Annotated in this window: 98 protein-coding genes, 4 tRNA genes and 1 riboswitch (1 of these 103 running past the window's edge); of the genes, 75 read left to right on the forward strand and 27 right to left on the reverse strand. The window is 49.0% G+C overall.

The annotated features are described in order from the left end of the window. Window positions 1-413, forward strand: partial view of a phospho-sugar mutase gene (locus ACQY6Y_RS06050; RefSeq protein ID WP_428379413.1) — the 3' portion only. The gene continues 1,309 nt to the left of window position 1, outside the view; the window shows 413 of its 1,722 coding nt (coding positions 1,310-1,722); its start codon lies beyond the left edge, outside the window; it ends in the stop codon at window positions 411-413. A 187-nt stretch (window positions 414-600) separates the two neighbouring features. On the opposite strand, the gene ACQY6Y_RS06055 is transcribed toward ACQY6Y_RS06050, so the two are convergent. After that, a complete protein-coding gene (locus ACQY6Y_RS06055) occupies window positions 601-1,785 on the reverse strand; it encodes a hypothetical protein (protein ID WP_428379414.1) in 1,185 nt (394 codons plus the stop codon). A gap of 219 nt (window positions 1,786-2,004) precedes the next feature. On the opposite strand from ACQY6Y_RS06055, the gene ACQY6Y_RS06060 reads away from it, so the two are divergent. The 4 genes from ACQY6Y_RS06060 (at window position 2,005) to ACQY6Y_RS06075 (ending at window position 4,691) form a co-directional block, all read left to right on the forward strand. Further along, window positions 2,005-2,427, forward strand: coding sequence for a GtrA family protein (locus tag ACQY6Y_RS06060; protein ID WP_428379415.1), 423 nt, complete (start codon window positions 2,005-2,007; stop codon window positions 2,425-2,427). A 17-nt stretch (window positions 2,428-2,444) separates the two neighbouring features. Continuing rightward, window positions 2,445-3,011 (forward strand): hypothetical protein, encoded by a 567-nt coding sequence (locus ACQY6Y_RS06065; protein WP_428379416.1) that lies wholly within the window; start codon window positions 2,445-2,447, stop codon window positions 3,009-3,011. Next, window positions 3,011-4,096 carry an EpsG family protein gene (locus tag ACQY6Y_RS06070; protein ID WP_428379417.1) on the forward strand — a complete coding sequence of 362 codons (1,086 nt, stop codon included), beginning with the start codon at window positions 3,011-3,013 and terminating at the stop codon, window positions 4,094-4,096. Before ACQY6Y_RS06065 ends, ACQY6Y_RS06070 begins: the two co-directional genes overlap by 1 nt. Before the next feature lie 163 nt (window positions 4,097-4,259). Continuing rightward, entirely contained in the window at window positions 4,260-4,691 is a 432-nt protein-coding gene (locus ACQY6Y_RS06075) for an arginine repressor (RefSeq protein ID WP_428379418.1), read from the forward strand. Between the two features lie 129 nt (window positions 4,692-4,820). On the opposite strand, the gene ACQY6Y_RS06080 is transcribed toward ACQY6Y_RS06075, so the two are convergent. Continuing rightward, entirely contained in the window at window positions 4,821-7,076 is a 2,256-nt protein-coding gene (locus tag ACQY6Y_RS06080) for a transglycosylase domain-containing protein (RefSeq protein ID WP_428379419.1), read from the reverse strand. 153 nt (window positions 7,077-7,229) lie between these two features. Between ACQY6Y_RS06080 and ACQY6Y_RS06085 the strand changes: the two genes are divergently transcribed. Further along, window positions 7,230-8,030: a DUF4422 domain-containing protein gene (locus ACQY6Y_RS06085; protein ID WP_428379420.1), complete on the forward strand. Its 801-nt coding sequence runs from the start codon at window positions 7,230-7,232 to the stop codon at window positions 8,028-8,030. A gap of 123 nt (window positions 8,031-8,153) precedes the next feature. Continuing rightward, window positions 8,154-9,371, forward strand: coding sequence for a tyrosine--tRNA ligase (tyrS, locus tag ACQY6Y_RS06090; RefSeq protein WP_428379421.1), 1,218 nt, complete (start codon window positions 8,154-8,156; stop codon window positions 9,369-9,371). 152 nt (window positions 9,372-9,523) lie between these two features. Here the strand turns inward: tyrS and ACQY6Y_RS06095 are convergent, their stop codons facing one another. The 3 genes from ACQY6Y_RS06095 to ACQY6Y_RS06105 form a co-directional block, all read right to left on the reverse strand. Continuing rightward, a complete protein-coding gene (locus ACQY6Y_RS06095; RefSeq protein WP_428379422.1) occupies window positions 9,524-10,264 on the reverse strand; it encodes a site-specific integrase in 741 nt (246 codons plus the stop codon). A 63-nt stretch (window positions 10,265-10,327) separates the two neighbouring features. Beyond that, complete coding sequence (locus ACQY6Y_RS06100) at window positions 10,328-10,450, reverse strand: hypothetical protein (RefSeq protein ID WP_428379423.1); 123 nt, start codon at window positions 10,448-10,450, stop codon at window positions 10,328-10,330. Window positions 10,451-10,465: 15 nt separating this feature from the next. Beyond that, window positions 10,466-11,047: a restriction endonuclease subunit S gene (locus ACQY6Y_RS06105; RefSeq protein WP_428379424.1), complete on the reverse strand. Its 582-nt coding sequence runs from the start codon at window positions 11,045-11,047 to the stop codon at window positions 10,466-10,468. Window positions 11,048-11,086: 39 nt separating this feature from the next. On the opposite strand from ACQY6Y_RS06105, the gene ACQY6Y_RS06110 reads away from it, so the two are divergent. After that, window positions 11,087-11,281 (forward strand): hypothetical protein, encoded by a 195-nt coding sequence (locus ACQY6Y_RS06110; protein WP_428379425.1) that lies wholly within the window; start codon window positions 11,087-11,089, stop codon window positions 11,279-11,281. Then, a complete protein-coding gene (locus ACQY6Y_RS06115) occupies window positions 11,262-11,921 on the forward strand; it encodes a Fic/DOC family protein (protein ID WP_428379426.1) in 660 nt (219 codons plus the stop codon). The genes ACQY6Y_RS06110 and ACQY6Y_RS06115 overlap by 20 nt, the downstream gene beginning before the upstream one ends. Here ACQY6Y_RS06115 and ACQY6Y_RS06120 read toward each other — a convergent pair. Further along, window positions 11,910-12,584, reverse strand: coding sequence for a restriction endonuclease subunit S (locus ACQY6Y_RS06120; protein WP_428379427.1), 675 nt, complete (start codon window positions 12,582-12,584; stop codon window positions 11,910-11,912). The two genes, ACQY6Y_RS06115 and ACQY6Y_RS06120, sit on opposite strands and share 12 nt — an antisense overlap. Between ACQY6Y_RS06120 and ACQY6Y_RS06125 the strand changes: the two genes are divergently transcribed. From ACQY6Y_RS06125 to ACQY6Y_RS06180, 12 genes are all read left to right on the forward strand, one after another. Continuing rightward, the gene (locus tag ACQY6Y_RS06125; protein WP_428379428.1) at window positions 12,505-15,285 is read left to right on the forward strand and encodes a type I restriction-modification system subunit M; all 2,781 of its coding nucleotides are present in this window, start codon (window positions 12,505-12,507) and stop codon (window positions 15,283-15,285) included. The two genes, ACQY6Y_RS06120 and ACQY6Y_RS06125, sit on opposite strands and share 80 nt — an antisense overlap. Then, a complete protein-coding gene (locus ACQY6Y_RS06130; RefSeq protein ID WP_428379429.1) occupies window positions 15,278-16,504 on the forward strand; it encodes a restriction endonuclease subunit S in 1,227 nt (408 codons plus the stop codon). The genes ACQY6Y_RS06125 and ACQY6Y_RS06130 overlap by 8 nt, the downstream gene beginning before the upstream one ends. 11 nt (window positions 16,505-16,515) lie before the next feature. Beyond that, window positions 16,516-18,096, forward strand: coding sequence for an RNA-binding domain-containing protein (locus ACQY6Y_RS06135; RefSeq protein WP_428379430.1), 1,581 nt, complete (start codon window positions 16,516-16,518; stop codon window positions 18,094-18,096). Further along, window positions 18,093-18,695: a restriction endonuclease subunit S gene (locus ACQY6Y_RS06140; RefSeq protein WP_428379431.1), complete on the forward strand. Its 603-nt coding sequence runs from the start codon at window positions 18,093-18,095 to the stop codon at window positions 18,693-18,695. Before ACQY6Y_RS06135 ends, ACQY6Y_RS06140 begins: the two co-directional genes overlap by 4 nt. Window positions 18,696-18,747: 52 nt before the next feature. Further along, entirely contained in the window at window positions 18,748-21,903 is a 3,156-nt protein-coding gene (locus ACQY6Y_RS06145) for a type I restriction endonuclease subunit R (protein WP_428379432.1), read from the forward strand. 55 nt (window positions 21,904-21,958) lie between these two features. After that, window positions 21,959-24,478 carry a DUF3656 domain-containing U32 family peptidase gene (locus ACQY6Y_RS06150; RefSeq protein ID WP_428379433.1) on the forward strand — a complete coding sequence of 840 codons (2,520 nt, stop codon included), beginning with the start codon at window positions 21,959-21,961 and terminating at the stop codon, window positions 24,476-24,478. 85 nt (window positions 24,479-24,563) lie between these two features. Next, window positions 24,564-24,866, forward strand: a complete 303-nt coding sequence (locus ACQY6Y_RS06155) for a NifU family protein (RefSeq protein WP_428379434.1) — start codon at window positions 24,564-24,566, stop codon at window positions 24,864-24,866. Window positions 24,867-24,878: 12 nt separating this feature from the next. Continuing rightward, window positions 24,879-25,715: a prolipoprotein diacylglyceryl transferase gene (gene lgt, locus ACQY6Y_RS06160; RefSeq protein ID WP_428379435.1), complete on the forward strand. Its 837-nt coding sequence runs from the start codon at window positions 24,879-24,881 to the stop codon at window positions 25,713-25,715. A 66-nt stretch (window positions 25,716-25,781) separates the two neighbouring features. Beyond that, window positions 25,782-26,006, forward strand: a riboswitch (cobalamin riboswitch). 132 nt (window positions 26,007-26,138) lie between these two features. Continuing rightward, entirely contained in the window at window positions 26,139-29,744 is a 3,606-nt protein-coding gene (locus ACQY6Y_RS06165; protein WP_428379436.1) for a PQQ-binding-like beta-propeller repeat protein, read from the forward strand. Continuing rightward, window positions 29,737-30,360: a DUF4430 domain-containing protein gene (locus ACQY6Y_RS06170; protein WP_428379437.1), complete on the forward strand. Its 624-nt coding sequence runs from the start codon at window positions 29,737-29,739 to the stop codon at window positions 30,358-30,360. Before ACQY6Y_RS06165 ends, ACQY6Y_RS06170 begins: the two co-directional genes overlap by 8 nt. Window positions 30,361-30,394: 34 nt before the next feature. Then, a complete protein-coding gene (locus ACQY6Y_RS06175) occupies window positions 30,395-31,273 on the forward strand; it encodes an energy-coupling factor transporter transmembrane component T (protein WP_428379438.1) in 879 nt (292 codons plus the stop codon). After that, entirely contained in the window at window positions 31,261-32,769 is a 1,509-nt protein-coding gene (locus tag ACQY6Y_RS06180; protein ID WP_428379439.1) for an ABC transporter ATP-binding protein, read from the forward strand. Before ACQY6Y_RS06175 ends, ACQY6Y_RS06180 begins: the two co-directional genes overlap by 13 nt. Window positions 32,770-32,779: 10 nt before the next feature. Here the strand turns inward: ACQY6Y_RS06180 and ACQY6Y_RS06185 are convergent, their stop codons facing one another. After that, the gene (locus ACQY6Y_RS06185; protein WP_428379440.1) at window positions 32,780-33,214 is read right to left on the reverse strand and encodes a hypothetical protein; all 435 of its coding nucleotides are present in this window, start codon (window positions 33,212-33,214) and stop codon (window positions 32,780-32,782) included. Between the two features lie 149 nt (window positions 33,215-33,363). Here ACQY6Y_RS06185 and ACQY6Y_RS06190 point away from each other — a divergent pair, with 149 nt between their 5' ends. From ACQY6Y_RS06190 to ACQY6Y_RS06240, 11 genes are all read left to right on the forward strand, one after another. Continuing rightward, a complete protein-coding gene (locus tag ACQY6Y_RS06190) occupies window positions 33,364-34,092 on the forward strand; it encodes an ECF transporter S component (protein ID WP_428379441.1) in 729 nt (242 codons plus the stop codon). 149 nt (window positions 34,093-34,241) lie between these two features. After that, complete coding sequence (locus ACQY6Y_RS06195; RefSeq protein WP_428379442.1) at window positions 34,242-35,042, forward strand: YebC/PmpR family DNA-binding transcriptional regulator; 801 nt, start codon at window positions 34,242-34,244, stop codon at window positions 35,040-35,042. 193 nt (window positions 35,043-35,235) lie between these two features. Beyond that, a complete protein-coding gene (gene amaP, locus ACQY6Y_RS06200) occupies window positions 35,236-35,913 on the forward strand; it encodes an alkaline shock response membrane anchor protein AmaP (protein ID WP_428379443.1) in 678 nt (225 codons plus the stop codon). A gap of 2 nt (window positions 35,914-35,915) precedes the next feature. After that, entirely contained in the window at window positions 35,916-36,359 is a 444-nt protein-coding gene (locus ACQY6Y_RS06205; RefSeq protein WP_428379444.1) for a DUF2273 domain-containing protein, read from the forward strand. An 87-nt stretch (window positions 36,360-36,446) separates the two neighbouring features. Next, entirely contained in the window at window positions 36,447-37,043 is a 597-nt protein-coding gene (locus ACQY6Y_RS06210) for an Asp23/Gls24 family envelope stress response protein (RefSeq protein ID WP_428379445.1), read from the forward strand. Between the two features lie 66 nt (window positions 37,044-37,109). Continuing rightward, window positions 37,110-38,396, forward strand: coding sequence for a MurT ligase domain-containing protein (locus ACQY6Y_RS06215; RefSeq protein WP_428379446.1), 1,287 nt, complete (start codon window positions 37,110-37,112; stop codon window positions 38,394-38,396). Further along, on the forward strand, window positions 38,389-39,135 hold the full coding sequence (locus ACQY6Y_RS06220) for a type 1 glutamine amidotransferase (RefSeq protein WP_428379447.1): 747 nt from the start codon (window positions 38,389-38,391) through the stop codon (window positions 39,133-39,135). The genes ACQY6Y_RS06215 and ACQY6Y_RS06220 overlap by 8 nt, the downstream gene beginning before the upstream one ends. 210 nt (window positions 39,136-39,345) lie before the next feature. Further along, the gene (locus tag ACQY6Y_RS06225) at window positions 39,346-39,678 is read left to right on the forward strand and encodes a thiamine-binding protein (RefSeq protein WP_428379448.1); all 333 of its coding nucleotides are present in this window, start codon (window positions 39,346-39,348) and stop codon (window positions 39,676-39,678) included. Next, window positions 39,668-40,447 (forward strand): ABC transporter permease, encoded by a 780-nt coding sequence (locus ACQY6Y_RS06230; protein ID WP_428379449.1) that lies wholly within the window; start codon window positions 39,668-39,670, stop codon window positions 40,445-40,447. The genes ACQY6Y_RS06225 and ACQY6Y_RS06230 overlap by 11 nt, the downstream gene beginning before the upstream one ends. Window position 40,448: 1 nt before the next feature. After that, window positions 40,449-41,480, forward strand: coding sequence for an ABC transporter substrate-binding protein (locus ACQY6Y_RS06235; RefSeq protein WP_428379450.1), 1,032 nt, complete (start codon window positions 40,449-40,451; stop codon window positions 41,478-41,480). Window positions 41,481-41,512: 32 nt separating this feature from the next. After that, window positions 41,513-42,307 (forward strand): ABC transporter ATP-binding protein, encoded by a 795-nt coding sequence (locus ACQY6Y_RS06240; protein ID WP_428379451.1) that lies wholly within the window; start codon window positions 41,513-41,515, stop codon window positions 42,305-42,307. Between the two features lie 90 nt (window positions 42,308-42,397). Here ACQY6Y_RS06240 and ACQY6Y_RS06245 read toward each other — a convergent pair whose 3' ends face one another. Beyond that, a complete protein-coding gene (locus tag ACQY6Y_RS06245; RefSeq protein ID WP_428379452.1) occupies window positions 42,398-43,354 on the reverse strand; it encodes a hypothetical protein in 957 nt (318 codons plus the stop codon). A 191-nt stretch (window positions 43,355-43,545) separates the two neighbouring features. Here ACQY6Y_RS06245 and ACQY6Y_RS06250 point away from each other — a divergent pair, with 191 nt between their 5' ends. Beyond that, a complete protein-coding gene (locus tag ACQY6Y_RS06250) occupies window positions 43,546-44,109 on the forward strand; it encodes a manganese efflux pump MntP family protein (protein WP_428379453.1) in 564 nt (187 codons plus the stop codon). A gap of 99 nt (window positions 44,110-44,208) precedes the next feature. Here ACQY6Y_RS06250 and ACQY6Y_RS06255 read toward each other — a convergent pair whose 3' ends face one another. Beyond that, window positions 44,209-46,299 (reverse strand): glutamine synthetase III, encoded by a 2,091-nt coding sequence (locus tag ACQY6Y_RS06255; protein WP_428379454.1) that lies wholly within the window; start codon window positions 46,297-46,299, stop codon window positions 44,209-44,211. Window positions 46,300-46,520: 221 nt separating this feature from the next. On the opposite strand from ACQY6Y_RS06255, the gene ACQY6Y_RS06260 reads away from it, so the two are divergent. From ACQY6Y_RS06260 to ACQY6Y_RS06290, 7 genes are all read left to right on the forward strand, one after another. Then, window positions 46,521-46,593: transfer RNA gene (locus ACQY6Y_RS06260), tRNA-Ala, on the forward strand. Window positions 46,594-46,689: 96 nt separating this feature from the next. Further along, window positions 46,690-47,694, forward strand: a complete 1,005-nt coding sequence (locus ACQY6Y_RS06265) for a radical SAM protein (RefSeq protein WP_428379455.1) — start codon at window positions 46,690-46,692, stop codon at window positions 47,692-47,694. Window positions 47,695-47,722: 28 nt separating this feature from the next. Then, on the forward strand, window positions 47,723-48,046 hold the full coding sequence (locus tag ACQY6Y_RS06270; protein WP_428379456.1) for a hypothetical protein: 324 nt from the start codon (window positions 47,723-47,725) through the stop codon (window positions 48,044-48,046). A 39-nt stretch (window positions 48,047-48,085) separates the two neighbouring features. Continuing rightward, window positions 48,086-49,567, forward strand: coding sequence for a nicotinate phosphoribosyltransferase (locus ACQY6Y_RS06275; protein ID WP_428379457.1), 1,482 nt, complete (start codon window positions 48,086-48,088; stop codon window positions 49,565-49,567). 107 nt (window positions 49,568-49,674) lie between these two features. Further along, a complete protein-coding gene (argS, locus tag ACQY6Y_RS06280; protein ID WP_428379458.1) occupies window positions 49,675-51,519 on the forward strand; it encodes an arginine--tRNA ligase in 1,845 nt (614 codons plus the stop codon). 217 nt (window positions 51,520-51,736) lie between these two features. Beyond that, window positions 51,737-53,734 (forward strand): transcription termination factor Rho, encoded by a 1,998-nt coding sequence (gene rho, locus ACQY6Y_RS06285; protein ID WP_428379459.1) that lies wholly within the window; start codon window positions 51,737-51,739, stop codon window positions 53,732-53,734. A gap of 271 nt (window positions 53,735-54,005) precedes the next feature. Then, window positions 54,006-55,163, forward strand: a complete 1,158-nt coding sequence (locus ACQY6Y_RS06290; RefSeq protein WP_428379460.1) for a hypothetical protein — start codon at window positions 54,006-54,008, stop codon at window positions 55,161-55,163. Between the two features lie 37 nt (window positions 55,164-55,200). On the opposite strand, the gene thrB is transcribed toward ACQY6Y_RS06290, so the two are convergent. Further along, entirely contained in the window at window positions 55,201-56,094 is an 894-nt protein-coding gene (gene thrB, locus ACQY6Y_RS06295; protein ID WP_428379461.1) for a homoserine kinase, read from the reverse strand. Further along, window positions 56,091-57,578, reverse strand: a complete 1,488-nt coding sequence (gene thrC / locus ACQY6Y_RS06300) for a threonine synthase (RefSeq protein WP_428379462.1) — start codon at window positions 57,576-57,578, stop codon at window positions 56,091-56,093. Before thrC ends, thrB begins: the two co-directional genes overlap by 4 nt. Window positions 57,579-57,687: 109 nt before the next feature. On the opposite strand from thrC, the gene ACQY6Y_RS06305 reads away from it, so the two are divergent. From ACQY6Y_RS06305 to ACQY6Y_RS06335, 7 genes are all read left to right on the forward strand, one after another. After that, window positions 57,688-58,827: a homoserine dehydrogenase gene (locus tag ACQY6Y_RS06305; RefSeq protein WP_428379463.1), complete on the forward strand. Its 1,140-nt coding sequence runs from the start codon at window positions 57,688-57,690 to the stop codon at window positions 58,825-58,827. A 3-nt stretch (window positions 58,828-58,830) separates the two neighbouring features. Further along, window positions 58,831-60,162: an aspartate kinase gene (locus ACQY6Y_RS06310; protein WP_428379464.1), complete on the forward strand. Its 1,332-nt coding sequence runs from the start codon at window positions 58,831-58,833 to the stop codon at window positions 60,160-60,162. A gap of 58 nt (window positions 60,163-60,220) precedes the next feature. After that, a complete protein-coding gene (locus tag ACQY6Y_RS06315; protein ID WP_428379465.1) occupies window positions 60,221-61,234 on the forward strand; it encodes an aspartate-semialdehyde dehydrogenase in 1,014 nt (337 codons plus the stop codon). Between the two features lie 130 nt (window positions 61,235-61,364). Continuing rightward, window positions 61,365-61,440 (forward strand) — tRNA-His (locus tag ACQY6Y_RS06320). A gap of 15 nt (window positions 61,441-61,455) precedes the next feature. Next, window positions 61,456-61,531: transfer RNA gene (locus ACQY6Y_RS06325), tRNA-Lys, on the forward strand. 122 nt (window positions 61,532-61,653) lie between these two features. Next, window positions 61,654-62,166, forward strand: a complete 513-nt coding sequence (locus ACQY6Y_RS06330; protein ID WP_428379466.1) for an NUDIX hydrolase — start codon at window positions 61,654-61,656, stop codon at window positions 62,164-62,166. A gap of 75 nt (window positions 62,167-62,241) precedes the next feature. Then, window positions 62,242-62,445 (forward strand): hypothetical protein, encoded by a 204-nt coding sequence (locus ACQY6Y_RS06335; RefSeq protein ID WP_428379467.1) that lies wholly within the window; start codon window positions 62,242-62,244, stop codon window positions 62,443-62,445. Here ACQY6Y_RS06335 and ACQY6Y_RS06340 read toward each other — a convergent pair. Both ACQY6Y_RS06340 and ACQY6Y_RS06345 read right to left on the reverse strand, forming a co-directional pair. Continuing rightward, window positions 62,442-62,630 carry a hypothetical protein gene (locus tag ACQY6Y_RS06340; RefSeq protein ID WP_428379468.1) on the reverse strand — a complete coding sequence of 63 codons (189 nt, stop codon included), beginning with the start codon at window positions 62,628-62,630 and terminating at the stop codon, window positions 62,442-62,444. The genes ACQY6Y_RS06335 and ACQY6Y_RS06340 overlap by 4 nt on opposite strands. Before the next feature lie 55 nt (window positions 62,631-62,685). Continuing rightward, a complete protein-coding gene (locus ACQY6Y_RS06345) occupies window positions 62,686-63,363 on the reverse strand; it encodes an HAD family hydrolase (RefSeq protein ID WP_428379469.1) in 678 nt (225 codons plus the stop codon). Window positions 63,364-63,553: 190 nt separating this feature from the next. Here ACQY6Y_RS06345 and ACQY6Y_RS06350 point away from each other — a divergent pair, with 190 nt between their 5' ends. Continuing rightward, the gene (locus ACQY6Y_RS06350; RefSeq protein ID WP_428379470.1) at window positions 63,554-64,972 is read left to right on the forward strand and encodes a Sapep family Mn(2+)-dependent dipeptidase; all 1,419 of its coding nucleotides are present in this window, start codon (window positions 63,554-63,556) and stop codon (window positions 64,970-64,972) included. A 69-nt stretch (window positions 64,973-65,041) separates the two neighbouring features. On the opposite strand, the gene ACQY6Y_RS06355 is transcribed toward ACQY6Y_RS06350, so the two are convergent. Then, window positions 65,042-67,561 (reverse strand): hypothetical protein, encoded by a 2,520-nt coding sequence (locus ACQY6Y_RS06355; RefSeq protein WP_428379471.1) that lies wholly within the window; start codon window positions 67,559-67,561, stop codon window positions 65,042-65,044. 65 nt (window positions 67,562-67,626) lie between these two features. Beyond that, window positions 67,627-68,847 carry a DUF1015 domain-containing protein gene (locus tag ACQY6Y_RS06360; RefSeq protein ID WP_428379472.1) on the reverse strand — a complete coding sequence of 407 codons (1,221 nt, stop codon included), beginning with the start codon at window positions 68,845-68,847 and terminating at the stop codon, window positions 67,627-67,629. 161 nt (window positions 68,848-69,008) lie between these two features. Between ACQY6Y_RS06360 and ACQY6Y_RS06365 the strand changes: the two genes are divergently transcribed. The 3 genes from ACQY6Y_RS06365 (at window position 69,009) to ACQY6Y_RS06375 (ending at window position 71,842) form a co-directional block, all read left to right on the forward strand. After that, window positions 69,009-69,683: an HAD family hydrolase gene (locus ACQY6Y_RS06365; RefSeq protein ID WP_428379473.1), complete on the forward strand. Its 675-nt coding sequence runs from the start codon at window positions 69,009-69,011 to the stop codon at window positions 69,681-69,683. A gap of 83 nt (window positions 69,684-69,766) precedes the next feature. Next, window positions 69,767-70,114: a hypothetical protein gene (locus tag ACQY6Y_RS06370; protein WP_428379474.1), complete on the forward strand. Its 348-nt coding sequence runs from the start codon at window positions 69,767-69,769 to the stop codon at window positions 70,112-70,114. A 15-nt stretch (window positions 70,115-70,129) separates the two neighbouring features. Then, window positions 70,130-71,842: an ABC1 kinase family protein gene (locus tag ACQY6Y_RS06375; RefSeq protein ID WP_428379475.1), complete on the forward strand. Its 1,713-nt coding sequence runs from the start codon at window positions 70,130-70,132 to the stop codon at window positions 71,840-71,842. Here ACQY6Y_RS06375 and ACQY6Y_RS06380 read toward each other — a convergent pair. Then, window positions 71,839-72,843: an RlpA-like double-psi beta-barrel domain-containing protein gene (locus tag ACQY6Y_RS06380; RefSeq protein WP_428379476.1), complete on the reverse strand. Its 1,005-nt coding sequence runs from the start codon at window positions 72,841-72,843 to the stop codon at window positions 71,839-71,841. The two genes, ACQY6Y_RS06375 and ACQY6Y_RS06380, sit on opposite strands and share 4 nt — an antisense overlap. A 255-nt stretch (window positions 72,844-73,098) precedes the next feature. Here ACQY6Y_RS06380 and htpG point away from each other — a divergent pair, with 255 nt between their 5' ends. From htpG to ACQY6Y_RS06395, 3 genes are read left to right on the forward strand one after another with little or no spacing between them, the layout of a single operon-like run. After that, window positions 73,099-75,126, forward strand: a complete 2,028-nt coding sequence (gene htpG / locus ACQY6Y_RS06385; RefSeq protein WP_428379477.1) for a molecular chaperone HtpG — start codon at window positions 73,099-73,101, stop codon at window positions 75,124-75,126. A gap of 46 nt (window positions 75,127-75,172) precedes the next feature. Then, entirely contained in the window at window positions 75,173-76,078 is a 906-nt protein-coding gene (locus ACQY6Y_RS06390; RefSeq protein WP_428379478.1) for an alpha/beta hydrolase, read from the forward strand. Window positions 76,079-76,100: 22 nt separating this feature from the next. Continuing rightward, a complete protein-coding gene (locus ACQY6Y_RS06395) occupies window positions 76,101-76,736 on the forward strand; it encodes a flavodoxin family protein (protein ID WP_428379479.1) in 636 nt (211 codons plus the stop codon). 143 nt (window positions 76,737-76,879) lie between these two features. Here the strand turns inward: ACQY6Y_RS06395 and ACQY6Y_RS06400 are convergent, their stop codons facing one another. The 4 genes from ACQY6Y_RS06400 to ACQY6Y_RS06415 all read right to left on the reverse strand — a co-directional run bounded on the left by ACQY6Y_RS06400 (window position 76,880) and on the right by ACQY6Y_RS06415 (window position 82,437). Continuing rightward, entirely contained in the window at window positions 76,880-77,851 is a 972-nt protein-coding gene (locus tag ACQY6Y_RS06400) for a magnesium transporter CorA family protein (protein ID WP_428379480.1), read from the reverse strand. Window positions 77,852-78,096: 245 nt separating this feature from the next. After that, entirely contained in the window at window positions 78,097-80,115 is a 2,019-nt protein-coding gene (locus ACQY6Y_RS06405; protein WP_428379481.1) for an ABC transporter ATP-binding protein, read from the reverse strand. Beyond that, the gene (locus ACQY6Y_RS06410) at window positions 80,105-81,970 is read right to left on the reverse strand and encodes an ABC transporter ATP-binding protein (protein WP_428379482.1); all 1,866 of its coding nucleotides are present in this window, start codon (window positions 81,968-81,970) and stop codon (window positions 80,105-80,107) included. The genes ACQY6Y_RS06405 and ACQY6Y_RS06410 overlap by 11 nt, the downstream gene beginning before the upstream one ends. Beyond that, window positions 81,955-82,437 carry a MarR family winged helix-turn-helix transcriptional regulator gene (locus tag ACQY6Y_RS06415; RefSeq protein WP_428379483.1) on the reverse strand — a complete coding sequence of 161 codons (483 nt, stop codon included), beginning with the start codon at window positions 82,435-82,437 and terminating at the stop codon, window positions 81,955-81,957. Before ACQY6Y_RS06415 ends, ACQY6Y_RS06410 begins: the two co-directional genes overlap by 16 nt. A gap of 355 nt (window positions 82,438-82,792) precedes the next feature. Here ACQY6Y_RS06415 and ACQY6Y_RS06420 point away from each other — a divergent pair, with 355 nt between their 5' ends. The 8 genes from ACQY6Y_RS06420 (at window position 82,793) to ACQY6Y_RS06455 (ending at window position 90,222) form a co-directional block, all read left to right on the forward strand. Further along, window positions 82,793-83,725 carry a phosphate ABC transporter substrate-binding protein PstS family protein gene (locus ACQY6Y_RS06420; protein ID WP_428379484.1) on the forward strand — a complete coding sequence of 311 codons (933 nt, stop codon included), beginning with the start codon at window positions 82,793-82,795 and terminating at the stop codon, window positions 83,723-83,725. Window positions 83,726-83,806: 81 nt separating this feature from the next. After that, a complete protein-coding gene (gene pstC / locus ACQY6Y_RS06425; protein WP_428379485.1) occupies window positions 83,807-84,706 on the forward strand; it encodes a phosphate ABC transporter permease subunit PstC in 900 nt (299 codons plus the stop codon). After that, window positions 84,699-85,640 (forward strand): phosphate ABC transporter permease PstA, encoded by a 942-nt coding sequence (gene pstA, locus ACQY6Y_RS06430; protein ID WP_428379486.1) that lies wholly within the window; start codon window positions 84,699-84,701, stop codon window positions 85,638-85,640. Before pstC ends, pstA begins: the two co-directional genes overlap by 8 nt. Then, window positions 85,637-86,431, forward strand: a complete 795-nt coding sequence (locus ACQY6Y_RS06435; RefSeq protein ID WP_428379487.1) for a phosphate ABC transporter ATP-binding protein — start codon at window positions 85,637-85,639, stop codon at window positions 86,429-86,431. The genes pstA and ACQY6Y_RS06435 overlap by 4 nt, the downstream gene beginning before the upstream one ends. Before the next feature lies 1 nt (window position 86,432). Further along, window positions 86,433-87,224, forward strand: coding sequence for a phosphate ABC transporter ATP-binding protein PstB (gene pstB, locus ACQY6Y_RS06440; protein WP_428379488.1), 792 nt, complete (start codon window positions 86,433-86,435; stop codon window positions 87,222-87,224). Beyond that, entirely contained in the window at window positions 87,224-87,946 is a 723-nt protein-coding gene (locus ACQY6Y_RS06445) for a phosphate signaling complex PhoU family protein (protein WP_428379489.1), read from the forward strand. Before pstB ends, ACQY6Y_RS06445 begins: the two co-directional genes overlap by 1 nt. A gap of 1 nt (window position 87,947) precedes the next feature. Next, on the forward strand, window positions 87,948-88,631 hold the full coding sequence (locus tag ACQY6Y_RS06450) for a response regulator transcription factor (protein WP_428379490.1): 684 nt from the start codon (window positions 87,948-87,950) through the stop codon (window positions 88,629-88,631). Between the two features lie 4 nt (window positions 88,632-88,635). Beyond that, window positions 88,636-90,222, forward strand: a complete 1,587-nt coding sequence (locus tag ACQY6Y_RS06455; protein WP_428379491.1) for an ATP-binding protein — start codon at window positions 88,636-88,638, stop codon at window positions 90,220-90,222. 51 nt (window positions 90,223-90,273) lie between these two features. Here ACQY6Y_RS06455 and ACQY6Y_RS06460 read toward each other — a convergent pair whose 3' ends face one another. The 3 genes from ACQY6Y_RS06460 to ACQY6Y_RS06470 all read right to left on the reverse strand — a co-directional run bounded on the left by ACQY6Y_RS06460 (window position 90,274) and on the right by ACQY6Y_RS06470 (window position 94,690). Then, window positions 90,274-92,313, reverse strand: coding sequence for a class I tRNA ligase family protein (locus tag ACQY6Y_RS06460; protein WP_428379492.1), 2,040 nt, complete (start codon window positions 92,311-92,313; stop codon window positions 90,274-90,276). Window positions 92,314-92,402: 89 nt separating this feature from the next. Beyond that, on the reverse strand, window positions 92,403-93,125 hold the full coding sequence (locus ACQY6Y_RS06465; protein WP_428379493.1) for an HAD family hydrolase: 723 nt from the start codon (window positions 93,123-93,125) through the stop codon (window positions 92,403-92,405). A 44-nt stretch (window positions 93,126-93,169) separates the two neighbouring features. Next, on the reverse strand, window positions 93,170-94,690 hold the full coding sequence (locus ACQY6Y_RS06470; RefSeq protein ID WP_428379494.1) for an alpha-amylase: 1,521 nt from the start codon (window positions 94,688-94,690) through the stop codon (window positions 93,170-93,172). 171 nt (window positions 94,691-94,861) lie between these two features. Here ACQY6Y_RS06470 and ACQY6Y_RS06475 point away from each other — a divergent pair, with 171 nt between their 5' ends. Then, a complete protein-coding gene (locus tag ACQY6Y_RS06475; protein ID WP_428379495.1) occupies window positions 94,862-95,605 on the forward strand; it encodes a phosphatase PAP2 family protein in 744 nt (247 codons plus the stop codon). Here ACQY6Y_RS06475 and ACQY6Y_RS06480 read toward each other — a convergent pair whose 3' ends face one another. After that, on the reverse strand, window positions 95,606-96,271 hold the full coding sequence (locus tag ACQY6Y_RS06480; protein ID WP_428379496.1) for an HAD family hydrolase: 666 nt from the start codon (window positions 96,269-96,271) through the stop codon (window positions 95,606-95,608). It lies immediately after the preceding gene. Window positions 96,272-96,394: 123 nt separating this feature from the next. Between ACQY6Y_RS06480 and pyrE the strand changes: the two genes are divergently transcribed. The 4 genes from pyrE to queA are packed head-to-tail and all read left to right on the forward strand — an operon-like array spanning window position 96,395 to window position 99,874. Beyond that, entirely contained in the window at window positions 96,395-97,039 is a 645-nt protein-coding gene (pyrE, locus tag ACQY6Y_RS06485; protein ID WP_428379497.1) for an orotate phosphoribosyltransferase, read from the forward strand. Between the two features lie 4 nt (window positions 97,040-97,043). Then, window positions 97,044-97,673, forward strand: coding sequence for an epoxyqueuosine reductase QueH (locus ACQY6Y_RS06490; protein WP_428379498.1), 630 nt, complete (start codon window positions 97,044-97,046; stop codon window positions 97,671-97,673). Then, window positions 97,660-98,658, forward strand: coding sequence for an adenosine deaminase (gene add, locus ACQY6Y_RS06495; RefSeq protein WP_428379499.1), 999 nt, complete (start codon window positions 97,660-97,662; stop codon window positions 98,656-98,658). The genes ACQY6Y_RS06490 and add overlap by 14 nt, the downstream gene beginning before the upstream one ends. Then, window positions 98,648-99,874, forward strand: a complete 1,227-nt coding sequence (gene queA / locus ACQY6Y_RS06500) for a tRNA preQ1(34) S-adenosylmethionine ribosyltransferase-isomerase QueA (protein WP_428379500.1) — start codon at window positions 98,648-98,650, stop codon at window positions 99,872-99,874. Before add ends, queA begins: the two co-directional genes overlap by 11 nt. A 60-nt stretch (window positions 99,875-99,934) precedes the next feature. Here queA and ACQY6Y_RS06505 read toward each other — a convergent pair whose 3' ends face one another. After that, window positions 99,935-101,245: a hypothetical protein gene (locus ACQY6Y_RS06505; RefSeq protein ID WP_428379501.1), complete on the reverse strand. Its 1,311-nt coding sequence runs from the start codon at window positions 101,243-101,245 to the stop codon at window positions 99,935-99,937. Between the two features lie 187 nt (window positions 101,246-101,432). On the opposite strand from ACQY6Y_RS06505, the gene ACQY6Y_RS06510 reads away from it, so the two are divergent. Further along, on the forward strand, window positions 101,433-101,705 hold the full coding sequence (locus ACQY6Y_RS06510) for an HPr family phosphocarrier protein (protein ID WP_428379502.1): 273 nt from the start codon (window positions 101,433-101,435) through the stop codon (window positions 101,703-101,705). Between the two features lie 376 nt (window positions 101,706-102,081). Here ACQY6Y_RS06510 and ACQY6Y_RS06515 read toward each other — a convergent pair whose 3' ends face one another. Continuing rightward, window positions 102,082-103,188, reverse strand: a complete 1,107-nt coding sequence (locus tag ACQY6Y_RS06515; RefSeq protein WP_417147477.1) for an IS110 family transposase — start codon at window positions 103,186-103,188, stop codon at window positions 102,082-102,084. A 261-nt stretch (window positions 103,189-103,449) separates the two neighbouring features. On the opposite strand from ACQY6Y_RS06515, the gene tgt reads away from it, so the two are divergent. From tgt to ACQY6Y_RS06545, 6 genes are all read left to right on the forward strand, one after another. Beyond that, complete coding sequence (tgt, locus tag ACQY6Y_RS06520; protein WP_428379503.1) at window positions 103,450-104,589, forward strand: tRNA guanosine(34) transglycosylase Tgt; 1,140 nt, start codon at window positions 103,450-103,452, stop codon at window positions 104,587-104,589. A 133-nt stretch (window positions 104,590-104,722) separates the two neighbouring features. Next, a complete protein-coding gene (locus ACQY6Y_RS06525; RefSeq protein ID WP_428379504.1) occupies window positions 104,723-106,855 on the forward strand; it encodes a preprotein translocase subunit SecD in 2,133 nt (710 codons plus the stop codon). A gap of 22 nt (window positions 106,856-106,877) precedes the next feature. Further along, window positions 106,878-110,213, forward strand: coding sequence for a single-stranded-DNA-specific exonuclease RecJ (gene recJ / locus ACQY6Y_RS06530; protein ID WP_428379505.1), 3,336 nt, complete (start codon window positions 106,878-106,880; stop codon window positions 110,211-110,213). Between the two features lie 61 nt (window positions 110,214-110,274). Then, on the forward strand, window positions 110,275-112,647 hold the full coding sequence (locus ACQY6Y_RS06535; RefSeq protein WP_428379959.1) for a RelA/SpoT family protein: 2,373 nt from the start codon (window positions 110,275-110,277) through the stop codon (window positions 112,645-112,647). Next, window positions 112,644-113,279, forward strand: coding sequence for an MBL fold metallo-hydrolase (locus ACQY6Y_RS06540; RefSeq protein ID WP_428379506.1), 636 nt, complete (start codon window positions 112,644-112,646; stop codon window positions 113,277-113,279). Before ACQY6Y_RS06535 ends, ACQY6Y_RS06540 begins: the two co-directional genes overlap by 4 nt. A 175-nt stretch (window positions 113,280-113,454) precedes the next feature. Further along, window positions 113,455-114,657, forward strand: coding sequence for a pyridoxal phosphate-dependent aminotransferase (locus ACQY6Y_RS06545; protein ID WP_428379507.1), 1,203 nt, complete (start codon window positions 113,455-113,457; stop codon window positions 114,655-114,657). On the opposite strand, the gene ACQY6Y_RS06550 is transcribed toward ACQY6Y_RS06545, so the two are convergent. Beyond that, a tRNA-Leu gene (locus ACQY6Y_RS06550) sits at window positions 114,658-114,744 on the reverse strand. A 238-nt stretch (window positions 114,745-114,982) separates the two neighbouring features. Between ACQY6Y_RS06550 and ACQY6Y_RS06555 the strand changes: the two genes are divergently transcribed. Continuing rightward, window positions 114,983-115,285, forward strand: a complete 303-nt coding sequence (locus tag ACQY6Y_RS06555) for a PTS sugar transporter subunit IIB (RefSeq protein ID WP_428379508.1) — start codon at window positions 114,983-114,985, stop codon at window positions 115,283-115,285. The last annotated feature ends 58 nt before the right edge of the window (window positions 115,286-115,343 follow it).

Genomic DNA, 115,343 nt, shown 5'->3' on the forward strand with positions numbered 1-115,343 from the left:
ACCTTTATGAGGCAATGGATGCTCTTTACAAGAAATATGGCTACTACCTTAATGGCACCGTCAATGCTTCCTTCCCTGGTGCCGCAGGTGCAGAGAAGATGGCCCAGATTATGACCGATCTGCGTCAAAATCCTCCGGCAGAAATTGCAGGATATAAGGTTGTTGGTATGACCGATTATGCTGCTGGCGCCGAGATGCCACGTGTTTCTGGTTTGCAAAAGGAAGCTCCACAGACACTTCCTTCCGCTAACGTTATCGAATTCCGTTTGGAGGATGATAATAAAGTTATCTTCCGTCCCTCTGGTACGGAGCCCAAGGTGAAGGCATATCTCTTCTCAAAGGGTGCCACACGCGAAGAGTCTGAGGCGGTTCGCGATAAGCTTCGCGAGGCTTCCGAGGCTATTCTTTCCTAAGGATGCTGTCGAGCAGTAAGCGAATGTAGTTTTAACGACATACATTCGTTACGTTAATGCCCCTGACTAACTCGGAGTCAGGGGCATTCTTTGTGAGCTCAATAAGTTGAGGAAATGTTTACGTAAGCAGCAGACGCTTGCTCTCAGCTGACTCTGTCAAATTCATACAAAGTCCCACAGAGTCTACTTATTCCTCAGTGTTTGTTTCTCCAGAATTTGAGTTGGAAGAAGTTCCAGAATTTGAGCTGGAAGAATCTCCCGTATTTGAACTTGAGGAGTTATTGGTTGTGTTTTCATCATCTGTGTTTTGATCTGTATTAGTGTTGTCTGCAAGATGAAGGACAAAAATCTGCTCGCTATACGAAGAGATAGTTGCTGCCGACCAAGGGCGTTTTGCAACCTCGCTTGAGGTGGGGTCATAGACATTTACCGCCTGATCCTCATTGAGGCTGACACAAATGACATAGTGCGAATCTTCCGTAAGTGTGTCTGCGCGAACAAGGCAAATGACGGGGTGAGCATTCTGGAGTGATGCAACAATTTCTCCAGCACTAACCTCTGGCGTTTCACAATACAGACCTATGCCAGCAGCTTCTGAGCTGAAGAACTCTGCCGTTGTGTAGGCATCTCCAGAGGCATAACCTCCATCAGCGGCAAGGGAGGCCATGTCTGCTGGTGAGCGGTCGTTAGATCCTGTGAGTCCCATATATGCCATAGACATACAGGTTGGACCCGAGCCTGATACTCCGAGAGGGAGCCCTGCATAGTCAACAAATCCCCAACGCTCATCCCAGTCGTAAAGCTCTGGGACTGTGCCTTGAGTAACCGTATCGGTGTAGGACTGAGAGGTCTTTTCGGCTGTTGGTACCTTCGAAACAAAATCGATAGCCTCAGGCTCTCTCAGGGCTAGCTGAACAATGGATTCATTCGAGTACTTATCGGCATTCTTAGCAATTTCCTCGAGTTTATCAGCATCGGAAAGAGCGGAGTCAAGCTCGTTTGTAAGCGTATCGGAAATGCCGGAGGCCACACGTGCGTTTGATTGATCAACATCGACGGTCTCGTCTTTATTACTGGTGCAACCGCGTATGCAGCTAGAAACGAGCACAAGCAGAAGGATGACAATAACAATCGCTATTCCGCCTAGAAGCAGCAAACGCCTGTCGGGCAAAGACCGACCGTCGCGAAAGTTGATGTTATGTGATTGCAGCGAATACCCAGTGTCGTGCCGTCCTCTGAGCCTTCTGCCTTGTTGCTGATGTTGACGGCCTGATCCCTGGCGTGAGGGTCGACGTCCTTGTCCTGAGCCCTGCCGAGAAGAGCGTGCCTGACGTGGCCTGCGCTCTTGGCGTGGTCTTTCGGATTGTGGCATAGTTTGACCCCTTCGATCGATGCTGTCTCGATACCTCATGCAAGACAACGGTTATATATACGAATGCTTATATAAAGAAAAGAATAGCGTTCTTTCCATGTGGGCGTGCTGCAGGTCGGCATGCGGAGCAATAACAGGTTATCGTGTTATCGATAAAGACATAATTACGTAGCTAAGAACTTTCAAATGGCACCTATGCGGTGTGCAGGAGAGGTGTGTATGGGCAAGCTTATCGAACAGTTTCTTAAATTTGGGGTTGTTGGAGTCATAGCAACCATTATCGATTTTGGTGTACTTGTTTTTCTTCATGAATGTTTTGGTATTGATCCAATCATAGCTGCGGCCATCTCATTTATTGTGTCGCTGATTTTCAACTACCTCGCGTCAATGCGTTTTGTATTTACGCATCGAGAGGATCTTTCAAAAGCTCGTGAGTTTGCCATCTTTCTCGTACTTTCAATTGTTGGCTTTGCTCTGAATGAGTTTGTCATGTGGGGCGGCGAGCTGGTGCTTGAGGATATGGGCGTCAACTATGATGGCGGACCTTACTATGTAGCGGTAAAAGTGTTTGCAACCTGTATTGTTATGATCTGGAATTTTGCGAGCCGTAAAAAGTGGCTCGATGCAAGTAGCGAGAAATAACGCTGGGCAGAGAAGCCATGGCTTGGTTTTCAAAATATCTGCGCCTTCTTCCAGCGGTAATCGGTGGCTTACTCGGGCTAATAATCGGGTTGATTATCGGCCTGAAGAGCTTGGGACTGCCTCTTATGCCTGGATCCGTCATTGAGGTGTGTTATGTAGAGGTTGAGCAAAAATCAGATGCTCACTTGGTTTCTGCTCGTGAAGTTGCGCGAGATGTGGCGACATCTGCCATGATTCCAGCTCTTGTATCTACAGGCACGACGCCATCCATATGGAATGTCGTATGGCTGGGAGATTCAGACCTAGTACTCATTGCTTCTGCGCAAGAACAAACGGATGCGGAAGCTCGTATAGAAGCAGCAAAAGGCGACCTTGCTCAAGCAGTTGAAGATCACAATACCAACTTGGAGTCTTACGCGCTTTGCGATGTGGTTCCAAGCAATGAATTGGAGCATAGGGCAACTGGTGTGCTTATGGACAGACTTGCTTCAACGATTCTTGTTGGTACAGGTATTGGGTTCTTAGGTGGGTTGGCTGTTTGGCATATTCGGCGAATGTGCGCAGGGGAGGATAAGCGACTTTGATGGTATATCTTGCCCTTGGCTTGAGTGCAGTGCTTCTCACAAAGGGTGCAACTACAACCGACAAGCTGTCTGTGCGGCGCTGCTTATGGCTCCTTGCTTTTCTCGTGCTCTTTATTCCTGCGGCCTTACGCCATGACATAGGAGTGGATTACTCACGTTATCAAGGCTATGAGGAGCTCTTTGATATCTATACTTCAGGCGGATCCATCTCTGAAGGGATGGATATAGGTTTTGTCCTTCTTATTAGGGTATTGGGACTCTTCACGCAAAATGCTCAGTGGCTCTTTGTGGTAACGTCTGCTTTTATTATTGGCCTTGTTCTACGGGCATGCCAAAAGCTATCTCCAGACCCCACGCTGTCAGTGGCGCTTTTTTTAGTAGCAGGCTTGTATCTTGAGTCGTTAAATATCGTAAGACAATGGATGGCAATTGCCTGTGTTCTTAACGCGTTTATATGGATCAAAAACGACAGAGGTATGGATAAGATCCAGTGCTTTATTCGATATGCACTGTGGGTAGTGGTTGGCGCAAGCTTCCATGCAAGCGCATTGCTGTGGCTGGCGGTTTATCCACTTTTCTATCTGCCACTCAACAGCAAACGTATGGTGGCAGTAACGCTGATAAGTACGGTAGGTCTTTCGGTGTGTGGAGCGTGGTTGCTGCCGACAGTGGCTGGTGAGCGCTTTGGTCGCTATCTCGTAGCTGGAGCAGGTGGTTATGCATCTGCGGACCCTCATATCGATTCAATACTTACAGCGCTTGTCATGCTTCTCTTTGTATGCTGGGCGAGATGGCATGATAAAACATGGGATTTCTGGACATGTTGTTTAGGGGTTTGTCAGGCACTAGGTGTTTCGCTGTTATTGTCAGGCTTCTTTCTTCCTGCAATTGTCGATCGCGTTGCTCGGTATTTTCTTCCCTTGTTAATCTTGCAACTTCCCTGGGCGCTTACTCGAATTGAAAATAAAGATCTCCGTCAGGCATATGCTTTAGGTATGGTTGCTTGTTGGCTTTTAGTTACTTTTATACGGGTTGGCCTTGGTGGACAATATGGCGTTGTCCCGTATCAATGGGTATTTGTATAGCTAAAAATTGGGAATTTACCTATAGTTTATTCGTTGAAATGAAATGGAAACCTATTGGGCCGATTTAATCATTAAATTCAGGACCAATTATGCAACTATTAGTATGTATCGCCGAACCCGGCATACGTATTACAGAAACGTCGTCCGAACGGGGGCGGTACCAATGGTTAAAAGGCGGAATAGTCGCCAGGATGCAATTCGTGAGATTGTGCGTGGAAAGTCGATTAAGACTCAGCATGCATTAGTAGAAGAACTTGAGGCAGAAGGATTTGCTTGTACACAAGCAACGGTTTCTCGTGATATTGCAGATATGGGTTTGAGAAAGCTTCCAGAGGGCGTATATGTGCTCGCTGAGGACTTACATATGCAGCGTATGGTTTCGGAGCTTGTGCAGCATGTGAATTGTGCTGACAACTTGGTGCTTGTGAAAGCTCAGCCTGGTACAGCTCCTGGTATTGCCGCTGCAATTGATGCGGCAGATTTGTCTGAAGTAGTGGGAACTATTGCAGGGAACGATACTGTTCTCGTTGTTACCGATTCAGCAGAGAAAGCCCACGTATTTGCGTCTCTCATAAACAATTTACGCAACGCTTGATGTGCATACAGGAATAAGCGCAACACTTCATAGCTAAGCTAGCAGTTGTGGCAATAAGAACCTTCATGAAAAAGGGTTGGAACTTGTTTGTTCCAACCCTTTTATGCGTTCGGTTTGAGTAGCTCTCAATCAAAGAAGCCACGGAAGTGTGAGTGGCGAGTTATACCAGAGTCCCAAAAACGCAGCTATACCAGTACCGGATTGCGCAGGAGGAGTAGTGCTTCCAGTTTCGCCTCCGTCTGAAGTATCACCGCCTTGTCCAGGATTTGAAGGAGTCTCTCCAGTGGATCCACCATCGCCTGTAGAAGGAGTCTCAGACGTCTCGGTGCTCTGAGAGTTATCTGAAGAAGAGGAGTTTTGATCTTTCTTTGTTTCCTCTTTCTTTTCTTCTTCTTTCTTATCCTTCTCTTCTTCTGCCTTACGATCCTCTTCTATTTCACTCTGGCTCTTTGTAGCAGAGAAGGTCCAAGAGCTATTCGGCTTGTATTCAGGATCAGCTGCCTCGGGGAATTCCTCACGAGGTGTACCTGCAAGCGTCTTTGCAAGGTATCGACCGAAAATGGGGCAGGCTGTGTTGGAAGGATGGCCTTCAGAGCCGTAGACATAGATAGGTGCTTCTTCGCGGTAACCAACCCATACAGCTACAGAGATTTGTGGTGTATAGCCGCAGAACCAAAGGTCACGGGCATTTTCAGTCGTTCCTGTTTTGCCTGCAATGGGCTGGTCGACTCCATTGGTGTAGTTAAGTACAGCCGTTGCGGTACCACCTGAGTGGTTGACAACACCAGAAAGCACCTCGGTGGTTGCATGCGCAACCTCAGCTGTTAGTGCTTGAGTTGGATTATCTTGATGCTCGTATACGGTATTGCCATTGCGGTCTTCAATCTTTGTAATGGCTACCGCATCGTGGTGCACACCACCGGAAGCAAGGGTGGCATAGGCTTCTGCCATCTGAATGGGAGGAATACCAATAACGCCGAGAGTGAGTGACTCGTAGGCGGGTAAGTCCTCATCAATACCCATAGCTTTAGCGGTATCAACGATCTTTTGTGCGCCAATCGCTTGGGCTACTTGAGCATAGCCTGTGTTAGAAGAGTACTCAGTCGCGCGTGCGAGTGTGATGGTGCCATAACTTGTATTCGCATAGTTTTGTACGCGCCATGTTGAAGAGGCCTGAATAGGTGAGTTGCAGTTGAGATAAATCTGCGGGTTCATGCCATCACCTATGGCCGCAGCAAGCGTGAAGGCTTTAAAGCTTGAACCAGCCTGCCTACGAGCTTGTGTTGCAAGGTTGAACTGGTTGGCATTGAAGTCACGTCCACCGATCATGGCCTTTACGTAACCCGTATCAGGGTCGATGGCAACAAGGGCAGCCTCGAGTGAATCATCGCCAATATCGTTAAGCGTTTCCTGTACTGCTTCCTCTGCGGCTTGTTGACTTGCAGGGTCAAGCGTGGTGTATACCTGCAAACCACCCTGGAAGATAGTGTCAGAGTCAAAGTCTTGCTGAAGCAGCTCTTTGATATAGGCAGTGAAGTATGGATAGGTGCCATTCTCATCCATAACCGAGTTGCCAAGATTGAGCGTGATATCTGTTCCGACCGTTTGGTCGTACTCTTCCTGCGTGATAACGCCGTTGCTCAGCATGCGCCGCAAAACAAGATCACGACGGCTCTTACAAGCATCCATATTGACGGTAGGATCGTAATAGCTTGGTGAGTTTGGAATACCAATAAGTGTGGCAGCTTCATTAAGGGTGAGCTCGCTGGCGTGCTTATTGAAGTAGGTGATAGATGCTGCTTCAATGCCATAGGCACCATAGCCGTAGTAAATGGTGTTGAGATACATCATCAAGATTTGATCTTTGGTGTACATCTTCTCCATTTGAATAGCAATGTAAGCCTCACGAACTTTACGTTTGAGAGAGATCTCGAACTGTTCGTCAGAAAGAACTGTGTTTCTTACAAGCTGCTGAGTAATGGTAGATGCGCCTTCAGAGCCACCAAAAAGCTGGCCAACGGCAGCGCGAATAACGCCTTGAGGGTCTACACCGTTGTGTTGATAGAAACGCTCGTCCTCAACAGCGACGGTTCCCTCAAGAACATAGGGAGATACTTCATCTTCTGTAACGCTGCGGCGATTTTGTAGATAGAACTCAGCAATAAGATTGCCATCGGCATCGTAGACCTGAGTTGGTTCGGCTACGAGATATGCGTCTGCCGAAGTATAGTCCGGAAGGTCTTCAAGCCAAGAATCTACAAGCGTTCCAAGCGACACTGCCAAGGCGATGCCGAGAAGAGCTAAAAATCCCAAAATACCGGCGGCGCCAAAGCCTATAAAGTGAGTCTTGGAGTGCTTACGCGCGCGTCTGGTGCGAACACCCATTGTTCCTCCTTTTTTGGTCGCCCATCATTATGGGGGTTAACCAGACGTAGGAAAGAATTATTGGCAAAAGTCACGTATATTCTAAAACGCATTCATTTGTCTGAATGTGTGTAATAGGGTTTAACACTAAAGTTGATGCGCTGAGGAGGCAAGGTGGACACAAAAGAAAACCTTAAAGTGGTTGTCGCCGCGCACGAACCAGCATGGGTGCCAGATGGCGAGGAATTTGTACCGGTACTTTCTGGTGCTGCTTTATGCCAGTCTGACGAAGCCGTACCTTCAAATTGGAAACGCGATGATAGTGGAGCTAACATCTCTGAGCGTTTTTCGGCTTATGGAGATCTTTGTGCACTATATTGGGCATGGAAAAATCTTAATGCTGATGTTTTGGGGTTTGCCTGCAATGGACGCTACCTTGCTTCAAACTATCGCCTTAATAGGAAAAAGCGTGTTGCACACAAAGATTTCTTGATGCATCGCGTTGCAACGTATGGAATTGTGGTGCCATCGGAGACTAACTATTTTGTCGTGACAACAGCAACACAATTTGCACGTGAATATGACGAGTTGCTCATTACCGTTATTCGTGATGTTTTGTCAGAAATCTGTCCAGAATATGAAGAGCCTTTTGTCAGAAGTCTTCGCATCACGCATGGGCATCATACCAACCTCTTTTTGATGCGGCGCGATCTGGCGGATGCCTATTGCTCATGGCTCTTCTCTGTGTTGGAAGAGGTTGAGGGGAGTTTTGCTTCTATTGCACCGCATGTGCTTGAAAATGGCGCCTTGTGTGCTTTGGCAGGACTTTTACTTGATCCTTGGCTTGATGTGCAGAACAAACGGTACGTAGAAATTTCTTCAGTACGAGTGGACGATAAGGCGACGGTACCCTCAAGTGCACAATATATTGAAGAGCAATACCGAACAAAATATGGCACAAAAAGTGAAAAATAGCGTGCTATAAGAGGAGTAGCCACTGCGAAGAAGAGCTATTCTGCGCTATTCTATAGGCTTGCATGTGAGGAGTACCAATCCTCACACTTTCACAATGACACTGAATACACGGAGGACAGAGCATTGCTGCCAGTTGAGGAACAGCTCAAGGTTATTACGTCGGGTACGATGCAGATTGTGCCGCTTGATGAGCTTAAAAAGAAGCTCGAAAAAGGTACGCCGCTTAATATCAAGCTTGGCGTAGATCCGACCTCACCCGATTTGCATCTTGGTCATGCCGTTCCCTTGCGTAAGATGCGTCAATTCCAAGATTTGGGACATAACGTCACCCTCATCATTGGTAACGGCACGGCGCTCATTGGCGATCCGTCAGGGCGTGACTCTACTCGTCCGCCGCTTACTGAAGAGCAGGTGGAGGCTAACGCCAAGACCTATGTTGAGCAGGCCATGAAAGTGCTCGATCCAGAGCGCACCACGATTGTTCACAATGGCGATTGGCTGAAGGGCCTCAATCTTGCTGAGATGCTCAAACTCATGAGCCAGTTCAACGTGGCTCGCATTCTTGAGCGCGAGGACTTCCACAACCGCTACACCGAGGGTAAATCCATCGCCTTGCACGAATTTATCTACCCGGTACTGCAGGCGTATGACTCGGTGGTTGTGAAGGCTGACCTTGAGATGGGTGGCAACGATCAGATCTTTAACTTGCTTGCCGGTCGTGATCTTATGCGCGCGATGGACATGGAGCCTCAGGTAGCACTTACCATGCCGCTGTTGGTGGGTACCGATGGCCATAAGAAGATGTCTAAGAGCTACGGTAACTATATTGGTCTTACAGACGAGCCGGCAGATATGTTTGGCAAGGTTATGTCTATTACCGACGAACTGGTGCCGCTGTATTGGCGTCTGTGCTCCACCGCTCCGATTGAGAAGATCGACGCCATCGATGCTGCTTTTGCCGATGGAACCGCCGATCCCTATCAGCTTAAGCGTGAGCTGGGCGTGAATATTGTGGACCTCTACCACGGCGCTGGTGCCGGCGAAGCTGCTATGGCTGCCTTCGATGCTCAGTTCAAGCGTTCTGAAGTTCCTGAAGATATTCCTGAGTTTCCGCTTTCTGTCGTTGAGGTCAACGACGAAGGAAAAGTTTACCTGGGGCGTTTGCTTGTTGAGGTAGGTATTGCAAAGTCTGCTGGTGAGGCACGCCGTTTAGTTGATGGTGGTGGCGTGAAGATAAACGGCGAGGCTGTTGCCGCTAAAGCCTACAACGTAGATCCCTCGCTTTTCTCTGCGGGTACCACTATTCAGTCTGGTAAGCGTCGTTGGGCACGGTTGGTGTAAACAAGATTTAGAGTAATTGCCATTGTCCAGCCTCTGCAATGGATGACTTAAAGTCAGCGTGTTTTGATTGGCTGTGTCATCGGTGTGAGGCTGGACAATTTTATTACTAGTGCTATCGAGATTTATCAGCGTAAGCCCATTACACCTTATGATTAACTTAGGCCTGATAAAGAACGCATAACCAGGTCAACGTCCTGGTTCTCCAATTCCTGAATTACATGTAGATAGACTTTTTGTGTTGTAGTCGTACTCGAATGTCCTAGTCGTTTAGCAACACTTGCAGTGGATACTCCAGCAAACAACAGTAAAGATGCATGCGTATGTCTGAGACCATGAACGCTTATCTCTGGCACACCGGCTTCGAGACACCTTCTTGAAAGAACGGCATTTACTGTTGAGTTGTACACTTTCCCATTAACAAAGATGGGCTGGTTTGGAGGTAATCCTTTAATAAGTTCTGCGAATTGAATAATTAACTGCCAGTCAAGTTGGACCTTTCTGACAGAAGAGTAATTTTTGGTTGGAAGGAACCCTCCGTCATCTTTATAGTCCCAAGTTTTATCAATGGATAAGATTTGCCGTGAAAAGTTAAAGTCATTCGGTGTGACTGCAAGAGCTTCTGAAAATCTCAGCCCGGTTTTAGCAATAAGTAGAATGAGCCAATCCCAGTTTACGTGCTGCTCAAGATGAAGCACATCAAGCAGTTTATGGAGCTCAAATTGGTTGAGATACTTCGGCTTTTTCGCGCGCGGCGGCATCCCTTTTATTACTGCCTTACGTGTTGGATCGCGCATAATAAGGCCCTCATCAACTGCATCGAGAATGGCGCATTTCAGATGATGATGAAAATCCATCGTTGTTTGACGTTCATGACATTTTGCATATTCGTTCAATAACTGCTGATAGGCAGTGCGATTGAGATCTTGAATTAGTAGATTTGGAGCTAGCTTTTCTAGTCATGACGCCGTAAGAAGGTACTTGTCCATGGTTACTTTGCGTATAGCGCCTTCTTTATACGTTGTAATCCAGTCATGATAATAATCGCAAAAGCGAGTTGCTGATGTTACTTGAACGGCCATCCTCGCCCTCCTCTCTTAGGATGGGCTTACGCTGCAATTTCTATCCAGCTTACGCTGGTGAAGTGCGATGAGGTTGTCGAGGCGGGAGAAAAGGGCGCCGATCTTGCGCTGCTCTGCATTGCTAATTGGATATGGAATGAGCGATTTTTCAATCTCGTTTTTGTTGATCTTTTTTGGAAAGGCAATATGAAGAGTTCGCTTGTATAGCTCATTGCGAGCAAACGGCGATGATAAACAATAGACAAGATAGATCGAATCAATTTCTCTTGGTTTAAGCAGCGCTAAACTTACATAAAAGGCAAGGTCATCGTCCGAATTTACGACATTCGCAGTTCCAATGTCGCCGATTCGAGTCATGAGAGTGTCACCCTTTTCCGGATGAACCTTGAAATCTTTCTCAAAGGCATCACGTGAGATATATTTATCGGATCTTAGTGTTGCGATATCTTCCACTGAAACGAACATTACTCCACCGTCTGTATAAGTGGGAGTCTGGTGCGTCCCGTCAAAAACTTCAGTAACATCCCCCAACCTACGCTGTTCCCAAGCGAATGTGTTTCTGTCCAAGTGAAAGCCTTCTTCTTTCTTAGCATCCATGTATTTTGGGTATGCTTATATAACAGATAGGAGGGATTTATGGATCGAAAGCGTGCAATGGAGGAAGCAATTCACTCCGGCGAAATGGAGGGAGCTTACGTTTCTGCTGAGTTTAGAGAAGACTCCGTTCAGTATGTCCGGGGCGATATTTCTATAGAAGACTTAATGCGTCGTACCAAACGTCGCTGGAATATCCATATCTCGGATGACAAGAATGTCGCAGAAGTTCGTTGATCCTTACATAGATCCTCAGAGTGGTATTCTGCGAAATCTTGTAGGTGCCACTACTTATGATGAGCTTAATAACGCCGAAGGAGAGCTCGTTGCCATAAGAATGAGTCAGTTCATAGAGTGTCTACCCATTCAACCAATCGGCAGTTTGGATGACCTCTGTTTCATACATCATTGGTTATTCCAAGATATTTTTGACTGGGCTGGCAAGATTCGAACCGTTGAAATTCGAAAGCGTACAGAGGGATCCGAGTTTTTTCTTCCTTCGGTCAACATTGCTACAGGGATCGAATGGTCGCAAGGAGAACTCAGACGAGATCACTTTCTTGTTGGACTATCTCCTAACAATTTCATTAATCGTATTGCCTATCACTACGATAACTACAACTTCGTTCATCCGTTTCGTGAGGGTAACGGCCGAACGCAACGACTTATGTGGTCGATGATATGTCATCAGGCAGGATATGACCTTGATTGGCGTCTTGCTTCTGGGGAAGAGAATGACGAGGCAAGTCGACTTGCGGCCGAGGAGCAGGACTATACCGGCCTAATAAAAATGTTTGAAAAGATTACTTGTCCTTGTGATTCCTCAGTTCCTATTAATGCCGGCATGGTGGTTGGTGGAAAACATTTATCTGAATAACAGGTCTTTGTTTCTCTGATCCTTACGCTGGTGAAGTGCGATGAGGTTGTCGAGGCGGGAGAAAAGGGCGCCGATCTTGCGCTGCTCTGCATTGCTAATTGGATATGGAATGAGCGATTTTTCAATCTCGTTTTTGTTGATCTTTTTTGGAAAGGCAATATGAAGAGTTCGCTTGTATAGCTCATTGCGAGCAAACGGCGATGATAAACAATAGACAAGATAGATCGAATCAATTTCTCTTGGTTTAAGCAGCGCTAAACTTACATAAAAGGCAAGGTCATCGTCCGAATTTACGACATTCGCAGTTCCAATGTCGCCGATTCGAGTCATGAGAGTGTCACCCTTTTCCGGATGAACCTTGAAATCTTTCTCAAAGGCATCACGTGAGATATATTTATCGGATCTTAGTGTTGCGATATCTTCCACTGAAACGAACATTACTCCACCGTCTGTATAAGTGGGAGTCTGGTGCGTCCCGTCAAAAACTTCAGTAACATCCCCCAACCTACGCTGTTCCCAAGCGAATGTGTTTCTGTCCAAGCGGGTTGATACAATATCAAATGCGTATAACCCTGGAGGACAAATGAACAAACAGCAGCTCGCAGCTAAAATTTGGGCATCAGCAAACAAGATGCGTTCAAAGATTGAGCCTAACGAATACAAGGATTACATTCTTGGCTTCATTTTTTACAAATACCTCTCTGAACAGGAAGAGAAGTATTTCTATTCGCAAGGTGCCACCAAGGAAGATCTTCCTGCTCTCACTGAGGAAGATGCGGAAATTCTCGGCATGATGCGCAATAACCTCGGTTACTTCATAGGCTATAAGGATCTATTTTCCACATGGCTTAATCTTGGACATGACTTCAGTGTTGATAATGTGCTAACGGCGCTCTCGGCATTCGATCGTCTTGTGGACGATAGCCATAGCAAAGTATTCGACGGCATCTTCAATACGCTACAGACAGGTATCTCAAAACTCGGTAATAGCACTGCTTCGCAAACCAAGGCAGTGAGTGACCTCATTCATCTCATTGATGAAATCCCTATGGATGATAAGCAGGATTACGACGTCCTCGGTTATATCTATGAGTATCTTATCAGCCAATTTGCTTCCAATGCTGGCAAGAAAGCGGGGGAGTTCTATACGCCTCACGAGGTCTCATTACTCATGTCGGAAATCATTGCCGAGCACCTGTCCCGCCGCAATCATATCGAGATTTACGACCCTACCAGCGGCTCTGGCTCGCTACTCATCAACATTGGCAAGACGGCCGCAAAGCACGGTGTGCCGGCAGAGTCGATCAAATACTACGCACAGGAACTTGTGCAGGCGACCTACAACCTCACGCGTATGAACCTCATCATGCGCGGTATTCGCGTCGACAATATCGAGACGCGCAACGACGATACGCTGGCGCGCGACTGGCCTTGGTTTGACGAAAAGGATCCAGACGGCACCTACGAACCGCTTTTTGTTGATGCAGTGGTCTCAAACCCGCCGTATTCGCAAAACTGGGATCCAGACGGTAAGGAAACTGATCCGCGCTTTTCAAGCTATGGCATCGCTCCTAAGTCCAAAGCGGACTACGCCTTCTTGCTTCACTGTCTGTTTCACCTCAAACCAGATGGTGTTATGACGATTGTTTTGCCACATGGTGTACTTTTCCGCGGTGACCAAGAGGGCGTTATCAGGCGCAACCTCGTAGAACATCACAATATCGAGGCAATTATTGGCCTGCCAGCAAACATTTTCTACGGGACAGGCATTCCTACTATCATCATGGTCCTACACAAGCCGCAAACGGGGGACGACGGCAGTATTCTCATCGTCGATGCATCGAAGGGTTTTGAGAAGGACGGTAAGAATAATAAGCTGCGTTCTTCGGATATTAAGCGCATTGTGGATGTTGTACGGACACGTAAGGACATCGAGAAGTTTGCACGCGTTGTGCCTATCGACGAGGTGCGGGCAAACGATTACAACTTGAATATTCCTCGCTATGTTGATTCATCGGAAGATCCGGAAACGTGGGATATCTACGCAACAATGTTTGGTGGTGTTCCCACAAGCGAGCTTGATAAGCTCAACGATTACTGGAAGGTTTTCCCGGGCCTGCGTAAGCATTTGTTCAGTGAGGATGGTCGTACTGCGGAACTTGTGGTGGACGATGTGGCGGAGGCAGTTGCGTCGCATGAGTCGATTCAGACATATCAACACCAATGCACCAAGGCTTTTGAGAGCTTTGACTCCTATCTCTATGAGGAGCTGATTGAGGAGCCCTCGCTTGTGCATATTGCCAGCGAGGAAGAGCATATTGCTGATGACGTGTTCGAGCGCCTCTCCAGTGTGCCGCTCGTTGATAAGTACGTTGCATACCAAGCGCTTGACGACCAGTGGGAGGGTATCGCCGCAGATCTGGAGACTATCCAGACCGAGGGTTTTGATGCTGTGCGTCAAGTTGACCAAAACATGATCTCTAAGAAAAAGGGAGATACTGAGGTCGAAGAGCAAGATAAGAACAACCCATGGAAGGGACATGTGCTGCCATTTGGTCTCGTGCAGGAGTATTTGCTTACTGACGAGCTCGCGGCGGTTAATGCGATGAGCGATCGTCTGAACCAGATTGCTAGTTCGTATAGCGATCTTATTTCTGAGATAAGCGATGAAAGCCTCGAGAATGCGTCGTTTATGAAAGATGGTGGTGAAGAATTCGACTTTAAGAAACTTCCAGCAGCGTTGGAAGAAGAGCTAGCATCATTTGATGCTGAGCTTAATGCTCTTCTTGGTTACCGGAAGTTGGTAGATGAAAAGTGCTCACTACAGGAACAGCTCAACTTTATTGCTAAACATCCTGAGGTTGCTTGGGATGCCATGAAGCCTGCACGCGATGGAAGTTATCCAAAGCGGGCGGTTGCCGCCCGTATCACAGAAGTGCAAACACGTATAACTGTGCCGGAGGATTCGCTTGCATCAACGCTTGGAAAAGCACTTTCTCTCAATACTGAGGAAACAAAGATAAAAAAAGCAGAGAAGACTGCTCGAATGGAGCTGATTGAGCATACCAAGGCGGCGATTGAGGGTGTGACAGACGAGCAAGCGCTTGAGTTGCTCCATCGTAAATGGGTGACACCGCTGGTTGAGCGCTTGCAACAACTTCCGAGTGAAGTTGTTGATGGGTTTGTAAAACGTATTCAAGCCTTGTGTGATAAATACGCCAGCACATTGCCTGATCTGGATCGTCAGATTCGCGATACCGAGCGTGAACTCTGTGACATGCTGGGGGATCTTACGGGCAACGAGAACGATATGGCTGGCATCCATGAGCTGCAGAGGCTTTTGATGGGTGATTTCGATGCATAACCCTGAGGAAAAGATACTTACTCCGCGCATCCGTTTCTCCGGTTTCACTGACGCTTGGGAACAGCGTAGGCTGGGAGATTTTGTCGTTGCGGCAGGTGTCCGCAACAAAGACAACCTTCCTCTCGAGAGCTTCTCCGTCTCGAACGATCGCGGCTTCGTGCCTCAGGAAGAGCAATTTGAAAACGGCGGAACAATGCGGGAGGCAGATAAGACCGCCTATTGGATCGTTGAACCAGGCTCGTTTGCCTACAACCCAGCTCGAATCAACGTTGGCTCCATCGGATACCTGTCTACCAGCGATAACGTCATAGTGAGTTCGCTCTATGAGGTATTCAGGACTGATGAAAGTTGCGACGACCGCTTTCTGTGGCACTGGCTCAAGTCCCCTCTATTCGCCAAGCAAATCGAAATGCTCCAGGAAGGCGGGGTAAGACTCTACTTCTTTTTTGACAAGCTCTTAAAGAGCGAAATCGCCATGTCATCCGTTTCAGAGCAGGCGGCGCTGGGGTCGTTGTTCGACCGACTCGACAACCTCATCGCACTTCACCAGCGTAAGTGTGACGGACTGAAAACGGTCAAAAAGTCACTTCTAGAAAAAATGTTTCCTCGCGAGGGTGAAACTACACCCGAACTCCGTTTCTCCGGTTTCACTGACGCTTGGGAACAGCGTAGGTTGGGAGATATTGCTGAGATTGTCGGAGGAGGGACTCCTAATACGGGCAATCCAGACTTCTGGGATGGCGAGATTGACTGGTATTCGCCCGCCGAACTTGGTGAGCATGTCTATGCTGACGGAAGTGTTCGTCGCATCACAGAGAAGGGATATACGAGCTGTTCAGCAAAGATGCTTCCTGCTAATAAAACGATTCTCTTTACAAGTCGTGCTGGCATTGGTAATACGGCAATTCTTCGCAGGTCAGCCTGTACGAATCAGGGATTCCAGTCCCTTGTTGTAAAGGATGGCTCAGATGTCTACTTCCTTTATACAATGAGCGGAAAACTTAAGCGGTGTGCAGAGGAAAGAGCGTCTGGCTCTACCTTCTTGGAAGTCTCTGGCAAGCAACTTGCCACCATAGAAGTATCGCTTCCACAGTTTCCCGAGCAGCAAGTCATCGGCGTCCTCTTCTCCCAGCTCGACAACCTCATCGCACTTCACCAGCGTAAGCTGGATTTGCTCAAAAACGTCAAGAAGTCGCTCCTCGAGGGCATGTTCGTGTGAGAGGTGATCCTGTGGCGTTTATCGACCAGCTATCCGGATGGCAAGAGAACAATCGTCTTGAATTCAAGCGTGCTCAGGGCGGCTTCCCGAAGAGTTTGTGGGAAACATATTCTGCTTTTGCCAATACCGCAGGAGGTCTCATTGTTCTTGGTGTTGAGGAAACGGTGGAGGGACCTAGGGTGGTTGGAGTGCCAGATGCTGCGGCCCTGGTTCGAGACTTATGGAATGGTCTAAATAACCCACAGCTGGTCAGCACAAACCTGTTGGTCGATTCTGATGTACTCATTAAAAATGTTGATGGTGCCGAGATTGTTATTATCAAAGTGCCTTGTGCTGATCGCTTTCAGCGTCCCGTTTACATCAACAATTCTATGAATGCAGGTACCTATCGCCGCAAAGGCGAAGGTGATTATCGCTGCACTATGGAAGTTATTCGTGCCATGGTTCGTGATAGTTATGACGGCGCTCTTGATAAAGAGGTTGTTGAGAGAATCGATCTCGATGCGTTAAACAGTGATTCCATACGTGCGTATCGGAATGAGTTCGATCTCATTCGGCCTAATCATCCTTGGTCCGAATTGTCCAATACAGAATTTCTGCTTCGTTTAGGCGCTATCGGTCGCTCGGAAGATGACGGAAAGCTACATCCGACGAAGGCTGGTCTGCTCATGTTTGGCGAGGCATGGCGCATCACTGAGGAGTTTCCTAACTACTTTCTTGATTGCAGACAGGTGAGTGAAGGACGTAGGTGGGACAACCGTATTACGTCGGATTCTGGCGACTGGACTGGTAACGTATATGACTTCTGGAAGCGAGCAAGTCGCATGCTGTGTGAGGGGTTACCGGTGCCGTTCGAACTTGATTCAGATATGCGACGTATCGGGGATACTCCGCAACATGAGGCAATTCGTGAAGGGCTGACTAATGCACTTGTACACGCTGACTACTACGGGCGTACAGGCATTGTTGTTATTCAGCGGCGCTCGACAGTGGAGTTTTCAAACCCTGGCCGTCTGCGCATTCCTGCCGAGGTGATAATAGGCGGAGGTGTTTCTGACCCGCGTAACAAGACACTCATGACCATGTTCAATCTTATTGGCATGTGCGACAAGGCAGGCAGTGGATTCGATCTTTTGAAGCGGGCGGCACAGTATGCTGGCACTGCACAGCCAACATTTGAAGAGTTTCTTGATCCTGATAGGGCAAAGCTGACGTTGAACATTGAGATGGACGGAACAAAGCTTGCTGAAGTTAACAAGTTTGGATCTTCATTAAACAAAAAGAATGACGTAAATAATGTCGGTAATGTAGATAAAAATGTCGTAAATGGCGCAGATAATGTCAGCAATAATGTCGTAAATCGAACAAAAAAGAATGTTATAAATGACGTAAATTCCAACTCAGAACATCTAGCGATATCCGAAGATATCCTGCAGTACATTCGGAAAACGCCATCGATTAGTGCGGCAACCCTAGCAAAGAACTTGGGTATATCGCCACGACAGGTACAGCGCTATCTTAAGCAACTTCGTGAGTCTGGCCGTATAGAACGCATTGGTGGAACGCGTGGATATTGGGAGGTGAAGGAGTGAGGATAGTTGATTTACTTTGCTCATTCCTTCTGCGAGCAATTCCATTCGCTTGGGAACAGCGTAGGCTGGGGGAAATTTACGAAAAACATGACGAGAAGAACAGCGGGGAGTTTCGCGAAGACAAAATCATCTCTGTTGCTGGGATGACCTACCTATCCGAAATACCGAAGCTCGGAGATGGCTATCTGGCCACTTATAACGTTATGAGAGTTGGAGATATTGCGTTCGAAGGACACTCAAACAATGAGTTCACCTATGGCAGGTTTGTAGAAAACACTATTGGCGACGGCATTGTTTCGCATATTTTCAATGTGTTTCGCCAAAAAACTGAGTACGACCTTTTGTACTGGAAATACGCCATCAACAATGAGGGTATGATGCGCGACATTCTTGTTCGCTCGACTAAAGCCTCCACTATGATGCACGATCTCGTCTCCAGCGATTTCTTAGAGCAGAGTATTCCGGTTCCCTCCCTCCCCGAGCAACATAAAATCGGCGCCCTCTTATCCCGACTCGACAACCTCATCGCACTTCACCAGCGTAAGCTGGATTTGCTTAGGAATATTAGGAATTCACTTTTCAAGAGCATGTTGGTTTAGGTCACATAGCTGCCCATCACACTGGACATGGAAAGCACATTAGGAGACGGCAATGGAACCAGTGACATTTACAAGTGAAGCAGCTTTCGAGGAATCGGTTATCGAAAACCTCAAGCGCTGCGGTTGGGACGATGCCGAGGGTGTTATCAAGTACCCCACGGAGCAAGATCTCATCGATAACTGGGCGCGTATTCTCTTCAACAACAACCGCGAACGTGACCGTCTAAACGACTGTCCGCTAACCTCGGGCGAGATGCGCCAGATTATGGAGCAGATCGCCGATCTTCGTACTCCTTATCGTCTCAATGCGTTTATCAATGGTTATGCCGTTTCTATTAAACGTGATAATCCAGCCGACTTGCTGCACTTGGGTAAAACAGTGAGCATGCGTATTTACGATCGTCGCGAGATTGCTGGCGGCAGAAGTCGTTACCAGATTGTGCAGCAGCCGAAATTCAGTGTGCGTTCCGAGGTGTTGCCTAAGCGTCGTGGCGACTTAATGCTGCTTATCAATGGCATGCCGGTTATTCATATCGAACTCAAGAAGAGCGGTGTTCCGGCAAGTGAAGCCTACAACCAGATCGAGAAGTATGCGCGTGAGGGTGTGTTTACAGGCCTGTTCTCGCTCGTGCAGGTGTTTGTCGCCATGAACCCTGAGGAGTCGTACTACTTTGCTAATCCCGGTCCTAGTGGTGAGTTCAATCGGGCATTCCGATTCCACTGGGCCGATTTTAACAACGAACCAAAGAACGATTATCGCGATGTTGTGCATGACCTGCTCTCGATTCCCATGGCGCACCAGCTCATTGGTTTCTACACGGTTGCCGATGCCGGAGACGGTGCTCTTAAAGTCATGCGCAGCTACCAATACTATGCAGCAAGTGCCATCTCTAATCGGGTTGCACAGCATGACTGGTCGAAGCGTGAACAGTTGGGTGGCTATATTTGGCATACCACCGGCTCAGGTAAGACTATGACGAGCTTCAAGTCTGCTCAACTCATTGCCGACTCTGGTAATGCCGATAAAGTCGTGTTCCTTATGGACCGTATTGAGCTGGGAACACAATCTGTGCGTGAATACCGTGGCTTTGCCGGTGCTGGTCTGACCGATGAACAGCGTAAGCAGGCGGTTCAGGATACTGAAAACACAGCAGTTCTCAGGAAGAAACTTAAGAGCGATAATCCTGCAGACACGCTCATAGTCACATCTATTCAAAAGATGAGTAGGGTAAACGAGGACAGCATTCTGTCTGAGAAAGACCTTGCTGCTATGCAACACAAGCGCATTGTGTTCATCATTGATGAGTGTCATCGCTCTACATTTGGAGACATGCTTACAGAGATTAAGCAAACATTTCCAGAAGCGATGTTCTTTGGTTTTACAGGAACGCCTATCTATGAAGAGAACAAGAAGAGTCTCTCAACTACAGCTATGGTGTTTGGTGATGAACTCCATCGCTATAGCATCGCCGATGGCATTCGTGACGGCAACGTATTGGGTTTTGACCCGTATATGGTTTCAACATTTAAGGACGCTGACCTACGCCGTATGGTAGGCCTCGAACAGGCAAAGGCCAAAAGCGAGGAAGAAGCATTTGCTGATCCTGCCAAGAAGGCAGTGTATCTGCGGTATCTCAAAGAAGTTCCCATGGCAGGGTATGTTGATTCCGATGGGAAGTATGTACGAGGCATAGAAGATTACGTGTCACGTACTCAGTACAACAGCGATAAACACCGCAAAGCCGTTGTGCAAGATATCGTTGATGGATGGACGGCTCGTAGTGTTGGCGGGCGGTTCCATGCCATGCTTGCCACAAGTAGTATTGCAGAGGCTATCGAATACTATCGGCTGTTTAAGGAGCTTGCTCCACACCTACATGTAACGGCACAGGTAGATCCCAATATCGATAACACAGAGGGTACAGCCTTTAAAGAAGAGGGCCTCGTAGAAATTCTTAACGATTACAATGTGCGCTACAACCAGACTTTTACCATGGCAACATACAGCCTTCTCAAACGCGATATTGCATCGAGACTCGCCCATAAGGATGGATATGGCGGTATCCCCAATAAACCGGAGGAGCGCATCGACCTGTTAATTGTTGTCGACCAAATGCTTACGGGATTCGATTCAAAATGGGTGAATACGCTCTATCTTGACAAGGTGCTTCGATATGAAGGTCTGATCCAAGCATTTTCACGTACGAATCGCGTGTTTAACAACAGCGGTGATAAAACGACAGGTACGGTGCGCTACTATCGGTATCCGCATACCATGCGTCGCAATGTTGAGAATGCGTTCAACTTGTATTCTGGCGATAAACCACAAGGGTTATTTGCAAACAAGCTCAAAGAGAACCTCGATGCTATGGCGTTTGCGTTTTCACGAATTGTCGACGTATTTGAGGCTGAAGGTATTGAGGGATTTGTCGTATTGCCGAAAAGCCTGGCGGCACGGGCTCAATTTGCCAAGCTTTATCGCGAACTGAGCGTTCATCTCAAAGCTGCCAAGATTCAGGGCTTTACCTGGGAACAGCTCGACTATGGCGCATATGGGCTTGATACACAGATAACTTTACCTTTTGATCAGCGAATATACGCCATCCTTGCTCAGCGCTATGACGATTTGAGTCATGGCGGCTCGGGCGTGTCAGGAGAAGACATTCCCTACGATATTGATCCGTATCTTACCGAGGTTGATACAGGACGTATTGATACTGATTACATGAATTCTCGGTTTGAAAAATGGCTTAAAGCTATCGATGAAGGCGAGGATGCTCAGCGCGCACTAGAAGAGCTACATCGCTCGTTTGCTATGCTTTCTCAGGAGGATCAGCGCTATGCAGAAATGTTCCTCACTGATGTGCAATCGGGTGAGGTTTCCGTAGAGTCTGGACGGACGTTTAGAGAATATATTGAGGAGTATCGCGAGCGCACACGAAGTGATCGGGTAAGTAAGTTTGCCGCTGCATTTGGGCTTGATGTTGATTTGTTGCGCGAGATGCTTGCACAACGGGTGACCGAGGCAAACATCAACGAATTTGGAAGACTTGATGCACTTAAGGCCTCTGCTGACAAGGAACAGGCGCGGGCATTTTTTGAGCAGCAGGAAGGTGCATCAGTCCCGGCGTTTCGCGTGAGTGCTCGACTTGATCAGGCAATCCGTTCATTTGTGCTCAATGGCGAGTTTGAGGAATTCGGTGATTAGCCCAGTGGGAACGTACTTAAGGCGCGTACCGCTGAACTTGATGTAGGAGTTATTTGTGAAGCACTTGTCGAACTCTGTCACGTTGCAGAGCAATGCTATGGCAGCAGTGCTGCCCGAGCTGTTAGCACCCGCAGGATCCCCTGCAGCATTTCGTGCAGCAATTGCAGGCGGGGCAGATGCTATCTATTGCGCTCTTGGGGATAGCTTTAACGCACGTAGAAGTGCTGAGAACTTCGATAAAGACACCTTTGCCGAAGCTTGTCGGATAGCGCATCTTGCGGGCACTCGCGTGTACCTTACGCTTAATGTTGTTATTCGCGAAGACGAGATGGAGCAGGCGCTCCGTCTCGTTCGTGATGTGTGGGCGCTTGGAGCCGACGCAATAATCGTCCAAGACTGGGGCCTTATGGCCGAGCTGCATCACCGGTGGCCAGAAGTTGAGGTGCACGTATCGACACAAGCAAACGTGCATGATGTGCGCGGTTCTCTGTGGTGCTCGGAAAAAATGGGTGTTAAGCGCGTAACGTTATCGCGCGAGCTTTCTCTTCCCGAGATCAAAGCAATTGCTGCAACTGGTATTGAGGTTGAAGTTTTTGGTCATGGAGCGCTTTGCTTTTGCTATTCGGGCCTTTGCTTGTTCTCCAGTTTGAATGGTGGTCGTTCGGCCAACAGAGGTCTTTGTGCTCAACCATGTCGTTTGCCTTATGAGCTTATCGATTGCTCTACTGGCGAGGTGTTGTCTCCTGCCGGTAATGGTCGAGCACTGTGCCCCAAAGATGCTTGCACAATTGATGACATCAAAGAACTTGTAGAGGCACGAGTTGGCTCTCTCAAAATTGAGGGACGTATGAAATCGCCTGATTATGTCCTCTCAGTTGTTTCGGCATATCGAGATGCGTTTGATGACTTTGCCAATCAGGTTACTGATAAAAACGCGCATGAGATCCGCCATCGCAAGCTTGCACGTTCGTTTAATCGTGACTTTACCGATGCCTATTTATGGGGCAGGTCCGGCAATGAACTCATGAGCTATGGGCGCTCTAATAATCGTGGACAATTGGTTGGAACCGTAATAGGTTCTCGAAAATTGCCCGATGTGAAGAAGCGTTCGCGAGGCTCTCAAGGTGGGCGTGAGCGCAATCGCACCTTAACCCGAGCAGAAATATATGTCAGTTTGGATGAGCCTGTAGGCAAGGGCGATCTGTTGGAGTTTCGTCCCCTGGACGATCCAGACAGTTTTCTTACAGCACCCGTAAATGAAGATGCTCCCCGCGGCTCACGTATAACGTGCATTGCTGCACGACCCATGCCTCAAGGATGTCCGGTACGTCTCATACGCAGCCAAGCTGCGCTTGATGCGGCGGCTCGTCTTGAAGATGTTGAGGTGCCGCGCAGACGGCCCGTGACAGTTTTTGTCCAAGCAAAGCTGGGCGAACCCCTTACAGTTACGCTTTCCTGTGAAGATGGTTCGGCTTCCGCTACTGCCATTGGTCCTCTTGTTGAGCCAGCGCGCACAAAAGAGGTTACTGCTTCAGAACTTGCCGAGCATGCAAATCGTCTGGGAGCAACACCTTTTGTCGCAAGTTCCACGTCTGTAGAGGTGGATGCAGGAGTTGGTCTGGGCTTCTCTGTTCTTCATAAAGTTCGTGCTCAAGCGGCACAACGCCTGATCGAAGAGATTCTTGCACCCTGGGCGGTACGTGAGCCCTTGGACGTATCAACCTCGTTGCCATCGGATTCACCTGCCGCTCTGACGAGTAGCTCAGGTGATGAAAGCCTGAGTCAAGAGATTTGTGTCCTTGCCGAGACACCGAGTATTGCCGAAGCTGCACTGCAAGCAGGCGCGGAGCGTATTTACGTGCCCGCTCTAGAGCTTGTACAAACCGACTTTCCTTCCGGCTGTATACCAATTCTTGATGAAGTGTGTCGCGACGACTATCAAGAGGTTGTGAAGCGCTTTGTAAAGGCAAATGCTCCTATAGCTGTTGGAAATGTATCTGAATTTGCGGCTTCTCTGGCGGGTGGCGCAAAGCCTGAACTGCGAAGCTGTATTCCAGTGCACAACACATCATGTCTTCGTATGTTTGAGCGAGAAGGAGCCAAGGGTATCTGGCTTTCTCCCGAACTTTCGCTTTCAGAAATCGAACAGCTTGGAGCGCAGGCAACTATTCCTATGGGGATTGTTGTGTATGGTCGAGCTCGGGTAATGACGAGCGAACATTGTGTTTTGCAGGTGGCGGGGAAATGCATCCATGATTGCGGTCGCTGTGAACTCAGGAATAAAGATCTAGCTATTCGTGGCGTTAGGGGAGACATCCTTCCAGTCAGAACTGATATGGCATCACGCTCCAGAATATACGCTGCTCAGCCGCTTGACCTTGTCCCGAATATTGCTGAGCTTCTCAATGCGGGAGTATCTCGCTTTGCGGTGGATGCTACCTTGCTCGATGAGAAGCAGACGGCCCACGAGGTTTCTCGTCTTATTGCGGCCATAAGAGCTATTACACATGGTAAAAAAGCTCCGCAGCGTGAAAAAGGGGCGAATTCAGGGCATCTCTTTGCTCCGCTTGCGTAGCAGCTGTGTGAGAATGCTTGAATCGGGTAAAATGCCAGCGATACAAGATAACGGCACCACTCTTTGTGGTGATGGGGAGGAAACAATGTCTGAGGAAAATATCACTAATCCTGTGGAGACCACCGATCAGTTTGACGAAAATGCAGCCGCTGCTTCTCCTGTTGATGAAGAGCTTCTTATGGAAACAATTGAGGCTATTCGCCCCAGTCTTGTAGCAGATGGCGGCGATCTGGAATACCGCGGTGTAGATGAAGACGGCGTTGTTTCAGTTAAGCTTACCGGTGCTTGCTCTGGTTGTCCGCTGAGCTCTCTTACGCTTTCAATGGGTATTGAGCGCATCCTTAAAGAGCATGTTCCTGGTGTTACTTCGGTTCGTTCCGTTCTTTAAGGCTGATCGCTCGTGTCGCTCGATGCAATCTATCACGCACTTGATCCGATAGCTTTTTCTGTCGGTCCGTTTTCGGTGCGATGGTATGGCATAGCTTATGTTTTGGGATTTGTGCTTGGCGCTGTTGTTGTTTGGAGAACGCAGCGCCGTTGGCATTTGAACCTAACGCTTGATGATTTGCTTACCCTCATGATTGGTATTGCGCTGGGTGTCATCATCGGTGGACGTTTAGGTTATTGTCTGTTCTATGGGGATGGCTATTATCTTGCGCACCCGCTCCACATTTTTATGACTTTTGAGGGTGGCATGAGCTTCCATGGAGGGCTCATTGGAGGCATCCTGGGAGGATGGGTCTCGTGTAAATTAACTGGCCTTTCCCCTCGTACGATGCTCGATCTCGGCCTTATGGCAGCACCCTTAGGATTGTTTTTTGGCCGCTGCGCTAACTTCGTTAATGGCGAACTTTGGGGTAAGCCCACAGATTTGCCCTGGGGCGTAACCTTTGAGACAGGCGGCGGCATTGCGCGTCATCCTTCGCAGCTCTATGAAGCTCTTCTAGAGGGTGTCGTAATCTTTATCGTCCTACAGCTTCTTTCTCGTAGGCGACCTGCCCCTCCACAAGGTCTTATAACAGGCACATTCTTGGTACTGTATGGCGTTTTTCGCATCCTGATAGAGTTTGTCCGAGTGCCTGATATTCAGCTTGGATATCTTGTGGGGTTTCTCACTATGGGACAACTGCTGAGCATTCCACTTATTCTGGCGGGACTCATTGAGATTGCTTTGGCGCTCAAGCGTCAATGGCCTCAGTCAGGATATGTACCTGGCCGCGAACCATACGAGAATTAACATTGCTCTTTTTCAGTTCTCTTGCAGGATAAAACCTTTTATAGGTACACTTCGTCGTAACAATAGATTGCACTACCGAGGGCACGGTTCGAACGGTTGCATACTTAGTAGATCAAAAGGGAACCCGGTTTGAATCCGGGACAGCCGCCACTACTGTGTTTGAGGATAGCGAGAATAGATGCCATTGAACGGGAAGGCACAGCTCAACCCGTTTGAGAAGGTATTTTCGCGTGAGTCTCTGCGAGTCTCTTAATCATGAGTCAGGAGACCTGCCTGCCCTCCATGAAAGCATTTGCCTTGGGCGTGTAAGGTGGGGCTCACGTAGTGGAGACGAAACGGCGGGCATGGTCATTTGCCTGCTGCTCTTTGCGTGTTTCTTCATCCAAATCGTCTGAGCACGATGGAAGCGTAATGGGGAGACACATGCATTCACAGAACCATTCATCTCTTCTGCAGGTCGGTCGATTTGCGCAGCGGGTGCTTATCGTCATACTTACATGTTCTTTATTGATGAGTCTTGTCCCTTCTGAGGTATTTGCTCAAGAGATACAGGATCAAGGCCAGCCACCAGCTGTAACAACAACATCAGATGAAACGGCGCTGGATGAAGCCATCCAAGCGCTTGAAGACGCCAACTGGCGCCCTAATCCAACCTATGGCGTGGACAGCAACATTAACGAGATGGTGATACAAGAACTTACAAAACTTGGTGTTGATGTATCGGGTATTGAAGTTCGCACACATGCGGTTGAATTTTCAGCAACTAATGATGCTGCTACGGTAGGCATAGATACTTCCGATCCAAATAATGGCGCTATCACCTATTTCTTTGTTAACCCCAGTGACCTTGCCTATGCATGGTCATACTCAACGCTACAACAAGCAAAAATTACCTTTACTCTGAGCAAAGGAGATGCTTCACGTACCTGGACTCCAGCACGCACTACTACTATTCCATGGGATAAGTCACGTGTGACTGCTCTTTTGGAAGAGCAAGCGCAAAAGATCACTCTTACTTTTTCAGAGGGAGAGAGTGCCGAGGCAGTTACGTCGAGCTTTTCTCTGCCTACCAAAGTCCCAGGTGCAAGCTGGGCGAGTGTTTCATGGAGCTCAAATTCTGATGCTCTGAAAATAACAGGGTATTCCTGGGACGACGAGCTCACTGCTACTCCAACGCGCCAGGCAACCGATCAGACCGTTACCCTTACTGCAACAATTTCACTAACTGGTACAGAAAATGATGCTTACACGCAATCATATGAAATTGTGATTAAAACCGATCCTGAGGCAGTGGCAGAAGAGCAGCAAGAGCTTGCAGAAAAACTGGATGAAGGCTTCTCCGAAGAGACGTTACGCACGCTTGGCACTGAAGAGACAGTAAATACAGACGCTCTTGATTGTGATCTTCAGCTGCCTACGACACGAACCCTCGGAATTGATGGCAAATCTTATAACGTGAGCTACACGACGAGCGATGAAGCGCTCAGGGTTAATGGTTATGCGGCCTATATTTACCGGCCGTTACCTGGTGAATCAGCGCGCAAGGTTTCTCTTACCCTTACCGTAACAAGTAAAGATAATCCTGCTATTACAGCAACTAAATCTATTGATATAACCATTGAGCCATTGAACGATGACGAAATTCAGGCTGAGCTTGACCTCATGGCTGAAGCAAAGCAGGAGTATGCAGATGCGCTGGCAGATGGGGCGAATCTCTCTGCCCTCGATACGAGCCTCCATCCCTTCCAAAAGGCATATCGAGATGAGAATGGCAAGCTTGCTTGGGCTTATTCAGAGGCAGATGCCTATCCCGGTGGGATTGTAGCCGTGGATCTGCCAGGTGCGGGAGAAACTTCTGGATATCGACTGTTCCGTTCGAGTAGGCCCGATCTCATTGCCCATGAAAACTTGGTGCTTGGTGAGCGCCCGTTGTATAACACAGAAGTTACCATCACCTCGTGTTTATCGAGCAAAAATTATGCACGGTATGCTGAGGAATATCCTGATGACATGCGTTTTCAGGCCTTGGCAAACCAAGAGGCATCCGCTTCGGTAGTAGTTCGTGGATCGAGCGGTCTGGATGATCCAAATGCTCAAAAGCCCTTGCTTGTTACTGTTTCCATTGTTGGGCCTGATGCAAGTGGAACACAGACATATTGGGCCCAAGCACTTCCCGTTTCATGCGATGCAGGTGCTACAGCCGCAGATGCAACCTTACAAGCACTTACGAGCGCGGGGCTCACATACGACTATTCTGCAGGCTATCTCTCTTCGATTACGTCCCCTTATACCGGTGAAGCCTTGGGGTGGAATGCAGAAACAAATGCCTATTGGCAGCTTTGGGTTAACGGTTCTTATGCACAAGTAGGAGCCTCGCAGCTCTATCTCAACGAGGGCGATAGGGTTGAATGGCGCTATGCAGCAGATGGCGAGTCTGGTCTTCCTGAAAGTCCAGATCAGCCAGGAGAAGATGATGAGCAAGACTGGACGGAGATAGGTTCAGCCGCTTCGTCAAATGTAACCAAGGCGCCCACACCAACGGGGAAGGTTGAGGAAGCTTGGTCTATAGAGCTTATGGATCCTTCAAACTTTTTACCTGTTAGTGAACCAGTCGTTGCTGGGGGAAAAATATTTATAGCGGTAGGCAATCGCTTAATGAGCTTATCTGCAGATGATCGATCAGTTGAAGCCAGTGTGTCTTTGTCATTCTCGATTGATTACACCTGTCGACCCAGCGTGTCCCAAGGGGTACTCTACGTTCCGCTTTCGAGTGGGGTAGTTGAAGCTTACTCGCTTCCAACGCTCACGCGACTTTGGACAAGTGAGCCAACGGCTTGCGCAGATCAATCTTCATGTTCGTTAACCATCATGGAAAAAGATGGTATGTCGATTGTGGTATATGGCACAGCTGCTTTTGGGTCTGCAGGTTATTCTTCTGGCTCCTGCGTTGCCCTTGATGCGCAAACGGGAAAGCGCGTCTGGATTGCCTCGCTTGACGATGCAGGCTATTACTGGACAGGAGCAGTACAGCTCAATGGCTTTGTGGTTGTAGGCGATACTGCTGGAAGACTGCATGCCTTTGACATAACAACGGGTGAGGAGCAAGACTGCCTTGCGCTGGGATCCTCGATAAGCGCTGATGCGGTGGTCTACAACAACACAATTCTTATAGTTACTCGTGACGGAGTTCTTCATAAGATACGCGTAGATGCCGACGGTGAACTTGTTTCAGTTGCGCAGCAACAGGTTTTAGGAAGCTGTATGGCGGCTCCTACTGTTGTTGGATCTACGGCAGTTCTCTGTGGTACAGCTGTTGGCAGTTCAAATGCAACGGCGCTCGTACTTGTTAATCTTGAGACGTTTAAGGTTGAACAAACCATTACTCAGGCAGATGGCATTGCATTACCTCAGGGGGGAAGCGCGGCTTCGGCGCTTGTCTCCATACAGCCCCAAGGTACCTATATTTACTTTACGGTCAATTGGGCAGAGGAGCCCGATGCAACCTGGTCTCATTATGCGCGTGGTGGCAACGTCTATGTCTATCGCATAGGGGATAGCGAAGCAAAGCTGCTGTATGCTCCAGGATTGAATAATGCAAATTACTGCGATTCGCAAATCGTTTGTGATGAGGAGGGTAATCTCTATTACCTCAATGACTCAGGTGTTCTTGTCAAGCTGGTTGGGTCAAGTTCAAAACCGATTATCGAAACCCATGAGAAAGACGATACAAAAGCCGAACAGCCAATAATCACTTCGCCCATTCGGAACCGGAATCCAAATAAACTTTTGGCGCAAACCAATACAGCACAAGCAGATACTGAGCAAACAAGTTTAGCGGAGGCTTCTGAGGCGGCTATCCCCCAGGTCAGGCTGACGTCGTCAACTCATAATGTTGTGCACAAAGCATCGCTTCCTATCCCTTTGTGGGCACTTATTGGTCTTGTGGGATCTGGTACAGGATTGATCATTGCGCTTCTCTTACCCCGTCGTAAGCATGAGCATGAAAACGAGGAGATGGACCATGCATAAGGTGTCCAATAGTCATTTCTCGCGAAGGCGCGTCGTGATAATTGCTCTTCTGAGCTGTATTTTTGTGGTTTGTCTTGCTGCGGTGTGTTGGTTCACTTTGAGCCCGGGGCATATAGAAGATGTACTGAAGGTACCCGCTTTACAAACCACCCTTGAAGCAGATACTGTGCCAGAAGAACAGCAAACTCAAGAACAGGAATCTGAAGCCAACGAAATCGCGCAGAACGAAGATGCACAAAGTGATGCTGCATCTTCAGCTGATGCCCCTGCTGCTTCTTCTAAAGAAAACTCAGTAGAGACATCTGCTGCAAAAAGCAATGAAATAAGTGTACAAGTAACCATAGATGGCTCGCTTGGTGGCGGCTCTGTACAGTCTTATATGCTCTCTCTTCAGTCGGGTACTACCGCTTATGATGCTCTTCTTGCGACAGGTGTTAGCATTAATGCGCGGCCAACAGGCTACGGAACGTATGTGGCGGCAATTGATGGCATCGCAGAGAATGCTGGATCTGGTTGGGTGTATGCCATCAACTGTGTTGAACCCAATACGACTTGTTCAAACTATGTGCTTTCCGACGGAGATACGATGGTTTGGACGTATGTCAATGTGTCATAGACCTTATACAGGTTAGGCAGCAAAGAGGGCTATTATGAGCACTGACAACGAGCAACATACTGCGTTTGATACGTCTCATACTTTTGTACCAGCGCTGTATTTTATCGGCATAATTGCTCTTACCATGATGGCTATGCAGCCGGTGCTTATTGCTCTTTCATTTTTTGGTGCACTTGCATTTTCTTTTCTTGCGCGTGGGGCCGAAAAGACCCTACGTGGGCTTGTTTGGCAAGTTCCAACAATATTGTTGCTTACGCTTGTAAACCCATTACTCAGTGCGGCTGGATCTACCTATCTTATGAACATTGGGCCAATTATGATTTATAGCGAAGCTCTGCTCTACGGCTTTTGTGCGGGGCTTACGCTGGCAGCAACTATTGTGTGGTTTGAAAATGTGGCAGTGGTAATCAGCTCTGATCGTATTCTTACGCTGTTTAATGGCAAGGCTCCTACGGTAGTCCTGGCTATCTCTATGACAATTCGGCTTGTCCCGATGTTGGTGAGGCGAGGCAAAGAAGTTGCCGATGTTCGTAAAGTCGCTGGTATTGATAAGAACGAAGGATTAAAAGCTCGCATATCGTATGCGGCTGAGCAGGTTGGAACACTTGTGGGATGGTCTCTTGCAGACTCAATTGAAACAGCCGACTCAATGCGAGCTCGTGGATGGGGATCAGGCATCGCTCGAAGCTGTTGGAAAGATCAGCCATTTGGCATAAAAGATGGTTTGACAAGTTTTGTGATTGCTGGATTTCTCTTGCTTTGCAGTTTCCTTGCGTGGGTTGCCTGTTCGCAATTCTCGTTCTATCCACGGGTTTCTACCCTTATTGTGTGGTGGGGCTATTTTCCTTATGGCATGTACATGTTTATACCTACAGTTCTTGCCTGCTTGGAGAGGATCACATGGTCGAAATAACTTCTTCCTTTCCTGCAATTTCTTTTGAAAAGGTGAGTTTTTCTTATCCTTCTTCAGATGAAGTGGCGCCGCAAACAGTAATTAACGATGTTTCTTTTTCTGTATCTGCCGGTGCGTTTTGTTTGCTTACAGGCGCAACTGGTGCAGGCAAAACAACACTGCTTCGTTTGATAAAACCTGAGCTTACACCAGCTGGTCTTTGTACAGGCCAAATACATGTTTTTGGCAAAGATGTAAGAGAGCTTTCTGTTGCTCAATCAGCTTCGTTGATTGGGTTTGTTGGTCAGGCAGGGGAGGCTCGCTGCGTTTGCGATACAGTGCTTCGGGAGCTCGCCTTTGGCTTAGAAAACCTCGGTGTTCCATCAGAAGAAATGCATAGGCGCGTAGCAGAAACGTGCTATTTTCTCGGGATAGAAAAATTGCTCCATAAGCATTGTGCTGAGCTTTCCGGTGGTGAGCGTCAGCTTGTTGAACTTGCATCGGTGCTTGTGATGGAGCCCAAACTTCTTGTACTTGATGAGCCGACAGCTTCACTTGACCCACTGGCACGTACAGATTTTGCCCACGCACTCTTTCGACTTAATCGAGAGCTGGGTATTACCATTTTGGCTTCTACGCATGAACCTTGGACATTAGCGCCGTATGCAACGGAATGTCTTGGTGTACAGGAGGCACGGGTTAGTTCCAAGACACTTGATGAAGTGGCTTCTGAACCTGCTATGCCCTCAGTAGATGAGCTTTTGGATGGTGTTACCAGGATTGATGCGCAAACAGTAAGAAAGAGCCCCTGTGGCGGAATTTGTGCCCTTGAGATCTGGTTGCGCTATGAACGAACAGCTCCTTGGGTATTGAGAAATCTTTCCTATGAAGTTCCTTCAGGATCAGTTGGTGTGATTGTTGGGGGGAATGGTTCGGGTAAATCGACGTTGCTTGCCGCTTTAGCAGGAATACGTACGGTTTCTCGTGGGCGTGTAAAGCATCTCAATACAGCGGATGATAAGCACATTTTGCGACATAACAAACGTATGCAGCCGTCGGCTTTGTTTGTCCCACAAGATCCTGAGGCAACATTTTCTTGCGCTCTCGTTTCTGAAGAGCTTGGTGCTTGGCTACCGAAGTGTGAGAACAATGATTATGCGTCACAGCTGGTGATGCTTTGGTCAGAACGTTTAGGGATTGAGCACTTGCTTTCTCGAGATCCGTTTGAATTGTCACGGGGACAACGCCAGTTAGTGGCCATTGGTAAAGCATTCATATCTAATCCGGATTTGTTGATTCTTGACGAACCAACATCCGGATTAGATATGGCAGGAAAAAAGCGTGTTGCTTCAGGTATTGCTGAGCGTCGCAACAATGGGTGTACCACCATTATTGCGACGCATGATCTCATGTTTGCTCGAACACTTGCCGACAATATTTCACTCATGTTTGACGGCAACTTAGCGTGTTCGATGCCGCCGGAGATGTTTTTTTCACGAAATATCTTTTTTAAATAAGGAAGGTTGCTTATTCGTCTTTAAACGAAAGGAAAGGACTTTCATCCGTCTCTTCCAGGTCATCAAAATCTATATCAAGATCCTCAAAATCAATTTCAATGTCTTGCTCAGAATCATCATAGAAGGTGTAGGCGTTTGCGTTGGGGAGTTCTACATCGGGCAAGGCATTGGTTATTGAAAACAATCCATCAGGTGTTGGCTGAATTTTTTGCCATTGGCAGCACACTGCTTCGGAGGGAACGTTTTCAAGTTCGACAAGTGAGTCGAGATAAATATCGCGAGCACCATCTAAGGTACTGGTATCGCGATGGTAATGCCAGAGAAGATCGCTGAACTTATCAAGCGCTTCATCAGCATTGTCGGCCGTAACGAGACAGGATAAGAGACAGTAATTATCTACAGAATCATTTTCGTCGTTATAGCTAAAATTTCCTACGTAAAGCATACGTACCCCTTCTCGCGACGGCATGAATTTTTATGTCACAACTGGGAAGTCGTGTGCTGCTTGTACCCAATTCTGAGCCAAGATACCTCTATGCCAGGCCGGATGGCATTGTGTAACCAGATAGGCGGATAATACATAGGCGAGCTGGTATGGATAACAACGCGCAGCAGATAAATCAAATGCAACAACCTTTGAGAACGCATGTGACACAGGTTCTAGAAATCATTTTGCTTCTCGCCGTTCCTACAGCACTTTTTGTATGTGCTGCCCTACGAATTGAGGCAGCGGCAGGTTTGACACTTTTTATTGCTGTTGTTGGTGTTATGGGGATGATGGCAAATTATGAAGCTTCACGACCAGCACTGCGTCAGCTTATGCCTACTGTCGTATTGGGAGCAGTAGCAGCAGCCGGCAGGGTACTTTTTGCAGTGGTACCCGACATAAAGCCGGTTTCAGCTATAACAATCGTTGCTGGAGCTTGTCTGGGAAGAAGAAATGGTTTTATGGTTGGCGCACTTGCGGCGCTTGTTTCCAACATGTTCTTCGGGCAAGGCCCCTGGACTCCTTGGCAGATGTACGCGTGGGGTCTCATCGGGTATCTAAGTGGCGTGCTTGCTCAAAAGGGCATAATTTCTTCTGGTCGCTCTGTCAGTGTGTTTGGATTCTTATCTTGCCTGCTCTATGGCGTAATCTTAAACGGGTGGTACATCGTAGGATATGTATATCCACTTACACTCACAGGTGCTTTGGCGGCTTTATTAGCTGGATTTTCACTTGATTTAGTTCATGCGGTAGCAACCGTAGTATTTCTTGCATTGATATGGAAACCGTGGACAATTCGAATCCGTCGTGTTGTGCGCACCTATGATTTGGTATGACGATGCTTCAATGATTCTGCAAAAATCTTTTGTCCTGGTAACATTGAAGAGTAATATATGTAAGGCTCATAGGTCCTTGTATGTAGGATGCAGATGATCCAACAAGATCGATTCAAGGGCTATCAGATATAGCAGTAAAGGAGACATGCATGTCCGGACACTCCAAGTGGGCAACCACCAAGCATAAGAAAGCAGCCATCGATGCTAAGCGTTCGTCGCTGTTCTCTAAGCTTTCGCGCAACATTACCGTTGCAGCAAAGCTTGGCGGCGATCCCAACCCGGACAACAACGCTTCTCTTGCGGCTGCTGTTGCACGTGCGCGCATGGTATCTATGCCGAATGCCAAAATTAAGGCAGCAATTGACAAGGCTTTTGGTTCAGGTGCAGATGCTGCCAATTATGAGGAGATTGTTTACGAGGGTTATGGTCCCGCAGGCATCGCAGTCTATGTTGACTGCTTGACTGATAACAAGAATCGCACCGCAGCAGATGTTCGCTCTGCCTTCTCTCATTCTGGCGGCTCGCTTGGTACTTCCGGTTCAGTTGCTTTCCAGTTTGAGCGCAAAGGCTCCATCGCAGTCGAGAAGATCATCAAGTCTGATGATAAAAAGGTTGCCGACAAAGAGAACGCTGTTGACGAAGATGAATTCATGATGGCTGTTGCTGAGGCCGGCGGCGACGATTATGAGGACGCTGGTGAGCAGTGGATTGTTTGGACTGCTTACGACAAGATGCAAGAGGTTCAGAAGGCTCTCGAGGATCAGGGCATTGAGGTAAAGGGTTCTGAACTTACCATGGTTCCTACCACGCCAACTGATGTTTCAGTGGCAGATGCCAAGAAGGTTCAGCGCCTGATCGATCGTCTTGATGAGCTAGAGGATGTTCAGAACGTCTACTCCACAATGAACATGACTGATGAGATCGCTGAGGCACTCGCTGCTGACGAGTAATGGTCGAGAGATAATCATCGCTTGGAAGGGGCGCGTTTTTTGACGCGCTCCTTTTTTCATAAGCTCAAAAAGCAGCTGTTCTTTTATCTCAATAAACTTGAATAGACATCTCGTCATATAACAAGCCATTTAAGGGGTATGCTCTCATTGTCGGACGACATGAGAGAAGCCGTGAGGCATCGGGAGGTTTGCAATGGGCGGATTCAAGCGGCTGTGTCTTGCTATTTACAGCTTAGCTGGATTTGCAGCGTTAGCTGCATTGGGACTTACCGTAGTGGGCCCTTGGACAAAGAGAGCTTCTCAGCTTTTTTCATATGAATGGTATTTCTATACGGTGTTAGTGCTTGCAGGTATTCTTGCGTTCGGCCTGCTTATTTCACTGCTTCGTGCACTTTTTTCGCGTCGTGACCGCGCTATTGTCGTCTGTGAGATTGATGGAGATAAAGTAAGCGTCACCCGTGATGCCATTGCTTCTCAGGCTTCTCACATTGTTGCCAATGACGGTATTTGTATTGCAGAAGATGTTTTTGTAACGGTAGGTCGTCACGGTGTGGTGGATGTCGATGTGAAAGTATCTCCTCGTTCAAGTGTTGATATCCGTAAAAAAGGCCCTTCTATGCATGACAAGCTTGTGCGTGAGCTTGAAGCGCTTTGTGGAGATAGCCTCGGTTCGGTATCGATTGAGTTTTTAGAAGCACAACAGCCTTCTTCAGTGGCTGCGGATATTGAGGATGATATTTCTGTTTCTGAACCACGAAAAGGTTCAGAAATTACCTATATTCCGCGTCCTTCATCATCTGATGCATCTTCTTCAGAGAATGAATCTGCATCTGAGACCGACGTTTCTAACCATACAGAGGGAGATGAGTAACTATGGCTGAGCGTGAAGAAAATGTTTCAGGCAGTAAGACTCCTAAAGCACGTATTGACGCTGCGCCGTCCACCTCGCCAGAACCAACTATAGAGCATGGTTACTCAGCTTCCGGCCAGGAGGAAGTGCACGAAGAGGATAAAACGCAGACTGCTTCAAAAGACGGTTCCTCTTCTACAGATGGGGCTGCCAAGAAGCACGCTTCTTCGGTGGTGCGAGATTTGCGGGTATGGCTGGAGGATACATTCCCAGGCAATGTCAATGCTGTTGTCTTTGCAGTACTCGGTTTGATAGTGGCATTACTGCTCTTTATGATTGGACTGTGGAGAACGCTAGTTCTTGTCGTATTAGTTGTTTTGGGTGTCGCTTTTGGTCAGTATCTCGATGGCGATCCCAAGATTGTTCGTTTCTTTACAACACTCTTTTCGGATAGGAATCACCGATAGGAAGTTTTTTCAATCGCATGTTCGCATTCATGAGAGCCGACAGGTAATATCTGAGCAAGTTACCTTGTTCAGGTGGGAGGAGACACCATGGCTAAGAACGCTAGTAATGAGCGAGGAGATATCACTCCTACCATTGATTCTGCTGAACCGGATGCCATTGAGGATCCGACGCCCTCAAAAGAGCTTGCAGAAGTAGATGACAGCTCAACTGACATCGAAGCTTTTGATGATGACGATGATCTTGATAGCGAGGACTCACTTACTTTTTCAAATGGCGTTATTGAGAAGATCGTTGCACTTGCTGTGCGAGATGTTCCTGGTGTACTTGGCATGAAGGGTGGCTGGGTTAATCGCGTACAGGAGACTTTTGGAGCTGCCAGCCCAACTAAGGGAGTCACGGTAGAAGTAACCCCTGATAACGCTGTACGCGTTAATGTCTCAGTGCTTATTGAGTACGGTACATATGCTCCACAAATATTTGAGGATGTGAAAAAGGCCGTAGTAAAGCAGGTCTCTGGTATGACTGGCCTTGAAGTGGCTGGTGTTAATTTGCGCATTGAAGATGTTCTTACGCCGGATGAGTACGATGCACGTCATCATGGCGAAGCAAATCATCATGCTTCTCACAATGAAAATGGTGAGTCTAAAGAGTCTGCTGTTAAACCTTCCGGTCAAGATAAATAAGCTATGGGTTTACGATCTCTTCTCGCAACAACTTCAGGCTCCTTCGTAAGATGGGGCCTTAAGAATGTGGCTCGTCGCAATGCATCTCAGCTGCCAGGTCGTGTGGCATTAGCGATCGATCCCACTATTATTTCTGAGCTCGCTCGTCAGCTGGGTGAGGGCTCCATAGTTGTTTGCGGTACCAACGGTAAGACAACAACGAACAATATTATTGCCTCAGCAATCGAAGCGTCGGGCAATAAAGTTGCATGCAATCGTGCAGGGGCAAACATGGCTCCCGGTGTCGCTGCGGCTATGATGAGCACACGGAGAGCTACGTGGGCGGTCATGGAAGCAGACGAACTGTCTACAAGAATTATTTTACCGGCGCTGCGTCCTCGCTATCTCGTGCTGCTTAATCTGTTTCGAGATCAGCTTGATCGCGCTGGTGAGATAGATCACGTGCAGGAAGTTATCGTTGAAGCCTTAGCTTCATCGCCTGAAACAACCCTTCTAGTATGTGGCGATGATCCTCTGTCAATGGGGATTGCACGATGTGCTGCACAGTCAGGAACGCCCGTTATTACATTCGGTATTGGTGAGGATCTTGGTCTAGCTCCTGATAGGGTTCCAGAAGCCCGCTTCTGCCAAGTGTGTGGATCAGAGCTTATTTATGACTATCGCGCCTATGCACAACTAGGTGCGTTTCGCTGCCCTCAAGGTGATTTTTCTCGGCCGGACCTTGATTTTGTTGCTACGAATGTAAGGGTTAATCGCTCGGGCGTGGCTTTTGAGGTTACCACTCCCGATGGTGAAACCTGTCAAATATCAGCGGGTTTTGGTGGCGTATATATGGTGTATAACCTTTTAGCTGCCTATGCTGCTGCGCATCTTGCAGGTGTATCAAATCAAACTTTCCAACATACCCTTGATGAGTATCATCCTGAGAATGGTCGTCTCCAACATTTTGATGTTGGAGGACGTGAAGTGATACTTAATCTGGCAAAGAACCCTACCGGCTTTAACCAAAATATATCTTTGCTTATCCAGGATGATCGTCCCAAGGCGGCGTATCTCGTGGTTAACGATGATTTTAATGATGGTAAAGATATCTCTTGGATTTGGGACGTAGATTTCGAACGCTTGGCAACCGATAGCAGTGTCTGCGTTGTAGTTGGTGGAACGCGCGCTAATGACTTACAGGTGCGTATGAAATACGCTGATATCCAGGCGGATATTGTTGATTCTGTTGAAGCGGCACTCAAGCATATTGCAGCGCTTCCTCAAGAATATCCACTGTATGTTCTCACCAACTATTCTGCACTCTGGCCTGCAAAGGCTGAACTCGAACGGATGGGGGAGCGTCATGACTGAGCGCAAGCTTGTAATAGCGCATCTCTTCCCCGAACTTCTCAATCTCTATGGAGATTCAGGCAACATCCTGTGCTTAAGAAAACGCATGGAGTGGCGAGGTATTACCTGTGAGATCCGTGAGGTTCATCCGGGCGATACGCCGAGTTTCTCTGGTGTTGACCTTGCCTTTATTGGTGGTGGTTCGGATCGTGAGCAAAAAATTGTATGCGATAAATTGCTTGCGGTTGGAAGTGAAGTTCGCTCTTTTGTGGAAGATTATGGCGTGCTTCTTGCGGTATGTGGCGGGTATCAGCTTTTAGGTGAGAGTTACCTCATGGGCAACGAGAAAGTCCAAGGCCTTAGTTTGGTAGATCTCTATACAGATCATGGCGATCCACGTCTCATCGGTAACGTTATTGTTCAGAGTTCGGTTTCAGAACAGCCTATCGTGGGATATGAAAACCATGCAGGCAGAACTCATTTGGGTCCGAGTGCCACTGCTCTTGGCAAAGTTTTGTATGGACATGGGAACGATGGAGTGTCTGGCGAAGAAGGCGTTTTGTACAAAAATGTATTAGGAACGTATGTACATGGACCTCTTTTGCCTAAGAATCCTGGTGTTGCAGATTGGGCTATAGCTCGTGCTCTTGAGCGTAAATACGGCAAAGGACAACTTGAAGCGCTTGATGATACGGTTGAGCTTGCTGCAAATCAGATTATGTACGATCGTCTCATGCATGGAGAGGTTAAAGAGCAGTAGAGACTCAAATCTCTTTTTCGTGTTACACTGCACAAAGTGTTATGACAACGGGGGGGCTGACGCACGTCGGCTGAGATTGGATCCAAAGCGATCCTGACCCGCAACCTGATCTGGGTAATGCCAGCGTAGGGACCAGAGAAGCTCGCAATGGGGTCCCGAATTGTCGTGCGGGACCCCTTCTCGTCTCCCGCCGCAGAGAGCGAGGTTTTAATGAATTGTTCTGTGGCCATTCAATATTTACCTATGAATGCTGCCTCTGATGAAGAGACATGCCGCATTGTTGATGAAGTTATCGCCTGTATTGATGCTTCAGGTTTGCCTTATTCCGTTGGTCCTTTCGAAACAACCATTGAGGGCTCTTTTGATGCGTGCATGAAGGTGCTATATGAATGCCAGCTCGTTGGAGCTCGTTCGGGCTGTGAACACAGCATGGTCTACGCCAAGATTAACTATCGTCCCAACGGTGAGGTAATGTCGACCGAGCATAAGATCGGTAAATATCATGATGCCGATGATGTTGTAGAGGCTTTCGATGCAGCATAAGGGTGCACATAGTTTTCGCTATCCCAACTGGCTTCCAGCCCTCATTGCGGTGGTAGGTTTTATTGCCCTGTGGCAAGCGGTGTGCTCGCTTGGCTTAGTACCAACTTATCTACTACCGAGCCCCATGGATGTTGTATCTGCCTTTATTGAGGACTCACAGCTTTTAGCATCCCACGCAGTAACAACACTCACCGAGGCGGCAATTGGTCTGCTTGCGGGTGTTGCACTCGGGTTTGTTATGGCTGTTGTGATGGATAGGTTTGAGGTGATATACCAAGCGTTTGATCCACTTATTACCATCTCTCAAACCATTCCAACTGTTGCGATAGCTCCTTTGTTAGTACTTTGGTTTGGCTATGGCATTCTTCCGAAAGTAGTCCTTGTTATTCTCACCACGTTTTTCCCAATAACTGTTGCGTTGGTGAGAGGCTTTCGTTCGGTTGATCCAGATGTTGTAGACCTAATGCGCACCATGACCGCAACTCGTTGGCAAATCTTTTTCTATGCAAAGTTGCCTGCTGCGGCAGAGCAGTTCTTTTCGGGCCTGCGTATCAGTGCTACCTATGCCATCGTAGGTGCTGTTATCGCCGAATGGCTTGGTGGTTTTTTGGGTCTCGGTGTGTATATGACGCGTGTTAGAAAGTCGTTTGCATACGACCGTATGTTTGCGTCAATCATTCTCATTTCGGCGCTCTCACTTGCCCTCATGAAGGGTGTAGATCTGCTTGAGCGCGTATGTATGCCTTGGAAAAAGGTGGAAAGGAAATAACATGAGCAATAAAGGAATGCTCTCAAGATCTCTTTCGCGTAGGAAATTTGTTGCTGGTGCTGCAGGTGCTGCGGCATTAGCAGGCACTGCTGCACTTGCGGGATGCTCAGACGCCGCTGCAGGTGATGCTACTCATATTACGTTTTGTTTGGACTACACTCCTAACACCAACCATACGGGAATTTACGTTGCACAACAGAGTGGATATTTTACTGACGAGGGTCTTGAGGTAGAAATAGTTCAGCCTGCCGAAGATACTGCTGAAGCTATGATCGGATCTGGTCAGGCGCAGATGGGCGTTTCTTATCAGGACTACATTGCTAACTCTCTCGCAAGTGATAATCCCTTGCCGATACAGGCAGTTGCTGCTGTTATTCAGCACAACACCTCAGGCATTATGAGTAGGGCAGAAGACGGAATTACCCGTCCGCGCGATATGGAGGGTTTCCGCTACGCTACATGGGATATGCCCGTTGAGCAGGCCACAATCAAATATGTTGTAGAAAAGGACGGCGGCGATTATTCTCGCGTCCAGCTTGTACCTTCTACTGCGCAGGATGAGGTTTCTGGCCTTCGGGCAGATATGTTTGATACGGTATGGGCATATGAAGCATGGGGTGTTCAGAACGCGGTCGTGCAAGACTACCCGTGCAATTACTTCTCGTTCATCTCTATTGATGATGTCTTTGATTATTACACGCCCGTTATTGCAGCAAATAATGATTTCTGTGCTGAGAACCCCGAGGTGGTAAAGGCATTTTTGCGCGCTGTTAAGAAGGGCTATGAGTTTGCAATCTCCAATCCCGATGATGCAGCTCAACAGCTTCTCGATGCGGTGCCCGAACTTGATGAAGCACTTGTTCGCCAGAGCCAGCAGTATCTGACCGGTCAGTATCAGGCCGATGCTGCATCGTGGGGTGTTATCGATGCTGAGCGCTGGAGCCGTTTCTATCAATGGCTTAACGATAATAATCTCGTTGAGAACCAGCTTGATGTTAATGCGGGATGGTCGATGGACTATCTGGAGGCATAAAGGTGTCCGGTGTCCAAGATGAGGATCGTTGTATGAATACCAACAATGGCGATACTGGCGGAGTCGATGCTCAAGTTCCTGCCCTTGAAGCACGAAATGTCCAGCTTGCTTGGGGTGATGAGCTTATTGCCTCTGACATTTCGCTTCATGTTGAGCAGGGTGAAATCGTCTGTTTAGTTGGACGATCCGGCTGCGGCAAAACGACCTTATTCCATGCCTTGGCAGGCCTTACTGTTCCTCCTGCTGGAGAGATATTGCTGCATGGGGAGAATATAACCGGACAAGCCGGGCATGTGAGCTACATGCTTCAAAAAGATCTTTTGCTGCCGAGCCGAACAATCATAGATAACGTGTGTCTTCCTCTCTTGGTGCAAGGGGTGTCTAAGCGTGAAGCCCATCGTCGTGCGAAACCGCTGTTTGAGCAGTTTGGGTTAGCCGGTACCGAACAAGCATGGCCTTCTCAGTTGTCCGGTGGTATGCGTCAGCGTGCGGCCCTTCTCAGAACGTATCTGATGAACAACGACGTGATTCTTCTCGACGAGCCTTTCTCGGCTTTGGACGCACTTACTCGTACCGATATGCGCGGATGGTTCTGCGGGATTGTTAAGGACCTTGGCCTTTCTGCTTTGGTTGTTACCCATGATGTGGATGAAGCAGTTTCTATGGCGCAACGTATCTATGTGATGAGGGGAAATCCTACTGCTGGAGAGCCCTCAAAACTCGTAGGAGAAATAGCGGTACCTCGTCCAAGTCAGAATAGTGAGCGATTTGATTTAACGGTTGAATACCTTACGTGCAAGCGACAAACGCTTGATCTTCTCGGGTGACGTGTTTTAGACAGAGCTGCAGATATTGCTGCCAGACGGATAAAAAATAAAGGCAGGAGATGGTAAAATCTCCTGCCTTTTTCATGAACTCTAAGCCCCTGTTGTCGTGTTGTTTGATGTGCCAGTTGTGGAGTTGGAATTCCCTTGTGAGGGATTGTCTGCAGCATCCTCATCTGCAGATGAACTATCGTCCGGCGTCTGGGTATTTGAGGAAGTAGTGTCAGACGAAGTATCCGTGTCTTGAGAGGTGTTTGAGCTTTGATCGTTGGTTGAGGTGTTGGAATCGGTTGAGGTGTTATCAGTGGACTGAGAATCCTTCTGAGTATTCTTATCTGCCTCGTTATTCTTTTCGCTCTCTTTTGAAGACTTGTTATCGGAAGTCGTATTGTTTGTTGACGACTCTTGCGTGGCCTCTTCGGAGGTAGTCGACTCCGATGTATGTTGGCTTGGAGGTAAAAAGTTTGTTTTCGTTCCGAGCCCTTCTCCTGCTGTAAAGGAGTTGATAAGTACCGCCACAATTGCCACTGCCACTAATGCGCCAACAACAATGACGATCGATGCATTTCTTTTTGCCCGACGCTCTTGTGCATTGCGTTCGCGCAGATATTGAGGCGCTACCCGTGTATCCTGCTGCTGAGAAGAGGCTTCTTGTGGAATGGTGCGGATGACAGTTTTGTCGTTAGACAGATCTTGAGAAGACTGTCCGACAAAGGTGGTTTGGCTTGATGTGAAAGGCTTATAAACGCCACCTTCAGCCGCTACGTGTTTGATTTTATCTGCCGAGACGTTGAGCAGCCCCTTGTATATTTGCGTTGCAATGGCTGCTACAGCAGCGCCTGCTGCTACACCTACCACACCGCCGATAATGCCAATTTGTGAGGAAAGAAGCATTGACGTAACTGCAGAAAGTGCCGATGCAATAACCTGAACCATTGAAAAATCTTCAAAGACACGATGCTTTTGACTTGTTTGTGGCTGGAGGGCAGTCTGATCGGATTGATTATGAGTAGTCGTTGAAAAGGAATTTTCTTCATCTGGCTTCGCCATGTAGCGTTCCTCCTTTCGCAGACACTGAAGTATAGAAGCAATTGTTACAAGTGACACCTAACTACAGCGGTATTCACAGGGCTGGCATAGTCTGTAAAGCTGGTATCAGCTTAGGTTTTTACCCATTTAGAGCGAATAAGTGTTCAGGTAGAATAAACCTTCATGAAAAGCCTGGGAAGGAGAGGAGAAGCGTGGGTGTTTTAGAAGTTCTTATCATCGGCATAGCGCTGTCGGCAGATGCGTTTGCGGTCACTATTTCGGACGCATGCGCTTATAAGGATGAATCGCGCGCCCGCATGATGCTTCTACCCATTGCGTTTGGTTTATTCCAAGGGCTCATGCCTACACTTGGCTACTTCCTTGGTAGTCTCTTTGCGGAGATCATCGAAACGTATGCCGGTGTGGTTACCTTGCTTATCTTGGGAATTATTGGCGGCAATATGATCCGAGAAGGAATAAGCGCTCTTCGGGCAAATAACCATGAAGAGGAAGAGGTATGTAACCACCTCACGCTCGGCATTATTGTTATTCAGGCTATTGCAACAGCTATCGATGCGTTTGCTGTTGGTGTGAGCTTGCGTGCACAGGCGGTGGCTATTATCCCCACAGCATTACTTATTACTTGTACGACCTTTGTTTGCGTGTGCATAGCATTGGCGATTGGTCGTCGTTTTGGGCTGCTTCTCGGGGATCGTGCTGAAGTTGTTGGCGGAGTTGTCTTAGTGCTTATTGGTCTTCGAGCATTCTTCTTTTAGCTTCATTGCCAAACGATTGAGCCCCTCCTACGTGATGTAGAAGGGGCTCTAATCTCCTAATCATGGAGAAGGGCAGCGAGTGGCTCTATGCTCGTCTCTTTAGACGTAGAACAGAATCTTGTTGTAGCTTGGTACTGGCCAGAAATCATGGCTGCAGATAAGCTCCATCCTGTCAACGGCGCTGCGCAGATGTGCCATTGCTGGAAGCACCTTCGTTGCGTAGGCATCATCCTGATCGGTGGGATCCTCAAGATCATGCGCCTCAGTGTTGAGCTTCTCGAGCTCCTCTACGGCATCTGAAATTTCGTCAATGCCATCGGTCAGCTTGACGAGAAGATTGCGCTCAGCGCGAGCGGTCAAGCCCAGATCTGCCTTTGCAGAAACACCGGCTGCAATTTCGCCTGAGTAATCCACCAGTGCAGGGATATACATATGGCGCGTCATGTAGCTCATTGTATTTGCTTCAATATGAATTAGCTTGGCGTACTGCTCCGCCTTGGAAATATAACGGGCATGCAGCTCTGCCTCAGACAGGACACCATACTTGGCATAAAACTCAATGTTTGCCGGATCGAGCATGGTTTTAATGGCCGTTGGCGTGTCATGCAGATTGGGCAGTCCGCGGCGCTCAGCTTCAAGAGGCCATTCATCGGAGTATCCATCGCCGTTAAAAATAATGCGCTGATGGTCGCGGAGAGTATGACGCACCCAGCGCATAGCAGCGGGTACAAAGTCGCTTTCATCAATTGGGCTCATAGTGTTGGCAAACTCTTCGAGTTGCTCTGCTACTGCCGTATTGAGAACGAGGTTAGGATCGGCAAGATTTTGCTGAGATCCGCACATACGGAATTCAAACTTATTGCCGGTAAAAGCGAAGGGGCTTGTGCGGTTGCGGTCGGTGGTGTCGCGCGTAATGTCTGCGAGCTGCGGCACGCCCAAGTCCATAATTTCACGCTCTTGTGAAGAATAGGCAGTCTTCTCAATAAGTGACTCTACGACCTGATTCAAATCGTCGCCCAGGAAGATAGAGATAATTGCAGGAGGTGCCTCGTTGGCACCAAGGCGATGATCGTTGCCGGCACTTGCAACAGATGCGCGGAGAAGATCGGCGTGGGTATCTACGGCTGCAATAACGCAGGTAAGGAATACGAGGAACTGCAAGTTCTCTTCGGGGGCATCGGAAGGATCGAGCAGGTTTTTGCCGTCAGCAACGATTGACCAGTTGTTGTGCTTGCCAGAACCATTTACATACTCGAAGGGCTTTTCATGCTGCAGGCAGACCAGACCATGGCGGCTTGCAACGAGCTTCATCATTTCCATCGTGATGAGGTTGTTGTCAATGGCAACAGCGCCCTCTTCAAAAATAGGTGCAAGCTCGTGCTGGCAAGGAGCAACTTCGTTGTGCTTGGTCTTGGCAGGTACGCCAAGCTTCCAAAGCTCGTCGTCGAGTTCCTTCATGTATTCGTTTACTGTTGGGCGAATGGCACCAAAATAGTGCTCTTCAAGTTCCTGACCCTTAACAGGTTCGCAGCCAAACAGGGTTCTACCACAGTGAATGAGGTCAGGACGGGCAGCATAGTCCTCTTCCTTAATAAGGAAGTATTCTTGCTCCGGGCCAATCGTGGTCGACACATGCTTGGGCGATTTGCCAAATAAGTTGAGGACACGCTTTGCCTGAGTGTCCAGGGCAACCATTGAGCGCAGAAGAGGGGTTTTCTTATCCAGTGCCTCTCCGGTGTAGGAGATAAAAGCGGTGGGGATGCAGAGGACTTCATCTTTGACAAAAGCGGGGCTGGTGGGATCCCAGGCAGTGTAGCCACGAGCCTCAAAGGTGGCACGCAGGCCGCCAGAAGGGAAGCTGGATGCATCGGGCTCGCCCTGTACGAGCTCCTTACCAGAGAATGACATCAATACGGTGCCATCGCTTTTTGGAGTAATAAAGCTGTCATGCTTCTCTGAAGTAATTCCTGTGAGCGGCTGGAACCAGTGCGTAAAGTGTGTTGCACCAAGCTCGAGAGCCCACTCCTTCATGGCATGGGCAACCTCATTTGCAATGTCGAGGTCTAGTGGTTTGCCTTCATGAATGACGCGTGAAAGCTCTTTGTAGGTTGGTTTTGGGAGACGTTCTTGCATGACGGTGTCGTTAAACACCTTGCTGCCAAACTCCTCCGTAACCTTACTTTTAGGCATTACCCGCTCGCTTTCTCTCGATTCGGTGACATCTCTGCCACGTGTGTACTCTGACACGGTAAGGGTTACGAGTCGCCCTTTTGTTTCGCATGCATAAAATCAAAAGAACTTGCACGTTTCTGTTTGGAATCATACAAGGTTATCTTGAGTTTCGCGAGGTTTGTGAGGGTAATTTGACAGCGCTAAAGAGTGTGAGATAATGTCGACTGCATTTATTGCCTGGGGACGTAGCTCAGCTGGGAGAGCGCTGCCTTCGCACGGCAGAGGCCGAGGGTTCAAATCCCTTCGTCTCCACCTACGGAAAGATTCTGGACGTGTTCCAGATGTGAGCGGCATTTGTCGCGATAGGGCCTTCCATTTGGAGGGCCCTTACTTGAAGGGATGATCGACATGTCTGGCGCCTGGGATACAACGGCATCAGCGGTCGATAAGAGCGACTTACAGCTTCTGACTGGCAATCTTCCTCGTGCTTGTGAACTTTGTCCTCGTCGATGTGGTGTCAATCGCAGCTCGGGTGCGATGGGTATTTGTGGAGCGACCGATACCCTTCGTCTTGCCCGTGCGGCGCTTCATATGTGGGAAGAACCTCCCATATCTGGTGAAGCCGGCTCAGGCACAATCTTTTTCAGCGGTTGTTCGCTTAAGTGTATCTACTGTCAGAACCATGAAATATCAACAGGCAACTTCGGCATAGATGTTTCGCCCGAGCGCTTGGTTGAAATCATGCTCGAGCTACAGGAGCAAGGCGCCCTTAATATCAATTTGGTAACCGCAACACACTATGCGTATCTGTTGCCCAATGCCGTTGCTGAGGCGCGCAAACAAGGGCTTAGAGTTCCTATCGTTTACAACACGAGCGGCTATGAACGTGTAGAGGCAGTTCGCGAACTGGGTGCTTCAACGGTAGATATTTGGCTTACAGATTTTAAATATGGCAATGCCGCGCTTGGAAAAAAGCTTTCCCATGTGGATGACTATCCTCTTGTTGCTGGTGCTGCATTACAAGAAATGATTCGGTGCTTGCAGCGTGCGGGTGGAAGACAGGAGTCTTCCGAGGGCATCCTTACGCGCGGCATTATTGTGCGCCACCTGGTACTTCCAGGCCATGCAGATGATTCCTGTCGAGTATTGGATCTTGTGCACGATATTGCGGGAGACGCACTTGATGAAATCGATCTTTCGATTATGAATCAATACACGCCAAATGCTGAGATACGCGCTCATGGTGGTCAGCTTGCACGAGGGATAAATGATACAGAATACGAACAAGTGCTTTCCTATGCAGATGAGCTTGGTTTTCCCACGGTATACTGGCAAGAAGGTGGCACGGTAGATGAGAGTTTTGTGCCAGCATTCGATACCACAGGGGTGCTTCCTCGTGCTGAGAATAATTAGTTTTTCATCCCATAGAAAGGGGATTTAGATGGCCGAAGACGATACCGCTCGCGACTCCGGTCCGCTCACCGATTCTGAACGAGCGGAATTGGAGCAACTGCGAGCAGAGCGCGCCGCTCGCGCCGAAGCAGCAGAACGTGCAGAACTTAAAAAATTACGCGCTGAGCGTGAACGTGTACGCATCCAACAGGAGCAGGACAAGCATATCCAAGAGCTCAGAGAACGTAACCGTAAGCTCATGGAACCGGATGACGAGGATTTATCCATGCCCGTTGCCCAGCGCGTTGTGCTCGGTGTTCTGGCCTTTATCGTCCTTGCCTTTGTGGTGTATTTAGTAACAGGAAATCTTTAGGACGTAAGATTCCTAAAGAGATGGAAAGGAAGCCCTGTTATGTCTCTGACCGATAGAACAAAACCGACTGATGTTGCCCTTAATACCGACTTATATGAACTTACAATGGCTCAGGGCTTTTTTGAATCGGGATTAACTGAAACAAAGGCATGCTTTAACGTTTTCTTTAGGGAATGCCCCTTTGATGGCGGCTATGCGGTTGCTTGCGGAACAGGTCAGGTTGCAGAGCTTGTTGAGAATTTCCGTTTCGATGAAGAGTCAATCAAGTATCTCTCGTCTCTCGAAGCTCCTGGTGGTGGCCCTCTATTCAAACCAGTCTTCTTGGAGTATTTGCGCACGTTCCGTATGCACATTTCGGTTTGGGGTGTACCGGAAGGAGAAGTGGTATTTCCGCGAGAGCCTCTCTTGAGAGTCGAAGGTCCTGTTATAGATTGTCAGCTTATTGAGACCGCTCTTCTCAATCTTGTGAATTTCCAAACCCTTGTAGCTACAAAAACAGCTCGTGTTGTTCAGGCGGCAGAAGGTCATGCCGTCTCTGACTTCGGTTTGCGTCGTGCACAGGGTCCTGATGGTGGGCTTGCGGTTGCACGCGCCTCTTATGTTGGCGGTGCGGGCTCTACTTCGAATTGCCTTGCGGGCCGCATCTATGGCATTCCTGTCTTTGGAACCCATGCTCATTCATGGGTTATGGCGTTCCCCACAGAGCTCGATGCGTTTCGTGCTTTTGCGAAATCAAGTCCTAAGAACTGCACGCTTCTGGTGGATACCTACGATGTAGATCACGGTATTGCCAATGCCATTACCGTCGCAAAAGAGATGGAAGCCGTTGGCGAGCGTTTGTCAGCAATCCGTATAGACTCGGGCGATCTTGCGCGCCTGTCCAAGCGTGCCCGTCGCGCTTTTGACGATGCCGACTTGCCGTACGTTAAGATTTCTGTATCGAATGACCTAGACGAATACACCATTCAGTCATTGCTTGCGCAAGGGGCTCCCATCGATTCATTTGGTGTGGGAACGAAGCTTGCCACCTGCGACCCTCAGCCTTCGCTCGGTGGTGTTTATAAACTTTCTGCTACCAAAGCACCAGGCGAGAATACATGGAGTCCGGTTATCAAGCTTTCTGAACAGGCTTACAAGCGAACTATTCCAGGCATTCAGCACGTTCTACGTTTTCAGGACGAAACTGGTTGCCCGATGGGAGATCTTATCGTTGACGATTCGTATGCAACAGGAGATATGAGCACTGCCGTCGATGTCCTCGATCCTTATACTACCTACGATTTTTCTGCTTGGACCCCACGTGAGCTTCTGTATCAGCTGGTAGAAGATGGAAATCGTACGGGTGAGCCTGAATCAATCGAGATTGCAAAGCGTCGTTGTCGTGATGCACTGATGCGTCTCGATCCTGCGACTAAGCGCTTCTTAAACCCACAGACATATCCTGTGGGATTGGAGTCTGGTTTGGCGCATCTGCGCGAGCGTCTTACTGCGGCAGAACGCAACTCATCAGGGCGTAAGTAGCGCCAAGCGTTCTGCTACACTGCATATTCGTGTAATACCGTCTCTTGTAGAGATATAAGCTCTCAGCTTCCTGCTTGGTTGCTGTGAGGGGAGGAGAAAGAAAAGAGATGCCCGAGACCATCGAGGAGCTTGTAAAGCAAGCTATCGCAGCTGCTCAAGAAGTAGGCGAGTTGCCTGCGTTTGAAGTGGAGGATTGTGGTATTGAGCGTCCAGCCGATACCGATCATGGCGAGTGGACTTCCACTGTGGCTTTGCGCTCCGCACGTCTCGCAAAAATGGCTCCGGCAAAAATAGCTGCCGCCATTGTTGCTCATATGCCATCGCATGAAGCAATTGACCATGTAGAGGTTGCCGGTCCTGGTTTTATTAACTTCTACTTGTCGGTTGCAGCAGTGACTGATGTTTTCCGTAAGGTGCGTGAAGAGGGCAACGACTTTGCGCGTGTAGATGTAGGCCATGGCCTGCATATCAATTACGAGTTTGTCTCTGCAAACCCAACTGGTCCTCTGCATGTTGGCCATGGCCGTTGGTGTGCTCTGGGCGATTCGATGTGCAACATTTTTGAGCACGCTGGGTATGTGGTGGATCGTGAGTATTACATCAACGATCACGGCAGCCAGATGGATGTGTTTGGCAGCTCGGTAGCAACACGCTATCTGCAAATAGCCCAACTTATTCGCGAGCGCTCGCTCGATCCGCAAGAGGCTTGCGACGTACTTTTGGCAGATCGAGAGGCCTATGTAGAGGATGAGGAAGACAAACATCCCGACAGCCATCCCTACATGGATGCCTTTAATGAGATGTTGGGTGGCAATTCCTACGGCGGCGATTATGTTATCGAGATTGCTCGTGACCTGTATTGCTCCGACGGTGATGTGTGGGTAGATGCCGATCCAGAAAAGCGTGCTCTCGAGTTCCGCGAGCGCTCTTATAAAGCAATGCTTGATCGCATTAAGGCAACTTGCCATGAGGTGCGCTGCGATTTTGATACATGGTTCTCCGAGCGCTCTCTCTACAAGAAGGATGCTGACGGAACATCTCAGGTCGATCGTGCTTTTAAGCGCCTTGATGAGATGGGTTATCTCTATACCACCGATGACGGAGCACTGTGGTTCCGTTCGACAGCTTTGGGCGACGATAAGGATCGCGTGCTTATCAAGTCAAACGGTGAATATACCTACTTTGCCTCCGACGTTGCGTATCACTGGAACAAGTTCCAGCGCTGCGAGTATGCAATTGATTTATGGGGTGCCGATCACCACGGCTATATCGCGCGCGTTACAAACGTATGCGACGCCTTGGGTTATCCGGGTAAGTTTGAGGTAGACCTTGGTCAGTTTGTCAACCTTTTGCGCAACGGGGCTCCTGTCCGCATGTCCAAGCGTAAGGGCACCATGGTTGCATTCCAGGAGCTTGTCGATGAGGTTGGTGTAGATGCAACGCGCTACACATTGCTGTCTAAATCTTCAAATCAAACAATTGATTTTGATATTGAAGCAGTAAAAGAGCGCTCAAACGCCAATCCTGTGTATTACGTGCAGTACGCACATGCTCGCATCTGCTCCATTCTTCGTCGTGCCGCAGGCGTAGATAATGCTCAGGCAGAAGCAATGGGTATGGATGCTGTTGCAGAACAGGCAATTGGTGAGAATTACGATCTTTCACTTTTGGTTGATCCCACCGAGCTTACTTTGGCTCGAAAGATTTCTTCAATGAGCGATTTAATTGCCTCAGCTGCTCGTGATCGTGCCCCGTTTAGACTGACTCATTATCTTGAAGAGCTTGCAGCAGATTTCCATGGTTTTTACTCTGCTTGCCAGGTACTTCCCAGTGAGGGAAGGCCTGTAGTACCCGAGCTTTCTCGTGCACGTTTAGCAGCATGTGATGCTGTTCGTAAGGTGCTTGCACTCAATTTGCGCCTTATCGGAGTTTCTGCTCCTGAAAAGATGTAAAAAATATTGCTTGGAGGCGGCCTAGCGCCGCCTCCCTTTTACGTGGTATAGTGTCGCAGGTTAACGACGTATTGTGTCAGAAACCCTCCCCAAACTTTTTAATCAATCGTTTGAACTGTGCAGCTTTCTTTCTCAGGCTGTGCATCATTATCAAAAGGATATTGCATCTATTTCAGAATTTGACCCTCTGGGGTGAGACTAGAGACAAGGAGTTTGTGTGGCAGAAGAGACAGCCGAATCCAGCCGGATAGCGAACGGCGAGGAAGGAGGGCTGGAAGCTTCTACTCCGACTCAAGAGCCTGTGGTGACTAAACGTCGTCGTGGGCGTCCGCGTAAGTCGGAAAAGCAGGCTACAGCCGAGGAACCTGCTGCAGAATCGGCGCCGTCCAAGACTTCAGATGAATCTGAAGCACCAGCACCAAAACGCCGCCGTGGTCGTCCTCGTAAAACGGAAACTTCTAAAACGGAGACTTCTACAGAAGAGCAGCTTACACTTGCTGTTCCAGAAAAAGTCAAAGCAATTGCAAAGGTAAAAAAACCATCTACGCGTACACGCGTAAAAAAGAAGGTTGAATCTGCTGAACCTGATGTAAATACTGCAGATGAACAAGAAGCTCAAAACACCTCTTCTGAACAAATAGTTGATGACCAAAGCACACAACATCAGGAACCGTCTGATACAGAGAGCAACTCTCAGGGTGTTTCAGAAAGCAAAAACGAAACACCAACCTCTTCAGATGTGCAACAAGATGGGGAAGAGGCTTCTCAGGCCCCTGATGAACGTGCACAACGCTCTTCTCACAGACGTCGTCATACGCAGCGTCAAGATCGCCAAAATTCTCAGCGTTCTTCTCATGAGTCTCGCAACAATTTCAATGGACAAAATAAGAACCGTCGAAATCGTAGGCAAAATGGCCCTGATCTGGCAGCTGAGCCTTCACTTTCGTTAGATGAGCTGCACGCCATGAAGGTTGCTGAGCTGCGCGCTAAGGCTGCTGAGCTTGGAATAGATTATGCCGGCCGTAAAAAAGCCGAGCTTGTGGATGCGGTATATGAGGCTGCTGCTTTGGCAGAGGGCTTCCGTCATGTGCGCGGCATTCTTGAAATTCATTCTGAAGGATATGGGTTCCTGCGTACTGAGAATTACATGCAGGGTCCAAGCGATGCCTTCGTTTTCCAACAGACCATTCGTTCACTAGCTCTTCGACCCGGCGATCTTATTGAGGGTACGGTTGTGCCTGGGAGGTCGAATAATAAGTTTCCGCCTTTAGCTAAGGTTGATTTGGTAAATGGATTGACGGTTGAGCAGGCTCGTGAGCGTCCTCATTTCCGTGATCTCACACCTATTTTCCCGAATGAACCCCTGAGGCTTGAGCATGGTCGCGATTCCATAACTGGTCGTGCTATTGACTTGGTATCGCCTATCGGCAAGGGTCAGCGTGGTCTTATCGTAAGCCCGCCTAAGGCTGGTAAGACAACCGTTCTTAAGAATATTTGTCAGGCAATATCGGCCAATAATCCCGAGGTTCACCTCATCTGCCTGCTTGTGGACGAACGTCCTGAAGAAGTTACCGATATGCAGCGCTCTATTCGGGGTGAAGTGGTTGCTTCTACCTTCGACATGCCAGCGGAAAATCATACGGCTGTTTCCGAGCTTGTCATCGAGCATGCCAAACGCCTTGTTGAGCAGGGCGAAGACGTTGTTGTAGTACTCGATTCCATTACTCGTCTTGCTCGCGCATACAACCTCGCGCAGCCTGCAAGTGGTCGCATACTTTCTGGCGGTGTTGATTCTGCTGCGTTGTATCCGCCCAAACGCTTCCTTGGTGCAGCCCGTAACATTGAAAATGGCGGTTCACTTACCATTATTGCCTCGGCGCTTATCGATACAGGCTCAAAGATGGACGAGGTTATCTTTGAGGAGTTCAAGGGCACTGGCAATATGGAGCTCAAGCTTGACCGAGACCTTGCTGATAAGCGCATCTTCCCAGCTATTGATCCGGTTGCTTCTGGCACGCGCAACGAGGAACTGCTCATCTCAGCAGAGCTTCAACCATTTGTTTGGGGAGTCCGTCGCATTCTGGCCAATATGAACAATGTGGAACGTGCAGAAACGATGCTGGTGAAGAGTCTGAAAGCAACGGCTTCTAACGAAGAGTTCCTTATTCGTTCAGCTAAAAAGGCCCAACAATCGGAATTTGTTGATACGCTTTAAAGCTGATTCACTTATTACTGTAAAAGCCCGACATGCTTTTATGCGTGCCGGGCTTTTTCCTTACTTGCATTTACGTATTCTCGCGGTATAGTCAGATTAGTGACGTTTGTCGCGCCAATATACATTGACGGCATATGAAGATGAAACGAGCCACGCCGTTATTGAGCCATCCCGCTTATCGTTGGGATGAGTTTGCGTATACACCTCCTTCATCTTCATATGTCATAGCGCTCGCACATATGTGCGGCGAAGGGGGTGCCAGGAGATGACAATGAGTCGTCCATGTCCAGCTGTTTTTGCTGGTCTTGCCGGTGGGATGACGCTTGCCGTTCCCGTTTCAGTTTCTGCGGCACCGCTTTCGTTATCGAGTTCATTTGTAAATGCAGACCCGCTTGTTCCATTCATGATGGGATGCGTGACAGGTGCAGCGATGGGTGTTGCTGCAAGCAGTTTTTATCTCTATCTGCGTTCGCGTCGCGAGCATAATGACTTTGTAATAGATCGAGGTCAGCGCACGTCTGCTCAGGGTGGTCATTTTGCACGACCCAGCAAATCTGAAAATCCACAGCATGTACGCCAAAAGCATGTCTCTGCTCCAACACATGCCTCTTCCTCTCAAGCTGCTACAGTCCAACAGGAAACGAGCAAGCAGCATGTTGCGGCTCATTCGGCTAAAGACTATGGCGAAATTGCAGAGAACTATGTACGTCGCGCTGGCATAGTAGAGCGCATGGCAACCCGCGCTCGTGGCGTAGCTTCGGTGTTAAGCGATCGTCTCGAAGCAAACATGATGGACGGGGTTCCTGTTATTGAGCGTGCGGACGGTAGCGTTGGAGATGTAGGTACGACCTGGTGGGACGCTGCAGTGCAGAACAGTGCCCCACATAAGGCTGTTTCTCAGAGCACACAGCCCTCTACGAAAGCCGCCCAGGCCTCGGCATCAACTCAGGGGGCCTCGACATCACAAAAGAAGGTTTCAGAGCGGCTCGCAGATATAGATTTTGGAATGTTTCCCGAGCATCGTGCAGCAGAAGATCTCGATACCAATGCAGATTTGTGGCAGGTAGCATTAGACGCTCTCGATGAGCAGGCGCGTGCCCAATCACCTTTTGCATTTGAAGATATTGTTGGCGGTACTGACACGCTTGATGAGCCGGATGGTTTGGAAGCTCCGACCAGCTTTATTCCCTTCAGAACCCCTGCAGGTCATCCTGAAGTGGTGGATACCGAAACGTACGTTGACTATCTCATCAATGATGAGTTTTCGCGTAACGAATCGAGCTCTGCTCGTCGGAATGCCCGGGAATACCTGCACGTTATTGAAGGCGGTACACTCACACAAAGCCTGTTTGGATCCGCACGACGGGCACGCGGCCGCCGGGGTTCTTATCAGCCTCGTCATATGGCTGCCGTTGCCCAGCAGGCATAAAAGTAGCTTAAAGAGTGAGCAGCACTGCTCAGAAGAACTAGTGCTGCTCTAAACGTGCGCCAATAGAACTTGCAGATAGTACCCGAATCCAGAGGTCTTTACGTACGCTTGAAAATGCTTGCGCAACGGTGTTGGCCTTCTGTTGACCATCGGCAACGGCAATCATGGTTGAACCTGATCCGGAGATAAAGAATGCTGAGGCTCCGGAGGAAAGCGCTACTTTGCGTAGAGGCTCATAATCGGCTATGAGAAGCTTTCGATACGGCTCGTGAAGTTTATCGTGACATGCCTTGCCAAAAAGGTTTGCATCGCCAGAACAAAGTGCCTGAACAGTTGCAGCACAACGTCCCATTTGCCACACGGCGGTGGAGAGGGGAACTTCGCGAGGCATAACACGGCGTGCATCGGCGGTACGCACTTCATAGGGAGGGGCAACGGTAACAAAGCGGAGATTTTCCGCTACGTCTGCACGCGTTGAAATTGTCTCCCCATCAGCAACAAAGGAACTTACAATGCCACCAAGAATTGCTGGCGCTACATTGTCTGGATGGCCTTCGATTTGCGTGGCAATCTTTAAGGTGAGCGCTTGGTCAACCTCATCATTAACGAGCGACTGAGCTGCAACAATACCAGCAACTACGCAGGTTGAGCTCGAACCAAGTCCGCCCGAAAGCGGTATAGGAGATTCAATATCAATCCGGACGGGGAAGGGTTCAACACCAAGTGCTGCCAACGTGGTAAGAAAACTGCGCCATACCAGATTGTCTGGATTGCGAAAGCGCTCTTCGCATCCATGAATTTCGAGCTCATCTGAACGGATAAGACCAAAGGTTGCCCGAAGATCAAGCGCCATACCTAAGCAGTCGTAGCCAACACCTAGGTTTGCAGATGTTGCTGGTACCGAAACAACGGTGTATCGACGGCTACTCATGCGAGGCACCTCATGCAAGCATTCTCAACAATCTCTGACATACCAGAGACGTCACAGGAGGCATTGCGAATAACCTCTGCATCCCTCAGCTCAGAGAGCTGTCGAGGAGCTTGGGCGCCCGTAAGTTCGCTCAGACGGTCCATGCAGGTAAAACCATCAAGGCCAGTAATATCTTCTCCCAGTGCAGCAAGTACGTCAGCAGGGAACTTAAAAGGACTGGCAGTTGAGAGACAAACGCGCGCTGCCGCATCGGAAGGCTGTTGCTGAGCCAGAACATGCTTTGCGACAGCTGTGTGCGTATCGATAAGCACATGATTTTGTTCCCATGTTGTATGAATTGCTTTGCTCGTCTCTTCATCGGTTGCGTGACCATAGGAGAACGTCTCACGAATGCGCTCATGCAGAGCACGAGGAACGGTGTAGTGGCCCTCTTCAGAGAGTTGCTTCATGAGAGATGCAATGAGCTCACAATCTCCATCGGAGAGCAAATAGAGGAGACGTTCGAGGTTTGAAGATACAAGAATGTCCATCGACGGAGAGATGGTAGTGTAGAAAGGACGACGCCTGTCATACACGCCGCTTTCAATAAAGTCGCAAAGAACATCGTTTGAATTGGATGCTACAACGAGTCGGGCAACAGGAAGTCCCATGAGCTTTGCATAATAGCCAGCAAGAACATCGCCAAAGTTTCCTGTTGGTACGCAGAACTCAACGCTCTCGCCCTTCTTTAGAGTTCCTGAGCGCACCAACTGTGCATAGGCATCGAAGTAATAAACCACCTGGGGAACGAGGCGGCCGATGTTGATTGAGTTTGCACTTGAAAGTGCAATGTTGGATGTATGCAAGCGTCCAGCAAGATTTTTGTCGGCGAAGATATGTTTGACTTCGGTTTGCACGTCATCAAAATTGCCTGATACGGCACATACCTCAACGTTGCTGCCTGTCTGTGTCACCATCTGCAGACGCTGAACATCCGATACCTTGCCTTCTGGATAGAAGACGCAAATTCCAGTACCGGGAACACCTGCAAAGCCTGCCAACGCTGCCTTACCAGTATCGCCGCTCGTGGCTGTCACAATCATGATGTTTTGATCGCTTTGTGCATGCGCTTTTGACATAAGGCGGGGCAGCATTTGCAGTGCGACATCTTTGAAAGCACATGTTGGACCATGATAGAGCTCAAGTAACCAATCGTTGCCCAACGGTGTTACGGGCGTAATGGCGGGTGTATCAAAACTGGATCCGTAAGCCTCTTCAACACAAGCGGCAATTTCTTCAGACGTGTAGTCGTCAAGGAGGGTGCTCAATACGAGGCGAGAAGTTTCCATAAATGTTTGATTGCATATAGTATTGAGGTCAAGCTGGTGTGAGGTTATGTCGTCACAAACATAAAGGCCACCATCGGGGGCAATACCGGTAAGAATTGCTTGCTTACTTGTAACAAGTTGCTCATTTGAGCGAGTGCTGTGGTAGAAAGTATTCAACTTCGCCGTCCCTCCGACGTGACTGATTGTTGTTATTTATGATGACATGATACAGGTGCACGAGACGAGAGGCGGCTCGCCCTGCCATTTCTAACGATTGGACAGATTCATGAAGATTGCCATCCTCGGCCACGGAACAGTTGGACGTGGCGTCGATGAAATAATCGCCGATTGCATCCCCTCCCTTGAGGTTGCACGTATCCTTGAGCTTCCGGATCGCTGTACTGACGAGCGTATGACTTCTGATTTTGATGATATTGCTCAGGATCCCTCCATTGAAGCTGTCGTTGAGTGCATGGGCGGTATAGAGCCAGCTCACACGTATATTGTTGCTGCACTGCGTGCTGGTAAGCATGTTATTACCTCAAATAAGGCTGTTGTAGCAGAGTATTTAACAGAGTTTGCACATGAGGCAGCTGCTGCCGGTGTTGGTCTGTTTGTTGAAGCAACATGTGGCGGCGGTATTCCCTGGATTGCAAGCATCGAAAAAGTTCGTCGTATTGACGAGGTGTCATCTTTCTCGGGCATTCTCAACGGCACAACGAACTACATTATCGATGAGATGGCGCGCAAGGGCCTCGACTTTGACGTCGTATTAGCTCGAGCTCAGGAGCTGGGCTATGCCGAGGCAGATCCTTCTGCTGACATCGACGGCATTGACGTCCGTAATAAGACCATCATTACTGCTGCTGTAGCCTTTGGCGTTGCATGCACAACTGAGTTCCCGGTAACTGGTATGCGCACGCTTACTAAGGCCGATATGGATATGCTGCATGCGCACGGCATGTCGGTAAAGGTGCTCGGTAGGGGTGTATGTAAAGATCAGCGCTATGCTGTTGCCGTAGAGCCCGTGGCATTGCCTGAGCGCTCTTTGGAAGCCTGTGTGCCAGCAAACAACAATATTGCCTCAGTTACAGGTGCCACCATCGGTGAGCTTAAGTTTTATGGTCAGGGTGCAGGAAGTCTTCCGACGGGCAACGCAATGGTTCAGGACTTGCTTGATTGCCAAAATGGCGTGCGTCCCACCTACGATATGAGTGCCGAGCTGTCGTATGACCCAACGCTGCTTGTCTCTGATTATTTGCTGCGTACAACTGCAGAAGTTCCTGCAGAGGCCGAGGCATTTGATGAAGGTGTCTGGCGTATGCATAAGCTCACCGCCACGGAGGCACGTGAACTTTTTGAGCGTATCTGCAAGGACGATCCCACTTCGTTTATGGCTGCCATTGCTGAAGGGGCAGAGGACTAATACATGGTAAAAGTTGCAAAATTCGGTGGTTCCAGCGTTGCGGATGCTGGGCAGTTCCGCAAGGTAAAAGAAATAGTTCAAGCTGATCGTGACCGTCGTTTTGTGGTGGTTTCGGCTTCTGGTAAGCGCTTTTCCGGTGATAATAAAATTACCGATCTGTTGCTGCTGGTTAATGCACATATTGCGTATCACGTGGATTGCTCTGCTCTGCTGAGTGATATCGAACAGCGTTTTGTGGATATTGCAGAAGAGTTGAACTTAAAGTATCCCATTGCAGCAAAGTTCGAAGAGTTCTCGAGCGTTATTAAGAGTCTCTCTCCTGAATATATTGTTTCGCGAGGAGAATGGTTCACCGGCCAACTTATGGCTGAGTATCTCGGCCTTCCTTTCTTAGATGCCGCTGATGTCATGGTGTTCCATCATGATGGAACCATTGATATGGCGCGTACCGCTACGCGTGTAAATGATGCAGTGGCACGTTTGGGTTCGTTTGTACTCCCAGGGTTTTATGGTGCGACGGTGGATGGCACCATAAAGCTTTTCCAGCGCGGCGGTGGCGATATTACCGGAGCTATTCTTGCCAGGTGCCTTGAGGCGGGAGTCTATGAGAACTGGACCGATGTTTCTGGCTTTTTGGCAGCAGATCCGCACATTGTAGAGAACCCTCGTTCAATTCATCGTATTACCTTCGATGAGATGCGCGAGCTCTCGTATATGGGCGCTTCGGTGCTCCAGGAAGAGGCTATCTTCCCTGTGCGCGAGGCAAATATTCCAATTCAGATTAAGAATACGAATCGTCCGGACAAGCAAGGTACGTTTATTCGTGAAAAGGCTGCAGATCGTGAGCTAGAGCACCTGATTACAGGAATTGCTGGCAAGCGAGATTTTCTGGCCATTCATATTCGCAAGGCGCATACCTCTGCTGAAGTTGGTTATGTTCGTCGCGTTCTGGCAGTGTTTGAGCGCTACGGTGTATCGGTTGAACACGTACCAAGTGGAGTTGACGCTCTTGCGGTGGTGGTTAATGGTGCCGATGTACGCGACACGGTTTATTCGATCGTTGGTGAGCTGCAGCAAGAGATCAAGCCAGACTCTATTAATGTGGTTGAAGGCTTGGCACTCATTTCAGTGGTCGGCAGAAATATGAGCCGCCGCGCCGGTACTTCTGGTCGCATCTTCGGCGCCCTTGGTGAGGCTGGTGTAAACATTCGTATGATCACGCAGTCGCCTCAGGAAATCTCAATTATTCTCGGTGTGGATAATAAAGATTTTGAACGGGCAATCCGCGTCATTTATGACAAATTTGCTGATGAGATGGTAAGTACTATTGAATAAGTAGCATCGATGAGATGCTCTGCTCTGCGTGCTGAACGCACCGGTCAAGGAGGGACGTATGTCCGATAAAGTTGTTGCCATCCTGGGAGCTACGGGTGTTGTTGGCGCCCAAATGCTGCAATGTCTTGAAGAGCGCGATTTTCCTGTCAAAGAGCTTTTGCCACTTGCTAGTGCGCGTTCTGCAGGAAAAACCATACAATTCCGCGGAGAAGCAATTTCTGTACGGGAGGCAACTCCTGAGGCCTTTGAGGGCGTAGATATTGTGTTAGGTGCTGCAGGCGATGCACAGGCCCGCGAGCTGCTGCCACAGGCTGCTGCCCGTGGTGCGGTGTGTGTTGATAATAGCCATGCATTCCGTCTTGAAAAAGATGTTCCACTGGTTATTCCTGAGATAAACGCCCAAGATATTGCAAATCATCCTCGTAATATTATTGCCAATCCTAATTGCGCCACGATTATTGGATTGGTTCCGGTTTGGCCGCTTCATAAGGCCGCTGGTCTTAGGCGCATGATTGTTTCAACGTATCAAGCTGCTTCAGGGGCAGGTTTAGCCGGTCTCAACGAGCTTGAGCGTGAGAGCCGTGTTTTGGCAGAGGGTAAGGAAATAGGTTCGACCGATCCTTTTGCATACCAGCTTGCATATAACCTCATTCCACAGATTGGTGGCTTTGGTGAGGAGAGCTATACCTCTGAAGAGCTTAAGATGCAGAACGAGGGTCGCAAGATTATGCACCTCCCTGATATGAGGGTGAGCTGCACCTGTGTACGCGTACCAGTTATGCGTTCTCATTCCGAATCAATTACGGTGGAGTTTGAGCAACCTTTGTCGCCGGACGAAGCACGCGAAATTTTGTCAGAGGCTCCAGGAGTTCGCGTTGTCGATGATCCAGCAAACCTTGGGTATCCTATGCCGCTGGATACTTCAGACCAGGATCTGATTTATGTTGGACGTATTCGTCGGGATCTCTCTGCTCCTGAGGGCGTGAGCGCGCTCACGTTCTGGTGCTGCGGAGATCAAATCCGTAAGGGCGCTGCTACCAATGCTGTCCAGATTGCAGAGTATCTTGTCTAACGGTTGCTAAACACTGGTTTTGCCGTATGTGCCAGGTACTTTTCATTTTGTGAGCAAAATTTTAATTTTCTGCTTGCATTCTGAGGCGGTGTGCGCAATAATATTCGAGCTGCTTCTGAGGTAGCAAATGGTGGGTGTAGCTCAGTTGGCAGAGCGACGGACTGTGGCTCCGTAGGTCCAGGGTTCGAGCCCCTGTACCCACCCCATCTAAAGTTGAATATGGGTCGTTAGCTCAGTTGGTAGAGCAGGGGACTCTTAATCCCAAGGTCCAGGGTTCGAACCCCTGACGGCCCACCAGAACTTTCCAGGTCAGAGTACATTATCTCTGGCCTGTTTTTATATCGTGAAACAACGCTAAACAATCTTTGGGATATCCAGGTTGAAGCAAGGGCAATTAAACCTAATGGGAGAGAAGCGCTATGGCAACTCCAGAGTTTATCCTGCGGCTTCGCGAGAAGATTGGCCACGATCCATTATGGCTTATCGGTATAACTGCCTACGTTGAGAACGATGAAGGCAAGATACTGTTGGGTCAACGTGCCGATACAGGCGAGTGGGCGCTTGTCTATGGTATCAACGAGCCTGGTGAGGAACCAGCAGTTACAGTAATACGCGAGGTGTCGGAAGAGACAGGTGTGGATGTGGTGCCCACCGATCTTGTGCGTGTGCGGGCGCAGCGTGAGCTAACCATCTATGCCAATGGTGATCAGACTCAGTATTTAGATCTAATGTTCGCATGTCGGCTTGCTGAGGGCGGATGCTCTGAACCGTACGTAGCTGACGATGAGAGTCTAGCCGTGGGATGGTTCTCATCAGATGATCTGCCGGAACCGCTCTCTGCTTCAACGCGTGAACGGTTTGCTACCCTTGCTGCATGGCGCGCTGCCGGGGCAAACCGTACGCTCTTTTCACTAGGCGAGCTGGGTGAGTAGTATTAGTTCCAATTGATGTGTTGAAGTATGTTTTATTGACATCGCTCAAAAGCCGGATTTTGTTATAAGTTCCGTTTGTTCCAAGACAATCCCGAGGAGTTTATCGTTAAAGTTTCCGATCTCATTGTGGGCGAGAAGGCAACGATGATTGTGAATCACATCAGCTATAACCGTCTAAATGAGCGTTACGATTCTGCCATCTTTACCGAAAACATGACTGAGAACCTCTCACGCGCTTATCATGCTAAGAAAACCCTACAGGTTTTTCCTCTTCTCTAGTAACTAAAACGCCGAAGATCATAGCCACGTTTTTGTGCCTCACGGATAAGTTCTTCTGGTGTGGCACTCTCTAGTGCAGCAACGTCAACAATGGCCCATGGGGAACCCACAAATACCGCAGATCCTGTCTCATCTATAAGTGCTTTGCGTAAGCGCTCGATATCAATACGAATGGTGTCAGACATGGGTTACCCTCTTTTGTTGTGGTAAGAATCCGCTCGTATTAAAGGTGCTCCTGCTTCACCCTGGCAGCTGTATAGCTTCCCAGCTTTCCAGATACAGATCGGCTGTAGCAATAAGCTCTTCAAGTGGTTGTGTGGGGTCACCCGTGCGAACAGCACAGGCGCTCATTCCGGCGCGTTGAGCAGAAACAATGCCTGGCAGAATATCTTCAAATACAATGCAGCCCCATGGCTCAATTTCGAGGCGTCGTGCGGTTTCTAGGTAGATGTCAGGATAGTTTTTATTGCGGGCAACTTCCTGGCCATACACCACTACATCAAAGAGGTCTTCGGGCACAAATTGCGGAGCAAGTGAGCCTAATATTTCGAGTCCATTGGTGGTGGCAAGCGCAACGGGAAAGCCCTGCCTACGTAAAGCTCGTATATACTCTGTAGCTCCAGGACGAACACGCACGTTCTTCTTGTAGAGCTCCGCAGCAAGGCCATTCCATTCCTCGACGATAGCTTCTGGTGTTTCATGGAGGCCATAGCGTTCAATAACGTAAGCTGCTCCATCGATAAATCCACGTGACGAGAGCTCTGCTGCTAAATCTGGTGTCCACGGAATCTCGCGGCGAGATAAAAAAATATGGTCAACCTCATTCCACACGTCACCCGAGAGAGCAAGGGTACCATCAAAGTCAAAAATGGCAGCTTTGAATGCAAACGGCATTAAGCCTTGTGGAGCTTTGAGCACAGCTTCTCCTTCCAATTTGCATCCCAGTGCTTAATATCAAACACTTCACCGCGTGTGAGGAATAGGGATAGACCAAACTTCAAACAACGTGACAGTGATGAGAAGTGTAGCATCGAGGTGCAAATAATACGTCGGGCGCTACAATGGGCACAACAATTGTTAGCCCGTACATACCCGAAAGGGGAATCATATGACAGACGAGGAACTTAAATCACAAGTTGATGCTTATGTTGATGAAGTGTGGGAAGATGTCGTTTCTGACATGGACCTACTGATACAGGTGGAGAGCGTAGAGGATAAAGATCACGCTGCTCCAGGCATGCCATTCGGCCCCAACCCGAAAGAGGCACTTGTCCGCGCGCTGGCTATTGCCAAGCGGCTGGGCCTTGAGGCGCACGATTGCGAAGGCTACATTGGCTATGCCGATCTTCCTGGTGAGTCTGCCACACAGATTGCCACTATTGCCCATGCCGATATTGTTCCTGTTGGTACTGGTTGGACCTTTGATCCGCTTCATGTAACGCGTAAAGACGGTTGTTTAATTGGCCGCGGCGTCGCTGATGATAAATCCCCACTGGTTCTTTCGCTTTATGCGGCTCACTTCCTGAAGCGTCTGGCCGATGAGGCAGGCAAGCCTTTCCCGTATACTCTTCGTTGCCTTGTGGGCGTCAATGAAGAGACGGGCATGGAGGACGTGGAGTGGTATCTCAAGCATTACGATCAGCCTGCATTCCTCTTTACGCCCGATGCAAATTTCCCGCTTATCTTTGGCGAGAAGGGCCGAATCCAGGCAGCTATTTCCTCGGCAGATTTAGGCGATAACGGTGTAATTGTCTCCCTTGATGGTGGAACTGTTGCAAATGCGGTTCCAGGCCTTGCTGAGGCTGTTGTTCGCGCCGATGCTTCTTCATTATCTGCAGAGGAAAACATCGAAATCGTGCCCGAAGGCGAAGGTCTTACGCGCATTGTTGCACATGGCAAAGGCGGTCACGCCTCTTTACCGGAAGGAACGGTCAACGCCATTGGGCTGCTTGTTGACTATCTCTTGGAACATGATCTGTGCTCCGAAACAGAGCGTCAGGCTCTTGAGTTGGAGCACGCTATTCTTAGTTCTACCGATGGTTCTACGCTGGGTATTGCTTCGAGCGATAAACACTTTGGTCCGCTTACCTGTATTGGTGGAACCGCTCATCTGACGGATGGCACGCTAATCCAAACGATTGACTCCCGCTATCCCACGTCAATAACAGCGGAAGAAATCGAGGAAAAGCTCACGCAGCTCACAGCTCCCTATGGTGCATCGGTAAAGATTCAGAGCAATATGGTGCCGTTCCTTACCGATCCAGAGACACCCGAAGTTCAGACCCTTGTACGTACCTATAATGAGCTTTCTGGCGATAATGGCAAGGCTTTCACCATCGGTGGTGGCACCTATGCACGTCATTTTGCTCGCGCAGTTGCCTTTGGACCTGATGTTGAAGGAGCGCCACGTCCTGCTTGGTTGGGTTATGAACATGGCGCAGATGAGGGTATGCCAGAAGAGCAGCTGAAGCTTGCACTGAAGATATACATCGTCTCTCTGATCCGCCTTATGGAACTTGATTTATAAGTCCCTCAAAGAAAAACAAAGGCCGCAAGATACGTTTAAGAGCTGTATGGCACACGCCATACAGCTCTTCTAGTCGTCAGGCTCATTTTCGAGTGAATCAGCAATGGTAAAGGCCGCATCATCGCCGGAGAGGCGTGCAAGCGCTCTTGCAAGACTGCGAGCAACAGGGAATACCTCAACATCAATTGCTGCAGCAGTACATTCCATCAAAGCATCGGTAACAGGTGTTATCGGCGCAAGAGGGATACCGCGCTCAACAAGGCGCTGATTAACCTCTTCATCATCCGGAGCGCCATTCACGAGCAGGGAGGGGTTTGTCGCATTGAGTGCTGTAAGCTCTGTTGCTGCTGCAAGTGAAAGTTCCGAAGGAAAACGCAGGGCACGACGATAGCAGGCATCTGCTCCTTCAATATCACCCGACTGCCAACACATGAAGGCGAGGCGATAATAGCCAACAGCTACACCTTCTGGTGTATAAGCAAGTTCAAGCAATTCCTCAAGTTCGCGCATAGCGCCGTCTATATCGCCCTTTACTTCCAGGGCTCGTACTGCACGTAACCGTGCGCGCTCATCAAGTGGATCGAGATGAGAAACAAGTCGGGCTTCTCCGAGGGCTGCATCGGTGTGTCCTCGTTCTAAAAGTGCACTTGCAAGCAAGAGGTGGGCATCATAATAGGCGGTTGGAACAATGTTGCAGAACTCCCCCTCGACAGCCTCGAGGCGATTGTACAAAGCACGCTCAGCATACGAACGGAAAGAGCGCCACGTGATGTTGGCTTGATCTTCGTAAGCTCCTTCTATTTCGAGGGGCGCCAATACATCAGCAAGGTTATTGATTGCTTCCTGTGTACGGCCATGCGTTATATCGACAAGTGCTTTATTGACACTGCGTGTTAAGTTGTCGCCTGTGACAAAGTCATCGACAACCTCATCGGGTGTAAGACCAACCTCACCTGTAATAAGCCGCTCAGACGTGCGTTGAGCTGCTTCAGTAACAGCGGCATCATTCTCTCGATAAGCGAGATTAAGAAGGGCTCGGACATTATTCTCACAAGAATCAGTTAAAGATCGTGAGAGCTTGTCACCAAGTGAGCGCAGCTTTGCCTCGCCGTCACACCCCAAATCAGCTACGCGTGTTGCTCCGAGCATTTTTCCTTCAGCAGTAGGTAAGACGCGCTTTGAAAGTTCCGGCGTAGCATAGCGTCTCCTTGGGCAGAAGCGTTCTTCATCAAGCGAAAAATGCTGATCGACTGGGTCAAGCACACCATGGGTGAGGTGGAGCCGTGCATTGCATGAACGGTAGATTGAAGCAGGATCAGACACAGCCTCTAAATCAACCAACATGCGGAATCTGTCGGCATCAAATCGCACAGAAAAAAGGCAACAATGGCGACGAGCTGTATCAAATACGCCAGCAACATGCACATGGCGTAAATGTCCTGATGCTTCAAACATTCCAGCAGCTACTAGAATGCCAAGACGCAGTGCATAGGCTGAGGCAGTACGTTTGCGCATAAATCCTGTTGTTGGAATAACTCTGCCTAATTCACGCGACCAACGAGAACGAGGAAATACCTCTGGGTCGGGAAGGCGAATTTCAACTGCAGCTTCGCTATTGAGTGTGCTGCATCTAAATGTTGCTTCAAGGCGATAGGGGAGAGTCCAACTTTCAAACTGGGTTGCAATAATGGATCGAGCGGCCCACTCGCCATCCTTGCCTCCCCGGCGACCAATTGCCCATTCAAACTGTGCGGCTTGAGCACAAATACTGTCTTGTGCGCTCTGTGCGAGTCGATAGAGCTCACCTTCGCCATCCTCACTAAGACCTTCTCCTGCAAGCGACTCAACGATGAGCATTCGGTTAAGCACCGCTTCTACTGCAAGCACTTTTCTGCGCGCCACATACGTTGTTTCTGGCTGTTCAATACGGATATAGGCAAGTGAATTTCGATAGAGACGAACAAGTCTTGTTCGCGGCATCTCTGCTTCTTCTGAGTCTGAGTCTTCTCCTAATCCGGCTTCAGAGAGCCAACGGGCAAAGGTTTCTGCAGCACCATAGGTGGGCTCAGGCACTTTTCGAACCTGATCAAAGGTGTCTTCAACGAGCTCAGCTAACGTGGCAAGTGGATTGACTGCCTGTGTGAGAGAATCGACTAAGGCTGAAGGGTGAGCAAGCGGATTGCTTTGTGCGGGTGCCTGAGAATCTTCCTCTGGATACATTTCTTCCGAGGATGCTGTTTCGTCCGTTGCTGGAAGAAGAGTGGAATCCGAGGGAGCACCTGCTTCTTCGGTATCATGTTCTACTGGCTCTGTGTCGTTGGGATTCTCATGTATAAGCCCTTCGCTTATATCGGTGGTTCTACTTTTTTGAGCGCTCTGAGCAAGGGTTGCATCGTCAGATACAGGCACTGTCGCTTGATCTGTGTCAGGAGAGGCTTTTCTGCGGGCAAGCGTAAGAATAAGCGCAATGGTCTCAATGGTCACAACGCCCACAAACACAATAAGCTCAAGTTGTATACCACTCTGCAGCATGAAAAGAAGACCAGCTATAAGCACAGTTATGCAGATGATAAGCACGATGCTCATCATGCTGATCCTTGGTGTCTTTATCGATTGTTTCTTCTGTTGGCTCACCCTAAACTATCCTTCTTGTATTAAATCTGCCTAACGAATAATCCGCTTAGCAGCTTTGGCTCAAACCATGTTGATTTGGGCGGCATAAGCTGCCCGTTATCGGCGACAGCGAGAAGCTCATCAACAGATGTTGCATGCATCGAAAATGCAACACCTTCTGCGCCAGCACGCCGTTCAAGCTCATCGGTGCCGCGTACACCTCCGACAAAGGAAATGCGTTGGTCGCGGGTAGGGTCAGTTATTCCCAAAATAGGACCAAGAATTCGGTCTTGAATAATGGAAGCATCGAGAGAGGCAACCGCATCCTCTGGTACGAGGGATGGGTCGATAACGAGACGCCACCAGCTACCATCTACATACATACCCGTTTCTCCATGGTGAGTTGGCACTACGGGTTCTGAGGAAGGTTCAGTGGTAAATCCTGCCGAACGAATTGCTGATAAGAGCTCTTCAGGACTCAGTCCCGCCCTGTCTGAAACCACACGGTTATAAGGAAGAATAGTCAGTTGATTGGCAGGAAAAAGAACGGCTAAAAACTCGTTGGACCCACCTTCTGGCTTGCCTTGCTCGCGGCGTTCCTTACAAACACGAACAGCGGACGCTGCGCGATGATGTCCATCGGCAATATAAGCACAAGGGATGTGTTCAAACATAGCTTCAAAGGCCGCTGTTGCCTCTGGACGTGCAACACGCCAAACTTTCTGTTCGACGCCTTGCTCATCTATAAAGTGATAAATGGGAGTACCGGCACAAGCTGCTTCAACAAGCGTATCAAGCACTGGTTGATCACGATATGCAAGAAAGATTGGGCCCGTTTGTGCCGAAAGTGCCTCAATATGACGAACACGGTCTTGTTCCTTTTCTGGACGAGTGTTCTCATGGCGACGAATAGTGCCATCAAGATATTCATCAACCGAACAAGCTGCCACTATGCCTGTCTGCGTATGTCCATCGTGTGTCATGCTCCAAATAAAGTAGCAAGGACCCGCATCAGGCAAAAGTGTCCTGTCGGTAATTCGCTTATCTAAGAGTTTGGCCCCACGTTTGTAAACCTCGGGGGCATACATATCGTAGTCAGGATCAAACTGCGTTTCTGGTCTATCAATTGCAAGGAATGAACGGGGATGTTCTGCTACATAAGCGCGTGCTTCGGCACGATCATATACATCGTAAGGAAGTGAGGCGAACTCTGCTGCAGCCTCCGGTGTTGGACGATAGCAGCTTATGGGTTTAACCTGCATAACTCCTCCTTGGTTTTAGTTTATAAATCTCGTATGAAGATTGGTTGTGCCTAAGGATACACACCTTATACGCTTCGCGCACAATGGTTAACCGTACCGTGATAAGGTCGTTCATAAGTTGTAGTTAACGTAGTTGTACAGAAAAAGAAGCAAGGAGTTTCATGGGAATGCGCCAGTGGAGTCCATCTGTATCTGAAAGAGCGTATGTGTTGTTTGATTTTGACGGCACCATCGCTAATACCATGCCTGCAATTGTAGATACTGCGAGACATGTTTTACGCGAGTGGGGACTTTCCGATGAGGAAATAGGGGATGCTCGTAGACTTGTAGGCCCTCCTTTTCCAGCTGCATTTTCTCAGGTCTACGGCTTTTCTGAAGAAGACGCTGCTGAGATAACTCGTCAATACCGTGCGATTTATAACAACTTGGGTCCAGAGACATACCCCACATTTGAAGGTATTCCAGAGATGCTTGATACCTTACGAGCAGATGGCAAGCATCTTGCAATAGCAACTTCCAAGAACAATGCATTAGCCCAGCGTATGGTTGCCGATGAGGGGATTGCCAACAAGTTTGATGCCATTGTAGGTAAAGTGCGCGATGGGCTCGGTGCAAAGAAAATCGTAATATCAGACACCTTACAAGCTCTTGGCATTTCTTGCGATCAGGCTGTTATGGTTGGTGATCGTTTTTACGATGTGGAAGGCGCTTTACAGGTGGGAATGCCGTGTGTTGGAGTGCTCTTCGGAACCGCAACTCGCGAAGAACTTGAAGAAGCAGGGGCTGCAGCTATCGTTGAGAGCTGCGACGAGCTCGTCCGCGTGCTTCTTGGGTAAAAGAATATTCAGTTCGGGGTAGAGTGAGACTAAAGGTGCCCGCAGAGGTGTTGGCACTGTGCTTACCGACCAAGGAGGACACGATGGCAGAGTTTGATCTGGGTGAGGGCGTCCGCAAGTTTTTCCTTATGGGTGTTGGAGCGGTTGCTACAGGTGCTGAGAAATCCCGTGAAATTGTGAATGAGCTTGTCGAGAAGGGTGAGCTTACCGTAAAACAGGGCAAAGAACTCAATGAAGAACTCACGATTAAGGCAGGTCAAGCGTTAGAGCATGGCGAGGACGATCTGTTGCGTGCTCGTATGTCTATGATGACACCCGCAGAGCGTGCGGCATACGCCGAGCGTGTAGCAAAGCTTGCTTTCGATCTGGATGAAGGCAACGTCACTCCAGACGATTCTGCTGATAAAGACGAAGATAACGACGAAGCGTAGAAACGATTCTTCCGTATGGATACAGAACGCGAACGTGCCTGCAAGGAGCAACAGACAACTACGCATCAATCGGCGTCCACTGAAGAGACCATCGGTCTTTTTGGTGGACGGCGTTCCTCAGGCTCGTCCCGACGTTTTACGCGTCTTGAGCGCTATCAGCGTCTAAAAGAAATTCTGGTAATCATTAGCCGCTACGATGTGGTGCATGGTCTCACGCCACAGAGTATGCGCATGATGCTTGAAGAACTTGGACCTACTTTTGTAAAGGCTGGCCAAATTCTATCCATGCGCTCTGAGATCTTGCCAGAGAGTTTTTGTCAGGAACTCACGCGTCTAAGAACTGACGTTGATCCAATGACGTATGAAGAGGTGCTTCAAACTCTTCGTGCAGAATATGATAGGCCGTTAGAAGAGCTTTTTGATGCAATTGATCCCAATCCTTTGGGGTCTGCATCGGTGGCGCAAGTGCATATCGCCCGCTTAACAGACGGCACTGATGTTGCAGTAAAAGTTCAGCGTCCTGGCGTGCGAGAAACCATGGCGCAGGACATCGATATTATGCGTTCGGTCGTACGCCATCTTTCAAGATTTATTGGCAACAATCAGTTTTTGGATATTCAATCGGTTATAGAGGAGCTTTGGGCATCATTTCGTGATGAAACAGACTTCTTGGTAGAGGCTTCTAATCTCGAAAAGTTTCGTTCCACCAATAAAAACGTTGCTTTTGTTACCTGTCCTAAACCTTATAAAGAGCTCTGTACTGAGCACGTTGTGGTAATGGACTACATTCGCGGGATTCCTATCTCCGATACCTCAGGTCTTGTTGCAGCTGGTTATGACCTTACTGAAATCGGTGAAAAACTGGTTGATAACTACGCGCATCAAGTGCTTGATGTTGGCTTTTTTCACGCTGATCCACATCCGGGCAACATTATTATTTCCGGTGGCAAAATTGCATTTATCGACTTGGGCATTATTGGGCGTCTGTCGTCACATAATCGTCTCGCGTTGCGCGACATTATGTACGCCGTAGCCGAGCATAATACTCCTTTGCTCAAGAGTGGTTTGCTGCGTTTTGCAGCTAGTACCGATACTGGGGAGCTCGATCACGCTCAACTTTTATCGGATCTCGATCAAATATTGGATGATTATGGTAGTCAGGCACTCTCCGAGCTTAATGTGGGTGGCTTCATTATGGCCATCATCACACTTGCACGGAGAAACGGCATAGAGCTGCCAGGGTCTATCACGATGTTTGCACGGAGTATGGTGACCCTTGAAGGTGTGCTGGACGAGTTTATCCCGGAAGTTTCGATGATCGACATACTTGCTCAGCATGTAAGGGCTCACGAATCTTTTGCTGATGTTATTTCGGAAGAAACTAATCGGACGGCATACGAGCTGCATGAAGCGTTGCATGGAGTGCTAGGTGCAGCATCTGAGCTAAAGCTTGCTGCGCACATGCTTACGCGTGGACAGCTGTCGGTTAATATGCGCCTCGCTGGCTCAGAAGATCCTATCTCTGATATGGCACATGCTGCCGACCGTCTTACGATGGGCATAATAATTGCGGGTCTTTTTATTGGATCCTCTGTGATCTACTACGCACGTATACAGCCAGTTATTTTAGGTGTGCCTGTCATTGGCTTTGTGGGCTATCTCATTGCCCTTTGGCTTGGCCTTTGGATTGTCCGCGACATTATGCGTGAAGCGCGACGCAGACGCTAGCCAATAATGCGGTAGCCAACGGTTCCTACTCCACTAAAGCCAAGAGCATTGGCAACTGCAGGCTGTAAATCGATTTCACGACCACCAACAAATGGTCCGCGGTCATTTACTACTGCGGTGCACGTACGACCGTTGTAGGTAATTTCAATGGTGGTTCCCAGAGGAACGGTCTTCATGGCAACACCCATTGATGTAGGGGTGACAATATCGCCTGATGCCGTGGTACCCCACAAAAAGCCATCGCCAATGCCGTAGGTAGAAGCGCCGACATAAATCCAGTCACCAGATGTGTTGCCAGAGGGAGCGGAAGGCTGGGGCTCACTTAGCTGAGGAGTATCGTTAGCCTGATCATTGGATTGGGGAGATTGCTGCGACTCTTGCTGTGATTGTTTCTGAGCCTCTTGCTGTGCTTTGTAGGCAGCCTCTGCAGCGGCCGCATTTTCAAGCGCTTTCTTACGGGCTGCTTCGGCGGCTTTTTCAGCTTCATCAGCAGCTTCGCGAGCCTGATCTGCTTTCTTCTCAACATCGGCACGCTGCTGCTCAAGATCAGAACGAGTCTGTTTGAGTTCGTCTTGCATTTCTACAAGCTGTTCTATGTCATCAATGTTTGACTTGTTCATTGAGTCGAGATAGCCCGCCATCGTGAGGAATTCATTAAAGTCCTCAGCAGAAAGAAGGAGGGCGACGAGCCCGGGTTGACCCTGCTGCATCTTGTAGCTGGATCGTATTGCCTCAGCGCACTTTTCACGATGCTCGGGTAATTGCTCTTCGATTTCAGTGATACGAGCTTCATTTTCTTCGATTTGCTCGTTGAGTTTGTCGAGCTCCTCCTGGGCGTTCTGATATTCCTCGCCGGCAGAAATGGCAGCCTCTTCGAGCTGTTCCAGTTCATTATCATCCGCGAGTGCCAAGGAAGGCAGGGCATTTATCACCAAAGCAGCTTCCAGCACAAGGGTAGCAGCTAAGCGTAGTGGACTAAAGATTTGACCCTTAAGGCTCATATCTCTCCGCGTGTCGGGAACAGGGCGGCTGCAAGAGAGATATTTCATCTCTGCATTACAGCAATATAGATAAAAAGTATACCGATTTATTGAGCGCTACACCGGAATCACATTCGCTCTGCACACTCGCCGATCCCAAAGTGTCCAATATCTACGTTCATTCTTTGCAGAATTGAATACATGCGCGCATTTAGGATATAAAACCTAAGTCAACTAATAGTAGGTTTGTTCACAGAGGTATGGAGGCTATCCTATATGCATTCATTCAAAACTGAGAGCAAAAAGCTTCTCGACCTGATGATAAATTCCGTTTACACCAATAAAGAAATTTTTCTACGCGAGCTTATCTCAAACGCCTCAGATGCAGAAGATAAGCTCTATTTAAGGAGCCTGACCGATCCAGATGTTGATTTAGGATCTGAGGAGCTCACTATTCGCATTACTCCGGATGCTCAGGCACGCACACTTACCATTTCCGATAATGGCAGTGGTATGACTGCAGAGGATCTGGAACGTAATCTTGGCACTATTGCTCACTCTGACTCTGAAGAATTTAAAACAGCTAACTCTGATGCTCAAAACTCAGCAATCGATATCATTGGCCAGTTCGGCGTCGGCTTTTACTCAGCATTTATGGTTGCCAAACATGTTCGTGTTGTTTCAAAAGCTTATGGTGATACCCAGGCCCATGCTTGGACCAGCGACGGTCTTGAAGGCTATGAGATTGAAGATGCTGAGCGTGAAGGCCATGGTACCGATGTTATTCTCACGCTTAAAGATGATGAAGAGCCAGGTGCTAACGGCGAAGGTGGAGAGCGCTATAGCCAGTATCTAGAGGAGTGGACACTCCGTGAGCTCGTGCGCCGTCATAGCAACTATGTGCATCATCCCATTCAGATGATGGTTACCAAGAGCCGTCAAAAGCCTAAGCCAGAAGATGCTGGCGACGACTACAAGCCAGAGTATGAAAGCTATCAGGAGCTCGAAACCATAAATTCCATGACACCAATCTGGAAAAAGCGCTCCTCAGAAATTGAGCAGAAGGACTACGACGAGTTTTATAAGTCTACGTTCCATGATTTTGAGGACCCAGCACGCACCATTTCCTTCCATGCAGAAGGTGCTTTGGAATACGACGCTCTGGTCTTTATTCCCAGTCGTGCTCCATTTGATTTGTATAGCAGGGACTATGAAAAGGGCTTGGCGCTGTATTCCTCCAATGTGCTTATTCAGGAGAAGTGTGCCGATTTAGTACCGGATTACTATAACTTCGTGCGTGGTGTTGTTGCTTCACCTGATGTCACGCTAAATATTAGCCGCGAGACGCTTCAGCAAAACCGTCAGCTGCATGCAATCGCCAACCGCGTAGAGAAGAAAATAACGGCCGAACTTGAAGATATGCGCGACAACGATCGCGAAGCATTTGAGAAATTCTTTGAGAACTTTGGCCGCGGTCTTAAATATGGCATCTATGCAAGCTATGGCATGAAGAAGGATGAGCTTGCCGATCTGTTGCTGTTCTGGAGTGCGCGTGAGCAGAAACTGCTTACCTTGCGTGAATATGTTGCTGCTATGCCAGCAGACCAGCATGCAATTTACTATGCCGCCGGCGATGACCGAGATCGTTTAGCAAAGATGCCTGTTGTGGAATCGGTACTTGCTAAAGGTTATGACGTTTTGCTTTGCACGCAGGATGTTGATGAGTTCTGCTTCCAGGCAATGCGTGATTACACCGCAAAAGATCTGCCAAAGGTATATGAAGACGAAGCGGCTCGCGAAGCTGCTCAGAAGGCACAAGCCGATGGTGCTGAGCCTGAGCGTGAGGATCGTACCGTTGAACTTCACAACGTAACTTCTGGCGATCTTGACTTGGCAACTGATGAGGAAAAGAAGGCGGCAGAAGAGACGGCAAAGGCCAATGATGATCTGCTCAGCGCTTTGAAAGAAGCCCTTGGTGATAAGGTCGAGAAAGTTGCCATTTCTACTCGTCTTGCTGCTGATGGCGCTCCTGCGGTTATTACTTCCGAAGGTCCACTTTCCCTTGAAATGGAGCAGGTTCTGTCCGCTGGTCCTGAGAGTGGGGATGTTCCACGTGCCCAGCGTGTGCTTGAGATCAATGCTCAGCATCCTGTGTTTGAGAAGCTTCGCGCAGCAAAAGATGCCGACGATAGCGATAAAATCAATCTCTATGCAGCGCTTCTCTATGACCAAGCTCTGCTTGTTGAAGGTATGATGCCAGAAGATCCTGTGGCATTTGCCTCAAAAGTGTGTGAGCTTATGTAAGTGCTGCTTGTCAGAATCATGATGTTGCCTGAAGGAGGGTTCTTACATGAATAACCCCATACGGGCACTGAATGATCTTTTTGATGCCGCCCTCAATCCGATGCGTGCTTGCGAAGCAGGTATCGCGCCCGAGGGCGGCGATTTATGTCGCGACGAGGAGTCTGTACGCTGGTTTGAAACTTGTCGGTCAAGCGTATCGATAGTTGCCTCTGATGGCTGTGAGCTTCTTGGCTGGTATCTCGACCAGTGGAATGGACGACACGATTACCTCATTGCCTGTCATGGCTATACGGGACGCCCTTCAGATATGGCAAGTTTTGCTCGACATGCATTTGAGCGGGGTTTTAAGGTGCTGTTGCCAGCAGCTCGTGGACATGAGCGCAATGTTGGAACAGGATATATTCAGATGGGCTGGCAAGATAGTGCCGATCTGCTTATTTGGATTCAGATGATTCATGAGCTCGACCCGGAAGCCCGTATTGTACTAGCAGGCGTTTCAATGGGTGGCGCGGAAGTAATGATGGCGTGTGGGCGTCCGCTTCCTCCATATGTTTTCTGTGCGATTGAAGATTGCGGTTATACCAGCGTATGGGATGAATTGCGATATCTTTCTCAATCCGTGTTAGGAGATAAGGCTAAGGGATTGGTGGGAACTGGAGTTCTTGCGGCGTGCGATGCGGTTGTAAAAACTCGAGCTGGATTTGGTCTTCGTGAAGCCTCTGCTGTTCGCCAGCTTCGTCACGCTCGCATTCCCATGCTTTTTATCCATGGGACCGAGGATACGTTTGTGCCCTTCTCTATGCTTGATGAAGTATTTCAGGCATGTCAGAGCAGTCAGAAAGAACGTCTTGCTGTTGAAGGTGCTGCACATGCACAATCGGTGCTTGTTAATCCAGACGTCTATTGGGGAACAATTGATGCATTTATTTCTCGGCATCTTGGGAATGAGTAGGTAGAAGGAAAGAAGGCTTCCTATGAAAGTGTTGCTTGTAAATGGTAGTCCCCATCGCAATGGCTGCATTGCGCGAGCCCTTGAAGAAATTGCTACCGTTTTGAAAGAAGAGAATATTGAGGCGGAGCAGTTTTGGATTGGTGGTCGTCCCGTGGGAGGCTGTGTAGATTGCCACACCTGTGACAAGCTGGGAAAATGCGTTTATAACGATGTGGTGAATGAATTTAGGGAGCTTGCGCAGTCTACAGATGGCTTTGTGTTTGGAGCGCCGGTTCATTATGCCCATGCTGCTGCATCACTTTTAGGCTTTATGGATCGGTTGTTTTATTCAGACGGAAGAGCTGGCACTCAAAGCATATTCAAAGGCAAGCCTGCGGCTGCAGTGGCAAGTGCCCGACGTGCCGGGACAACTGCAGCGCTCGATGATATTCAAAAGTTCTTTACGATTTCCCAAATGCCGATCGTAAGCTCGAGATACTGGAATATGGTGCACGGCAATACCGCCGAAGAAGTAGAGCAGGATGCAGAGGGGCTTTGGACAATGCGTCAACTTGGACGCAATATGGCGTGGATGCTTCGCTCAATAGAAGCTGGCCGCAACGCTGGGATTGCGGAGCCAAAGCAAGAGTGCGGGGAGTCGACGAATTTTATCCGATAGTATTTCCCGGTCCACGTACCCTTTGATTATGAGAAGTTGGCTGGTTCCAAAAACTGTCCGAGACAACTGGTGTTTCGGACAGTTTGTTTATATGGAGCAAATTAAAAATTCTCTTTTCAATTGGGATAGCTTTGATTTGAACGCTACCCCCATAGTCCCTTGCGCTTAAAGATAAGCGCTGCAATGAGACAAGCAGCTATGGTTATGACCGTGGGGAAGATCCACGAATCCGCAAATGGCGCGCCTGCAAACGGTAGATTGACATTCATGCCAAAGAATCCAAATACAATATTAGGAATTGCCATCACAATGGTGAGCACCGTAAGCACCTTCATAACAATGTTCAAATTGTTTGAAATAACGCTGGCATAGGCGTCCATTGTGCCGGAAAGAATGTTGCTATAGATATTGCACATTTCTTGTGCCTGATGAACCTCAATCATCACGTCTTCCATAAGGTCAGCATCGTCTTCATACAGAGAAATAAGATGGCCATGCATGATCTTATTCAGCGTCACTTCTGCTGATTTGAGTGAGGTTGAGAAAAAGACCAAAGACTTCTCAAGAGAAAGCATCTGGAGAAGCTCTTCATTTCTCATAGAACCATAGAGGTTCTGCTCGGTTTTGCTGGAGAGACGATCAATGTGACGTAGATGGATCAGGTAGCTCTGTGAAATTCTCAACAGCATAAGGAGAAGAAAACGCGTCCGCAAACGGGTGTTGAGCTGTCGTACACGACCCTCAGCCATATCCTGGACGATAGGGCATTCCTGAAGCGTTACGGTAACGATGATTCCGCTTTGAGGGATAAATACGACCGAGATAGGAAGGGTTATGTACTGCAGTCGTGTGGAATCGCCGTCTTTGTCGGCGTCTTCATGCGTGGGGTAGTCAACGATAACAAGTGTTTGATTGGCGTCCTCGTCGAAGTCGATGTGTGAGGTTTCCTCTTCGTCAAGTGCGGCGCGTACAAACTCAGGGAGAACACCGATTTCCTGCTCAAGCCAGCTGCTCTCCTCTGGCGTGGGGTCTACAACGCTGATCCATGTTCCAGGTTCAGGGGATGCCACCTGTACTGTCTTGTTATCGTCGCCTGTCTTGTAGCACGTAATCATGATTCCCCCTTTCGTGTTTTTACAACCCTAGTGGTGTTAAAGCCATGGGCAACCTTACCTCACTTGAGAGCATTTTGGGACATTCCGTACAAACTCATAAAAAAGTTCAGGCACTTTACGCTGAGTTGTTAGTTTCAATATTGATGTAGATGCGGAGCTTTGTGGGGGCTTGTCAGCGTATTTATTCATGAAGAAGGCCTTAGGTTTTGCCTAAGGCCTTCTGAAAACCGCTTTATTAAGAGCACCTATTCGAGCTCAAATGCACCGGTATAAAGCTGGTAGTACACACCATGCTTAGCGATAAGCTCGTCATGGCTACCGCGCTCAATAATACGACCATGGTCAAGAACAATAATGGCATCTGAGTTGCGAACCGTTGAGAGACGGTGCGCAATTACAAATGTTGTACGGCCTGCCATGAGGGCATCCATGCCGCGCTGGACAATTGCTTCAGTGCGCGTATCGATTGAAGAGGTAGCCTCATCCAAAATCATGACGGGCGGGTCTGCTACGGCAGCACGAGAAATCGAGAGCAGCTGGCGTTGGCCCTGAGAAAGGTTCGAGCCATTATCGGTCAGCATGGTGTGATAACCCTCGGGCAAACGCTTGATAAAGCCGTCTGCACCGGCAAGGCGAGCTGCAGCGATGCACTCTTCATCGGTTGCGTCGAGTCGGCCAAAACGAATGTTATCCATAACGGTGCCAGTAAACAGGTTTACATCCTGAAGTACCATGCCTAAAGAACGACGCAGGTCATCTTTCTTAATCTTGTTGATGTTAATGCCGTCATAGCGGATCTTGCCATCAGCGATATCGTAGAAGCGGTTAATAAGATTGGTAATGGTGGTTTTGCCTGCACCTGTCGCGCCAACAAAGGCAATCTTCTGACCAGGCTCAGCCCACACGCTTACGTCATGAAGAACGGTATGGCCAGGTTTATAGCCGAAATCTACGTGATTAAGGCGGACATCACCCATGAGCGGTACAAGTTCCGTACCACCTTCGTGGTGAGGCCACTTCCAGGCCCACTGACCAGACATTTTGTCATCAGTTTCTACAAGCTCACCATTGACATATTTGGTGTTGACGAGAGTGACGTATCCCTCATCGTGCTCAGGCTGTTCATCCATAAGCTCGAAGATACGTTCAGCACCTGCAAGACCCATAACAACAGAGTTGATCTGTTGAGAGATCTGGCCAATCTGCCCGGCAAACTGCTTGGTCATGTTCAGGAACGGTACCGTGACGGCAATGGAAAATGCGAGACCAGAAACCGACAGGTTCGGAATGTTTGCTTCGATGAAGATACCACCAACAAGGGCCACGATAACGTACATTAGGTTACCGAGGTTCATGAGGATTGGGCCGAGGGTGTTGGTGTACATGTTGGCGTCTCGAGAAGCACGGAAAAGTGCTTCATTGCGTACATCAAAGTCTTCCTGAGCCGCCTGCTCGTGGCAGAAGACTTTAACGACACGCTGGCCGTTCATAATCTCTTCGACATGGCCTTCTACAATGCCGATTTCACGCTGCTGAGCTACAAAGTTACGAGCAGAACGAGAACCGAGCACCTTGGTCATGTACGCCATGAACAACACGCCGCAAACAACTACCAAAGCAAGCCAGACGCTGTAATACACCATAACGCATACAACAGAAATACAGGTCACGATAGTAAGCGTAATGTTGGGAAGCGACTGACCAATCATCTGACGAAGAGCATCAATGTCGTTGGTGTAGTGCGACATGATATCGCCACGTTGGTGCTGGTCGAAGAAGCTGATGGGCAGATCCTGCATATGGTCGAAAAGCTTCTCACGGAACTTCTCAAGCGATCCCTGTGTAATTACGGCCATGGCTCGCGTGTAGGTGAAGTTCAGGATAAGCGACACCACATAAATGCCAATCAGCGAGACTACGAGGGGTTCAACGCGCTGAGCTGCGCTTACCCAGTCGCCTGACTGCCAGGTGTCGGTCACAATTTCAAGGGTGCGCTGCATAAAGGTTGCAGGAAGCGATGACAGAATTGCAGAAATTACAATGCAGATAAGAACCATCGGTAGCAGACGCGGATAGAAAGAGAAGAGCGTTTTGATCAAGCGTCCGAGCGTCTTGGTGCGCACGCCCGTTTTCTTGGGGGCAGGGGGCACCTGGCGCTTTGCGACATTTTGACGTGTATCCTCTGGCTCTGGGGCTTTTGGTCTATTGACGCCAAACGTGTTCTTAAATGTCTCGTTTACAGAGTTATTGACATTATTGCTCATCTGCAACACCCCCTTTCGTGGTGGTATCGGGCGTAACGTCTTCTACCTCAGTAGGCAATATGTCTTCTTCATAGGTGCGGTTCTGCTGTTCGTAGGTCTCGCGGTAGAACTCGCACGTCTTCATCAGCTCGTCGTGTGTACCCAAGCCAGCGATATGGCCGTTATCGAGTACAAGAATGCGGTCAGCATCCTGTACGGAGCTTGTACGCTGGGCAATGATTATCTTGGTAGTTTCAGGCAAGTAGCTCTTAAGGCCTTCACGGATAAGGGCGTCGGTCCTGGTGTCTACTGCAGAGGTAGAGTCATCGAGAATGAGTACTTTGGGGTGCTTGAGAAGGGCGCGAGCAATACAAAGACGCTGCTTCTGACCACCGGATACGTTTGTACCACCTTGCTCGATGTAGGTGTCATATTTCTTGGGGAATCCTTCTACGAATTCAGCCGCCTGAGCAAGTTCGCAAACCTCACGAATTTCGTCATCAGTTGCATCAGCCTTACCCCAGCGCAGGTTCTCTTTGATGGTGCCTGAGAACAATACATTCTTTTGGAGTACGACGGCTACGTTATTACGCAGGAATTCAAGGTCATAGTCGCGTACGTCGATGCCGCCAACTTCTACAGAACCCTCTGAAACATCGTACAGACGGCTGATGAGGTTTACGAGCGATGTCTTAGCAGAGCCGGTGCCACCCATTATACCAAGGGTTTCGCCACTCTTAATGTGCAGATCAATCTCTGCAAGTGCGCGATGCTCAGCCTTTTCCGAGTACTTAAAAGTCACGTTGTTGAAGTCGATTGAGCCGTCCTTCATCTCGGTAACAGGATGCTCGGGGTTTTGAATGGTCGGTTTGGTCTGAATAACTTCAACGATACGCTCAGCACTCTCTTGGGCCATAGTGATCATGGCAAAAACCATCGAGACCATCATGAGGGCCATCAAAATCATGAAGCCATAGGTGGTAAGTGCGGAGAGTTGGCCGACATTAAAGAGGCTGCCTCGACTTGAAATGATGAGGTAGCTGCCAAATTGAATGACGACAACAAACACGGTGTATACCGCGAGATTCATCATTGGGGTGTTGAGAGCAAGGATCTTCTCGGCGCGTGTAAAGTCACGGCATACATCCTGAGCAGCAACTCCAAAACGCTGCTTCTCATAATCCTGGCGGACGTAGCTTTTTACGTCTCGCATACCAGTGACGTTTTCTTCGACCGACTCATTTAAGGCGTCGTACTTATGAAATACCGAACGGAAAATTGGGTGTACCGTTCTTACAACCTTATAGAGACCAAAGCCCAATAGTGGAACAATAAGGACAAAGACAAATGCCATGGGGCCGGCCATGATAAACGACATAACAATGCCGCAGATAAGCAGCATTGGGCAGCGAACTGCCGTACGAATAATCATCATATAGGCAAGCTGAACATTGGTGATGTCGGTTGTGAGGCGAGTAACCAATGAACTTGGAGAGAACTGGTCAATGTTGGCAAAGCTAAACTTCTGTACTGAAGCAAAGACATCGTGGCGTAGGTTCTTAGCAAATCCACACGATGCAATACTGCACTCAATACCCGCACCAATACCAAATGCTAGAGAAGCGAGCGCCATGCCGATAAGAACAGCGGCATAGGGGAGCATCTCAGAAAGCGTTGCACCAGCTTGGATAGTGTTAATGAGCTGAGCTGTTACAAAAGGAATAGCAACTTCCATTACAACCTCACCAAGAACAATGATGGGGGTGGCTATGGAAGCCTTGCGATACTCACGAATACTTGAACCCAGGACGTGAATTATCTCACTGAGGCTGCGATCCTCATCGGAGCTATTTCGCTTCCTTAGTTTCTTTTGCATGCGTCTCCTTCCTTCTCTAGTGTCTCAAGCACCTTCCAGTGATCAACAATACGATCGAGCATGCTGAGAAGCTCATGTATTTCAGCGTCACTGAGGCACGAGAGAGCATCCTTTTCAAACTGTTCCCGTCCGCGCACCACCTCGGCTGCTTTCTCCATCCCACATGGCGTGAGGGTTAAAAGCACCTGTCGGCGATCTGCCTCAGACCGTGTTCGAATGAGAAGTTCTTCTCGTTCGAGCTTTGAGACAACCTCCGATAGCGAGGCCGAAGTAATGGCCGAAGACTCGAGCAGCTCCGCTTGGGACATCTGTCCTCCATGGGCGAGCACGGTTTTGAGTACGTGCTGTCGTCCACCTCTGCCTCCGCGGTGTAGCCAGAGATAGTGGCCAAAGTAGCCGAAGTCATGAAGTACCCGCTTGTTTGGTGACTCCTGCTGGTGCACGGCGCGCAGAGCCGATGTGGCCATCACAGCCTCCTTTTGGATGCGTGCCATCTCTATGTGCGTAAGGCATTTTGGTACCCGTTACTAGAGATGTCAAGGTGCCGAACTAATAAAGTTTGGTACCTAAAGAATTCTTCACTTTGTATACATTTTCCCAGTTAAAACGAACTGCAAGAACAATTAAAGAGAGAGCACGCAATGTTTCAGTCATGTGACGACGAGGTTAATGTCAGGAAAATGTAAGGAGTAGTCACATCTATGTAAGCACTCGTAAACGGGGTGAATTTAGGGGACTGACGGCGCATAGGATGTGATGGCAGGGGAACAGAGCGATCTGTTTCCACAATACAAAAACAGGTAAGTCCCTGGAAGGAGCAACATGCTCGATAACAAGATGTCTCGTCGTCAGTTCCTTTCTTTCGCTGGCATTTCAGCCGCAGCAGTGGCTGGCCTTGGTCTGGTAGGCTGCGGTGGCTCAAGTGAGCAGGCAGCATCCGGCTCCGGTGAATCACTGTCCGGATCCATTTCATGCTCCGGTGCTACATCGTTCCAGCCGCTCGTAGAAGCAGCTGCTAACGACTTTATGGACGCAAACCCCGACGTTTCCATCTCTATTTCTGCTGGTGGTTCTGGTCAGGGCCTTTCCGACATCAAGGATGGCAAGGTGCAGATTGGCCGTTCCGATGTCTTTGCAGAGACCAAGCTCGATGCTGCTGATGTCGAGAATCTCGTTGACAACCAGGTGGCTATTGTAGGCATGGGTCCCATTGTTAATCCATCTGTTGATGTTGACGACCTCACGACCGAACAGCTCAAGGGTATCTTTACTGGTGAGATTACCGATTGGAGCCAGGTAGGCGGCACCGCTGGCACCATCCAGGTAATTAACCGTAAGGCTGGTTCTGGCACTCGTGCAACCTTCGAGGATGCTGTTCTCCAGGGTGCTACCGTTCCTGATTCCTTCAAGCCGGTTGCTGAAGAGGATTCTTCAGGCACAGTTGTGGACAAGGTTTCCCAGACTGAGGGTTCCATTTCTTATGTTGCCTTCAACTACTTCGACGACTCTAAGTTCAAGGCTCTTTCTGTTGATGGTGTAGCACCAACTCAGGAGAATGTTGAGTCCGGTGACTTCAATATTTGGTCTTACGAGCATATGTATACAAGAAACGATGCCGATGATGTTACCAAGGCATTCATTGACTATATGCTCTCTGATGAAGTTCAGACAAATCTCGTTCCTGAGCAGGGCTTCATTCCTCTGAACGGTATGAAGGTTAAGAAAGACGTTGACGGTAACGTCACCGCTATCTAATTCAGTTTAAGCATATATATGTTGGGCGAGGCGTCCTTCCATGCGATGGGCGCCTCGCTGTAGGTAGAGAAAGGTTGCGTAATGGCGAAACAGATGCCAAAGCGCAGGTTAGAGGGTATAGGGTTTAGCATCACAACATTGTGCGTTGCTTTGGTTGCTCTTGTCGTTGTTACCCTCATTGTGATGGTGGCCCAGCAAGGTCTTGCCACATTTTTTCAGGATGGCATTAACCTCTGGTCATTTCTAAGTGGACAAAATTGGATTCCCGATCAACAGCGTTTTGGAGCTTTGCCACTGATCGTTGGGTCATTCTCCGTCACACTGCTTTCAACTGTTATTGCACTTCCAATTGCTCTTGGTTCTGCGATTTTTGTTGTTGAGGTCGCACCTGGATTTGGGCGCCGTTTCTTCCAGCCAGTTGTCGAGCTTCTGGTGGGAATCCCATCAGTCGTATACGGCGTACTGGGCCTTTCAGTGGTCAATAGTGCGATGCGTGCAATTTTTGGGGAAGCAGCTGCAACAGGTGCCGGTATTCTTTCCGGATCGATTGTATTGGCTGTAATGATTTTGCCCACGGTAACGACGCTTTCCATCGACGCATTAGCAGCAGTCCCAAACGAATATCGTGAAGGTTCGTATGCGCTTGGTTGTACACGGTGGCAAACCGTGTGGCATGTTGTACTCAAGAGTGCGCTTCCATCTCTTATGACGGCTGTCATTCTCGGCATGACCCGTGCCTTCGGTGAGACACTGGCAGTGCAAATGGTAATCGGTGGCGTAGAGCGTTCTATGCCTACTGGTCTTCTCGATCCAGCTGCGACACTTACCACGGCTCTCACTTCGGGGCTTTCCAATGCTACGACGGGCTCTGTTGAGTACCATGCGCTTTGGTCGCTTGGCTTGCTCTTGCTGTTGATGTCGCTCTTCTTCATTGTCCTCATTCACATAATTGGTAAGAGGGGAGCTAAACAGCATGGCTAAGAATGATCAGACAAATCAGCGATCCATGCAGGTTGATCTTGCTGCTCATGCCAAAAAGATTGGCGCTCAGGACAAATTTGCAACGGGTGTTCTTACGGTCATCGTAGGGCTTGTCATGTTTTTGCTCGTTGCGATTATTGCCTACATTCTGTATATGGGTCTTGGTAAGGCGCTTTCGCCTGGATTTTTGACCAACCCATCAACCGATGATGTAGCGCCCGGTATTCTTTACCAGCTGTTTGACTCGTTCTACCTGCTGATTATCACACTTATTATTTCTGTTCCCATTTCGTTGGGTGCAGCGATTTTCCTCGTTGAATACGCGCCTGATAACTGGATGACGTCGGCGGCAAAAACGGCTATCGAAACACTTTCGAGTTTGCCTTCTATCGTGGTTGGCATGTTTGGATCGTTGTTCTTTGTTGTTGTACTTGGTTGGGGAATTTCCATCATCGCAGGTGCGCTTGCTCTTACGATGTTCAATATCCCAATTCTTGTCCGGACTATCCAGCAAGCACTCGAAGATGTTCCTGCGAGTCAGCGTGATGCCTCACTTGCGATGGGTCTTACGCGTTGGGAAACCACCATCAACGTCCTTTTACCAGCTGCTATGCCGGCAATTGTAACCGGTATTGTTATTTCTGCTGGACGCGTATTTGGTGAGGCTGCAGCTCTTATCTTTACCTCTGGTTCTGCGGCAGCACGCTTGAACTTTGCTAGCACAAATCTTGCAGCTCCAACCAATCCTTGGAATATTTTCCGTCCTGCCGAGACATTGGCTGTTCATATTTGGAAGCTCAAGATGGAGCCAACCCCTGGTAATGATGAAATCGTATGGGGTACTGCGGCCGTACTGCTTGTGTGTGTGCTGCTCTTTAACGTGTTGGCACGTGTGTTGGGTAAGGTTCTTGCTAGGAGGCTGACAGCCGAATGACAACTCAGAATCAAACGCCAGCCGTAAAGGATTGCCTGCTCTCAACACATGATGTGACAGTCAAGTACGATTTCACTCATGAGGCATTGCATCCAACTTCCTTAAACTTCGAAGGGGGACAGGTTACTGCTCTTATCGGTCCTTCTGGTTGTGGCAAATCAACGTTTCTGCGCTGCCTTAACCTTATGAACCGCGAGATTTCTCGCTGTGTTGTAGGCGGCGAGATTATCTACCACGGAGCCAATGTCAATACGCGTGATGTCAATCTGTATGAGCTGCGTAAGTCTATTGGCATGGTATTTCAGCAACCCACGCCATTTCGTAAGTCTATTCGCGAAAACATCCTCTTTGCTCCTAAGAAGCACGGTCGTATTCATAGCCGTGCTGAGGGTGATGAGCTGGTAGAAGAATCGCTTCGCAAGGCTGCTTTGTGGGATGAAGTGAAGGATAAGCTCAATCAGAGTGCCCATGCGCTTTCTGGTGGTCAGCAGCAGCGTCTGTGTATTGCTCGTACGCTTGCAATGAAGCCTGACGTGGTGCTCTACGATGAGCCTTGCTCTGCTCTTGACCCGATTTCTACCTATGCGGTAGAAGAGACAATTCGTTCCATTGCTGAGTCGGGTATTTGCGAGATTATCGTTACGCACAATATGGAACAGGCAACGCGTGTCTCTGACAACACAGCATTTTTCTATGTGGGTGACATGGTTGAGACGGGTACTACCAAGCAGATTTTCTCTGCGCCCAAAGACCAACGTCTCCAGGATTATCTCAGCGGAAGGTTTGGCTAATATGGACAACGAGAACATCACGCAGGACGCACCGTCTGGAGCGTCGAATGTGGCCATCTCCATCCGTGATTTCAATCTGTGGTACGGAGATTTTCAGGCGCTCAAACACATATCACTAGATATCCCTAAGAATCGTGCTACGGCTTTTATTGGTCCTTCTGGATGTGGTAAGTCCACCTTGCTGCGCACATTCAACCGTATGAGTGATTTTGTAAGCTCAGTTCGTACTGAAGGCACCATTGAGTTTGAGGGTAATAATATCTTTGACATGGATGCCAACACACTGCGTATCCATGTGGGCATGGTCTTTCAGCACCCCAATCCCTTCCCCATGAGCATTCGTGAGAATGTGCTTTATGGCCTTAAACGCATGCGCCATATTTCTCGTACCGAAGGGGATGAGGTGTGCGAGCGTACGCTTTCCGAAGCTGCCTTGTGGGATGAGGTCAAAGATTCACTCGATAAGAGCGGGTTGGGACTTTCAGGTGGCCAGCAGCAACGTCTTTGTATCGCACGTGCTTTGGCAACCGATCCAGAGATTCTGCTTATGGATGAGCCCACGAGCGCTCTTGACCCCATTTCAACTTCAATGGTTGAGGAGCTTATGGCGCAGTTGGCTCATGAGCATACAATTGTGGTAGTAACACACAATATGCAGCAAGCAACGCGTGTTGCAGATAAAACTGCCTTCTTCTATCTGGGCGAGCTCATTGAGTCTGGACCTACAAAAGAGCTGTTCTCGAATCCTAAAGAACAGCGTACACAAGAATATCTCTCCGGGAGGTTTAGCTAATGGCAAAGATAACTACACGCTCCGAGTTTTCCAAGCAGCTTGAAGATGTTCAGGGCTTGGTCTCCCGGCTCGGCGAGAAGGCTGAAGCTGATATCCGCGCCGTCGGTCTTGCTGCTCGTGGTGATCGCGGCGCAGCAACAGGGGTTTTGCGCGGCCGTAAAGCGGCAGATCGTCTTCGCAATGAGATTGAGAGCAACTGCCTTGATATCATGCTGCTTCAGCAGCCGCTGATTGGTGAAGATCTGCGTTTCGTCTCCGGCGCTTTCAGGGTCGTGTCTGACTTGTATCAGATTGACAATATGACCCGCGACATCGCCTTTCTGATGGCTGAGATTTCGAAGAAATCTATGAAGCCACTTATCGAGACGTTCTCCATTATGTCAGACAAAACCGCCTCAATGCTCGCTCGTGCCCTTGATGCATTTAGCGCTGCTGATGCAGACTTAGCTCACGAGGTTATGGACTCCGACGATGAGATGGACCGCATGTATCAGCAGACTGAAGAAATGGTTGCTGGCCTTATTCGCGAGTCCGATGGTCAGACAAAGTCTTTGCCTGAGCTTCTTATGGTGGCAAAGTATTTTGAACGCATTGGAGATCAAGCTGCTCGTGTTGCTGCATGGGGTTTGTTCCGTGCAACGGGTGAACGCGTGCTAACCAATGCTGATCATCTCGCAGAGCTTGAGGATGAAGAAGAAACTATAGGAGAGGCTGGAGAGTAGCGTGGTCTACTACGTCGAGGATGATACAAACATTCGTGAGATTACGCTGTATGCGCTTACGCAGGCAGGGATTGATGCAAAAGGGTTTTCCAATGATGCGTCATTTCGACGCGCTTGCGATGAGCGCGTGCCCGATGCTGTTCTCCTTGACATTATGCTTCCCGACACCGATGGCATTTCTATTTTGCGGCGCATTCGCCAGACTCCTGGTTTGACGGATGTGCCCGTCATGATGCTTACCGCAAAAGATACTGAGCTTGATACGGTGCGAGCTCTCGATTGTGGTGCTGACGACTATCTTGCTAAGCCTTTTGGCATGATGGAAATGGTTAGTCGTGTGCGTGCGCTGCTGAGACGTTCTGGACGAGGCCGTTCTTCCTCGGCTTCTGTGGACGATACAATCCAAGTTGATGCACTCACTATCTCGCCTTCTCGTCGTGAGGCTTCTGTGGATGGTAAGCCGCTTTCACTTACGATGCGTGAGTTTGACTTGCTTGAGTTTTTAGCAGCAAGTCCGGGTGTTGTTTTTACCCGTGAGACCTTACTTCAGCGTGTTTGGGGCTGGGATTTTGACGGTGGCAGCCGTACAGTTGATGTGCATGTTCAAACAATTCGTGCAAAGTTGGGTGATCATGCAGGTCTTATCGAGACTGTTCGTGGTGTAGGGTATCGTCTCAAGGGTTAAGTTTATGGCTGCTGTACGCTCTCATGCGCCTTCTCTATCACGTCGATTCTTTATTGTTTTACTTGCTGTTTCAACGGCAGCAGTGATCGTAGCGTTTATTGCTTCAGCAATATTGTTTCAAGCATCCGGGGAAGCTGATGTGCGAGCAGCACTTAATCGTGAATGCGATCTTATTGCTTCTGCTCTCGATATATCTGATGGAGATGACAATGTTGCTATTGTGCGCAACCTCGATTTGGGAGGTATGCGCGCAACGCTTATTGATGCCAACGGCAATGTTCTTATGGATAGTGAAGGCGACGCTTCAGATATGGAGAGTCATGCCAATCGTCCAGAAGTTCAAGAGGCACTAGCTCATGGTGAGGGATCTTCAGAACGTCTCTCTCGCACGCTTGATATTGTGAGTTTTTATCATGCAAAACGGTTGGCTTCGGGTGGAGTTATCCGAGTTGCACAGGACAGTCGTACAGCATTTTCGATTATTACAGGAGATCTTTCGGCACTGGCGCTTGTGGCGATTATCGTCATTGCACTTTCATGGCTGGTAGCTCGAATTATTTCCCGTGTACTTGTGGCTCCTATTCTTGCTATTGATATACACAGTGGGCATCGTGAAGGTGATTCTGAACAAGACGACGCCAATACTACTTCGCCTTATCATGAGTTGGAGCCACTGGTTGAAAGGTTACATAGGCAGCAATCACAACTGGTGGAACAAATGGATCAGCTTCGAGATGCTGAAGTGATGCGTCAAGAGTTTACTGCCAATATAACGCATGAGCTTAAAACTCCTCTTGCGGTTATTTCAGGAGCGGCGGAACTCGTTCGTGACGGCATTGCGCGCCCTGAGGATGTGGCTAATTTTGCAGGGCGAATATATGATGAGTCGCAAAGACTTACCAGCTTGGTAAATGACATTCTCATACTTTCTCGCCTTGATGAGTCTGAGCGTGCAGGCATGCCCGACTTAGTAGGCTCACTTGAGCCCTGCGATCTTCATTCTATTGCTCAGGACGTATGTTCTCGTTTGGCGCCTATGGCCAAACGAGCAAACGTGACCCTTGGGTGCGTGGGAATGACGGCTCCTGTTATGGGAAATGCACGTTTGCTTGATGAGCTTATCTACAACCTTTGCTCCAATGCTATTAGGTATAACCGTGAAAATGGTTCGGTGGTGGTAACCTGCGGCGTGGGAGATCCCGATACCTTCGAAGTGGGAAACGGTATTACAAGCGGCACGATGAGTTCTGCAAATGCAGCGAGTGCTGTCAATGCAGCTAAACCCTTGGAGGATATGTCTGCGAATGCGTCGCTTGGACCTTTTGTGCGTGTTGCTGATACTGGCATTGGTATTGATCGTTCTGAGCAGGCAAAAGTATTTGAGCGTTTTTATCGCGTGGATACAAGTCGCTCACGAAATGGCGGCGGAACTGGTCTGGGGCTTGCAATCGTTAAGCATTCGGCAGCCTTCCATCATGCTGAAATAGATTTGGATAGTACGCCTGGTGAAGGCACAACTATTACGGTTACGTTCCCTCCGGCATCGGATTACCCTGATGCAGGCCCAGAGACCACAAGTACAGAAAACTAATAGACGCTTCTTTGATGAAAAAAGGCCGCTTATTAAGCGGCCTTTTTCGGTTTATTTGCCCTTACGGTTTTGACTGGGGTGTCCTTTAAAGAAGTCAAAACGTGGAGGTAGTTGCGTGATTTGATGCTCAGCAGGGCTTTGACCTAACAGTTGGGCGAGTTCAACAGGGGTATCAAACGCATGACTCCAGCTGAAGAAAAGATCGGGTTCAAAGCCAAGGTATGTGCATATTTTTTCACAGCCAGAAGGAGCAGCTGGATGCATAAGCAGTGCTGTCGTGCGCAGAGCAACAAATGCATCAGCAAGGGCTTGTTCATATGCGGCATTATCGCCCTTTGAAGCTTTGCTCGCGTCGTCCCAGCGCTTATTCGCGGTGCGACAGAACGACTCGACAATAGTAAGAGCACCGTGAGCATCAAACGTATATGCTGCGCGCTCAAAATCGAGCGTTGCCTTGCGTGCGGTTTCAACAGCATCTTCATGTGGGGCAATTTCAGGAAGATGACAACCGCAGGCATTGGCCGCGCCATAAAAACAACTGCGTGCAAGACGATTAAAGATATTGGTAAGAAACGCGCTTTCCTTCAGGGCAGGATCTGCAACACGCGGATCGTTGCACACAAGAATTTCTTCACCAGTTTTCTTGTCCTTGTGGCTCACTGAAGTATCAAAAGCCTTTGGAGCAAAACTTACAGCTTTTTGATCGAGACCAAGGGAAAGCCAATGGCAACGCAGCTGTTCAGCGGTGTAATGCTCCAGCAACTCAGAAGCCATAGGAGGCTTAATTTTTCCTGAGCTCGACGCTTTCTTATTCATAAAGAGAATGTGGTAGTTGGCAATAGGTGTGTCCTGGAACAGATTCCAGTTAAGTGCTTCCCACATAGCCGGCTGAGCAACGCAGTAGAAGTAAATATTGTCTTGTCCAATAAACTGATATACCGCAGCGTCGTCAGCGCACCACCAGTCATGCCAGTCACGAGAGGAGTAACGTCCCTCTGGCGCTTCTGCGAGGACTGTCTGAACAAATGAGATTGGTGCCCAAAGGCTCTCTGGCCAGCACCAAACCGTAAGATTTGAAAGGCCTTCAAGTTCGGGAGCGGGAACACCCCAATCAATATTGCCTGTAATACGGAAAGGAAGCAGGGTTTTACCCGTGCGGAACCTCACGTTATGAGCTTCCAGGATTCCACGAGCTTGGTCTCGCTCGCGCCAGTTGTTAAATTCAACTGAGAAGGACTGTTGATTTCCTGTTGGCTCCTGTACGACATGTTCAGGCAACTCATGTTCACACGAGCTGAATGCTTCACGGAATTTTTCCTGAATGTAGATCACGGGTTGAGCAAGTGATTCGCGTACCGTTTTAGGAACAATAGCGCGGACCTGAGGATCCTTTTCCCATGCTTCAACAACTTGTTCAATATCTGCTTTAAAAGCAGGCAAGTCGAAATACCAGTTATCCACCGGACGGAGCTCAGGAGTAGTTCCGGTTAGCTGGGAAACAGGTGCAATAAGCTCTTCTGGATCAAATTGATGACCTAAGTCACACTCATCAGCGTAGGCCTTTTCAGATTTACAACCCCGCACTGGACAACGCCCCTGAACTTGGCGTCCATTGAGGAACTGACCTGCTTGGGTGTCATAGAATTGGCGCGTGCTCATCTTGTGGAGGTAACCGCGCTCATACAGACGCTTAATAATATCTGTCGTGAGAGCTGCATGATAATCCCGTGCTGGCTCAAGGGCAGAACCGGCAAATAGATCGAGTGAAACCTCGTAATCTTCAAGCGCTTGTTTTTGAGAATCGTGGTTGGCGGTTACATAATCTACGATGGTTCCGGTATAACCCTCTTCAACTCGCTTGCGATATCCCTCCATAATGGGGGAGCCGTAGCAGTCTGTGCCAGAGACAAAAATGACATTCTCAGGCCCAATGCGATCTCTCAAAAACCGTGCGAAAAAATCGGCAGGTACAAATACGCCGCCAACATGGCCAAAATGAAGATTTTTATTTCCATAGGGCATGCCGCCTGTAATAACGGCACGTTTTGGAAACGTGGGGCGTTCAGCGTTTTCAGTGGAATCGAATGCCATGAGCTACCTTGCATCCTTCTCGACGTATAGATTGGTCATACTGTCCCAGTATCCCATAATCAAAGGGATAGCGAGCATCTTATTTATTGCTATCCGAAGATAAGCTCCGCAAGTTCATTAGCGTTATCAGCAATGAGCGATGCGTTATGACGCTCAAGGAATGCACGACTTCTAAAACCCCAGCTTACGGCTATACATGGCATATTGGCATTCTGTGCAGTCAGCAAATCAATTTCAGAATCGCCAATATAGACGGCTTCTCGGGGTTCGATCTTAAGCAATTCAGCAACACGAAGAACGGCATCTGGAGCTGGTTTGCGTCGAACATCGCTACGTTCACCAACGGAAATATCTAAGAGACCAGGAAAATGCAAATCGGCGAGCCTGCGCACTTCGGGGTCCATTTTGTTTGAAACTACCGCACATACAATATTGCTTTGCCGTAAAGCTGAAAGAAGCCCGAGGATACCAGGATAGGGCTGCGTGTGATCATTGCAATGATCCCGGTAGTAGACAGCAAACGCTGAGCGTACGCGCTCTACTTCCGCCTCATCTAAACCGAGGTCTTGAATTCCAACGCTTCTTCCAATGGCTTCTAGCTGTTCTTCTGTGCTGACAAGTCCTGCTTCTGTTGCAAGAGCACGCATTACGGCAACCTGAGCACCGCTTCCAAAAAAGCTTCCCACATCACGACAGGAGAATGTGTGCTTATGCCCTGTTTGCTTGAGTGCAGTATCAAGTGAGGTGGCGAGATCTTCCAAGGTATCGAGAATAGTGCCGTCCATATCAAAGATAGCAGCGGTATAGCCCATGAGGGGTCCTCTCTGATATATGTTTGAGCAGGCATATTGTAGAACTAGAGACGCATCTCCTCAGTATCTTCGGCTGTTTCACGAACAATACGCCGCAAAATGCAATCGTGTTCAAGAGCATGCGTTGCTTGTTCAGGAAGATAAACGGAGAGCCTGCCATCGAGGGTAGAAAAATCAGCCCAGCCTTCTGCATCAATTTGGGTGTCTGATTGTTCGCCTAATACGCATGACCAGGTTTCGCCTGCGTGATGTTTACCTACATACATATGCTTTTGTCCACCATCGCGATCGGTGAGCACCACCGCAAGGCCACTTCCAGGATGTTCAGATTCACCCTCGCGCGTCCATCCTATAACGTCGGGGGCGTCGAGAAAGTCATGTTGAGGTCCATATGAGAAACGTCGACGCACTTCCATCAACAATGGCAGTTCTTGTACAGCAGGAATATTGCCGCCGTTAGGCATGCCATAAAGATCGCCGTAGAACACACAGGGATAACCGGCTTCACGTAAGAGAATGAGAGCGTATGCTGCGGGTTTAAACCACGACTGAACAAAAGATTGCAATGCTTGTCCTGGTTGCGTGTCATGATTTTCGGCAAAAGTTACAGCATGAATAGGATCTTTTGCAACCAGTGTGTTATCAAAAATCTTTGAGAGATCTACATTGCCCTGAGAGCACGACGCTCGATACAGGTTGTAATGGAGCGGAACATCAAAAAGCGAAAGCGCACGTTCTTCTCCCAAATATGCGAGAAGTTCTTCGGATGTTCGTCCCCAATACTCTCCGACACAAAAGAGCTCGCGATTAGTTTGTTTGCGAATCTCAGCAATCCATCTCAGATAAAAGTTTCGATCAATATGTTTGAGGGCATCAAGACGAAATCCATCTAAGTTACAGTTGGTGACGTACCAGCTGCCCCACTTTACGAGCTCCTCATAAACACGTGGGTCATTGACATCTACATCAGCGCCCATCAGGTAGTCGTAGTTACCATTTTCAATCCGTTCTACCGCATCATCCCAATGCTTTCCCTCAAAGAGGTAGATGCCCTTTTGTTTAGTTCTCTCGTTCCAATCCACGCCGTGAAAGCAAGACCAGTCCCAGGTAAAGTCAGAATACCTGCCGTTTCTGCCAGGAAAAGTAAAACGGGTCCAGGCTAAAATCGTGCGGGGTATATCTACCGCTTCACCTCTATTAGTTGACAACACTTCTTGGGCGCGAACCTCTTCACATCCGTCAGCTCCAAGACGTTGGTTCAATACAATGTCGGCAAGTACTTGTATGCCATGCGCATGCAATGCTTGAATAGCTGCTTGATATTCGGATCGCGTGCCATATTTGGTACGCACACTTCCTTTTTGATTAAATTCGCCGAGGTCATAGGTGTCATAGACACCATATCCTACATCTTGAGGTCCTTTTTCACCCTTAAAGGCGGGTGGAAGCCATACTGCCGTAATCCCTTCATAGGCAAAGGTTGCTGCTTGTTCTTCCAAGCGCTTCCAATGTGAGCCATCTGCTGGGAGATACCATGAAAAACCTTGGAGCATCGTGCCGTTCATATAACACCTCGCTCAGGAATGGTTATTCGCTATAAGGACAGCCTGACTGTACCCATTTCATATCCTAGAAGTTCAATGTATTTCATTCGTTCAGAAAGTATTGAGGCAAAGAGGGATATACATACGTGAGTATAAATTGCTCAAAAAGTCGAGTAAGTGCGGAGGTAGTCAATGGCTGAAGACAAGCGTGTCAACAATACGGGCCAAGGTCTTCAGAATGTTAACGTCAGCGAGAATCGCAGGCCACATCAAATTATCTCGGAGTTTCTAGAACTTTTACGAGCGAATATTCGTCTCGTAGTGGCTGTTATTGCCGTAAGTATTTTCCTCTTCTTGCTCAGCGAAGTGCTTCAAGGTGAGCTTATGCGGCTCGATAGGATTGCAATTTCTCTCTTTGTCATGCGTCTGAGAACGCCTTGGCTCACACCAATCATGGAGGCTTTTTCTGCTCTTGCCACTCCTGTTGTTTTGCTTGTGCTCTTACTTGTGGTAATCGCTTTTGCTCCAGGCCGAGCGCCTGGCTGGTGTTGCACAATCAATTTGGTTCTGGTTGTTTTACTCAATCAGATCCTAAAATTTATTGTTCAGCGTCCACGGCCAGAAGGTTTTCGGCTTGCTGTAGTGAGTGGCTTTAGCTTTCCATCAGGTCATTCTATGGTGGCTATGGCATTCTTTGGCCTGCTTGCTTGGTTTGTATGGCGCTACGAGAAAAACCGTTGGATGCGCAATCTTTTGGTCATAGCGTTTTCCATTGTCATTCTCATGATAGGTATTAGTCGTGTATATCTGGGTGTGCACTATGCCTCAGATGTACTTGCAGGTTTCTGTGTGTCTCTCGTATGGCTTACGCTGTATACCCGCTTGGCAGTACCGGTCTTTCTGCGTGATAAGCCCGCCATTTCAAATGACCATTAACTAACGTAATCCCCATGCTTTGAGGGTATGAGCAAGCTCTTCATGACTGGTGACAACAAGATCTGCCTCAGGAAGTGCTTGGGGTACCGTAGAACCTTGAAAGCCAATGGCATACATCCCTGCGGCGCGTGCTGAAGCAATTCCTGAGGGAGAGTCATCGATTGCGATAGTTTTTGAGACATCTTCTGGGTTTGCAGTGAAATATGAAAGCGCTTTTAGGTATGGCTCGGGATGTGGTTTGGTATGACGTACAAGTTCACGGCCTACCAAAACATCAACGAAGCTCATAAGTCCAAGACGATTGAGCGCTGCGGTGAGAGGAGCACAGAGGCTCGTGGAAACGACGCCAATACCTACGTTATGTTCGGCGAGATTCTGCCAGAGCTCTCTCAGACCTGCTATCGCAGGGATTTTGGGATTGTCATAGATGGTGACAAGAGGATCGGGGCGCGCCGCTTTGTACTGCTCGATTGTTACGTTGATACCATGTGCAGCAAGAAGAGCGGTGCCCATTTTGCTTGAGGACCTACCCATAAAGGTGTAGAGCTCCTCGTCGGTAGGTTCATATCCAAAACGTGAGATTACCTGTCGATCGGTTTCGATATAGAACGGTTCAGAATCTATAATCACGCCATCAAAATCGAAAAGGGCATAGGAGGGAAGCATAGAAACTCCTTGAATTGAGGTTTTGACACAGATTGTAAGCTGACCTTCTATGTAACGTTTACAATCTTTCAAACAAGATTCTAAGTACTTGTCTGTGGAACATTTGCATGCGAAAGGTGGCTTATGACATCAAAAACCGATATCGCTCGTGCTCTTCTCTCAATTAAAGCTGTTTTTTTGCGTCCAGATGATCCCTTCACCTGGGCAAGCGGAATTAAGAGCCCAATTTATTGCGATAACCGCCTTACGCTAAGCTACCCCGATGTTCGTTCTTTGGTGGATGGAGCTATCGCTGAGCTTATTCAAGAGCACTATCCACAGGCTCAAATTCTTATGGGAACTGCTACTGCGGGTATTGCTCATGCAGCAATTGCCGCCGAGAAGCTTAAGCTTCCTATGGGTTATGTTCGCGGTTCTGCCAAAGATCATGGTCGTAAAAACAGAATTGAAGGCAAGCTTGAGGCAGGCGATCGCGTTGTGGTGGTAGAGGACCTCATTTCTACAGGAGGATCAGTCATAGAGTGTGTTGAGGCGCTCCGCGAAGTGGGAGCAGATGTTCTCGGTGTTGTCTCGATCTTTACCTATGGCATGAATCGTTCGCGCGAGCGTTTTGCTGCAGAGAGCCTAGAAAATATCAGTCTCTGTGATCTTGATACCCTTGTGGAAGTTGCAGTTGAGGAGGGCTATATTCGCCCTGCTGACCGCGGCCGTCTTCTGGCGTTTCGTGATAATCCCTCCGATGAATCATGGATGAGCTACGAGGCTTAAATTGATGAGCTCTTCTTCCACACCCCTTCTCTTGCATGCCTGCTGTGGACCATGTTCGCTTGAGCCGGTTCACTTATTGCGTGAAGAAGGATTTGAACCCACCATTCTTTGGTCAAATCCAAATATCCAACCAGCTGCAGAGCATGATTTGCGCCTTGCAACTTTACTTACGTGGGCAGACCAAGTTGATCTTCCTGTGATTGTTGGCTCGTGTGATCGCACGGCATGGGAAAAGAGTGCTGCTTTAGCCGGTTTTAATCGGGAGCAACGTTGCAGAGCTTGTTATGCACTGCGATTGGCCGAGCTTTGTCATGTGGCAAAAGAACGTGGCTTCACACATGTTTCTACAACGTTGGTAGTCTCTCCTTACCAGCTGTTTGATGTTTGCCATGATGTGCTAGAACGTCTTACTGTCGCGCAGGGACTCACTATGGTTTGGCGCGATTTTCGACCATGGTACTCAGAGGCAACGGTGCACTCTCGCGAATTGGGAATGTATCGCCAGAATTATTGTGGCTGTCGTTTTTCTGCAGCAGAAGCAACAGTTGAGCGACATGAGCGGCGTGATGAACGACGCAGAGAAAAGCTTGCAAAACGCCGTACAACTATGGAGGCAGAGCATGTCATACGTTGACCTTCATCTCCATCTGGATGGTGCCATTACCCCTGCTATTGCTCGCGAGCTTGCTCGTATGCAGGATATTGTCTTGCCCGATGAAGTGCCTGGTGAGCTTGAACAGGCGTTGTCGGTGGGGGAGAAGTGTGAAAGCTTAAACGATTATCTTGCCTGTTTTGATTTGCCTATTTCGCTCTTGCAAACCCATGAATCCATTCGTGAGGCAGTTCGTCTTGTGCAGGAAATGCTCATCTCTCAAGACTGCCTCTATGCTGAGATCCGCTTTGCTCCACAACAGTTTGTTCAAAGTGGTTTGAGTCAAGAGGAGGTTGTACAAGCCGCACTGGAAGGCTTGAGTCTTTCTCCCATGCGTTGCAACCTTATTCTGTGCTGTATGCGCGGAACTGATACTGCTGAGAAGAATATCGAGACTGTACGTCTTGCCGAGCAGTACCTTTGCGAAGATGGCGGTGTGGTTGGATTGGATCTTGCGGGTGCCGAGGCACTCTTTCCCACCAAGGACTATGTCGACCTGCTTCGAGGAGCTCATGAACGAGGTGTTCCTCTAACGGTTCATGCAGGGGAGGCTGCAGGCCCTGAGAGCATATGGTCGGCACTTCAAACGGGATGCACGCGCATTGGTCATGGTATTCATGCTGTTTCGGACCCCTCGCTTATGCACTACCTTGCTGAACATGCTGTGGTCCTTGAAGTATGCCCCACCTCAAATTTTCACACACATGCTGTAGAAGAGGGCTCGAATTATCCATTGCGAGCCTTGCTTGACGCTGGTGTACACGTAACAATAGCCACCGACGACATGGCTATTTCACGGACCTGTTTGGCGCATGAAGTGGACTATGCAAAGCAGCTTGCTCATTTGAGCGAGGAAGAGTGTTTGCAGTTACAGCTCACGGCTATTCAGGCTGCCTTTACGAGTGAAGCTACAAAGCAAGAGCTGAGAGAACTGTTACAGCGGAAGGATGCTGTTCATGCGGACTGATGACTTTGACTACAATTTGCCCGACGAACTTATAGCTCAGGCTCCTGCGGAGCCACGTGATTCTTGCCGCCTGCTGGTGTTGCATCGTGATGGAGGGTCAGGCCCCACAGGTGAAGCTCATCAAGCAGCTGATGGCAGCTCGATTGAGCACCGGATTTTTCACGATATTCTTGACTACCTCAAGCCAGGAGATTTGCTGGTAGCTAACAAAACACGTGTTATGCCTGCACGCCTCGTAGGGCATAAAAAGGGAACCGGTGGAGTCGCCGAGACACTCCTGCTCCGCCGCCGCGAGGATATTGATTCTTTGGGCCACGTGTGGGAATGTCTGGTTAATCCGGGTAAGCGCTTGCGTCAACCTGGAACCGTAATTGAATATCGTGCCGGCGGTTTGCTTGCACCCGAAAATGCTCCCGTTGTGTTAACAGGAGAAATTCTCGATTTTGTTGAGGGAAGCAAGGGCGGAAGACTCGTGCGCTTTGAGCCGGTGGGTACTTCCAACACAGGAGAGCCTCGCACGCTAGATGAAGCGGTTCACGAAGCGGGAAATGTGCCTTTGCCGCCTTACATTACTTCGTACAAGGGTGACCCTGAGAAGTACCAAACGGTCTACGCGATGCATGAAGAGCATTCTGCAGCCGCTCCAACAGCAGGCCTGCATTTTACGCCCGAACTTATCGATCGTATTCGTGAGGCAGGTGTTGGTTGGGCAACAGTTGAGCTTGAGGTTGGTATTGATACCTTCCGTCTTGTCACCGAAGACGATCCAACAAAGCATGTCATGCATACGGAGCGCTATCACGTACCCGCTGATGTTGTAGAAGCTGTTCGTACGACAAAAGCACAAGGGGGACGGGTAATAGCTGTTGGTACAACGGCAGTCCGTTCGCTTGAGAGCGCTTGGGATACTGCAGTTAAAGCTGCAAATCCTCCTATAACAGCAAGGCGCTTTGAACAAGCCGCGGACTCAGCTGCAGTTTCGGGTATGGGCGATTTAGTGGTTCGTGAAGACGCAACAACCAATCTATTCCTTATGCCTGGCTCAACGTTTCATGTGGTAGATGCTCTCATTACCAATTTTCATGTGCCCCGCTCAACCCTTATGATGCTTGTATCTGCCTTTGCTTCTCGCGAACAGATTATGGGTGCCTACAATGAGGCAATTCAGCAGCAGTATCGCATGCTATCTTTTGGCGATGCTATGCTTATAGACTAAAAATGGGCGGCCAAATTGGCCGCCCAACACGTTTGCGTGATCCTCTTGTAATGCAGCGTGCTAATGGCCCAATACTCCAAAAGCAAAGAGGGCGATAAGCACAACAACACAGACGATAACTGCGAGAACAGCAACAAAAACAATACGCTGCTTCTTTGTGCGCTTGCGCAAACTTCTTTCTGCAGACGAGAGGGATTCAACTTGACGTTGCTGAGAAGCTAACGCTGCTCGTTTATCTTGAATGGAGGCTTTAAGCGCAGTTGTTACTTCTGGTGTAGCAGCAATTTCTTCTGCCTCATCAATGAGCGCTTGAGCTTCTGTTGAGCGCTGATCTGCGTCCTTTACTTCACGTTCTGCCTGGTGAAGATCGTCAGTCACATCTGTTAGTTTGTTATCGAGTTCACGCTCGGCGGCTTGAGCGTCTTTATGAAGCTTCTCATATTCACTTTTGCGCTGCTGAGCTTGTGACTTGGCGGATTCATGTTGCTTTTCGGCAAGATCGAGCGATTGCTTCTGGGTGAAGAGATGCGTCTGTGCATTTTCGAGTGAACGCTTTGTTTCTGCGTCGGCAGCTTCAAGCTCAGTTTGGGCAGCTAAAAGAGAAGCCTGCTCATTATCGAGCGCTTCGCGAATTTCTTCACGGGCTCTTTTTGAGTTTGTGCTATGGCCAAGACTTTTCAACTCTTCATTGAGTTTATCCATACGCTGACGGGCATTTTCAACTGCCTGGCGGCAGGATTCAAGACGTGCATCTCGACGATTTGTTGCGTCATTTACTTGGTTTTCTGCATTCTTAACCGCTCGGCGAACTTCTGAGAGTGCCTTGGCAGCATCGTCAGCGCGTCCACGTGTTGTATCCATAAGATTCTTGTAAGGCCTGAGTTCTTCCTCATGACGCTTTTTGAGCTGATCGAGTTCATCCTGAAGCTCATCATGGCGCTTTTGAAGCTCATCGACGCGTTTCTCGGCACGTTTGCGAGCATGTTTAGCTGAATTAAGTTCTTTTGTCTGCTCTTTAAGAATTTCATCATGTCGGGCTGCTACGTCAGTTCGGTGGGAAAGCTCCTGGAGTGCCTCATCCAATTCAGAAGAGAGCTCTTCGAGACGATCTCGAGCTGCTGCTGCTTGTCGAGAAGCACGGCGTACATCTCGAATAGCAGAAAAACCCTCTACAAAGGTACTCGCTCCCTCTGAGGCGCTCTGTGCAAAAGCTTCAGCTACACTTCCACGCCCCGCTCGGCGACGTTGTGGCTGCTCGGAAGAGTCTTTGGAAGCATTGTCTTCGGTGGTGCTGGTTGTATCACTATCTACTGGCTCTGTAAGCTCATCGGTTTGGTCTGTCTGATGTCTGTCGTCAGTTGTTTTGTCCATGCCGCTCCTCCGTACAGGCATAAAGTTCTTTCTGACATCATTCTCTATTTTATGATTTTACCTTTGATAATGGTTTTCACATGCACACTCATGGATGATGTCACGTATCGGTAAAGATATGTCTGCTAGGATGTACTTCATAGCAAACGCATTGCGTCGTTTCGTTCACATTGAGAAGGAGTGCATTATGGTTTCTAAGCAGACCACCATCATCAACGCAACTGGACTGCACGCTCGTCCTGCTTCTGCTTTCGTAATGGAGGCAAAGAAGTATCAGTGCGACATCACTATTAAGGATGTTAACAAGGACGGCGCTGGTGCCAACGCCAAGTCCATCATGATGATCCTTGCTGCTGGTCTTGGCACCGGCACCACCGTCGAGGTTACCTGCGATGGTCCTGATGAGCAGGAGGCCCTCGACGCCCTTATCGCCCTTATCGACAGCGGTTTTGGCGAGTAAGCGTAGCTTTTAGCGCTTTAGAAGATCAAAGCCTGGTGCCCTTTGGCATCAGGCTTTTTTAATATGAGCTGAACATTGTCAAGAGGCAAAACCGGCCCGCCCCCTCCGGAGCTATCGGAGGCGGCGGGCCTACCTATCTTCGCCCGGGACCGGCGCTACCTGAGGGCGTGTCTGTTCGACGCACGTCTGGCATTCTAATATCCGCGCATGGCCTCCTCGGCTGCGCATTTCGTTGCTACGGCTGGGGGCCTCGACCGAAGTCTGTTGGCGGGCGTGGCGGTGCCCCGCTGCCCATAAAAAAAGACTCGAGTGGCCTCCCAACGGCCTCGAACGGCAGCGGTCCTCGGGGTCGGAACCTGTCTTTCCCGGCGGGGTGCTACGCCACGGCCATCCTCGCTATAGCCCACACCCAGCACGCCATCTCCCGCGCCGTGGCGCAGTTGGCGACGACGGGCTTCTTCCCGGCCGCGGACATCGCCTCCCGGCGGTCTTGGAGCCTCCTGTTGCACTTCGCCGCGTGGCGCCTCACCGCCGGCGCGACCTCCTGGTCGGATGCGAGCGGCTTAGCCTCCCGCGACGACATCGGTACGTGCCAGGCCGCCTCGACGAGCGCCGAGCGCACGTGGGCGTTGCCCGCGCGCGTGATCCCTCCCCTCGACAACGTCTCGCCGCTCGAGTGCTCCGAGGGCGTGAGGCCGCACCACGACGCGAACTCGGGCGCCGTGCGGAACCTCGAGAAGTCGCCGGCCTCGCAGGCGAGCAGGAAGGCGGTGGCGACGTCGACGCCCTTCACGCACCTGAGGGCGTCGACGGCTGGCTTCCACCCCGGGCGTCCCGCGGACTCGGCGACCCTCCTCGCCAGCGCATCTCGCGCCTCCTGGCAGCGCCTCACGCAGTCGCGGTAGTGCTCGTAGGCTGCGGCGTCGTCTGCCTCGGCGAACTCGATCGCGTCGGCCCACCTCCAGTAGGCGCGCGTCCAGTTCCCCTTGCGCGCGCCGGTCGGCGTGGTCTCGTCGAAGACGTGCCCGTGGCGCAGCAGGAACTTGGACATCCGCTGCTTGGCGCGCTGGAGGTCGTCGCGGGCGTCGGCAAGGGCACGCGAAAGGTCGCGGGCGGCCTCGGTGCTCTCGTCGGGTACCCAGACCTCCACGACGTTACGAGTGGCGAGCAGGCGGGCCAGGAACTCGGCGTCGCGTCGGTCGGTCTTCCTGCCGCGGTCCGCGGCAGGCCGCTGCATCTTTGAGACAGCGCCGACGACGCAGTCCAGCCCGAGCGCGCGCAGCGTCCGGCACAGGTGGAAGCCGGTAACCCCAGACTCGTAGACCGCCCTGGGCTCCTCGAAGCTGAGTGCCCACTCGGCGATCGCTGCCGGGTCGTAGCCGAACGACGCGCGCTCGCACTCGCCGCTCATGGGATTTAGGGCGAAGGCCTTGATGCTGCGGGCGTGAACGTCGAGGCCGATAGCTGTGACATAATTGGACATGGTGCCCTCCTCCGTCGCATGTGGCGCGCGGCCACGGTTGGTGGTACGACCATTGTCGCCCGACCCACGGAACTGCGACAGGGGGAGGGCCCAATGTTCAGCTCATATCGTCTGTATGCCTCAATAAGAATGATAAGCGCGGGTGCTTGGTCCGTCGTCTGTGTACGAACCGTTGAGACTCATTTTCATTGCTAGAATACCTAGATAAAAAATTGCTCGGATAAAGACCGATGGATAGTACGAGGCCTGAACGGGGAGTGTATGGACACTAAGCTTTTTTCGTATGACATAGTTGCTGAGGATCCTACAACGCATGCGCGTGCAGGTGTCTTTCATACAGCGCATGGCGATATAGAAACGCCAATTTTTATGCCTGTTGGCACAAAAGCAACGGTAAAAGGCTTGTTACCACAAACACTTGAGCAGCTCGGAGCACAAATCATTCTGGCAAATACCTATCATCTTTCTATGCGCCCTGGTTCTGAGCTCATTGATAACCTCGGTGGTTTGCACGATTTTATGCAATGGCATCACCCAATTCTTACGGATTCCGGTGGCTTCCAGGTGTTTAGCCACGGTGAGTTCTTTAAGCTTTCTGACGAAGGGGTTCGTTTTAGAGCGGTTGATTATGACGGCTCGTGGGTGAGCTGGACACCTGAAGACAATATGGCTATAGCAGAGCAGCTCGGATCAGATATTTGCATGCAGCTCGATCAGTGTCCTGGCTATCCTGCTGAGCGTTCATTTGTTGAGCGTGCGGTGGAACTTTCAAGTATGTGGGCGGACCGCTGTTATAAAGCACACACCCGTCCAGATCAGGCACTTTTTGGCATTGTGCAAGGCGGTATGCATTTGGATCTACGTCTCCGCAGTCTTGCTCATCTGGAATCTTGTGGTGATTTCCCCGGCTATGGTATCGGCGGTTATTCTGTGGGCGAGGATCACGAAACGATGTTTGAGACCCTTGAGCCACTTGTTTCTGAACATATGCCTAAGGCAAAGCCACGCTACCTTATGGGAGTTGGTAATCCCACTACACTTGTAAGGGCAGTTGCAGCAGGAGTAGACATGTTTGACTGTGTTCTTCCTACTCGAACCGCTCGTATGGGAACTGCCTTTTCTTCCGAGGGTCGTCTCAACCTTAAAAATGCTCGTTTTACGAAAGATGCTGGTCCACTCGACTCTGCCTGCACCTGTCCTGTATGCACGGGAGGCTATACGCGAGCTTACATACACCATCTGGTTAATCAGAAAGAAATGCTTGGCGGTATCCTTCTTTCTATGCATAACATTTATTTCTTACTCGATCTTATGCGCCGTGCACGTAAGGCCATTATTGCTGGAACTTACGGGGCTTTTGTAAATGACTGGATGGCTTCTGAAGGAGCAGCAGATTTTTAATCCCTGATTAAGGTCTGACTCCAGGGTAAAACAGAGAGCCGAATGGGTTCTATAATTGCGTCCTGTGTATGAATTATCCCTGTGCGAGGCGAGTATCGCCTCGCACGTGCAATGAAAAAAAGGAGGCGCTCCCATGACGGCTAAGAGAGCGCAATCGCGTACCAAAAGTAAATGTTCAGATGAGCCAACAGGCCTTGATCGATGGTCACAGACATCAGGCAAATCGTCCAAGAAATCTTCTGCCGATGTACATCAAGCGCTGTATGCGCTTGCTGGTCTTGTGGTAATTCTGGCAATAGCACTTGTTGTAAGTTTTCCTATTAATACAACACTGTCTCGTGGGTTGGACGTAAGTTCAGGTACTTCGTTGACGTTCTCTGCTAGTAAGGCCGACGGTTCTACACCCACAGAGGACGAGCTAACTACTGCCGTAGCTACGCTCAAAATGCGCTTACAAGATCTTGGCTTTTCTGATGCTCGAGTTCAGGCAGATGGTACAACGATAACGGCTCAAATTCCTGGTACCACGGTGGATGCCCAACAGCTTGGAGAAGAGCTGGCTCAATCTGGAAAGCTTGAATTTGTCCGAATGGATGATATTGGTGATGCTGATGCACGAGCACGCATCAATGCTGGACAGACGAATGTTTCACTTGAGCAGGATACCTACACGCCATTTTTGGATGGTTCCGCTGTTACATCAGCATCAGCTACACAAACAACGATCAGTGGTACGCCTTTTTGGGTAATCAATCTTTCCTTTGATGATGATGGCGCTGCTGTTCTTGCCGAAGTGACTGAGGATCTGGCGGCGTCAGGTGGCCAGCTTGCCGTTGTGCTCGATGGAAAGGTTATTTCTGCTCCGGCAGTTCAGGAAGCTATTACTGAAGGCGATGTTTCGTTTTCAGGAGGGTTTACTGAGGATCAAGCTCGCTCCATTGAGATGATTGTTTCTTCTGGCTCGCTGCCAGTAAGTCTTACGTTCATGCAAAGTGCTGTAGAAGGACCGTTGCTTGGGCGAGAGGCGCTCACACAGGGCGCCTATGCTCTTGCAGTGGCTGCAATACTGATAACCGCTTTGTTGTTGGTGTGTTATCGCGGTCTTGCCTTGCTGGTGCTTGGTTCGGCTGCCGTCTCTATCCTCGTGTGGATTGGTGGAAGCGCAGCTCTTTCAAGAGCGGATGTATTGCTCGTAACGTTACCGGCGTTAGCAGGTGCGGCTCTTACAGCTCTTATAACGAGTGCTGGGTCACTTCTTTTGCTTGGAGGCTTTCTTGAAAAGGTCAGGCAAGGTCGTTCGTTGCGTACGTCGTCTACGACCGGGCTTTCTCATGTGAGTGTTGGTCTCATAGAAGCATATCTCGTATTGCTTGTAACATTTTTCATTCCTTCGGTGGTAACAACTGGCAGTGTCCGTGAATTTGCTCTTTCTGCCGTGGTGGGAACTGTCGGAGCGTTCGTTGCGTTGCTGCTGTTTGAGAAGCCGTTGCTACAAATAGTGGCAGTAAAATCCATGTCAGAACATGCTCATCTTTGGGGAGTCAAGATACCAAGTGAGTCGGTCGATTCCCACGAGGACTCTTCTTCAACTGCTACCTATCACGCAAAACAGCTAACAGTGCTTTCTCTGGCTCTTTGTGTAGTTGCCATTGCAGGCTGTGCTGTTAAGAGCGAACTTGTTGTGTCACTTGGAGAGTCGGTGCTTGCGACACCTGTACTAGGGATTGCCCTGCTGGTCGGTTTACTTATCTACTGCATGGTAATGGCATTACGTCTTGATCTAAAAATTGCCCTCTCAGCTCTTGTGGGCATCGTCTTTTCAGTCGTTGTCGTTCTGGGAATGAGCTCCTTGCTCAATACCACGATTACTGATCAATTAGCAGGTGGCTTGCTTTTTAGTTTTGCTTGGTCGCTCTGGTGTAATTGGTCGGTTATGCGTCGAGTCAACGACGATCTTGCGTCAGAGCGAAAAGGCAACAAGAAAGCTGGTGCACCAAAGATTTCTCTTTGGAGAAAAGTGGCAAATTCGATCAGGTTCTGTAGTCCCGCTCTAACGGTATCTCTTGTTGCCGTGATAGTAATGTCGATAGCGCTTTTGGTGGCTACTGGTGCGACATTATTTACCTTGGCTGCCATGAGCATCATTGGTTCTCTTGTTGGTATATATGCGGTGCTTGGCGTAACACTGCCTCTTATGGGATTTTGGAAAATGAAGGAATCTCAATGGGCTACAGCTGAACGTCGTCAGACCCGCCAAGACAGGTAGTTTTACCTAAGGGGAGTTCGCGGTGACGGGTCTTGCAACAAGTAAACGGTGGGAAGTGCTGACCTCTCATGAAGATCTTGAACATCAGTTTGAGGTCGAATTGGGGGTTCCTGCCCTTGCTGCTCGTGTCATGGCGGCGCGTGGTATACAGAGCATTGAAGAAGCCAAGTTCTTTCTGCATCCCTCACTCGAGCGTGATTGGGCAGATCCTCAGCTCATTCCCGGTCTTATGGCTGCCGCTGATAGACTGGAGCAAGCGATCTTACGGGCGGAAACCATTGCTGTTTTTGGTGATTTTGATGTGGATGGCATGACATCCACATGCCTTTTAACCCTTGCTCTTGGTGAGTTGGGAGCTTCGGTAGTGCGTCCCTATATTCCTCATCGCTTTGGTGAGGGATACGGTCTTTCCCAAGATGCTTTGACGCGTGTTATGGAAGATGGAACTCCCGATCTTATTGTGACGGTTGATAATGGCATCGCTTCTGCAGAAGAGGTGCGATGGCTTTTAGAGCATCATGTTGATGTTGTCGTAACCGATCACCATGAACCTGCAGATTTGGTACCAACTGGAGTACCTGTTGCAGATCCTAAACTTGTTGCAGAAGGCCCTTCTCACGATCTTGCCGGAGCTGGAGTTGCTTTAAAACTCGTTTGTGAGCTTGGAAAACGCCTGGGGAAGCCCAATCTTTGGCGGGATTATACAGAAATTGCTGCTTTGGGCACTATTTCTGACATGATGCCGCTCACACGAGAGAATCGTGCCCTTGTTGCCGATGGTATAGAGCGACTAAGGACCACAACCCGTCCAGGTCTTGTAGCGCTTGCTGCGGTTGCTGGTGTTGACCTTGCCGAAATCACGGCTGATTCGTTGCCGTTCTCCCTTGTCCCTCGACTCAACGCAGCAGGGCGTATGGGGACAACCGATGTGGCATTGCATCTTTTATTGGCAAGCGATCCAGCAGTTGCCGCAGAGCTTGCTGGTGCCCTTGAGCAAACCAATCGTGAACGTCGTGAGATAGAGTCTCAGCTCGCTGAAGAAGCAATGGCAAAAGTTGAGGCAACTTTTTCGCCAGATGAACGCGTTATTGTTGTTGCAGGCGAGGGCTGGCATGAAGGTGTAAAAGGCATCGTAGCCAGCCGAATTGTGAATAAGTATCATGTCCCAACCATACTTTTTACTATCTCTGATGGTGTTGCACGAGGCTCTGGAAGAAGTGTCGGCTCGGTTGATCTATTCCATGCTGTGGAGCAGTGCTCAGACTTATGCGTTCGATTTGGCGGTCACGCTGGAGCTGTAGGCGTTACCGTTGAGGCATCACAGCTTGATGCCTTTCGTTTACGCCTGATGGAAGTGCTTGCACATCTCCCGGAAGAACAGTTTATTGCCCGCGGTGAGATTGCTTGCGTGGTTGGCTTAGAAGAGCTTACGGTCTCCTCAATAGCTTCTCTTGATTTGCTTCAGCCATTCGGGCAAGGAAATAAACGCCCGCTTTTGGCTGTTTCAGGCGTATGTATGCTCGGTCGAAGCCGCGTGGGACGCACGGGAGAACATCTACGCTTCGTTGCTTCCGATGGTATACATAGTGTTCCAGCCATCATGTTTCGGGCTCCTGAAATTGAGCGTGCAAGTGAGTGCGATGAGGCGGTCGATTTGGTGTTTGAACCAACCAATGAGACCTGGCAAGGGAGGACAAAACCCAAGCTGATGGTGCGCGATATTGTTTATCGTGCATATCCGAAGAATCCCCAGCCTGCCTCCGATTTGGTTAACAAACTCTTTGCTGCTGCCGATGCCTCGCTTGTGGCGGGTGTGCTTCCCGATGAAACAAGGTATAACGCCTCTAAAGCTCCCGTCGAGTCTACCCTCATGCTTGCCGATGATCTTGATAAAGAGATCTGTCATGCGTTGCTCGGCGGTGCTTCTCCGCTACCTGCACAGCAACGTGCGCTGGAACTTTTAGGGCAAAATCATTCCTGTTTATGTGTGATGGCAACGGGACGTGGAAAGTCATATGTGTTTCACCATCATGCAACGCGGTTGGCTCTCAAAGAGCATAAGGCGAGCGTCTTTGTGTATCCATTGCGCGCGCTTGTTGCAGATCAGGGATACCATCTTGCACATACGCTTGCATCGCTTGGAGTTGGCGTGGCGCTTCTCACAGGAGAGACACCAACTGATGCGCGCGAGCAAATCTTTGCAGATCTTGCAGCGAGCAGCGTAGATGTTGTTCTCACAACGCCTGAATTTCTTACTATCCATGTGAACCGGTTTGCCCAAACAGGTCGCATTGGTTTTGTGGTCATTGATGAGGCGCATCATGCTGCAGCGTCGGGTAGTCGAGAGGCATATGCTCAGCTGCCTTCAACACTTGCTGCACTTAAACATCCTACTGTGCTAGCAGTTACTGCTACAGCCGCCACTGAAACCGCCAATGAAATTTGCCGATTGCTCTCCATTGAGTCTGAGCATGTGGTGGTAGATAACACCTGTCGAGAAAATCTTGAGATTGAGGATGCGCGAGAATTGCGCGATAGGGAAGCGGCTCTTGTTTCGCTTGTGGCTTCAGGCGAGCGCTGCCTTACGTATGTAAACTCGCGCGATCAAGCTGTTCGCTTAGCACGCATGCTTCGACGTGCAATTCCCAATCTTTCCGATTCAATTGGGTTTTATCATGCTGGCTTGAGTCGAGAAGCTCGTTTGCGTATCGAGGATGCATTTCGTGCGGATGATCTTTCGTGTGTAGTAGCAACAAGTGCTTTTGGCGAGGGTGTTAATATCCCTGATGTGCGTCATGTTGTGTTGTATCACATGCCATTTGGTTCGATTGATTTCAATCAAATGTCTGGTCGAGCAGGGCGTGATGGTGCACCAGCTTGTATTCATGTGTTCTTTGGTTCACGTGATGCACGTACCAATGAACGACTGCTTGCTTCTTCAGCTCCACTTCGCGAAAGTTTGGTGGGTCTCTGGCGTACTCTTCTAGTGTTAGCGCGACGTGAATCTGATCAAACTCAAACAGTAAGTTCTTTTGCAATGGCAAATGCTGATATTGCCGAAGCTGCTCGCGAGACAGGAATCGCGCAGAGTTTGGATGAAGGGGCAGTGTCTGCAGGCATAGCAATTTTCAAAGAACTCGGCCTGCTCTCAACGACCGGTTACGGCATGTCACGTGTTGTTCACGTGCCGCTCAATCCATCTCATGTGGAGCTTGAACGTTCTATTCGGTACCGTGAAGGGATACACGCACGCGAAGAGTTTCATGCTTTTCGTGATTGGGTACTTTCAGCTTCGGCTCATGAATTGCTCGATCGAATTGATAAACCGATAGTGCCAACATTTGGCATACTTGTATAAGCGGAGGGAGGCGAGCAGTATGGAGCATAATAAATCCGTAAAGGGCGCACATGATGAGAAAATGACTTCTGAAAAGTCTTTCCTGCACTCTAAAGCTCCTATTTCTTTTGATGATGAGCCCCCTGAGGCTGACAACTACGCATTGCTTGAGCGCACCTGCTCGCGCTATCTATCGCGCGAGGAAATGAGTAAAGTTGAGCGTGCTTATATGTTTGCAGCACGTTTTCATGCTAACCAGCGTCGTCGGAGTGGTGAGCCTTATATCAACCATCCGGTTGAAGTGGCGCTCATCCTTGCCGATGATTTGCATATGGATGAAGACGTTATCTGTGCTGCACTTTTGCATGATACGGTTGAAGATACTTCAGCCACGCTTCAGGACTTAGCAACTCGTTTTGGTGAGCCAGTAGCAGAGCTGGTGGATGGTGTAACAAAACTTACGTCCATTGAGGTTGGCTCGATGGACGAAAAGCAAGCGCTCAATCTGAGGAAAATGTTCCTCGCTATGTCCAAGGACATTCGTGTTGTTATCATCAAGCTTGCCGACCGCTTGCACAATATGCGTACGCTTGCGGCGCTTCCACCTGATCGGCGCATTTTCAAAGCGCGCGAAACAATGGATGTCTATGCTCCTTTGGCTGACCGTTTGGGCATCTCATCTATCAAATGGGAGCTTGAGGACCTGTCATTTTTCTATCTTGAGCCTGATGAATATCAAAGGATTGCTCGTATGGTGCAAGATTCGCGCGAGCAACGCGAGCGCGATACCGATGAGGCAATTCATTTGCTCAGCGATGAGTTGCGCCATGCCAATGTGAGCGATTTTCAGGTTTCTGGACGACCTAAACATCTGTGGTCGATTTATCAGAAGATGAAGCGCAAGGACAAAGAGTTTGCCGATATATACGACTTGATTGCCCTGCGCGTTATTGCAGGAACCGTCAGTGACTGCTATTCAATTCTTGGTGCTGTGCACTCTCTGTGGCATCCGTTGCCAGGTCGTTTTAAAGACTACATTGCTATGCCTAAGCCAAACGGCTATCAATCGCTGCATACGACCGTTATTGGCCCAGATGCTCGGCCTATCGAAATCCAGATTCGTACCCGAGAGATGCACGAGCAGGCAGAATACGGTATTGCAGCTCATTGGCTCTACAAAAAATCAGGCAATTCAAAAGGTGCCATGTCATCTGAGGATAAGAGCATCGATTCTCAGATAACGTGGATACGCAGGAGCCTTGATTGGGCAACTGAGGGTGATATCGGCGATGCACGTGAGTATCTCGATAACCTGCGCATTGACCTTTTTGAAGACGAGATTTTTGTATTTACGCCTAAGGGCGAGGTTATGAGCCTGCGCTCAGGATCAACACCACTTGATTTTGCATATGCGGTTCACACGGAAGTGGGAAACCATTGTGTAGGTGCAAAGGTTAATGGTGCGGTTGTGCCTTTGGCGCATCCGCTTGAAACCGGCGATCGTGTAGAGATCCTTACCAACAAAAATGCCAAACCTTCTCGCGACTGGCTTGATATTGTTCATACGCCTTCTGCCAGATCAAAGATTCGTAAGTATTTTGCGACGGTTACCAAGTCGGATGATGCTGAGCGCGGTAGAAGCGAACTTGGCCGTGAATTGCGTAAACGTGGATACGGTATTTCTACCGTGAGAACCACAAAAGCCATTGCTCGTGTCTGCGAACAGCTCGACTACCGTAATCCCGATGATCTTTTTGCAGCCTTAGCGAATGGAAAACTTACCTATAAGCATGTTGCCAATAAAATTGAGGCCATTCTTGAAGAAGGGTCGCCAGCTGCTCAAGCAGCACAGGCTCGCGCAGCTGAAGAGCAAGCTGAGCGTGAGGCGGCATTTGTACAAGATCGGCCAATGGTGCGCAGTGAACACTTGCGTCATCGTTTGGCAAAGCAGTCAGGACGTAAGCGTGGCAATTGCGGCGTAGTGGTAAAAGGCGATCCAGATCTGGCTGCACATCTTGCACATTGCTGTAACCCGGTTGCCGGCGATGATATCGTGGGATTTATTACGCGCGGGCGTGGTGTTTCGGTGCATCGCGCTAATTGTCCAAATGTTCGCAATCTTATGCAGCATCCGGAGCGTTTGATCGCAGTTGAATGGGATACATCAGGCGCTACTGAATTCCAGGTAGAGATAGTTGTTGAAGCAACTGACCGCATGGGGCTGCTCAAGGATCTCACTATTGCTTTGGGCGATGGGGGAGCAAATATTTTATCTGCTGCAACACAGACCTCCTCAATGGGGGTGGCACGCATGCGGTTCCTTATCGCCATTTCAGACGCTTCGGTGCTCGACCCATTGCTTGCTTCACTCAGCCGCGTGCCCTCCGTTTTTGACGCACGGCGAATTATGCCTGGTGAGGGTGCAAATCAATTAAAGAAACGAGTAAGAGAATGAAAGATGAGCTGCTTGGCTTTGTTGTGGGGCCAATTCAGACAAATTGTTATGCCTACTGCTCTGAAGGCCATTGTCTTGTTGTTGATGCTGGTTTTTCGGGTGCAGCGCTTGCTGAGCGTCTTGCCGATGTGCAAGTAGATCTTGTGGTTTCCACCCATGGTCATGGAGATCATACGGGCGGTGTTAAAGAGCTCTGCGAGGCGACAGGGGCTCCATTTGCACTTTCTTCGAAGGATGCTGAAATTGCCTATGCGTCTCAGGGAGACGGACATCATCCAGGCGAGCTTATTCCTCCTGTTGCAGATCGTGATCTTGTTGATGGGGATGTTTTGCACGTAGGAAGTGCCAGTTTTTCTATTATCGAAGCTCCTGGACATACACCAGGCGGGGTAGTTTTGCTTGGTGGCGGTACGGCTGAAGGAATTGCGTTTGTAGGCGATACCATTTTTGCTGGATCAGCGGGCAGAACTGATCTTACTGGTGGTGATAGCCGTGCTCTCATGAGAACACTTGCGCATTTGAGCGAGGTAATTCCGCCTGAAACACAGCTGCTTTGTGGCCATGGCCCTGCAACTACTATGGCCTATGAACTGTCAACTAATCCGTTTCTTACGGCGATAAACAATCAGTAGTTATCCTGTTAATTTGCGCGTCTGTTCGCGTTCGGTATCAGAGGGGTTCGTTTTTCGTAGCGTCCTTGAAATGTTTGACTCTCACAATTTAGGGCAGTTGTTGGTACCCGCCGCTTTGCCGGCGGGTATTTCGTGAGAAACGTCGTTTTATATCGTGCGGCGGGGAAGGAGTGCGATGGCAGACGGCATCAACTCCCTTATGCGAGAGTTTGGTATTGATAAGTCTCCTATCCGTGAGGTAATGGAGACAACCATGAGCCTTAAGCAGCAGGGGTATACCGACTTTTGGGATTTTTCTATCGGTAATCCTGAGGTGCCTACACCCCCTGAGATCAATGAGTCTATCCGTGAGATTCTTGATGTCTACAATTCGGTGGATCTTCATGGTTACACCCCCAACGATGGATGGGAAGCAACTCGCCGGGCTATTGCAGATGATTTGAATGACCGTTTTGATGCCAATGCTGACGCTTCAGATCTTATCCTTACGGCAGGTGCAGCAGGTGCACTTACCTCCTCAATAGCGGCGCTTACAACACCAGGGGAAGAAGTGATCGTACTTACGCCCTATTTCCCTGAGTATCGTTTGTATATTCAGGCTTGGAGTTGTCGCTGTGTTCCAGTGCCTACGATTGCAGGTACGTTCCAGATTGACGTCGATGCAGTCCGCGATGCCATTGGTCCTCGAACACGTATGGTTATTGTCAATACTCCAAACAACCCTACGGGTGCTATTTATAGCGAGGCTTCTCTTCGGGCTTTAGGGGATATGCTTCGGGCAGAGGGAAAACGTCTTGATAAGACTATCTATTTGCTTTCTGATGAACCGTATCGAGAGATTGTGTATGACGGTGCAAAGAACCCTTGGGTATGTGGCTGCTATGAGAACACGATCATGTGCTACTCGTATTCAAAATCTCTGTCACTTGCAGGTGAGCGAGTCGGATATGTGTATGTGCCAAAGGCTGTCCATCGGCACGATGAGGTGCTTGAGGCATTACATGGCGCACAGCGTGCAGTGAATACTATTACTGGAAGCCTTATTCAACGTGTAATTGAACGGTGTGTGAAAGCAAGGGTTCCCATTGAGGAGTATGCGGCGCGTCGTGAAATTATCTATAACGGATTGACAGAGATTGGATATGACGTTGTAAAGCCGGAAGGTGCATTTTATTTGTGGCTTAGAGCTTTGGAGCCAGATGACGCGGCCTTTGCAGAGAGAGCTACTAAAGAGCGTATTTACATGGTTTATTCTGGCGACTTTGGATGTCCAGGATATGAGCGTCTGTCATATTCATCAGTATCCCGTGAACGCCTTGCAGAATCATTATCTGCATTCCAGAATTTATGGGATTCGTATGGTGGGTATACATGGTAATGGTACCCGAGGTGGGGTTCGAACCCACACTCCCTTGCGGGAAACGGATTTTGAGTCCGTCGCGTCTGCCAATTCCGCCACTCGGGCATTGTTTCGGAAAGAAACTGCGCTCTAGAACTATAGCAGAGATAGAGAAAAAGAAACAGTCTCACTCTGATGAATAATTCGCGTACATTAAGGATATATATAAAGTCAATATAGAATCGGTGAAAAGTATTGATATGTTTGCGACTGGCGTTTAATACTATGCCAATGCAAAAAAGAGGCGGATACATTTGCTTCTACAGAGCTGAAAGAAGCAGATGAATTTGAAGGAGTGGGACACATGAAAACCAAGCATATTCTTGTTGTTTGTGGTGCAGGCGTAACAAGTTCCATGTTGGTAAGTGCGCGTCTTCGTGAGTTGCTTGATGGAGAAGGTCTGAAAGATACCTATGACATCACTCCCTGTAAAGCAGATCTTGCTGCTGCCGTTTCCCCTGATTACGACTTGATTGTCGCTACATCAACTATTCCCGATGAGACTTCTTGCCCCGTTATTGATGGCACGCCCTTCTTAAATGATCGCGGTATCTGTGCTACAGAATCTAAGGTACTTGCAACGCTTGGTTATGAGCTTGCTGATTAAAAGTTGTTTTATAAGGTCAGTCATACAATCACCCGCGACAGTTCTAAACCGTCGCGGG

Source organism: Olsenella sp. Marseille-QA0557 (assembly GCF_965119725.1).
GTDB classification, from domain to species: Bacteria; Actinomycetota; Coriobacteriia; order Coriobacteriales; family Atopobiaceae; genus Coprovicinus; species Coprovicinus avistercoris.

What these genes read in the sequence shown, in the direction of transcription:
- ACQY6Y_RS06055 (WP_428379414.1), bottom strand. Translation starts at nt 1,785, where the DNA reads ATGCCACAATCCGAAAGACCACGCCAAGAGCGCAGGCCACGTCAGGCA.
- ACQY6Y_RS06060 (WP_428379415.1), top strand. Translation starts at nt 2,005, where the DNA reads ATGGGCAAGCTTATCGAACAGTTTCTTAAATTTGGGGTTGTTGGAGTC.
- ACQY6Y_RS06065 (WP_428379416.1), top strand. Translation starts at nt 2,445, where the DNA reads ATGGCTTGGTTTTCAAAATATCTGCGCCTTCTTCCAGCGGTAATCGGT.
- ACQY6Y_RS06070 (WP_428379417.1), top strand. Translation starts at nt 3,011, where the DNA reads ATGGTATATCTTGCCCTTGGCTTGAGTGCAGTGCTTCTCACAAAGGGT.
- ACQY6Y_RS06075 (WP_428379418.1), top strand. Translation starts at nt 4,260, where the DNA reads ATGGTTAAAAGGCGGAATAGTCGCCAGGATGCAATTCGTGAGATTGTG.
- ACQY6Y_RS06080 (WP_428379419.1), bottom strand. Translation starts at nt 7,076, where the DNA reads ATGGGTGTTCGCACCAGACGCGCGCGTAAGCACTCCAAGACTCACTTT.
- ACQY6Y_RS06100 (WP_428379423.1), bottom strand. Translation starts at nt 10,450, where the DNA reads ATGGCCGTTCAAGTAACATCAGCAACTCGCTTTTGCGATTATTATCAT.
- ACQY6Y_RS06105 (WP_428379424.1), bottom strand. Translation starts at nt 11,047, where the DNA reads ATGGATGCTAAGAAAGAAGAAGGCTTTCACTTGGACAGAAACACATTC.
- ACQY6Y_RS06110 (WP_428379425.1), top strand. Translation starts at nt 11,087, where the DNA reads ATGGATCGAAAGCGTGCAATGGAGGAAGCAATTCACTCCGGCGAAATG.
- ACQY6Y_RS06115 (WP_428379426.1), top strand. Translation starts at nt 11,262, where the DNA reads ATGTCGCAGAAGTTCGTTGATCCTTACATAGATCCTCAGAGTGGTATT.
- ACQY6Y_RS06125 (WP_428379428.1), top strand. Translation starts at nt 12,505, where the DNA reads ATGAACAAACAGCAGCTCGCAGCTAAAATTTGGGCATCAGCAAACAAG.
- ACQY6Y_RS06130 (WP_428379429.1), top strand. Translation starts at nt 15,278, where the DNA reads ATGCATAACCCTGAGGAAAAGATACTTACTCCGCGCATCCGTTTCTCC.
- ACQY6Y_RS06145 (WP_428379432.1), top strand. Translation starts at nt 18,748, where the DNA reads ATGGAACCAGTGACATTTACAAGTGAAGCAGCTTTCGAGGAATCGGTT.
- ACQY6Y_RS06155 (WP_428379434.1), top strand. Translation starts at nt 24,564, where the DNA reads ATGTCTGAGGAAAATATCACTAATCCTGTGGAGACCACCGATCAGTTT.
- ACQY6Y_RS06165 (WP_428379436.1), top strand. Translation starts at nt 26,139, where the DNA reads ATGCATTCACAGAACCATTCATCTCTTCTGCAGGTCGGTCGATTTGCG.
- ACQY6Y_RS06170 (WP_428379437.1), top strand. Translation starts at nt 29,737, where the DNA reads ATGCATAAGGTGTCCAATAGTCATTTCTCGCGAAGGCGCGTCGTGATA.
- ACQY6Y_RS06175 (WP_428379438.1), top strand. Translation starts at nt 30,395, where the DNA reads ATGAGCACTGACAACGAGCAACATACTGCGTTTGATACGTCTCATACT.
- ACQY6Y_RS06180 (WP_428379439.1), top strand. Translation starts at nt 31,261, where the DNA reads ATGGTCGAAATAACTTCTTCCTTTCCTGCAATTTCTTTTGAAAAGGTG.
- ACQY6Y_RS06185 (WP_428379440.1), bottom strand. Translation starts at nt 33,214, where the DNA reads ATGCTTTACGTAGGAAATTTTAGCTATAACGACGAAAATGATTCTGTA.
- ACQY6Y_RS06190 (WP_428379441.1), top strand. Translation starts at nt 33,364, where the DNA reads ATGGATAACAACGCGCAGCAGATAAATCAAATGCAACAACCTTTGAGA.
- ACQY6Y_RS06195 (WP_428379442.1), top strand. Translation starts at nt 34,242, where the DNA reads ATGTCCGGACACTCCAAGTGGGCAACCACCAAGCATAAGAAAGCAGCC.
- amaP (WP_428379443.1), top strand. Translation starts at nt 35,236, where the DNA reads ATGGGCGGATTCAAGCGGCTGTGTCTTGCTATTTACAGCTTAGCTGGA.
- ACQY6Y_RS06205 (WP_428379444.1), top strand. Translation starts at nt 35,916, where the DNA reads ATGGCTGAGCGTGAAGAAAATGTTTCAGGCAGTAAGACTCCTAAAGCA.
- ACQY6Y_RS06210 (WP_428379445.1), top strand. Translation starts at nt 36,447, where the DNA reads ATGGCTAAGAACGCTAGTAATGAGCGAGGAGATATCACTCCTACCATT.
- ACQY6Y_RS06220 (WP_428379447.1), top strand. Translation starts at nt 38,389, where the DNA reads ATGACTGAGCGCAAGCTTGTAATAGCGCATCTCTTCCCCGAACTTCTC.
- ACQY6Y_RS06225 (WP_428379448.1), top strand. Translation starts at nt 39,346, where the DNA reads ATGAATTGTTCTGTGGCCATTCAATATTTACCTATGAATGCTGCCTCT.
- ACQY6Y_RS06230 (WP_428379449.1), top strand. Translation starts at nt 39,668, where the DNA reads ATGCAGCATAAGGGTGCACATAGTTTTCGCTATCCCAACTGGCTTCCA.
- ACQY6Y_RS06235 (WP_428379450.1), top strand. Translation starts at nt 40,449, where the DNA reads ATGAGCAATAAAGGAATGCTCTCAAGATCTCTTTCGCGTAGGAAATTT.
- ACQY6Y_RS06240 (WP_428379451.1), top strand. Translation starts at nt 41,513, where the DNA reads ATGAATACCAACAATGGCGATACTGGCGGAGTCGATGCTCAAGTTCCT.
- ACQY6Y_RS06245 (WP_428379452.1), bottom strand. Translation starts at nt 43,354, where the DNA reads ATGGCGAAGCCAGATGAAGAAAATTCCTTTTCAACGACTACTCATAAT.
- ACQY6Y_RS06255 (WP_428379454.1), bottom strand. Translation starts at nt 46,299, where the DNA reads ATGCCTAAAAGTAAGGTTACGGAGGAGTTTGGCAGCAAGGTGTTTAAC.
- ACQY6Y_RS06265 (WP_428379455.1), top strand. Translation starts at nt 46,690, where the DNA reads ATGTCTGGCGCCTGGGATACAACGGCATCAGCGGTCGATAAGAGCGAC.
- ACQY6Y_RS06270 (WP_428379456.1), top strand. Translation starts at nt 47,723, where the DNA reads ATGGCCGAAGACGATACCGCTCGCGACTCCGGTCCGCTCACCGATTCT.
- ACQY6Y_RS06275 (WP_428379457.1), top strand. Translation starts at nt 48,086, where the DNA reads ATGTCTCTGACCGATAGAACAAAACCGACTGATGTTGCCCTTAATACC.
- argS (WP_428379458.1), top strand. Translation starts at nt 49,675, where the DNA reads ATGCCCGAGACCATCGAGGAGCTTGTAAAGCAAGCTATCGCAGCTGCT.
- ACQY6Y_RS06290 (WP_428379460.1), top strand. Translation starts at nt 54,006, where the DNA reads ATGAGTCGTCCATGTCCAGCTGTTTTTGCTGGTCTTGCCGGTGGGATG.
- thrB (WP_428379461.1), bottom strand. Translation starts at nt 56,094, where the DNA reads ATGAGTAGCCGTCGATACACCGTTGTTTCGGTACCAGCAACATCTGCA.
- ACQY6Y_RS06305 (WP_428379463.1), top strand. Translation starts at nt 57,688, where the DNA reads ATGAAGATTGCCATCCTCGGCCACGGAACAGTTGGACGTGGCGTCGAT.
- ACQY6Y_RS06310 (WP_428379464.1), top strand. Translation starts at nt 58,831, where the DNA reads ATGGTAAAAGTTGCAAAATTCGGTGGTTCCAGCGTTGCGGATGCTGGG.
- ACQY6Y_RS06315 (WP_428379465.1), top strand. Translation starts at nt 60,221, where the DNA reads ATGTCCGATAAAGTTGTTGCCATCCTGGGAGCTACGGGTGTTGTTGGC.
- ACQY6Y_RS06330 (WP_428379466.1), top strand. Translation starts at nt 61,654, where the DNA reads ATGGCAACTCCAGAGTTTATCCTGCGGCTTCGCGAGAAGATTGGCCAC.
- ACQY6Y_RS06340 (WP_428379468.1), bottom strand. Translation starts at nt 62,630, where the DNA reads ATGTCTGACACCATTCGTATTGATATCGAGCGCTTACGCAAAGCACTT.
- ACQY6Y_RS06350 (WP_428379470.1), top strand. Translation starts at nt 63,554, where the DNA reads ATGACAGACGAGGAACTTAAATCACAAGTTGATGCTTATGTTGATGAA.
- ACQY6Y_RS06355 (WP_428379471.1), bottom strand. Translation starts at nt 67,561, where the DNA reads ATGATGAGCATCGTGCTTATCATCTGCATAACTGTGCTTATAGCTGGT.
- ACQY6Y_RS06360 (WP_428379472.1), bottom strand. Translation starts at nt 68,847, where the DNA reads ATGCAGGTTAAACCCATAAGCTGCTATCGTCCAACACCGGAGGCTGCA.
- ACQY6Y_RS06365 (WP_428379473.1), top strand. Translation starts at nt 69,009, where the DNA reads ATGGGAATGCGCCAGTGGAGTCCATCTGTATCTGAAAGAGCGTATGTG.
- ACQY6Y_RS06370 (WP_428379474.1), top strand. Translation starts at nt 69,767, where the DNA reads ATGGCAGAGTTTGATCTGGGTGAGGGCGTCCGCAAGTTTTTCCTTATG.
- ACQY6Y_RS06375 (WP_428379475.1), top strand. Translation starts at nt 70,130, where the DNA reads ATGGATACAGAACGCGAACGTGCCTGCAAGGAGCAACAGACAACTACG.
- ACQY6Y_RS06380 (WP_428379476.1), bottom strand. Translation starts at nt 72,843, where the DNA reads ATGAGCCTTAAGGGTCAAATCTTTAGTCCACTACGCTTAGCTGCTACC.
- htpG (WP_428379477.1), top strand. Translation starts at nt 73,099, where the DNA reads ATGCATTCATTCAAAACTGAGAGCAAAAAGCTTCTCGACCTGATGATA.
- ACQY6Y_RS06390 (WP_428379478.1), top strand. Translation starts at nt 75,173, where the DNA reads ATGAATAACCCCATACGGGCACTGAATGATCTTTTTGATGCCGCCCTC.
- ACQY6Y_RS06395 (WP_428379479.1), top strand. Translation starts at nt 76,101, where the DNA reads ATGAAAGTGTTGCTTGTAAATGGTAGTCCCCATCGCAATGGCTGCATT.
- ACQY6Y_RS06400 (WP_428379480.1), bottom strand. Translation starts at nt 77,851, where the DNA reads ATGATTACGTGCTACAAGACAGGCGACGATAACAAGACAGTACAGGTG.
- ACQY6Y_RS06405 (WP_428379481.1), bottom strand. Translation starts at nt 80,115, where the DNA reads ATGAGCAATAATGTCAATAACTCTGTAAACGAGACATTTAAGAACACG.
- ACQY6Y_RS06410 (WP_428379482.1), bottom strand. Translation starts at nt 81,970, where the DNA reads ATGCAAAAGAAACTAAGGAAGCGAAATAGCTCCGATGAGGATCGCAGC.
- ACQY6Y_RS06415 (WP_428379483.1), bottom strand. Translation starts at nt 82,437, where the DNA reads ATGGCCACATCGGCTCTGCGCGCCGTGCACCAGCAGGAGTCACCAAAC.
- ACQY6Y_RS06420 (WP_428379484.1), top strand. Translation starts at nt 82,793, where the DNA reads ATGCTCGATAACAAGATGTCTCGTCGTCAGTTCCTTTCTTTCGCTGGC.
- pstC (WP_428379485.1), top strand. Translation starts at nt 83,807, where the DNA reads ATGGCGAAACAGATGCCAAAGCGCAGGTTAGAGGGTATAGGGTTTAGC.
- pstA (WP_428379486.1), top strand. Translation starts at nt 84,699, where the DNA reads ATGGCTAAGAATGATCAGACAAATCAGCGATCCATGCAGGTTGATCTT.
- ACQY6Y_RS06435 (WP_428379487.1), top strand. Translation starts at nt 85,637, where the DNA reads ATGACAACTCAGAATCAAACGCCAGCCGTAAAGGATTGCCTGCTCTCA.
- pstB (WP_428379488.1), top strand. Translation starts at nt 86,433, where the DNA reads ATGGACAACGAGAACATCACGCAGGACGCACCGTCTGGAGCGTCGAAT.
- ACQY6Y_RS06445 (WP_428379489.1), top strand. Translation starts at nt 87,224, where the DNA reads ATGGCAAAGATAACTACACGCTCCGAGTTTTCCAAGCAGCTTGAAGAT.
- ACQY6Y_RS06455 (WP_428379491.1), top strand. Translation starts at nt 88,636, where the DNA reads ATGGCTGCTGTACGCTCTCATGCGCCTTCTCTATCACGTCGATTCTTT.
- ACQY6Y_RS06460 (WP_428379492.1), bottom strand. Translation starts at nt 92,313, where the DNA reads ATGGCATTCGATTCCACTGAAAACGCTGAACGCCCCACGTTTCCAAAA.
- ACQY6Y_RS06465 (WP_428379493.1), bottom strand. Translation starts at nt 93,125, where the DNA reads ATGGGCTATACCGCTGCTATCTTTGATATGGACGGCACTATTCTCGAT.
- ACQY6Y_RS06470 (WP_428379494.1), bottom strand. Translation starts at nt 94,690, where the DNA reads ATGAACGGCACGATGCTCCAAGGTTTTTCATGGTATCTCCCAGCAGAT.
- ACQY6Y_RS06475 (WP_428379495.1), top strand. Translation starts at nt 94,862, where the DNA reads ATGGCTGAAGACAAGCGTGTCAACAATACGGGCCAAGGTCTTCAGAAT.
- ACQY6Y_RS06480 (WP_428379496.1), bottom strand. Translation starts at nt 96,271, where the DNA reads ATGCTTCCCTCCTATGCCCTTTTCGATTTTGATGGCGTGATTATAGAT.
- pyrE (WP_428379497.1), top strand. Translation starts at nt 96,395, where the DNA reads ATGACATCAAAAACCGATATCGCTCGTGCTCTTCTCTCAATTAAAGCT.
- ACQY6Y_RS06490 (WP_428379498.1), top strand. Translation starts at nt 97,044, where the DNA reads ATGAGCTCTTCTTCCACACCCCTTCTCTTGCATGCCTGCTGTGGACCA.
- add (WP_428379499.1), top strand. Translation starts at nt 97,660, where the DNA reads ATGTCATACGTTGACCTTCATCTCCATCTGGATGGTGCCATTACCCCT.
- queA (WP_428379500.1), top strand. Translation starts at nt 98,648, where the DNA reads ATGCGGACTGATGACTTTGACTACAATTTGCCCGACGAACTTATAGCT.
- ACQY6Y_RS06505 (WP_428379501.1), bottom strand. Translation starts at nt 101,245, where the DNA reads ATGGACAAAACAACTGACGACAGACATCAGACAGACCAAACCGATGAG.
- ACQY6Y_RS06510 (WP_428379502.1), top strand. Translation starts at nt 101,433, where the DNA reads ATGGTTTCTAAGCAGACCACCATCATCAACGCAACTGGACTGCACGCT.
- ACQY6Y_RS06515 (WP_417147477.1), bottom strand. Translation starts at nt 103,188, where the DNA reads ATGTCCAATTATGTCACAGCTATCGGCCTCGACGTTCACGCCCGCAGC.
- tgt (WP_428379503.1), top strand. Translation starts at nt 103,450, where the DNA reads ATGGACACTAAGCTTTTTTCGTATGACATAGTTGCTGAGGATCCTACA.
- ACQY6Y_RS06525 (WP_428379504.1), top strand. Translation starts at nt 104,723, where the DNA reads ATGACGGCTAAGAGAGCGCAATCGCGTACCAAAAGTAAATGTTCAGAT.
- ACQY6Y_RS06535 (WP_428379959.1), top strand. Translation starts at nt 110,275, where the DNA reads ATGACTTCTGAAAAGTCTTTCCTGCACTCTAAAGCTCCTATTTCTTTT.
- ACQY6Y_RS06540 (WP_428379506.1), top strand. Translation starts at nt 112,644, where the DNA reads ATGAAAGATGAGCTGCTTGGCTTTGTTGTGGGGCCAATTCAGACAAAT.
- ACQY6Y_RS06545 (WP_428379507.1), top strand. Translation starts at nt 113,455, where the DNA reads ATGGCAGACGGCATCAACTCCCTTATGCGAGAGTTTGGTATTGATAAG.
- ACQY6Y_RS06555 (WP_428379508.1), top strand. Translation starts at nt 114,983, where the DNA reads ATGAAAACCAAGCATATTCTTGTTGTTTGTGGTGCAGGCGTAACAAGT.